Source organism: Peribacillus sp. S4, from assembly GCF_046715815.1.
Classification (GTDB): Bacteria; Bacillota; Bacilli; order Bacillales; family DSM-1321; genus Peribacillus; species Peribacillus frigoritolerans.
In genome coordinates, this window is the sequence record NZ_CP175708.1 from 2,203,160 (window position 1) to 2,318,502 (window position 115,343).

Genomic DNA, 115,343 nt, shown 5'->3' on the forward strand with positions numbered 1-115,343 from the left:
GACCCTATTATAAGCCAGAGCCAACACAAGGTGAACAGAATAAACTTTACCGAAAAGATTTGTTCCGGCTAGGCTTAAAAGAATTGAATACATATAGCAACAAAAACTATAAAAAGAAATTTACAGAATTAGAGGCTAATGAACAGGATGAAGTGTTAGCTGCGTTCGAGAAAGGTAAAGCAAGTTCGCTTTCTGGTGCATCTTCATCGGCATTTTTCCAATTGTTAAGAACTTTGACCATTGAAGGTGTTTATGCAGATCCATTGTACGGAGGAAATAAGGAAATGCTAGGCTGGCAGATGCGAAAGTATCCTGGTTCTCGAATGAGTTATACAAAAGAAATCCAAAGTAAAGAATTTTTAAAGCTAGATCCAAATAGCCTTCAAAGTCATATGAAACATTCATGATAGAAAGGGATGAAAAACATGGCAAAAAAACTACCTAAGGTACCCGTCGTTGTTGTCGGGATGGGCTGGGCTGGAGGTATTATTGCCTCGGAATTAACAAAAGCAGGAATCAAAGTCGTTGGACTAGAGCGCGGGAAAGAACGGGATATGAGTGATTATTTAATGGTGCATGACGAACTGCGTTTCCAACATCGTGAAGAGTTAATGCAAGATTTATCAAAAGAAACTATTACTCATCGTAATAACCAAAAAATGAGAGCACTCCCTATGCGTAATTATGGAACTTTTATCGTAGGTGAAGGTCTTGGAGGAGCTGGTAGTCACTGGAATGGACAGACCTACCGTTTTCTTCCTTATGATTTTGAAATTAAATCACTAACTGAAAAAAGGTATGGTAAAAATAAAATTAAATCAGACTATCCGATTCAAGACTGGGGCATTACATATGACCAAATCGAACCATATTATGATACTTTTGAAAAAATGGCAGGAATATCTGGTGAAACTGTTAAGCTATATGGAAAACGCTCCAATCCTTATCCAACAGGACCGATGATAAAAACACCTGTATTAGCGGAATTCGAACAAGCAGCGAAGAAGCTTGGCTACAAACCATATATGATCCCATCTGCAAATCTATCAGAGAATTACGAAAACCCTGATGGTATTTCACGTTCAGCCTGTCAATATTGTGCATTTTGTGAAAACTTCGGTTGTGAGTATGGTGCAAAAGCAGATCCAGTTGTTACGGTCATTCCTGTTGCAAAAAAAACTGGTAACCTTGACCTGCGGACATACTCAAACGTCACCCGTATTTTAAATGATGGTACGAAAGCGACAGGTGTTATTTATGTAGACACCTTCACGGGTGAAGAATTCGAACAACCGGCAGAAGTAGTGGTCTTAGCGAGTTATGTATTTAATAATGTTAGACTTTTACTTAATTCAAATCTTGGAGTACCCTATGATCCAAAAACCAGAAATGGTGTAATTGGTAAAAACTATTGTTACCAAGTGAGTTCAGGATATTCAAGCCTTTATTATAATGACCGTGAGTTCAATATATATGGAGGTGCAGGTGCATTAGGCATTGAGATTGCAGAATTTACAGGTGATAATTTTGACCATTCGGATGTAAACTTCCTTCACGGAGCAGGAATTCGTACAACCCAGTATGGGAATAGACCTATAGCTAATAATAACTCACCAATCGGAACACCTTCATGGGGTGCGGAATTTAAAAAGCAATCAATCAAATATGCCAATAGCATCCTGCAAGTCAAATCACAGGGTGCAAGTATGCCACACATACAAAACTACCTTGATCTGGATCCTACTTATAAAGATGTATACGGTATGCCTTTATTACGGATGACATATGATTATACTGCCCAAGACCGTGAGTTAGTAAAATACATGGCGAAAGTAACAAGATCGATTGCTAAAAAAATGGGTCCTGATCATATTGATACGGTCGCTGAACAAGCAGATTTTAACGTAAACACAGATACGAATACGCATAACACAGGCGGCGTCATCATGGGGGCTGATCCAAAAAATTCAGCAGTTAACACTTACCTGCAAATGTGGGACGCTGAAAATGTATTTGTTGCGGGTTCTTCAGCATTTCCTCATAACAGTTCGTTCAACCCAACTGGTACTTTAGGTGCCTTTTCATATAGAGCAGCAGAAGGGATTGTAAAGTACCTTAAAAAAGGTGGTTCCCTCGTATAAGACAGCTTTTCCTTTGACCTAAAAATAACATGACCTGTTCCCACAATAATTGGGGGCAGTTTTTTAATTTTAGGATGCTAAAAAAACAAACATGCATGGGCTCCATTTAAGACTAAGGGTATCGTTTAAGGTACATATTAAACTTAATACCAAAAACTTAAGATAAGGGGGTTTATAAAATGAAAGGCAAATGGAAAATCACTATTTTATCCGCATTACTTTCGGTAAGTTTTTTGTCAGCATGTAACGCCGGTAATAACGACTTTAATGATCAAGAGGAAGTAGATTATCGTCCTGTTCGAAATGACACGGACACGAATCCAAATAATAATGATGATGATGATAATCGATCATTCAAGCACGATGAAAACCCTGATCAAACGGATAAACAAATGGAAAAAGGCAATAACCTTGAATTTAATAAAACGAGAGGCGATTTATAGAACCTCTAATAAGAAGACAATATTTCATTTGGGATACCATTGGAAAAACGCCCAAAATCCGATTATCCTCCAGTTTGACTTTACTTCTCATTCTTGCATAAATGTATTCCATGGAGTTGACATGATAAATGAAATTTAACAAGAAAAAAATCAACGTTGTAGATATTCAAAAAGCGAAGAAAAGCGTGTTTGCTACAGGAGTAGGAAATGCTATGGAGTGGTTTGATTTTGGCTTATATTCCTATTTGGCTGTTATCATTAGTCAAAATTTTTTTAGTGCTGTTGATAATGATGAGCTAAAATTAGTGTTCACCTTTGCAACGTTTGCGATTGCCTTTTTAATGCGCCCAGTAGGGGGTATCATATTTGGTAAAATCGGAGATAAATTAGGTAGAAAAGTCGTTTTAACAACCACGATTATTTTGATGGCTTTTTCAACATTACTAATCGGTTTATTACCTACATATGATCAAATCGGTATATGGGCACCTATACTCTTATTAATAGCTAGAATTATTCAGGGTTTTTCAACAGGTGGCGAATACGCTGGTGCAATGGTCTATATTGCAGAATCTTCTCCAGACAATAAACGCAATATGCTTGGAAGTGGATTAGAAATTGGTACGCTAATTGGATATATATTAGCATCATTACTTGCCAGTACACTCTTTATCACTCTATCTGATCAACAGATGGCCTCATGGGGTTGGAGAATACCGTTTCTACTCGGCTTACCTTTAGGGCTTATTGGATTGTACTTAAGAAAAAGTTTAGAAGAATCACCGATTTTTGAAAATGAACTTTCTGATGATGAAGCCCCAAATGAAAGCTTTCTATCTATTTTTAAAAATCACAAAAAGGATATCCTTGTATGTTTTGTAGCTGTTGCATTCTTTAATATTACAAGCTATATGCTATTATCATACATGCCTTCTTATTTAGATGAGATTATTGGATTATCCAGTACAGTAGGAACCCTATTAATTACGATTCTAATGATTATTATGGTGCCTCTTACTTTAATATTTGGAAAGCTCAGTGATAAAATTGGAAATAAGACTGTTTTCTTAATCGGTTTAGGCGGTTTAAGCCTATTATCTGCCCTTGCTTTTTATTTAATAAACCTGAATGCTTTAGTATTTATTTCGTTAGGTGTTCTAATTCTAGGTGTTCTGCTTTCAATTTATGAAGGCACAATGCCTGGTTCGTTACCAACCATGTTCTATACTGATATTCGATATCGAACATTATCGGTGACCTTTAATGTCTCGGTTTCAATATTTGGTGGAACTACCCCTTTAGTTTCCACATGGTTAGTTCACCAAACGGGGAATAACTTAGCACCTGGTTTCTATCTAACAGCCGTGAATATTATCGGGTTTCTAGTGATATTATTCTTGTTCAATAGTACTTCAGGAAAATCGCTAAAAGGATCTTACCCAACAGTTGCTTCAAAATCTGAATTTCAAGAAGCTGTTGAAAATCCAAAAGACTCCCTATGGTGGAAAACGGAACAAAGAGAAAAATAAAAAAAGCACACATCCAATGGGAGGACTACTCGAAATACAGGCACTCAAACATGAGCGTCTGTATTTTGGGTTTTGTGGTACTCACGAATAATAAAGTTGTTTAAAAATAGAAAGAAGAATTAAAGGAAGCGATAGAGTTATTTAAAGAAATGGGTTACGAATAAGTTCCCTTTTCTCTTAGGGAACTGCTGGACAATTACCCACTTATCCACCTGGGGAACATTGATGCTAATAAGATAGAAGAGGTAGCGGGATTTTAACAGCTCCTATTATGCTTTTGCTGATGGATCAAAAGGAATATTTACGAGAGGTTCGGTTTGTTCGCTTTGATCATTTAAAGGAAGAACAGATTTACGAGATGTATACTCGATAAACCATTAATTAATGAAAAGATGTGAATTCAAAAGGATATTATGAAAATTAGGGAATGATGCCATAAAACAACGGTTCTATACTTTAAGCTTATTGGTACGGAACTAGAAATAATAGATATACAAAATACTGTCATTGCCGCTAGTTATAGCTTTAGACAGTAACCCATATACAGAATGGTCTATATTTTAAGGAAAATTGACTGTGTGTTTTTTTGCCCTGTAATTATTTCGACATTGAGATATATTGATTTGAGACAATGTTGTTGACAGTGAATGGTATTCATGATAAATTATCTTTAAGTAAAGATATATTAATTCAAGATAATGAGAAATACCTAATCAAACCCCTATAATGAATAGCCACTCTTTTTGAAGGAAAAATATTGGGGATTAAGGAAAACGTTAAATATCCAAAAATTGAATCGTTTTAATGGGAGGAATAATGTATGAATGGTTTAAAAGGTATACACCACGTAACGGCCATAACAAGTAGTGCTGAAAAAAATTATGAATTTTTCACAAATATATTAGGCATGCGTTTAGTCAAGAAAACCGTTAACCAAGATGATATCCAAACCTATCACCTGTTTTTTGCCGACGATGTTGGCGGTGCGGGTACTGACATGACATTCTTCGATTTTCCTGGAATTCCAAAAGGGGTGCATGGGACTAATGAGATCTCTAAAACATCCTTCCGTGTACCGAATGATGCGGCATTGGAGTATTGGGTTAATCGCTTCGACCGTTTAGAAGTAAGTAATACAGGAATCCAAGAACAATTTGGTAAAAAAACCATTTCGTTTGTGGATTTTGATGATCAGCAATATCAATTGATCTCAGATGAAAATAATGAAGGGGTTGCAGCTGGAATTCCTTGGCAAAAAGGACCGATTCCTCTGGAACACGCTATTACAGGATTAGGACCAATTTTCATTCGTATCGCCAACTTTGATTACTTTAAAGAAATGATGGAAAAAGTCCTATTATTCAAAGAAATAGACAATGAAGGGTCATTTCACCTATTTGAAGTAGGGGAAGGCGGGAATGGTGCACAAGTGATCGTCGAGCATAATTCGACCCTTCCTCAGGCTCGGCAGGGTTTTGGGACTGTTCACCATACAGCCTTCCGTGTTGAAGACCGTTCCGTTCTGGAAGAATGGATCAAACGAATGGAAAGCTTCCAATTTCATACGTCCGGTTATGTCGATCGTCACTTTTTTGAGTCGCTTTACGTACGAGTGGCACCGCAAATTTTATTCGAGTTTGCCACGGATGGTCCTGGATTTATGGGGGATGAGCCGTATGAAACGCTTGGGGAAAAGTTATCTTTACCACCGTTCTTGGAACCGAAAAGGGATCAAATCGAAAAGTTGGTCCGTCCCATTGATACAGTAAGAAGCACCAAGGAATTCATTAAAGAATAATTGCGAATGATATATTGGTTTATGCCCATACTAAAATAGGTAGAAATAAAAAAAGGAATAATCATTTGAAATAGAAAAAATATTCTGGAGGAATGAATCATGACAAAAGATTTTTACACGGCCATTAAAGAAAGACGTTCATATTATGGAATCAATAAAGAAGTCCAAGTATCGGATGAGAAAATTAAAGAAATAGTTGAATTTGCGGTAAAACACACGCCATCGGCTTTTAATTCCAAATCCTCCCGCCTTGTTGTTTTAACAGGATCGGCACATGATAAATTATGGGATATTACGACGCAGGCTTTAAGGAAAGCGGTTGGTGAGGGGGATTTCTCTGGCACTCAACAAAAAATGGATTCCTTCAAAGCGGGATATGGGTCAATATTATTCTTTGAAGATGAATCTGTAGTGAAATCACTTCAAGAACAATTTGCAACGTATGCCGATAACTTCCCAATCTGGTCACAACAAACATCAGGCATGCATCAATTAGTTGTTTGGACGGCACTTGAAGCAGAAGGATTGGGAGCAACTTTACAGCATTATAATCCTCTAATTGATGATGAAGTGAAAAAAGAATGGAATGTTCCAAGCGATTGGAAATTGATTGCGCAAATGCCATTTGGTAATCCAACAGCTCAACCGGGTGATAAAGAATTCAAACCACTTGAGGATCGTATCAAATTTTATAAATAAAGAGGACCGATAAGAGAAACTTTGTTGAGAGCCAATTCTAATTGGCTCTTTTTTGTTTGAGCTCATTTGCCCATTTTTTTCAGTTTTACAATAAGAAAAAATATTTTCACTATTTTTTGTTTATTGCCGTGTGTGGAAAGTGACTATACCTAATGTAAAAGTTTTATAAGTAATAATTCTCCTTTTTATTCAATTCATTGAAAATAAGAGCAATTCCTTGCTCAAGTTTTTGTATATTTGTATTGGACACGTTTAGTTTTAATATTTTTTCCTGGTGAAAGCCATCTATATAATTTTGACCCATCGTCTCTACCAGTACTTGTTGATTCTGTAAGTTATTGATGAGGTAAGTACTATTTAAACGATGAGGCAGTACGATATGAGCGTTCATACATATAGATGCTGGGCGATAAAAGTCTGAAGCAGAGTGCTTTTCTAGAGCATCATATAGCAAGTTTGCACGCAATGAATAGGAAAGGCGCACTTGGTTTCTATGGTGTTTAAACATACCGCTTTTTATGTAGATTTCCAATGCTGCTTGTGAAATCATGGAACTATCAATATCAGACGTTCTTTTATATAGTTGGAAGCTCTCCGTTAATGGTTTAGGCAATACGGCAACACCTATGCGTAATCCTGGAAACATTATTTTTGAGAAGCTTTTTAAATAAATGACCATGTTATCGGTATCCTCGGAAAAAATAGGGTCTACCTTCATATTTTCTTCGAAATCTGCTAAATAATCATCTTCTACAATATAGACTCCATACTTTACTGCAAGTTTTAGTATCTCCACTCTTTCCATTTTAGAATAAGAAGTCCCTAACGGATTATGAAAACGAGGCATCGTATAAAAGAATTTGATTTCCTGATCACTAAAAATCCGTTCTAACTCCCCTAAATCAATACCTTCTGCTGTTCGTTCGATTCCTAGCACGGAAATCTTGTACGCTTTCAATTGCTCCACAAATAGATGATAACTAGGCTGCTCAACAAGTATATGAGTACGTTCATTTGGAAAGGGGATTAACGTTAATAAGGAAAGTGCTTGCTGCACGCCAGAAGTAATGAAAATCTGTTCTTCTTTTGCGAAAACCTGATACTGCTCTAATTGTTTTTGTATCACTTTAATTAAAGAGGGCAGTCCTTTTGGAGTGCCATAGATAAACAATTCTTGCTGATAGGTATCGATGGCTTTGTTAATGCAATGTTGAAAGTCATGATACGGAAATTGATGCCAAGCGGGAGCGGAGGTAACAAAGTCGATGTCCGTTGTGGGTTCGCTTTTACCATCAAATTCTTTTTGTACGACATAATATCCGCTTTTAGGAACGGCGTAGATTAAATGCCTTTTTTCCAATTCTTGCAGGGCTTTCAAGACTGTACTTTTACTACATTGATGTTGATCGCTTAATTGACGGATAGATGGGAGTTTAAAGCCCGCTTTGAGCCGTCCATTCTGGATGAGAGATTCAAATTCATTAAACAAAGCTACGTATTTTAGCATGATTACCTCCTAAAACTGTACCGTTACAGATGCTTCATATTTGTATTGTATCGTAGTGGAACTTTTAATACGATACTAACAACCGGCCGGGTGTTGAAAAGGAGGATTACTCAATATGCCAGAAAATAAAAAAGCCTATCTTGCGGCGATACTTTATGCCATTATTATTGGATTTTCATTTTTCTTTACAAAAATATCATTAATGGAAGCTAGTCCGCTAGATACATTGGCACATCGATTTACGATGGCTTTCTTGATCGCCATAATTATTAAGCTATTAAGGAGGACATCAGTGAAAATGAGTGCAAAGGATTCTGTGAAAATTCTTCCGTTGGTGTTCCTTTATCCAATTTTATTCTTTATTTTTCAAGTGTTTGGTCTCATTTATACCTCATCTTCAGAAGCGGGTATTATCCAAGCGACCATACCAATTTTTACGTTATTATCAGCTTCATTATTTTTGAAAGAATACGCAGGTAGAGCTCAGAAATTTTTTCTTTATTTATCTGTTACGGGGGTTATCTTTATCTTTGTGATGAATGACTTGCAACATGCGTCTCACAGTTGGAAAGGAACGATCCTGATCTTAATATCCTCGATTGCCGCCGCTCTTTATAATGTGATAGCGAGGAAGGTAACAAAGCAATATTCACTATTTACGTTAACGTATGTGATGACTTTCTTTGGTTTTGTGACTTTTAATAGTATGGCCGTCATTAACCATATAATTAACCATTCCATCAGCAGCTTTTTATTACCCTTCACAAGTAGTGCATTCCTCATTTCAATCGTATATCTTGGGGTATTATCGTCTTTGCTTACTGCTTTTTTATCAAACTATACATTATCTATATTACCAGCATCTAAAATGAGCGTTTTTAGTAATTTAGCGACATTGATTACGATAATGGCAGGGGTGATTTTCTTACATGAATCGATTCATTATTATCATGTAATAGGTGCAATGATCATTCTTGCTGGGGTAATCGGCACGAATTATTTTGGTGGAATTCAATCCAAGCATAATAGTAAGACTTTTGCCGACCCATTGCCAAAAAGGGAGGTAAAGTAATGAATAAATATGTATTGTTACTCTTGATTAGTGGTATATGGGGATCTCAATTTTTCTTTATTGCATTAGTCATAGAAAATGTTGGGGTTATTACATTATCAGCCATCAAAGCATGCATCGGGGGTATCTGTTTACTCTTCTTTGGTTTGTTTTTGTCAAAAGAAGAGCGAAAAGTACCCAGGGGTTATTATAAATGGTATATTATCATTGCTTTTTTCGAGGTTGTACTCCCATTCGTTTTTATTGCACAAGGCCAGAAATCGGTGCCTAGCAGCATCGCAGCGGTGCTGATTGGAATGGTTCCCATCTTTACCATCTTTTTTTTACTAGCATTTTTCAAAAGAAAAAGCACAAGGCCGCAGATTACAAGTATCCTATTCGGATTTGCAGGTATTGTCTTCCTTTCCTGGCCGACACAAGGAATCCAAGACCTTTCTAACAGTATTCAGGGGAACATCCTCATGATATTGGCTGCTATGAGTTTTGGATTATCATTGATTTTCATGGAGAAATTAAACGAGGGTTCTTCCGTCATTCATATGAGAAATGTATTACTGATTGCCAGTGCATTGCTCATACCCATGTCCCTTTTGTTTGAGCAATCTTTCAAATTGGATATAGCACGATCTCAATCCATCTACTTAGCGATTTTAGGCATTTTCCATGCAGGTGTTGTTTATGCATTATTTAATAGGCTGATTCGGCAAGAAGGCGCATTATTTACTTCATATAGTAATTATATAGTGCCAGTAATCGGAATGATTTTAGGGTTTTTCTTTTTACATGAAGCGTTGTCCATTCATCAATTGATTGGAATGGGTATAATAATGATGTCATTAGTTTTTTTAGACGAAAAAATAATTATCAAATTGAAACGATAGTAGTATTCTCATAACTGATGCATTTACTCAAGGAATGTTTATTTTATCGGGATTACTTGTGATGGGAGTCATTACGCTATTATCATTAAAATTGACAAGTGCTTCAGATGAAAACATAGGTAAAGAAGTTGAAGTCAATATTAATAGATAATAAAGGTTCTAAATGTATGGAAAATTAAAAGTGACTAAAAAAGAAACATCATTGGAAATCATAAGGTTTCCATGATGTTTCTTTTTTTATTTTCATATAGGAAATACATATATATGGGATGGAAATACCGGTTGAGCATGTCATCATTCAATCTAAATCGAAGGTTCTGGCCAATAAGACTTGTTTGTAGTTTTCGGCGGGATTAGAATGGAGATACAAGTGCTTTCGAAAAGACAAGGGGTTCCTTTTCTTTTCATGTACAGACATCATATTTATTCATTATAGGAATAACAGCAGAAATGAGGTGATGATGTGGAAATTCATTTGGTGGCAAAAGATGAGATTGAGGCTCAAGGAATTCGTTGGATCGTGGAGTCCCACCTGACGGGAGTTAGACTGATTTTATGGAAAACGATTGAAGAATTTGAAAAGGGCATACGCAATCAGCAACCTGAATTCGTTATTTTGGATATGGATATTTGGACGGATGAAAGTGAGGCGATGGGTGTTTCGTTAAAGCGGAGGGGAATTCGTTGGTTAGGGATTTCATCTGAGCGAATCTTTCAAACGGCTTATCGAGCCTTACGTTTTCGTGCTGAAGATGTTTTATTCCGTCCTTTTTCTTCGGCGGATTTGGTAAAACATATCCAACAATTACGTTTTCAATTGAGAAATGGTCCAGGTCATATCTCGTCAAACACCATGGATGATGAGAATGCTCTGGATATTGGGTATCCAGATTTCTTCTTGACAGATCGGAAGCATGAAAGCCGTATAACCATGGTCGCTTTCTTGACACCTGATAACAAGACCCTTCCATTAGTTTATGATGAACTGCAACGATATTCTTTTACTGGGAAGAATCAAATCTTCGCTTTATCGGATTTTATTTTATGTGTCCAGGAAACAAAGGAAATGGAGATATATAAGGAAGAGCATCAGGCCTTCCTTGCCCATTGGAAAGAAAGAATGGATGAGCCCCTTGCCATCATAATAAAGGCGGCAACATCAGATGAGTCTTTAAAAAGGATGTATCAGCAAACTCGTGAATTTACGAGACAAATCTTTTTTGATGGATATGATATCATCTTAGCCGAAAGTCAACAGACTTCCCCTCGAGAGATGGATCCCTTCCTCACTCCTCTTGAACAAAGACTATGGATAGAAATGCTCGAGCGACGGGATGCGAAGGCCATCAGGAACTGGATTGAGCGTGAATTCCTTACTTTCGAACGACCATACCCCGACCCGGAAATCGTTCGTATCCGCCTTACAAGCGTACTTGCACAGATTCGCAGGCATATGAAATCATACAACTTGCAGAATGCTTCCCTGGAAGCCATATACTATGATGTATTTCAGCAAATTGTACATAAACCTGTCATCCATCAAATAGTGAAAGAGCTGCATGCGTTCACCACTCATATGCTTCTGCAGGATCATGGACAATTACAGGAAGGGGCACGCACAATCAGCGAAAAGGCAAGGGAACTGATCGAGTCCAACTATTGGGACGCACAGTGGAATCTAGCGAGTTGTGCAGATACTCTGCGAATCAATAAAAGTACACTCAGCCGTCGATTTGCGGCCGAATCCGGCGAGTCTTTTCGAAATACGCTGCACCAAGTTCGAATTAGGGAAGCTAAACGTTTATTAAAGGAAACGGATTTATCATTGGAGGAAATCTCACAATTGGCCGGCTATTCACATCAAACCTATTTCAATGCCAAATTCAAACTGCTTGAAGGTTGTACACCATCAGCATATCGGTCTGGCTTATAAAAAAGGACGATTCAATAAAATGAATCGTCCTTTCAGTTTGTAGACAAAAGGGGTTCGGATTAAAAAATTCCAGTTGACCTTATTAAAAAGAATCATGTTAAGAAAGCATCCTCATCATTTCAAGTTTTATTAATGCTATATTAAAACAATGAAGACTTTAGGCAAAAGGGTTATATCTAAATGTTAAAACAAGTTGATTGGAGCGGATGTTCGAGACTCCTGCGGGAAAAGCGAGTCCAGGGGAGACCCCGCAGGCGCAAAGGCGCCGAGGAGGCTCCCGGACCGCCCGCGGAAAGCGAGTGCCTGGAGAGGAAATCAAAGTTATAGTTTGTCTACAGTCTTAAAAAGGGCGATTCAATAAATGAATCGTCCTTTTTTATTTATTTCATAACAATGTAATTATTGAAATTATTCATAAAATAATAAAGTTAACTACAAAAAAGTAAAATAGATTATAAAATAATCATTAAACTATAATTAATTATTCTGAATTTTTCTTATAGAATGAATATATAACAAAAACAAGGGGGAAATGAAAATGAACACGATTACAAATAAGGTTATCCGATATACTGGAACAGAATTGCATACTAAAGGATGGCAACAAGAAGCAGTGCTTAGAATGCTTATGAATAATTTGGATCCTGAAGTTGCTGAACGTCCAGAAGATTTGGTGGTATACGGAGGGATTGGGAAAGCAGCTCGTAACTGGGAATGCTTTGATGCAATCGTCAAATCACTAAAAGAGCTTGAAGAAGATGAAACTTTACTTGTCCAATCAGGGAAACCGGTGGCCATTTTTAAAACGCATTCGGATGCACCACGTGTCCTGCTTGCAAATTCAAATATCGTCCCTGCATACGCGAACTGGGAAACATTCCATGAACTTGATAAAAAGGGATTGATGATGTATGGGCAGATGACAGCAGGCAGCTGGATATATATCGGATCTCAAGGGATCGTACAAGGTACATACGAGACCTTTGCCGAGCTTGCAAAACAACATTTTAATAACTCGTTAAAAGGCACCATCACTCTAACGGCAGGTTTAGGCGGAATGGGAGGGGCACAGCCGCTGGCAGTTACGATGAACGGTGGAGTCTGTATCGGGATCGATGTAGATGAGACAAGAATTGACAGGAGGATTGAGACTCGTTATACCGATGTGAAAACGGATTCATTGGATGAAGCCATTCGTTTAGCGAATGAAGCTAAACTTGCAGGGAAAGCATTATCGATTGGTTTGATTGGGAATGCTTCAGATATTCTTCCGGAAATGATCGCAAGGAACTTCATTCCTGATGTCTTGACGGATCAAACTTCGGCCCATGATCCGCTAAATGGATATACTCCTTCAGGTCTGTCAATGGTGGAGGCTGCAGAATTACGGAATGCAAATCCAGAAGAGTATATTAAACTCTCTAAAGCTTCAATGGCCAAACATGTAAGGGCGATGCTTGAAATGATGGAAAAAGGAGCTGTGACGTTTGATTATGGCAACAATATCCGTCAAGTTGCGAAAGATGAAGGGGTAGAGAATGCTTTTGACTTCCCGGGCTTCGTTCCAGCTTATATCCGTCCGCAATTCTGTGAAGGTAAAGGTCCATTCCGTTGGGTCGCTTTATCTGGAGATCCAGAAGATATTTATAAAACAGACCAAGCCATTTTACGTGAATTCGCTGATAATGAACATCTATGTAACTGGATTAGAATGGCTCAAGACAAAATCCAGTTCCAAGGTCTTCCGTCCCGTATTTGCTGGCTTGGTTATGGGGAGCGCGCCCGTTTTGGTAAAATCCTCAATGATATGGTTGCAAGCGGTGAATTGAAGGCCCCGATCGTGATTGGGCGTGACCATTTGGATTCTGGCTCTGTCGCTTCGCCGAATCGTGAAACGGAAGCCATGAAGGATGGTTCCGATGTAGTGGCTGACTGGCCGATCTTAAATGCAATGGTGAATGCTGTGGGCGGTGCAACCTGGGTTTCCGTACATCATGGTGGCGGCGTAGGAATGGGTTACTCCATGCATGCAGGCGTTGTAATTGTGGCAGATGGCACAAAAGAAGCAGCAGCCAGGATTGAGCGAGTGTTGACAACGGACCCTGGGATGGGTGTAGTACGCCATGTTGATGCAGGATATGAACTTGCAGAGGAAACAGCCCGTGAAAGAGGTATTAATATCCCGATGCTTGATAAAGGAATTGATAAAAAATGACAAAGCCAATTTGGATAAAACATGCCGCTCAACTTGCTACCCTTACCTCTGAAAGGAAAGGTCCGCGTTCCAAAGAGGCAATGTCGGAGCTTGGTTTGATAGAGGATGGAAGTATATGGATGGAATCAGGGTTGATCCAAGCTGTCGGGACAACCAAGGAATTGGAAAAACTCTATGCTGATAGAATGCATGAAGCTGAAGTCTTTGATGCAACTGGCCATTTGGTGACACCTGGGTTAGTTGATCCACATACGCATGTTGTATATGGCGGGAGTCGGGAACGTGAATTTGAAATGCGGCTTGAAGGCGCAACATATATGGACATTATGAACGCAGGTGGGGGCATTCATGCTACCACCCGTATGACAAGGGAAGCAAGTGAAGAAGAATTGATGGAGCAAACCACGCGACGACTTGATTCGTTTCTCGCTCATGGCGTGACTACAGTAGAAGGTAAAAGCGGCTATGGAATGAATTTGGAAACCGAATTAAAGCAGTTGCGGGTGATGAAGAAGCTACAGGAAGAGCATCCGATTGATCTGGTTCCTACTTTTATGGGTGCCCATGCGGTTCCAAAGGATTATAAAGGCCGCGAGGATGAATTTGTCGATCATCTGATTAATGATATGCTTCCAATCGTCTCTGAAGAAAAGCTTGCAGAATTCAATGATGTCTTTTGTGAAAAGGGGGTTTTTACCCCTGAACAATCAGAGCGGATTTTAAAGGCGGGGAAAAAGTACGGCTTGATCCCTAAAATTCATGCTGATGAAATTGAGCCATACGGTGGAGCTGAATTAGCTGCGAAGATAGGAGCCATTTCAGCTGAGCATTTGTTAAAAGCTTCCGATGAGGGGATTACTGCTATGGCGAAGTCAGGCACGATCGCTTGCTTGCTTCCAGCCACTGCCTTGTATTTACGGGAAGAAGCGGCCCCTGGACGACGAATGGTTGATGAAGGAGTGGCTGTTGCCATTTCGACCGATTGCAATCCCGGATCTTCACCGACGACATCCATGCCGCTTGTCATGAATCTGGCATGCATTTCGATGCGGCTTACCCCTGCAGAAGCTCTTACGGCGGCGACATACAATGCTGCTTGTGCAATCAACAGGCAAGAAAGGGTCGGATCCCTTGAAGTCGGAAAACAAGCGGATGTCGTTTTATGGAATGTTGAAAACTATCAGGAGTTGCAATATTTATTTGGGGTCAATCACGTTAAGTCTGTATGGAAAAATGGAGTGCAAGTAGTGAATGATAAAGTGAAGACTGATACCAAAAGCCTGACTGGTCTATAAAATTCACTAATAGAAGAGAGTCTATACCCATCGAACCATAATTAGGTTGACCGGATCTCTCATGAAACGCCAATTTAATGAACTTTAATCTATGTATCAGGAGCCTCTTTATATCCGCTGGAATTTTGGCGGATGTAAAAAGGCTTTGATACGTACAACATGATCTAACAGGATTCCGAATTGCCAAAGCAAGAGATGTATCTGATATTTCAGTTGCACGGGTATACATGCTTCTATCCATGGTGGAATGCCTATTAATGTGTTTTTTAATATTTTACTAGAATTTGGCCAGTATCCGATTGTCATGCAAATTGATTTTTTCTGTCTTGATTCGAGCTTCTCTACGGGGAGCGAAACAGTCAAGACCAGGGTATTCATGGCTGCAATTTATTACAGGCTGCATAATGCAGACTAGTTTCAGGGTTTTAAGATTACTGTTTTTTTATGTTTAAATTCAGTCAGTATTGCTGCTCTCTAACTTACATCAAGGAGTGATTACATGTTGAGAAATAACTATCGTTATTTTATCATTTTTATGATTATTGTTATTACAATCATAAATTATATTGATAGAGGTGCACTTTCATATGCCCAAGCTGAAATAATCAAGGAGTTCAATTTAGATCCAGTAAGTTGGGGAGCCATACTGGGGTATTTTGGATATGGTTATATATTCGGTGCACTATTTGGTGGTGCTTTAGCAGATAAGAAAGGTCCTAAATTCATGTGGATCATTGCCGGAACTACGTGGTCTTTTTTTGAAATTGGGACAATCTTCGCAGGTCACATAGGTGCAGCATTATTTGGAGGCTCTGCCTTGGCAGGATTTGCGGTGTTTCGTGTTTTATTTGGTTTAGCTGAAGGACCTACCTTATCAACGATGAACCGAACGATGGCAAACTGGGTATCTCCTAAAGAAAAAGGGTTTGCTGTAGCACTTGGATTAGTTGGAACGCCAATTGGAGCATTAATTACTGCACCCATCGTAGTAGGTCTTCTAACATTCACTAACTGGAAAGTAACATTTGTTATTCTCGGTATATTAGGCTTTATTTGGGTAGTAATCTGGAACAAAGTATTTACAAACTTACCTGAAGATCATCCAAGAGTCTCGAAAACCGAACTCGAAGAAATTCGAAGAGCAGATATTTTAATAAAAGGTGAGACGAAATTAGACGAACAAATAAATGTACCATGGTACCATTTTTTTAAGAACCCTACGTTAGTATTTAATGCAATTGGATATTTTGCCTTTTTATATGTAAATATTTTATTACTTACATGGACCCCAAAATATCTGCAAGATGAATTTAATTATTCACTTTCTTCTCTTTCATATATTGGTATGATTCCCTGGGTAGGAGCTATTATCACTGGATTATTAGGTGGTAAAATCTCGGATATATTACGCAGGAAAACAGGGAATTTACGTATTGCCAGATCTTGGTTCACAGTAGTCTCCTTATTTTGTACTGCTGTATGTTTTATGTTGATTCCGACTGTCGAGAGTGCGGCGGCCGTACTTGCTTTAATGTGTATAGGAAATGCCTTTAATTATTTACCTAATTCCATTTATTGGATCGTGGTTCTGGATACAGAACCGAATAAAGCTGGTACATTTGGCGGGGTAACTCATTTCATTGCCAATCTGGCTACCATTATTGCCCCTACCTTAACAGGAAGTCTTGTCGCCATATATGGATATAATGCCATGTTTATTGCAGCATCAATAGCCGTCACGATTGGCATGATAGCCATGGTTTTCGTGAAGCCTGGCAAACAAGGTAACTCATCGGAAACCACCAATAATATGGTTAGCTAAGATAAGGCATAAATGGATGTATATTGATTACGGATTATGTATTTCACTTTCAGAAGAAGTTTACAAGAGGAGCATCCGATTGATCTAGTTCCTACTTTTATGAGAGCCCATGCGGTTCAAAGGATAAAATAATAGCCGTGAGCATGAATTTGTCGAGTAAAAACCCTCTTTAACGCCATTTTTGAAGAGTGATTCTAAAAACTGACCTTTAAGAATCACTAAAAAAGATCAGGCCTTGATCTTAAGTCAATATCTACCCATTTCAGCAGATGAATTGGGCTTTTAGAAGTATTTATCCATTTGTAATGGTGTTGAATAGTAGGATGGTGGTTTATCATCCTACCCATTGGCAGCACTAAACACTTTACCACTTTACAGTGAGATTAAATGAAAGTGTTTTAAGGAATTCGTGGAAATGAATCTTCCATGTGGAGGGAGTTTTATGTGGATAATCACTATCCATTCGAAAAATGGCATAAAAATGTTTGAGTTTAGCACAGAAAAGGAAGCAAGGGATAGATTTGAGGTAATGGAAGGCTGTAAAATCCTTAGTGAAGTCATTTATTTCAATGATAAACAATTGATTGAATCTTAAACTATATTTTCATATATTAGATAGAAATTAAAAGGTAGAATGATTTGATATAGTTTATAAAAAGAGTATATTTTTATAATATTCTTTGCTAAATTTTTTTATAGTATTAACCTTAATCGTTCCATTCAATTTCTTCGCCACTCAAGCGTGTTACAGTTCTGGTGTTTTTTTTTGAATCAATATATCTGATAAATCAAAAAATGGAGGAGATTCTTTGAACGAACAAAAATTCACGATTGACGATGCCCCGTTTAATAGGTTTCATTTTCGAATTGCAGGACTCACATTCGGTTCCAGTTTTTGTGATGGCTATTCTCTAGGGATCATTGCGATGGCCCTGACAGTATTCGGGCCTCAGATGAATATGAATTCATTGTGGACAGGGCTGATCGGCAGCTCTGCTTTAATCGGTCTGTTTGCGGGATCTTTAATACTTGGAAGACTTTCTGACCGTGTAGGCCGACAGAAAATCTTTCTCGTAAACTTTTTACTCATCACGGTAGCTACCATTTTACAATTTTTTGTTAGCAGCCCGGAAGAGCTTTTTATTTTACGGTTGCTGATTGGTTTTGGACTTGGAGGGGATTACGCTGTAGGTACGACTTTGCTTGCCGAGTTTTCTCCCAAAAAGTATCGCTCCTCGCTCCTCGCGTCTATAAACGTAGTGTGGACGCTTGGATATGTTGCATCAAACTTTGTTGGTCATTACTTGGGCCAGGTTGGTTCAGACTCATGGCGTTGGATGCTTGTCAGCGCAGCCATTCCGGCAATTGTGGTTTTAATCTTAAGAATAGGAACGCCTGAATCACCAAGGTGGCTTGTCAGCATGGGACGTGTCGAAGAAGCTCGCCAAATTGTAAAAAAACACCTTGGAGCGAACGTTGAAATGGGAGAAACGGCGACTGGCACAGAAAATCAAAAGACTCTGGGGTTTCGTGGGCTTTTCAGTAAAAGGCTTCGTAAGCGGTTGGCTTTTGGTGGAATATTCAAATTGACTCTCGTTATTCCATACTTTGCCATTTATACTTTCCTGCCTTCCATCCTTAGTACAATGGGGTTTGAACAGAACTTTTTTGCCGATACCATGTTAAATCTATTCTTGCTTGTTGGGGCAATTATTGGTCTTTGGCTGCTAGCAAAATTTTCTCGTAGAGGATTTACCATCGGGGCCTTCACGATACTTACTGTTTCATTGTTTTCACTCAGCTTCTTACACAATGGTTCTCAATTCTTAATGTTGATAGCCTTCTTGATCTTTACTTTTTTCATGTCAGCAGCATCGAACCTTACACTAGTATACCCAGCAGAGCTTTTTCCAACTGAAATCCGTGGCTCGGGAATAGGTATGGTTACGGCAATTAGTCGGATTGGTTCTGCGATTGGAACATTTCTGCTGCCTGTTTCTTTAAGTTCATTCGGATTAAGTGCCTCAATGGCAGGAATGGCAGCCATTCTGCTGGTGGGCTTGATCGTATCGATAGCCTGGGCACCTGAAACGAAGAATCTTTCATTACATGAAGCAAGTGACCCATTGCTAGAAACGGAGAATTCTCCGAAAGGAACCGAAATTCCCTTTACGAAAAATGAAAAAATAACATAAGATAACTTCCAGTAAATAAATGAGAAGGACCAAAACTTTTTTCTCCTTCTTGATAAGTCATAGGAGAGGAGATGTATAAGGATGACAACTGCCGATTGTTTACAACCGAAGGATATTAAAGAGGTTGTACTAGGTGATGGTGAAATCTCAATCGAAGAGGTAATTGCGGTTGCAAGATATGGGGCGATGGTTTCCTTTACACAAACATATTGTGATAGGGTGAATAAATCACGTAGCTTAATAGACAAGTTTTTAGATGAAAATCGATTGATTTATGGTGTAACTACGGGTTTTGGCAGTAATATGACCGAGGTGATTTCTCCAAAGGACGCAGAAACCCTTCAACGGAATATTGTTCGTTCACATGCCGTTTCTGTTGGGGAAACTCTTGAAAAAGAAGTCGTAAGGGCCATTCAGTTGATGATACTAGTGAATTTAGGCCAAGGGTATTCAGGAGTTCGTTTACAGGTATTAAATCTAATTGCTTCACTATTAAATCACGATATCATTCCGTTTGTTCCAGGTGATGGGTCAGTGGGGTATCTTTCTCCAGAAGCTCACATGGCCTTAGTGGTGATGGGTGAAGGGGAGGCATGGTATGAAGATGAGCTCATACCTGGCATGGAAGCTTTAAGGAAAGCGGGATTAGCACCTGTTACGTTAGGTGCTAAAGAAGGATTGGCACTTACAAGCGGGACTACTTCCGTCACCGCGATGGCTGCCCTGGCTTTATACAATAGCATGCAGGCGGCGAAAACCGCTGACATTACGGGAGCCATGTCCTTAGAAGTGCTGAAAGGTACTATAAAAGCATTTGATCCTCGTCCCCACTCATTGAAAAAACATGAGGAACAGGCTAAGACAGCCAGAAATGTATCAAGGATTCTTGAAGGCAGCCAAATCATTGATACATACAAGGAACATAGATTACAAGATGCACTTAGCTTACGATGCATTCCACAAGTCCATGGAGCCATAAAAAGAGTATTGAAAGACGCTGCTGTATCAATCGAGAATGAAATGAACTCTGTAAGTGACAATCCTCTGATTTTTCCTGAAGAGGAAGATGGAATTGGCCTGATGGCTGGGAATTTTGATGGTTCATTTGTTGGGATTTATGCTGATGCGATATCCATAGCGTTAGCAAACTTAGCAAAAATAGCAGAACGCAGAATAGATCGCCTTGTAAACCATCACCTTAGTGAATTACCTAATTTCTTAGTGGTTAATCCAGGTTTAAATAGCGGCTACATGATTCCGCAATATACAGCTGCCGGGCTATTAAATGAAATCAGGGTGCTCTCGCATCCAGCGACAATAGATAATATCCCTACATGTGCAAATCAAGAAGACGTGATAAGTTTTGCCTATTTTGCTTCGAGGAAAGCATATCGGATTTCGAAGAAACTTGAATATATTTTAGCCATTGAACTGATGACGGCAACGCAAGCAATGGATTTTCATCTACCTTTGAAACCGTCACCGGTTACGGAGGAGGTATATCATTTAGTTCGGAGCGAAGTCCCGATGGTTGAAGAAGATCGCTTTTTTCATCCTGACATTGAAGCGATTTATAGGCAAATTCATGAAGGGGAAATAGTGAAGCTCGTTGAAAGGGAGATTGGGGAAATAGAGTTCTAAAACCATGTGGAAGCTGTTTTACTTTATTTTATAAGGTAAAATGGCTTCCTTTTTTTAAAATGAAGGACCATATTTAAAGGAGGAGGGATGAAAGATGCATTATGATGTAATTGTAATTGGAGCTGGATCCATGGGTATGTCTTCAGGTTATTATCTATCAAAAAAAGGACAAAAAGTATTATTATTGGACTCCTTTGCTCCTCCTCATAATAAGGGGAGCCATCACGGGGAAACAAGAATTATTAGGCATGCTTATGGTGAAGGCAGGGAGTATGTTTCCTTGGCACTTAAATCACAAAAGCTTTGGGGTGAATTGGAAAGAATTTCAGGGCAACCATTATTTCTTCCAACGGGGGTCCTGAATGCCGGAAGCCAGAATTCCACTTTCATTAAACAAGTGAAAGCAGGATCAAAGGAATATGGTTTACCTATGAAAATATTGGATTACCATGAAATTCATGATAGGTGGCCAGGAATAACACTGCCGGAAGACTACATTGGGTGCTATGAATCGACTTCGGGTGTGTTGAAAAGTGAAGAGTGCTTAAGGGCGTATCAACAACTTGCGAAATCCCATGGTGCCGACATCATTGTAAACAGTGAAGTAAGGAAGATAGTTGCTCATGGTAACGGGGTCACGGTTATAACGGATGAACAGACATTCCACTCGGAGTCTTTAGTGGTCACAGTTGGGGCGTGGGCACCGAAAATATTGGCGATGTTAGATTTGAATCTCCCGCTGGAACCCATCAGAAAAACATTTGCCTGGTTTCATGCAAATGAAAAATTATATAATCATAATGATTTTCCGGCTTTTACTTTTGAGACTTCAGTTGGTACATATTATGGCTTTCCTAGTATAAATGGTTCTGGACTGAAAATAGGGAGACATGATGGAGGACAGCGGATCAATCCTGATGGCTGTATCAAGGGTTTTGGTGAATTGGATGAGGATGAAGGAGATTTGATGAGGTTTTTAGGGCAATATATGCCTGCTGATCAAAAAATGAAATATGGGAAAACTTGCATTTATACCATGACCCCTGATGAGCATTTTATAGTGGATAAACATCCTTATTATCCACATATTGCTATAGCCGCAGGTTTCTCTGGACACGGTTTTAAGTTCAGCAGTGTCATGGGAGAAATTTTGAGTGACTTGATTATCTCCGGTACGACCAAGGAAGATATTTCATTGTTTTCGATTAACCGATTTTGAATTAATAGACTCCAAACTTAAAAGCTGTAATCATGGCCGTTGCTTTCTTACAAAGGAAACAACGGCTTTTTTGTATCAAACTGTAATGTTAGGTTTTCTAACAAAATATTGTCGAAATAATTAAAATATGCTAGAATGAGAATATTCCGAAATATGAAACTGTGGTTCCGAATTTCGGAACGTGTGCATTATATTGATTGAAAGAGTACTTACATATTTTTATGGTTTACTAAAATTTCCGTTATTAAAGGAGAGGGTAGTATGAACAAGGTTGATTTGAATTGTGATTTAGGAGAAAGTTTTGGCGCTTACCGGATGGGTAATGATCAAGAAATTTTAGATTATGTAACATCTGTCAATGTAGCTTGTGGATTCCACGCTGGTGATCCGACAGTCATGAGAAAAACGGTTCAGCTTGCTTTAGGGAAAGATGTCAAAATCGGAGCCCACCCAGGTTTACAGGATTTAATAGGATTTGGCAGACGCAATATGAATATTTCACCACAGGAAGCTTATGATATTGTCGTCTATCAAATTGGAGCATTAAATGGCTTCCTGCAATCCGAAGGCGGAAGTATGCAGCATGTGAAACCGCATGGGGCTTTGTACAATATGGCCGCAAAGAACAAGGAATTATCCATGGCCATTGCCGAAGCGGTATATAAAGTGAATCCCGAACTTATCTTATTTGGTTTGTCGGGCAGTGAATTAATACGCGCCGGACAGGCTATCGGATTGCAAACAGGGAGTGAAGTATTTGCCGATCGCACCTACCAACATGATGGTTCATTGACTTCCCGCTTGGAAAAGGACGCACTGATTGAAAACGATGATGTTGCGGTTGCCCAAGTCATTCGCATGGTGAAGGAAGGGAAGGTACTGTCCCAGCAAGGCTCAGATGTGGCTTTAAAAGCAGATACCATTTGTATTCACGGGGACGGGGCACATGCTTTATCCTTTGCACGGCATGTTAGGGAATATTTGCAATTATCTGAAATAACAGTCAAGTCCTTTTCTTGAAAAAAACTAAACAATCAGGAGGAAGATTCCATTGGAGCCAATCAAAAATACAACAGCACAGAAAAAGAATTTGACTAAGCCAAAAACGAACCGCACTTTATTGTTAGGTGCAGCATTCCTAATGGCAACATCGGCAATTGGACCAGGTTTTTTAATGCAAACGACCGTTTATACCCAAAGCCTTGCGGCAAGTTTCGGTTTCGTTATCCTTATTTCGGTCATTCTTGATATATTTGCCCAAACTAATGTATGGCGGATTATTGCTGTATCCGAAAAGCGGGGTCAAGAGATTGCAAACATGGTCCTTCCTGGGCTGGGTTATGTACTGGCAGCACTGATCGTCATGGGCGGGCTGGCATTTAATATTGGAAATATAGCAGGAGCCGGATTAGGTCTGAATGCGATGACGGGAATATCCCCAACTACGGGGGCGGCAATAAGCGCAGTCATTGCTGTACTGATTTTTGTAGTGAAAGAAGCAGGAAAAGCGATGGACCGTTTTACGCAAATCGCTGGATTTTTCATGATTTGTTTGATGATTTACGTTGCTTGGACAACCTCTCCTCCTGTAGGAGAAGCGGTAGTGAAGACCTTTGCCCCTGATAAAATCGATATTATCGCCATCGTTACATTAGTGGGCGGATCTGTAGGCGGCTACATTACTTTTGCGGGGGGCCATCGTCTATTGGATGCAGGAGTGAAGGGCGTTGACTCATTACCTCAGGTCACGAAGAGCTCGGTAATGGGGATATTGATCACGACAGTCATGCGCGTTGCGTTATTTCTTGCAGTACTTGGTGTTGTATCGAAAGGTTTACAAATTGATCCGGGTAACCCTGCAGCTTCCGTTTTTCAGCTCGCTGCCGGTGATATAGGATATAAAATCTTTGGTGTCGTCATGTGGGCTGCAGCGATCACTTCTGTTGTTGGAGCGGCATATACTTCGGTTTCATTTATCAGAACTTTCAGCGAAAAGATAAATAATAAGGCAAACTGGATAATCATTGGCTTTATAGCCGTATCGACCATTTGCTTTCTATTGATTGGCCAACCGGTTAAAGTATTGCTTATAGTTGGGGCCATTAATGGACTGATTTTACCAATTGCTCTTGGAACATTGCTTATTGCCGCATATAAGAAAAATATCGTGGGTGATTATAAGCATCCTTTATGGTTAACGATTTCCGGTGTATTCGTGGTTGTCATCATGGCGTTGATGGGCGTATATACATTAATGAAACAACTGCCAGCACTTTTTTAATGATCAATGAAAGAAAATCCAATAAATATAGGTGGAAATGGCGTGCCGGTTTGTCACTTTCTTCCACTTCGTAATAGGAGATGAATACTAATGATCGACCTTTCTCAAGCTACCCCGGCTGAGTTGCGTTCAATGATTCGAAACAACGAATTGATAAAGCCGACCGCTGGCATGGCTAACGGTTATGCACAAGCGAACTTAGCCATCTTAAAAAAAGAGCATGCTTTTGATTTCTTATTATTCTGTCAGCGTAACCCTAAATCCTGTCCATTGCTGGATGTTACGGAAATTGGTTCACCCATTCCCGCATTTGCAGCGAGGTCTGGGGATATCCGCACCGATATTCCGAAATATAGGGTATATAAATATGGAGAATTAGTGGAAGAAGTAACGGATATCTCAAACTACTGGGAAGAGGATATGGTTGGATTTTTAATTGGGTGCAGCTTTACATTCGAACACGCCCTTTTAAACAATGAAATATCGATTCGTCATATTGAAGAGGGATGCAATGTACCAATGTATAAAACCAATATCCCTTGTATTGAAGCAGGGATTTTTCATGGGAAAATGGTGGCTAGCATGAGGCCGATTCCACAAAAGGATGTGGTGAGGGCAGCTCAAGTGACATCGCGGTTTCCGGCCGTTCATGGCGCTCCAATCCATATTGGCGACCCTGAAGTGATCGGTGTTTCCAGCATTCAGCATCCGGATTTTGGTGATCCAGTAACGATTCGTGAAGGGGAAGTCCCAGTATTTTGGGCATGTGGTGTAACACCTCAATCCATTGCTATGGAAACTAAACCGGAGATCATGATCACGCATGCACCTGGATATATGTTCATAACGGACATTCGTGATGAAAAATTAGGAGTTTTATAACTGACAGAAAGAGATGATTCCTATGCCGGAAAAGCTTTTGAATAAAACTGCATGTACACTTTCTCCATTAGGCGATTCCGCAATCGTGATAACATTCGGGAATGGAATGGAATACAGCGTTCACAAAAAAATAAAATTGTTAAAGGATTTGCTGGAAGATGAACCTTTTGCAGGGTTTATAGAATGTGTACCGGCTTATACCAATTTGACGGTTTTTTATGATCCACTGGTTATTTATAAGGAACAAAATAAAAGCAATGGTAATGAAACCATATCTCCCTTTGAAGTGGTCCGTTCCATCTTGGAAATGAAATTACAGGATTTAAAAGAAGATAAGAAACTGATACATCGAACGGTTACCATTCCCGTGTGCTATGGGTATGAATATGGACCCGATTTGGAATATGTTGCACGCTATAATGATTTGACTACTGATGAAGTCATTCATATTCATTCAACCGGTGAATATTTGGCTTATATGATTGGGTTCGCACCGGGTTTCCCGTTTCTTGGCGGACTTTCAGAGAACATCGCGACACCTAGGCGTTCCTCTCCCCGAATGACCATTCCGGCAGGGGCAGTAGGGATTGCCGGTATGCAAACGGGAGTATATCCCATATCAACGCCTGGTGGATGGCAATTGATCGGACAAACGCCAACCAAACTATTTTTACCGAATGTAAATCCTCCAAGTCTATTACATGCAGGGGACATTGTGAAGTTCCATCCGATTACGGATCAAGAATATAAAGAAATGATTCTTAAGGAGGGGATACAGTGAGCCTGCGCGTAATCAAACCGGGTTTATTGACCAGTATACAGGATCTTGGAAGAAAAGGATTCAAGCAACATGGGGTGATTGTAAGCGGCGCGATGGATGCACATTCTTTACGAATTGCCAATATGTTGGTTGGCAATGAAGAAGGAGAAGCGGCCTTGGAAATTACTTTAATGGGTCCGACCATTAAAGTAGAGAAAAATTGCCTGATTTCGATAACAGGTGGAAATTTATCACCTACACTTGATAATAAGGTGGTACCGATGTGGAAGCCCATTCTTGTGAAAAATGGATCGATTCTTCGATTTGAAGGGTGTAAATCAGGTTGCAGGGCGTACTTAACTGTAGCGGGAGGCTTTGCTATTCCTGAAATTATGGAGAGTAAAAGCACATATCTAAGGGCTGAGATTGGCGGCTATATGGGGAGGGCATTAAAGGCTGACGATGTCTTGCAGTTTAATGAACCTTCGATGAATCTTGATGATCGAACGTTTAAAGGTTCATTTACCTTCCCAAAGTGGTTTGTCAATGAGAAGGAGTTCATGCCAGGAGGAAAACCTCACATCCGTTTCATCGATGGAAGCCAATATGAATATTTCACAGATTCAAGTAAAGATAGTTTTGTAGAGAGGTTATTTAAAGTTTCCAATCAATCCGACCGCATGGGATATAGAATATCGGGCCCTGCACTGAAATTAAAGGATAATGGGGAGTTATTATCTGAAGCGGTTACAAATGGGTCAGTTCAGGTTCCTCCAGATGGAAATCCGATCATCCTCCTTTCAGATAGCCAAACAACGGGCGGATATCCTAAGATAGCTCAGGTGATTACGGCGGATTTACCAATTATCGCTCAGGTTAAACCAGGGGAATCGATTCAGTTCTCACGGGTGAATTTAAAGGAGGCTGAACGGCTGTTCCTTCAAAAAGAACGGCAATTGAAGGAATTGAAGGTTTCAATTTCATTGGCCTTGAAAAAATGGCTGGATATATAATGCTTCTACAATTAACAGACTGTAGGCAAACTCGATGAAAATCGAGTTTGTCTACATTTTTTTATAGCTTGTACAATTTGACGTTGATTGGAACGTAAGGCTCGCTTTCCGCGGGCGGTCCGGGAGCCTTCTCGGCTTTCGCCTGCGGGGTCTCCCCTGGACACGCTTTTCCCGCTGGAGTCTCGAACACCCGCTCCAATCAATTTTGTTTTACCTTTTAGATAGAACACTTTTGCCTAGAGTCATTTTTGTTTTAAAATAGGTCTATTAAAACTTGAGGTGAAGAGGATGCTTTCTAAACATGATTCTATTCAGCGAGATCAACTTGAAATGATTACTTTAGATCAACTGGTGCCACCGAACCATATTGGTTGGTAAAATTGAGGCTTCCTTGACTTCACTTTCATTTATGACTTGGTGAAAGATATGTATTCAGAGGTAGGACGCTTATTTTTCATTCATTATACCTTCGATATTCGTTCTATGTGTAAAACGATTGAAGAAGCTGAAACACATATGGATTACCGTTGACCTTATGTCTGCAAACTGGAGAAAGTACTCTTAAAGAGTGCTTTCTTTTTTGTTTCATTAAACAAAGTTCATGATAAAGAAGGTCCCTTTCTTCCACTATGTCCAATAATGTCTTCCAAAACCGGTTTGCAATTCGAAAGTGAGGAGAGGTTGACATGCATTTTTTCTTCAAAAAAATCTTGAAACCCAACATCCTCATAATTACTTATTTACATTATTACCCCAATCCCAAATAAGAAGTTATGAAATTAGAGTGAAGGAAATATGGACTAATCACCATTCTGACGTCTGAATTTCTGTTTATTTAAAAAAAGTTAAGGGGATTTTTCCAAAAGGATGGGGAAGTTCCCCGATATCGAACAATCAGACAAGATCTTACAATAAGGGTATGGTAATTGTTTGTAATGAGGAGGAATAATAATGCAGGCAAAAGTCGCCGTAAATCAAAAAACAGGAAAATCGATTGATGATGCTTTTGCATCACATTTTGCAAAGTCTATGTTTCTAGCAGTTTGCGGACTTGTATTCTTATCGTTTATAGGTACGAGAATGTTTACACACGTGGATTTAAACCTTTATGGCTATATGGTGGGGACGTTTATTTTTATTGGGGGTTTCTTTTACAGATTTATCGCTTGGGGGGAAAGGCCGCCAACAAAGGTTTTTATAAAAAAAGGAATCAAAATTCTCTTAAGAAAATCAACGCCCAAAACAACAGTTGAACATTTAGCAACATACAATTTCATCTGGAACAGGGGAATTTACCGATGGACACAGCACGTTCTTATGGGCTGGGGCTGCATTCTTTCCTGCTTCGTGACCTTTCCTCTAGTATTTGGATGGATGTACTTCACAATGGACGAGAACGGTTACTACAACATCATCGCAATGGGGATCCAAGTAATGACAGTGCCAGCTGATGGGCTCATTGCGAAGTTATCATATAACGCACTGAACATAACAGCAGTGATGGTCATTTCCGGAGTATGCATGGCCCTTTATCGCCGTTTGAAAAATATGCAGGCAAGGGCAGAGCAACAATTCATGTATGACTTCCTTCCATTATTCATGCTGTTATTGGTCAGCGTTACAGGATTGGCACTAACGTTCATGAACATTTTTATGCATGGTGCAGGAATGCAGGCCATGTCACTGATTCACCAATGGTCAGTCATCATTACATTGATTTATCTTCCGTTTGGAAAACTTGCGCACATACCTTTCCGCCCAATGAGTGTATTTGCAAGAAACTACAGAGAACATTATGCGGAACAATCCATGAAAGGATGCAAAGTATGCGGTAATGAGTTTGTTTCAACAGAACAATCAAAAGATGTCATAGAGGTACTCGGCAGGAATGATATAGAATTCCAAGCGAAAGAAGGCCACCATCTCGCTGAAATGTGCCTTCCTTGTCGAAGAAAATACAGGATTGCCCAATTTTCTGGGTTCCCCATCCATGAAGTAAAAGTTAAGGAGGCAAACCAGGATGCAAAAGGATAAGTTTTTTAAAGCAGAAAGTAATGTGGTACACCCGAATGAAACATTGGTCAAAACCCATTGTGCTTATTGCGGAATGCAGTGCGGAATGAATTTAAGGGTAAATGTAGCGACGAATAAAATCATTGGGGTTGAACCCCGTTATGACTGGCCTGTAACCGTAGGGAAAATGTGTCCAAAAGGGGTTACAGCTTACCAGCAGACGAATCATGATGATCGTATTTTAAAACCGCTTATTCGTGATGATGCTTCATTAAAGGGAACAAAGGAAGGTTTCCGTGAAGCAAGCTGGAATGAGGCGTATGATTTAATCGCAAATAAGTTCAGGGAACTTCAAGTTAAATATGGAAAAGATTCATTATCCGTTTTCAGCGGGGTATCAATGACAAATGAAAAATGCTATTTAACAGGGAAATTTGCACGTGTGGCTCTTGGAACTCGCTACATCGATTATAATGGCCGATTTTGCATGTCGAGTGCAGCCGGGGGATTCCTTCGTTCTTTTGGAGTTGATAGAGGTTCAACATTACCTTGGACTGATATTCATGAAACAGATTGCTTATTTATTGCAGGAAGCAACACAGCAGAATGCCATCCAACTTCTATGTTCCGTGTTTGGAACGTACAAGAAAGAGGAGGGTACATTATCGTGGCAGATCCCCGTGAAACTCCTATTGCGAGAAGAGCAGATGTTCATCTTGACTTGAAACCGGGAACGGATCTTGCCCTTGCTAATGGAATCTTAAATCTATTAATTCAAAACGGTTATGCAGACGAAGAATTCATTAATAATCATACGAACGGGTTTGAAGAAACAAAAGAACTTGTAAAAGAATTTACACCGGAATATACGAGTGAGCTTACAGGTGTGGCATCGAAAAAAATCATTCGTGCAGCAGAAATTTATGGGAAATCACCAAATGCAGTTGTCATGTTCGCACGTGGAATTGAACAGCAGCATAAGGGAGTTGACAATGTATCTGGATATACAAACTTGGCGCTTGTGACAGGTAAAATCGGACGGCCAAAGTCTGGTGTAGCGACATTCACCGGTCAAGGAAACGGGCAAGGGGGACGGGAGCATGGCCAGAAAGCCGATTTATTGCCAGGATACCGTAAAATTACAAACCCTGAACATGTAGCAGAAGTTTGTAAAGTATGGAAAATCACTCCTGAAGAAATGCCCCAGCCGGGTGTATCTGCATATGAAATGTTTGAGTTGATGGAACAAAAAACGATTCGCGGACTGTATCTGCTATGTTCTAATCCTGCAGTATCTGCTCCGAATCTGAATTTCGTCAGAACTTCGATGAAAAATCTTGATTTTATGGTGTGTTCGGATTTCTATCTTTCTGAATCAGCGGAGTTTGCGGATGTGATTCTGCCATCTGTAACGTGGTCAGAAGATGAAGGAACAGTTACTAACCTTGAAGGAAGAATTATTAAGATAAATAAGGCACAAGAACCAATCGGTGAATCTAAGCCCGACTGGCAAATACAAGTAGAACTTGCAGAACGTCTTGGAAAAGGAAAATACTTTTCCCATTTGAAAACAGCAAAAGATATAGCTGATGAATTCAGACTGGCTAGTAAAGGAGGATATGCCGATTATTATGGTGCTACATGGGATAAGATCGACAAACAGGACGGAGTTTTTTGGCCTTGTAAGGATGAAAATGATATGGGAACGCCGCATATGTTCCTGGATAAAAAATTCTATCACGCAGACGGGAAAGCGAAAATTTGTGCGCTTCCTTACCGTCCCCCTGCTGAAGAGCCAGATGGAAAATATCCACTTCGTTTAACAACCGGTCGTGTCGTTTACCACTACTTATCTGGAAACCAGACGAGAAGAATCCAGTTTCTGCGTGATATGTGCCCGGAGCCATACGTCGAAGTGCATCCGGAAACAGCAAAAAAATACAATATGGACCATGAGGATAAGGTCCGCCTGTACACCCGGAGAGGCGAGGCAATCTATAAAGTGAAAATTACAGAGGCAATTCGTAAGGACACTGTATTTGTTCCATACCACTTTGGGCACGAGCAATCTATCAACCTATTAACGATTGCAGCGCTTGACCCAATATCCCGTATGCCGGAGTTTAAGGTCTGTGCGGCTCAAATGGAAAAAGTCGAAATAAAGAAGGTGCAATAAATGAAAAAGAGGCTCTATTTAGAACTTGAAAACTGCATAGGATGCCGGTCATGCCTTACTGCTTGTACACAATGCGGAGGTCATGAAGAGCGGAACAGGAACTACGTTTATGATGTAAACCCTCTGGTCAATCGGCAGACGATGCCTCTTATGTGCCTCCATTGTGTGAATCCGGCCTGTGCAAGAAGTTGTCCTGCCCAGGCAATCCAAATACATGAGACAGGGGCCGTCTTATCAGCTCTAGTTGAAAAATGTATTGGCTGCCAAAACTGTACGATCGCTTGTCCGTATGGAATACCAAAATTTGACACAGAGCAAAACTTAATGTATAAATGCGATTTATGTATTGACCGGACAAAAAACGGTATCCCGCCAATGTGTGCAAGTGTTTGTCCATCCAACACACTTCAGTGGCTCACCGATGAGGAAATTGGAAATAGAAAAAAACAATTTAATCTAGATAATGGAAAATGGGTGAGTAGCCTGCCTTATCTTGAAAGTGAAACGAACGTTAAGGTAAATTTGCCTGGTATTTTACAAGGAATTGAAAAGCTATTTTAGGAGGGATTTATATGCCGTCGGATAAAAATAATAAAATCCCCTTTAATGAAGATAATTACACCCATAATATTGAACGGGATAATGAAAGAAAGCTCGACAGACGAGGGTTCATGAAAACACTAGTGGGAGCTGCAGGAGTATTCGCGATTTCATCCCTTCCTTGGGGAGCGATTGCGGCTAAAGAATTGATGGGTCTTGGGGAAAAGGAGTATCCTCACAAAAAAATAACTAATGTAAGCGGACTTCCAATTGGTGACGCAGTGGAGTTTAAATTTCCAGGGGATCATGATGATGCCATTTTGATCAGATTGTCTGAAACGAAATACGTAGCATACCAAAATGCATGCACACATCTTCGTTGCCCGGTATTTTGGGTGAAAGAAGAAGGTGAAATGATCTGTCCTTGCCATCATGGGAAATTTGATGTTGAAACAGGTGCTCCAACTGCCGGACCTCCAAGGAGGCCCCTGCCTGAAATTCAAGTGAAAGTTGAAAATGGCGCAGTATACGCTGTAAGGGTGAAGCGTTATGAAGTTTAAGTACATCGGTGTCGCGTTGCTTTGTGCTTTCTTGATGATGAATATTGTATTTACCCAATTTATGGTTCACCAATTTTATTATGAAAATTATATAAATGTACTAATATTTGGGGGATTAAACATAGTGGTGTTTCCCTTAGCGTTATTTACTTATAAAAAAACGAAAAACGAAAAGGCGTGAATCAAATGAACAGTGAAACATACTTTGATTTTTGTTTTGTAAAAGAAGCAACTGGAAATTTTGCTGCTGAAATCGATAAGCTCCTTTCAGACCTTTTTAAAGATGTCCGTCTTAACTGGTATTTAGATGAAAAGTCAATAGATGGGGCCGATATTGTAGTTGCCGAAGTAAAGGGAATGAGCAATTGGGAGTCTGTAGTGGAAACTATTGAATTTATCGAGAATCATGCAGAAGATACATTCTGGGAATATTTGCAGGGTTTTCAAATGAATGTATACAGTGCAAAGAGAGGGTGCAATACATGTGGGACACATTAATTTGGACGGTATACAATCATTAGTCTCGGAAAAAGCCAGAGTGGCAATCTTGGATGATGATGGGCAGGATAAAGCGCCTTTTGTTACTAAAAAGATAGATAGGGTGGAGATTTGTCCTGACATGACCCATTTACGCATTTATTTTGATTACCTAAATTTTTTCGCTGTTCCCCTGACATGCAATATGGTTCGAAATAAAAATGAGTGGTCAGCTTTTGACGCAAACACGGGTTTACAATATGTAATTAGAAGAGAGAGTGATCAGAATGATTAAGAAAATACAGCTTCCATTACAGACTTTAAACTTAATAGTCGGATTTATGGTATGGGTATTAATTTCTTCCCTGATGCCCTTTATTAAAGAAGATATTGCTATACCGGAGAGTCAGCTTGCCCTGGTGACAGCCGTTCCGGTCATTTTGGGATCTGTACTTCGTATCCCCCTTGGCTTTTACGCCAATCAGTTCGGAGCCAGGAAAATTTTTCTGATTAGCTTTATGTTACTATTGTTCCCTGTTTATTATATCAGCATTGCCGATTCCCTTGTCGATTTGTTGATTGGAGGACTTTTCCTTGGTATTGGAGGAGCCGTATTCTCAGTTGGAGTAACCTCTTTACCGAAGTATTATCCAAAGGAACGTCATGGTTTTATAAACGGAATTTACGGTGCTGGAAACCTTGGCACGGCAGTATCGGCTTTTGCAGCACCCGTTGTAGCTGAGAATTTTGGCTGGTCAACAACTGTACAGCTTTACCTTGTGATTTTGGCGGTCTTTATCGCAGGTAACTTTCTGTTAGGGGATAAAAAAGAGCTGAAAGTAAAAACACCGCTTTTAGAACAAGTGAAGAGTGTCTACAAAAATGAAAAACTATGGCTGCTAAGTTTATTTTACTTTATAACATTCGGTTCTTTTGTTGCATTTACTATCTATCTGCCAAATTTTCTTGTAGCTAACTTTGGATTGGATAAGGTTGATGCCGGTTTAAGGACAGCAGGCTTTATTGTACTTGCTACCCTTATGAGACCAATTGGCGGATGGCTTGCAGATCGTTTTCATTCCCTCATTCTGCTCATGTTCGTTTTTGGAGTGTATACAGTTTCAGCGATGATCCTATCCTTTGCTCCATCAATTGGCTGGTACACTATTGGCTGTTTGAGTATTGCCCTATGTGCCGGAATGGGAAATGGTGTTATTTTTAAACTGGTGCCGATGTATTTCCAAAAGCAGGCTGGTATTGTGAATGGGATCGTTTCCGCTATGGGCGGTTTGGGTGGTTTTTTTCCGCCATTAATTTTATCCTTGTTATTCAATATCACAGGACATTATGCAATCGGGTTCATGGCGTTGTCGGAAGTTGCCCTTGCAAGTTTGATTTTAGTTGTTTGGATGTATTTCCAAGGCAAAATGGGGCTTGCCAAAGAAGTGATCGATCATACAATAGAAGGGATTCTAATTACCGATACCACCGGTAAGATCATTTCAGTAAACCCGTCGTTTTGCAGTATTACGGGTTATCAGGAAAATGAAGTAATTGGTAAGAACCCTAGTATACTTAAGTCGGGTAAACAGTCTCGAACTTTTTATGAGGATTTGTGGAAATCCATTGAGATAAATGGATTTTGGCAAGGTGAAATCTGGAATAGCCGAAAGGATGGACAGCAATATCTGCAATGGCTGACCATTAGTTCGATAAAGAATGATGCGGGGGATGTCGTTCAATATGCAGGTATGTTTAGTGACATTTCAAGTCATAGAGTGAAAAAAGCATAAAATGAACTGGCGCATGAAATGATTGATTTGAAGGCTGAATTGGAGTTTTCAAGAACTAGAAGTTCTAATGCTAGGTTTCAGGTGGGAAAAAAGGTATACGTCAGTTTTCTCACCACTCTGCCGAAAGTGTAATTGGGGGAGCATGCCGCATTTTGAATGGCCAATAATCAGCGACAATTGAAAAAGGAGGGTGGGAATGAATACTCAGCCACTTAAAAACAACATCAGTTCTTATATCATACAAACACATGAAGAAGAGATTAAAAGAATTGCGATGGAGCTTCATGAAGGTGTGGGGCAGTCCCTTTCCAGTCTCTTTTCCGGAATGCAGCTCATTGAAACGGCAATCGAACAGCCTGCCATGAGAATTTATGCAGGTGATATGAAACAGCTATTGGAGAAGGCAATTCAAGAAATCAGGCTTTTGGCTGTAGAATTGCATCCTCCTACCCTTACGACTTTTGGGCTTATTTCAGCTATTAAAAGCTACATGAAAATATACACCTCAACCTATGGTATTGAGGTTGAGATGGAGAATCTGGGAATTGAATCGCAAATCTCTGATAGAGATAGCATTACACTTTTCAGGGTCTGCCAAGAAGCATTGGTGAATATAGCAAGGTATGCTGATACAACAAAAGCAAGTATACTATTCAAATGGGAAAAAAGCATGTTATTAATCATGATAAAAGATTCAGGGAAAGGATTTGAGGTTGAAGCCGCCATGAATAAGCTGAGCGGGCTTGCCGCCATGTGTGAAAGAATGCATTTGATTGGCGGGAATTGTACCATTTTTTCAAAAATAGATCATGGGACTTCTATAGAGATTTCTCTGCCATTATATTAAAATGCTAAACAAGGGGTTTGCGAATTGTGCAATCCCCCTTGTTGTTTCATATAACGATACAAACACGAACAAAGCTAGGGGGAGCTGCTTTGATAAAAATTTTGCTTTGCGATGATCACGCCGTTGTAAGAATGGGCTTAAAGATGCTACTAAACAATCATCCTGATATGGAAGTCATTGGGGAAGCTTCAGAGGGGAATGAAGGAATACAACGAGCACTAGAGCTTCAGCCTAATGTGGTAGTCATGGATTTAAGCATGCCACATGGAAAAGATGGCTTATCGGCTACTTCAGAACTGAAGAAACTCATGCCCGAGGTAGCCATATTGATACTTACCATGCATGATGATGATGAATATTTGTTCAGAACCATTCAAGCCGGGGCTTCAGGCTGTATTTTAAAAAGTGCACCCCATGAAGAACTATTGGTAGCCATCCGATCTTTATCAAACGGAAATGCATACCTTCATCCATCTGCAACAAAAAGGGTAATGGAAGAATATTTAGGCAGTGTGAAGCAGGGAACCGCTGATTCCATCAATCTGTTGTCTGACCGTGAAAAAGAGGTACTTACGTTGATTGCGAAAGGGTTTTCCAATAAAGAAATTGCCGGACAGCTTGTCATAAGCGTGAAAACGGTTGAAAGCCATAAAGGAAACCTAATGGAAAAGCTCAAGATGAAAACAAGGCATGAACTTGTTGCATTCGCTTTAAAAAAGGGGTTATTAGGGTATGGAATTTAACTTGGACAGTAAATCGAAAGAGGAACAACCATTTAAAAAAGCGTGTGAATATGTATTAGATGAAATGAACGGTGATTTTGTAGGACTTGCCTTACAAAACAGAAAAGGTCCTGATATAAGCTGGCATTATGCCGCCGGCAACAGAAATGATAAGTACAAAAGGATAACTGTTCGATATGGAAAAGGAATTGCAGGCAGGGTCATATCAACGGGGACGCCGATGAAGATTGAGGGTTTCCCCAGTAATATCCAGGGCAAAGCTTTAGATTATCCCATCATGCTTGCGGAAAATCTCCGTTGCGCCTTCGCGGTTCCGATTCAATTTAAAGGTGTTCCCAAAGGGGTATTATTAGTAGGTAAACGAACAGTTCAGCCCATTTCTGAAAGTGACCAGCATAAGATCCTTGATGCAGCGAAAAAACTGGAAAAGGAATTGAACAGCTTAATTTAACATGGCAACAAGGAGGATTATGTATGGACTTGAATAAACATTTGGAAATGGAAAAAGGGGTTACGCCTGGATCCAGCGATGCGACAATCCTTGTCAATGAATCTGGAGTCATCTCTTTTGCGAATCAACAGGTATATGACAACTTTGGTTATGAACATCATGAATTGAACGGGGAAAAGCTTCTGAATCTTATACCAGGGGCAAACCTGCAACACAGCGGAGCAGGGGAGATTATCCACCAGTTGGGGATCCACCGGGATGGTCATGCTTTTTCGCTTTTTTTCAGGGTGAACTCCTTTCAGCTTGCGAAAGAGCTTTATTACTTAATTGTAGTCCATAAAGTGAAAGACCAATCACGGATTAACCAGCAGCAATCTTATCCGATCAATGAACTGGTTGATTTAATTTACGCACTCGATGAATCCACGATTGTTGCATTTACTGATGAAAAGGGCAAGATAATAAACTTTAATAAGAAATTTTGTGAGGTATCCAAATATTCAGCAACAGAGCTTATCGGGAAGGACCACCGAATTATCAATTCAGGTCATCATTCAAAGGAATTTATGCAAGAGCTTTGGGAGACAATTTCATCAGGAAGTGTTTGGCGGGGTGAAATCAAGAATAAGGCGAAGGATGGAACTCATTATTGGGTCGATACCACAATTGTCCCTTTCTTAAATGAAAAAGGGAACCCATATAAATACCTGGCAATTCGCAAGGAAATTACCGAATATAAACGAGTTTTAGAGGAATTGGGGAAATTCGTAAATAAAATGGCCGATTTCCAATTTGCTTTGGATGCTTCCTCGATTGTAGCAATAACCGATCAAAGAGGGACGATTAAATATGTCAATGATCAATTTTGCCGGATTTCAAAGTTTTCAAAAGAAGAGCTGATCGGACAGGATCATCGAATCATTAACTCGGGATTTCATTCGAAAGAGTTTTTCAACAATCTTTGGAAAACAATATCATCAGGGGAAGTATGGAAAGGCGAGATTAAAAATAAGACCAAGGATAATACTTATTATTGGGTTGATACGACAATCGTTCCATTTCTTGATGAGTTCCAGAAACCTTATCAATATTTAGCGATTCGTCATGAAGTGACCCAGCGTAAGCTTGCGGAAGAAGAGATTCAGAAAATGACCGGGAAAATCATTGATGTGCAGGAAGAAGAAAGAAAACGCATTTCCCGAGAGCTTCATGATGATATCGGACAAAACTTATACAGCCATCTCATAACGATTAACAGACTTCAGACAGAAATGGATCATCCCCTGTTAGATCAAATGCAAGATGAAGCGACCGAAATTATCGAATCACTCCGGCATCTATCCTGGGAATTAAGGCCATCGGTAATTGATGATCTTGGACTGTTCCCTGCCATACGCTCTTTAGTGGCGCAATTTTTAGAGCATCATCATATCAAGGTACGTTTTGAATGCTATTTGAACTGCCGTCTGAATGCAAACAAAGAAATTACCATTTACCGTATTATTCAAGAGGCATTAACAAATATTAGGAAATACGCCTATACAGAGGAAGCTACAGTGACGATCCAGGAAATAGAGGAAGAAGTTCGTGTAGAAATAGAAGATCAAGGAAAGGGCTTTGATATCGAAAAAGTTACCAGAGGAGTAGGCTTATTCAGTATGGAGGAAAGAGCCAGAGTTTGCGGCGGAAACCTTATCCTTCATTCTCGTGAAGGGAAAGGGACAAAAGTAATATTGAAAATGCCTTTGTAGTGGATGGGTTTTCGTAATGATCAAGTAACTTAATCCGCTAAACGCTTCAGCATTTCACATTATTACTCGTTCCATGGGCTTCGGGATAATAAAATGATTCGATCAAATATTAAAAAGTGCCGGTAAATCAAATGAGAATACAAACAGAGCATTTCGAAAAACAATCAATACGGTTATTTTCATTACATCCTTTCTTCCATGTTTTATAATAGAATGATAGTTAAGGAAAACATGTATCATGAAAGGAGACATTGTATGCAGGCACATAACAAAACGGTCGTGAAATCCATGCAAATCCTAACCCTTTTCATAAATCATCCAAAACTGACCTTTAATGAAATGATGGAACTTTCCAATTTGCCGAAAACGTCGTTACACCGTATGGTGGGATCTTTGGAGGAAATGGGGTTTTTGACAAAGGACGATGATGGCCGTTATTCACTTGGATTGATATTCCTGCAGTTTGGTCAACTGGTAGGGGAGCGTTTGGATATCAGGTCAATCGCCTATCCGATCATGAAAGACCTACGGGATGATGTTGAAGAAGCAGTGAATTTAATTGTAAGGGATAAGGATGAAGCGATGTATATTGAAAAGGTGGACACCCTGCAGCCTGTTCGACTTTATACATCCATTGGAAGGCGTTCGCCATTGTACGCTGGCGATTCTCGAATCATCCTAGCGTTTTTGCCAGAAGAAGAGCGTGAAAATTATTTGGAAAACATCCAATTAAAACCAATCGCCATGGGAACGATTACGGATAAAACTAAACTCCGTCATGCAATGGATGAAGCGAGATCAAATGGGTACACGATAACTTCATCAGAACTGGAGGATTATACAAAAGCGGTGAGTGCGCCGATACTCAATGGTAAAGGTGAAATAGTAGCCGGTATTAGTGTCGCTGGGATTGAAGCAAGATTTCAGGAAGATCGCTTGCCTGAATTGATTGACAAAGTAACGAAAGCTGCCAAAGCCATTTCCGTGAAACTTGGTTCTCGAACACATTAATGAAAATAGAAAAGTCATTTCATTTTCGGAATATATTTTTCTGAAATAAGATAACTTATTTAAGTTAGTCGAAACCTGCATTCTACATATAGGAAGTAAAGCCACCGCTTATGGTGGTTTTTTGTCATGTCACATGCCCAGTTGAACCAAAACGAAAAGGTGAACCATTAGGGGTTCAACTTTCAGACTGTAGACAAACTCGATGAAAATCGAGTTTGTCTACTTTTATGGCTTTTACAATTTGGACGTTGATTGGAACGTAGGGCACTCGCTTTCCGCGGGCGGTCGGGGAGCCTCCTCGGCTTTCGCCTGCGGGGTCTCCCCTAGACGCGCTTTTCCCGCAGGAGTCTCGTACCTTTCGTTCCAATCAACTTTGTCTTACCTTTTAGATAAAATCAAACAAGATCGTGAAAACCATGGAAAAAAGCCTTTTCCACCAGATAAATTTGATAAAGAAGAGACCAAAGAGATTAAAGAAAGTTTAACGGATTCTGAGAGTTGCAACTATGTGAAAGATGAACGAACAAAACAGTTTGCCTATTCATTCCACGCGGCAGCAGACCGCAACGGTTTTGTATTGGGACGATTGTAACACCTGGAAATACACATGACAGTCAGATCTTAGAGCCACTAGTTGAACAAGTGATTGAGAAAGTTGGAAAACCGGAAGCCGTTGCCTCAGATGGAGCTAATAAAACACCAGCGATTACAAGCTACCTATTTAACAAAGAAATCATACCGGCTTTACCTTATACATGTCCTCGCACCAAAGAAGGATTTTTCCGCAAACAGGACTATGTATTCGATGAACATTTTGATTGTTACCTTTGCCCTTCGGGCGAAACTTTAAAGTACTCAACAACTAATAAAGAGGGCTATAGCGAGTACAAATCGCCAAAACAAATTTGTACAACATGCTCATTTTTATCTCGGTGTACAGAAAGCAAAGACTGTCAAAAAGTGGTGACACGGCATATCTGGCAAACACATGTGGAAGAAGCAGATCATCTGCGTCATCATCAAGATGTAAAACCTATATATGCAAAACGTAAAGAAACGATTGAGCGTGTATTCGCAGATGCAAAAGAAAAGCATGGTATGCGTTGGACTACTTTAAGGGGACTTAAAAAATTGTCAATGCAGGCGATGCTTACTTTCGCTGCCATTAATTTAAAGAAGATGGCCAATTGGACATGGCGAGGTCCAAAAATGGCCTAACATGTGGGCTCGTAGAGTCGCAATCTCTTAACTTTAGGCTAAAATTCAAAGGGAATTTCAACAGGGACTCAGAATTTTTTAATTCCGAACCCCTGTTGTCTACAAACTGAAAGGTAAACCATTAGGGGTTCACCTTTTCCTATATCGTAATACTATATCGCAAGATTGTTAGTCAGCCACTTAAATACGCACAAAGTGTGATTGATTTATATTTCTTGGCACCCCGATGTCAGCCATTGTAAGTAAACCTGGTTTACGGAGGGCATCAATTTGCTTAGCGGTATTGATGATCATTGCTGCGGTTGCAGTATCTCCAAAAATGCCGTTTGGAACAATCAACCTTTGGGTTTCGTTCCCCTCAATAACGATTTCATCTTCCTGTTTAATACCTGCAGACATCGTTAAATCCAAGGAAATTTCCTTTCCGTCCACAGTCTTGCCTGTGGAAATTTGATGAAGCCCCATAACATCCCCTCGTTTTAAGGCAGTTAGCGGAACGGTCATATTTTCGCTTGCAATCGTTGGTTCAATGGTATTGATAACATTTGAAAGTTCCCAATTCAGCCCATAAGCGATTAACCTTACAGACTCCTCAAGACCTACATGCCCAATTTCATTCCGTTGGGCCAAAAATTCAAACTCTTCTCTGGTCATCCCGATTCCGACCTTTTTTTGTAAAGGGAGGCGCCTTTTCGAAACATCAACTTTACGGATGACCTTAATTTGGTTAACAGTGGTCAATACTGTTGTAAAAGAAATGGCCATAGTATCCATGATATACCCTGGATTGATTCCGGTCCCGATGACACTAAGTCCTTTTGCTTTAGCATAATCATCTATTTCCTTTGAAAGTAAAGGGTAGCGATGCCAAGGGAAGGAAAGCTGTTCACAGGTGGAGACCACTGAAAAACCGTGATCTAGCAGCTCTTTGATTTGGGGCCATACTTGTTGTGCATTGGAACCGGTTGCATGTAGGGCGATAGGGTGGTCAGCTTCAGTATTTACTTCCTGGATATGGGGAACTACACACTTGTTCGTTTCCTTTTCATCGATCAGGAAGCCAATATCCTTCCCTACCTTATCGGGGTCAATATCGACAACACCGATAATAGATTGAGGATTCGTTTGATAAGCACTGCGTAGAATTTCAATTCCGATGGGACCGAGCCCGAATACTGCGAATTCAGAATATTGGATAGTCATTCATCTCTCATCCTTTCAAATAACTTATAACAAAATGCTAACATTGAATGATAAATAATAAAAATAGTTAATTTTTATATATTTATAAAGAATCGTTATAAAAGGAAGACGGCAACCGAATGAGCGGAAGAAGTATCATTCTTCAATTTTGGGTTTACCTATCTAAGGAAACGTTGGTTGGCGGTTCACGAATTGTATGCCTTATTCACCTCAAGCTGCAGCATAAGTTGGGGTGATGGACAGAAAACCGTCATACTATTCCCGGTTAAACGGAACTAGACTAAGAAGCGCTTCAGTCACATGATGGACATTTTATTGCTGCAAATCATGATGTTTCAAATAATTATGGAGATGCATTACCTAAGGTACGAGGATTTGCAGAAACATTAGCTGGTTTTATGTGATAGATGTGTAAGGTATTGTTTCGGGTTGTTTTCATCGAAACTCTACCTTATTTATTTTGTATATAAAACTACTTTTTTTCTGCTAAAAAATATTATTCGAAATATTATTGACTATTAAGAAAATTCAATATAACATTAAATATCGGTAACAATGTTTTTTATATGAAACAAAAGTTGCTGCTATCTTTTGAAAGGGGGAGTTGGTGAAGTTTGATAGCATGTTAGCCATTTTGTATCGAAAATCATGAAAGCGCATTCAAACGAGCCTATTATAAGGGGGAAATAACATGTTACAAGGTCAAAAAAGATGGTTGTACATTGCGATTCCTATTTTTTTCTTCTGGTTTTTCGGTCAGATTGATAAAGTAGGTATCTCTGTTATCCAAACCGATCCGGGATTTTTAAGTGATCTTGGTCTGACTGGCCCGGATAAAAATGCGAAAATTGGCTTGATCTCCTTTATATTCATGATTTCATACTCCTGTTCCAACATTTTTTGGGGTGTTATTATCGACAAGTTAGGGGCGCGGAAAACAGCGGTTTTAGGTTTACTGGTATGGACTGCGACAATGGTCATGGGAGGACTGTCCACTTCATACGAAATGTTTTTAATTAGTAGGGTCATCCTCGGAATCGGGGAAGGAATGATGATCCCGATATCGGGTAAATTCATATCGAATTGGTTTAATAAAAGAGAGCTTGGCAGGGCACAGTCATTCTGGATTACTGGAAACTACCTTGGCCCGGCAGTGGGTACCGTTATGCTCATCCTCATTATTTCAACATTTCATTGGCAGGCCGCGTTCTTTGCTCTCGCCGCCTTTAACTTGTTTATAAATATTCCAATGTTCCTGTATTTGGCTCGTAATACGCCTGAAGAACATCCACGCATGAGTAAAGAGGAAGTCTCCTATATTCGCCAAAAGGACGAAATGCATGATGTGCAGTTGAAGCAATTCTTCGCAAAGGATTATCGTTATTGGATTGTCTGGTTTGGCAATTTGATGTCGTCCTTTCTGTTCTTTGGAATCAGTATTTGGCTTCCTACCTATCTCGTGGAGGCCAAAGGCTTTGAAAGAGATGCAATGACTGGGATTACCTCATTATCATGGCTATTCGCGCTAGGATTTGTCCTGGCTGGCGGATTTCTGGCGGACAAAACGAAACGCCCGAGCTTGCTTGCGACGATTCTTTTCATACTAACAGCAGTATTTTTGACAATCGCTGTCCTTGCACCTAGTCCTATTATGGCCGGGGTTTCAATGGGGCTCGCCATGGGAACTCAGGGAGGAATGTTTCATCTAACCAATTTCTTCATCATCAAATTTTCAACACCTGAAACAGCGGGACGCGCGGCCGGTTTAATGGGATTCACGAATATTATGGGTGGATTTTCAAGCTATATCATGGGGTGGAGCCGCGATATGTCTGGCGGTGATTTTGGTCCCTCCATTGCCATGCTGATAGTAGCAGCAACTCTGGGGTTTGTCGCGTACTTGTTTATGATTAAACAAGAAGTTGCCGAAAATCACCTAAGTAATACAACAGGAAACAAAGTAACTTTATAGAGGGCAAAAAAAGTAATATCATACGTTTTTTAGAAAGGGTATCTCAGTAAGAAGGGACGCTAGATTCTTACTGAGGACCACAATAAATCTTGAATACTCATTGTACACAGAAATAAGGATTACCACAGCTTGATATAGAACAAGGCACATATTCCCGAACGATGGTTTCAGTTTTTTTTACAGCTTACATTGACAATGAAGCGATTACATTTTAGAATTGTTTATATAAAAAACATAGTTTTATATACAAAACATATAAGGATTATGTCCTCGCTACAAGACCGTATATATGAATGGAACCGATCTTTGGATAACCGTTCATTATGTTTGAAAGATATCAGAAGGGGTGGAGACAATGGGCATGGCCTTAAAAGATAAAGTCGTTTTGATTACAGGGGGAGCTTCTGGAATAGGAGAAGCTGTCACACGCCGTTTTATACAAGAAGGAGCAAAAGTGAGCATTATCGGCCGCTCTAAAGAGACATTAGCGAAAATGAAAGGAGAATTTGGTGAAAACATCCTTACTTATCAGGGAGATGTAAGCAAATACGAAGACAATGAGCAAGCGGTCAAAGCTACTGTTGAGCAATTCGGAAAGTTAGATGTCTTCGTTGCGAATGCAGGCGTGTTCGATGGATTTGCCAAATTTGCCGATGTGACTCCCGAGGCGCTTTCCGAAGCGTATGATTTTCTATTCAATATTAACGTAAAAGGCTCTTTTTTCGGAGCTAAAGCTGCTCTTGAAGAACTGAAAAAAACGAATGGCAATATTATTTTTACCGTGTCCGGTGCAAGTTTTTATCCAGATGGCGGCGGTGTTTGGTATACAGCGAGCAAACACGCCCAAATTGGATTGATGCGCCAGCTTGCGTTCGAACTATCGCCTTCCATCCGGGTAAATGCCGTAGCACCAGGGGGTACATTGACAGCACTCACGGTGATTCCACCGCTGCGTCCATTTGTGAAAATCATCGATAATGATACGAAAGCAAGCAGCATTAAAAAACGGAATATTCTTCAACTTGCCCAGATGCCGGAAGATCACGTTGCGGCTTATGTACTGTTAGCTTCTGACGAATCACGCGCAATCACTGGTGAAATCATTTCCAGCGACGGCGGATTGTCAGTGCGGGGCCTTGGCTAAACTGGAGAGGTATTTGAATACGTTAGCTGAATTGTAAGACGGGAAAGGAAGCACTTTCTTTATAGGGTTTCAAGCAAAATATAAAAATAGTAAATCATTCTCTAATTTAAGAAAGTTATATCAAGTTTGGGGGCTTTAAGAGTTAGAGACTTACCTTTAGAAGGGGACTGATCGTATGCCATTCGTAAAAGTAGAAGATTTAAGCATTCATTATGAAATAGAAGGTAATGGAGAACCTCTAGTATTATTACATGGTATGAGCAATAATTCACAGTCATGGAAGGAACAAATCCAGGAATTAAAGGAGCATTATACAGTAATCGCATGGGATGCTCCGGGTTATGGGAAAAGCTCAGATCCAGCAGAAGAATATAGACATTTTAAAGAGTTCGCATGTATTCTGAACGGCATGCTAGATCAGCTAAAGCTGGAAAATATCCATCTGCTCGGCCATTCAATGGGAGCGGCAATTGCGATAGAGTACTGTAGCCTGTACCCTAATAAGGTTAATAAACTCATATTAGCAGATTCGACAAGGGGGGCTGCTGCTCTATCAGCAGAAGAGAACGAGACGAAATTGAAAAATCGATTATTTTCAATTGAAAACCTTTCTACTAAGGAGATAGCGGAAAAGAGGATACAAGCACTGCTATCTCCCCATGCTTCAGAAAATGTCCATACACGGGTCAAAGAGATTATGACACAGATAAGACCGGCAGGATATCGTTCGGTAGCATATTCACTTTATCATCTAAATCAAATGAGTATGTTATCTCATATAGCTGTTCCTGTTCTTGTGATTTGTGGTGAGTTGGATACTGTAACTCCCATTAAGGAATCAGAAGCCATTCATGAAAAGCTAATAAACTCCCGGGTAGTGATTATTCCAGATGGCGGTCATTTGTGTTACCAGGAAAATCCAAGGAAGTTTAATTCGAGCATTTTGGAATTTTTGAAAGGTATTGAGTAGGAAAAGGCTTCTACAAATACTTTAGTAAAACCAGGGCCTAGATTAGAGAGAGGGATGAATAGGAAAAATGGCTAATTATACAATCGTTGATAAAGAAACGTGTATTGCTTGCGGAGCTTGTGGTGCTTCAGCTCCGGATATTTATGATTATGATGAAGAAGGGATTGCGTTCGTTATATTGGATAATAATGTTGGGGCAGCGATTATACCTGATGACCTCGAGGAAGATATGATAGATGCTTCAGAAGGATGTCCAACAGATTCTATAAAAGTGGCTCAAACATCCTTTGATGGTAACCCTAATAAATTTGAATAATTATTTCAGGTGCGTTTGTGACCAGTAGCTTTATAGATTTTTAATGTGGTGACATATCCAGATTGTCTTTGAAAGGGTGGATATTCTATTGCTTTTATCCATCATTTCTGAAACAAAGGATAAGGAAGAATTACTTGTGGAAACATTACAAGTTTATCGCTTACAACCAGTAAATCATGTTCAGTATGAACAACCAACCTAGAAGAACAAGGAGTGATTGCATTGACAGAAGAAAAAAAGGTCTATGACATAACTATTATTGGCGGCGGCCCAGTTGGCTTGTTTACTGCGTTCTATGGCGGAATGAGGCAAGCGAAGGTGAAAATCCTCGAAAGTCTTCCTCAACTGGGTGGACAGCTTTCGGCTCTTTATCCCGAAAAATTCATTTATGATATAGCTGGTTTTCCAAAAGTAAGGGCGCAGGAATTGATAGAGAATTTAATAGAACAAATGAAAGTATTCGAACCAACAATTTGTCTTGAAGAAGCAGTTGAACAAATGGAAAAGCAAGCAGACGGAACATTTAAGATCACTACAAACCTCGATACTCATTTCTCTAAATCAGTGATCATTACTGCTGGAAATGGAGCCTTTCAGCCTCGTAAACTAGAATTGGAAGATTCAACACAGTTCGAGGATAAGAATTTGCATTATTTCGTGAATGATATGAACCGATTTAAAGGAAGAAAAGTGGCGATTCTGGGCGGTGGGGATTCTGCTGTTGATTGGGCCCTTATGTTAGAGCCGATTGCTGAAAAGGTAACATTGATACACAGAAGAGATAAATTCCGTGCCCATGAGCATAGTGTAGAAAAATTAGTGAATTCCTCTGTTGAGGTCAAAACACCTTATATTCCCTCCGAATTGGTAGGAACAGATCACATTACGCAAATAGTTTTAGAACACACTAAGACTCAACAAAAAGAAGTGGTTGACGTAGATGATTTAATTATTAATTACGGCTTTGTCTCTTCTCTTGGAGCGATTAAAGAATGGGGTCTAAACATCAATAAAAATGCAATTATCGTTAATTCCAAGCAAGAAACAAATATTTCAGGCATATACGCTGCCGGGGATATTTGTACGTATGATGGAAAGGTCAAATTAATTGCTTCCGGATTCGGTGAAGGTCCTACGGCAGTTAATAATGCCAAAGCCTATATTGATCCTTTGGCGAAAGTTCAGCCGCTCCATAGTACTTCATTATTTGGATGACCTCTTTCTAACAACAAGACTTTTCTGAAGACTAAAGTACATAGGCTGGGTCCCTAAGATAAAAGTGATGGATAGGGGGTCTCGATTTTCCAGGTTAAAATCGAAAAAAAGTTAAGTTTGATATATTCGAGGCTTTACATGTTTTGTTACTTAACAAGGGAACAGGTTAATATGACTGTTATAATTAAAAGTCGAATTCCTCCACAGTTAGGAATTCGACTTTTTAGATTGGTTTAAGTATCGCCCCTATAGCGATTTTTCACAATATTAATGCGAGACGTGAAAATTTTTCGAAATCTGGTATCCTCTAAACTCATTCAAATGTCCCTTTTATCAACGGAATACCCTTATCTACCATAACTTGTCCTTTTGCCATTACAGTGACAATTGCCAAAGTTTCCTTTTGCAATAGCACAATATCAGCATCCTTGCCGGTTTGGATACTGCCCTTTGTTGATAGTTTCAGCACTTGTGCGGGATTCGTGGTGATGACCTTCAGTGCCGTTTCAAGAGGGATTCCTTCTTCTAAAACAGAATCACGCACTTCGTGATATAGCGAAGATACTTTTCCTACTTGAAGGCCTGCATACTCCCCATGGTTGTTGAAAAATGGAAGACTTGCCTGGCCGTCTGAGGAGAAGGTGATTTGTTCTACCGGAATCCCTTCTTCCAGCATCATGCGCAAGGCAATGCTGCATTTTACTTCGCCATCATCCAGAAACTGAGGAATGGTGCTTGTTGTAAAGTCTACGAACCCGCCCCGTTTTGCGTAATTGATTCCCGCCTTGAATAATTTTTCATTTCGGTTGATATGTGTCGGATGGAGCTGCCGAATCGGAATGCTGGTTTTATCAGCGATTGCATGTAACAACGAGAGCTCGCCATCACCGTCTCCTACATGAACTTCTAATATTCCTGCTTTTCCTGACAGAATACCCCCGTTACGTGCGGCTGCGACGATTTTGGTCAATTCCTCAAAAGTGGGCTCTGATGATCTATGGTCGGAGATGGCAATTTCCCCGACACCGATGATTTTGTCAATGAAAATAAGGTCATCTTCAATTTTTCCTGTCAATGTTTTTACTGGTACTTGGTAGGAGCCTGTATGAATGAAACAGGAAATACCCTCTTCTTCAAGTGCCCGGGCCTTGGCAAGCAGGCTTTCCATTCTACGCGTAGTTCCGTCCGTACCAAGCAATCCGACAAGCGTTGTAATACCTGAAGTCGTAATGTCCGTAAGCATCAGCTCAGGGGTGCGGGTTTTGAATCCTCCCTCACCGCCTCCGCCAATAATATGAACATGTGAATCTATGAAACCTGGAACAACTAAAAGATTGGTCGCATCAATGATATGAATAGGAGCAAAGTTGTCAGGAATCTCGATTCTGTCATTTATGAATGCAATTTTTTCGCCTGTAATCAAAATGTCTTTCCGTCCTAAGTAATTGGGTGAGTATATCTCGCCATTTTTAATTAAAGTAAGCAATGCGTTTTTCCTCCTGTAATGAATTAGTGATTTTTATCAAAATGGACCATATCCGATGAAGTGAGCCGTTATGACGGCTATTAATCCAATGAGATATTGAATAAGTACCAGCGGCAGAATCCACTTCGCCCATTTTGTCCAAGGTATGCCTGCAATTGCCAAGCCCGCCATTAAGGTGGTAGCGGTTGGGAAAATCATATTTCCGATTCCGTCCGCAAAAGAGAAAGTCAACACCGCAGTTTGGCGTGTAATATCCAATAAGTCTGCGAGCGGAATCATAATTGGCATGGTCAACATCGCATGACCGGTTCCGGATGCTAGAATAAAATGAATAAGAGTTTGGAAGCTGTACATGCCGGCAACACTTAAATAGGCCGGAATATGCTGGATTGCTTCAGATACTTGATGCAGCATAGGGTCGACGATATGCCCATCATTCAATACAACAAGAATGGCGCGTGATACGCCAATAATCAAAGCACCGCCTAGCAAGGCGGCAGATCCATTGGTAAAGGAGTTGACAATTTGATCCGCGGATAATTTACCGAATACTCCAATTACTATTGTCAAAATAATGAATAAGGCTGTAATTTCTGTAATGTACCATTGGAATTTGATGACACCAAATGCCAACACGATATAGTTAATTAAAAAAGAGAGTAAGATGAATTTATGTCTTGCAGTTAATTTCGCACTTGATTGGAGCAGTTTTTTTGCTTCTTCCTTTGTATATTTTCCGTAGATTCCTATAGAAGGATTTTTCTTGATCTTCATAGCATAACGATAGATATAAAGAACGGAAACAAGGTAGACGATAATAAATAAGATAAGGCGTAACCCTATTCCTGAGAACATCGGCAATTCAGCAATTCCTTGTGCAAGTCCTACAGTGAAGGGATTCATGATAGCAGTCGTGAACCCTGACAATGCCCCTACTATGACGATGGCAGTACCTGTAATTGTATCGAATCCCAGGGCCAGCGCCAGCGGAATGATAAGAGGAAGGTAAGCTAGTGTTTCTTCTGCCATTCCCATTAAGGAGCCTCCTACAGCAAAAAACAGCATCACGACAGGAATTAATAGCTTTTCACGTGTCGCCAGCTTCCGGGCCATTGTGGCGATGAGCACATCAACCGTCCCTGTAGCTCTTAAAACACCGAAAAACCCTCCAATAATCAATAAGAAAAAGATAATATTGCCGGCTTCAACCATCCCTGTGTGAATAGCTTTTATCATATCGAACAATTCCACCGGTGCAGATTCTATCCATTTGAAAGAATTGGCGTCAACAGTTGTCCGTCCATCTGCTTCAATCCGTGTATATTCCCCGGCAGGCAAAATGTAAGTAAATAGAGTTGCTGTTGCGAGAATGCAGAGCAGCAATACAAAAACATTGATTTTTCTCTCTTTTTCTCCCGCTGTTTCAAGCGAAACAGCCTTCTCTTCTACCTGGCTCATAAGTGTCTCTCCTTTGTATTTAAAATAAGTACATGGAACTAATACGCTAACAAAAATTTTCCAGCCTATCACTATCATCTGTTTTTCTAGTATTCTGCTGTTTCCCTCCTTTTCAAATCCATGGGCACGTCAACTCAATCACGACAACTCAATATATAAGCAAATTCTGTGCCAATACGGGGTAATTGATTTTAATGAGAACTTATTGGGTGGATTGAAGTTAAAGGTCATTATTGGTTCTTTTTGGTGATATAATAAAACCAATTAAAGACAGGTAGGTGCTTTTATGTCAAAATCCTCACTTACACTTATAGCGGGAAGCTCAAAAACAAAGGAAGCCTTGCAGGAGCAACTGGAACAACTGCTTGGAGACTACGTTCATGTCAAAAGCCATGCTACCGATGAGGGAATACCTCGTTCTTTGGGAGAGGGAATTATCTTGTATTCATCAGATGCAGCTTATGAAAAGAAAATGGGAATGGGCGGTGTAAATTCCCAGAAAATAATTGTGGGAAAGAGAACTGTTAATCATGAATACATTGACAAGCTATTAAGAATACCAGAGGGTTCGACAGTGCTTTTGGTGAATGATGATGACGATGCAACTATAAGCCTTATTGAATCCTTATATCAGCTTGGTGTCGATCATGTTCAATTTATCCCTTTCAGGAAGGGGATTTTATTTTATGAGAATGTCCAAATAGCTGTATCGCCAGGAGAAACTCATCTGTGCCCCTCTTACATAAAAGAAGTAATCGATATAGGCGTGCGTCTTTTTGATATAACAACAATTCTGGAAGTTGTAGAATGCTGTGGTTTACACAAGGATATATCCTCTAAGATTTCTGAAAGGTATATTAGTAATATAATTGAATTACAACGTAAGCTGTTACATGCGGAGTGGGATGCCAAGCAGATGAGTGATCATATCCAAAATGTGTTGTGTACTGTCGATGACGGAATATTGGTCGTTAACGAGGAAGGGCTGATAACGGTATTCAATGACCAACTTGCGGCATTGTTCCAGGTTGATGCAAAAGATGTGGTTAATCAGTATCTAGAGCATGTAATGAATCGCCGTGATATTATCGATTTCATCATGGAAAGTAATGATGAAAGCAAGTTCTTCAACATATACGGCGTGGATGTCGTGATTTTCCGGTTGCAAATGATGAAAGAAAATACAATTGTCGCAACCTTCAAAAGTGTACATCAAGCCTTTGAAATAGAAAAGACTGCACAAAGAGAAATGCGCAATCAAGGATTTTATTCAAAATACTGCTTTGACGATATTATCGGCGAGAATGAAGTAATGAAAGAGCGTAAGCAGATTGCCAGAAAGCTTGCCTTGTCGGAGCATCCGATTTTGATTCAGGGAGAGACGGGTACAGGAAAAGAGCTGTTTGCTCATGCGATTCATGAGCATTCATTGCGAAAGAACGGGCCATTTCTAGCGGTTAACTGTAGTGCTTTAACAGAAACTTTACTTGAAAGTGAATTGTTCGGCTACGAAGAAGGGGCATTTACAGGAGCGCAAAGGGGAGGAAAGAAAGGACTGTTTGAAATGGCGGATAAAGGGACTATCTTTTTGGATGAAATTGGTGACATAAGTCTCACAGTTCAATCCCATCTGCTTCGAGTTCTTCAGGAGGGGGAAATCCGCAGAATTGGCGGCAAGAGAATCATTCCCGTTAATGTCAGGGTGATTACCGCGACGAATAAAAATCTTCATGATAAAATGCGGGACGGTTCATTCAGAACAGACTTGTTTTACCGGCTGAATGTGCTCAATCTTTACATACCGTCACTCAAAGAGAGAAGGGCGGATATTCCACTTTTGATAAAGCACCTCATCACAAAAAGCGGGAAGTGGGTAAAAGTAGAGGAAGACGTACTGGATTATTTCATGCAATATGAATGGCCCGGCAACATACGGGAACTTAAAAGTACAATCGATTACATGCTGACGGTTTGTGAGGGGAATGTCGTGACGAAAAGTGATCTTCCGTTCATGCACGGGAATAAGGAAGACAGTGTGACGGCTGATTATCCCGTCTGTGAAAGTGTGTTGGAAAATCAGGAGCGCGCTTTCATCTTGGAAGTAATTAAGCAATACAACGATAAAGGAAAAGCGGCAAGCAGAGAACTGATTTCCAGTCAAAGTAAAGAATCGGACTTTGTCTTGTCCCCTCAGCAGATTCGTCGCCGTTTGGATATTTTAGAAATTGAAGGGTTTGTCGTCAAAGGCAGAGGAAGGGCCGGCACTAAGATTACCGCTGAAGGAATAGAGTATTTATATTTTCTTAGGTCAAAGCATGCTATGCATTGATATACTTAGTCACTACCAATAAGGGGAGTTTGCTAATTTAAGGTTTTGATAAGTTATATAAGGGGGAACGCCCCATCGCCAATAAGAAGTTTAAAAGGTGAAATGATCCTATATTAATAGCCCCGTTTCTCGGTATCATAAAAGAGAAATGGGGCTTTTTAACACCGATAAGTATCATTCATTTTACTATAATTACCTCACTTCGCAGCAATTACCCAACCAAGAATCTTACATATTGTTAAAATCATCATCATTTTCTAACGTTTTCAAAATATGCTTAGTCAGAATGGAGGCATCCGTGTTTTTCCATACTGCCGATATCGAACTGGTTAATTCCGAGTTATCGATGTTCAAGGCTTTTACTTGGCTTTTTCCCAACAAACTCACCATATCTTCCGGCATGAGGGCTACGCCTAAGTTATTGGATATTAGATTGGCAATAGTCAGTAATTCAGAGCCTTTACATAATTCTTTAGGTGAAAATCCAGCCGTCAGACAAGCCTTTTCCAAAAGGAATTGAAGGGAATGCGCTTGAACGGCATCATAATGGATAAAAGGTTCGTCTTTTGCTTCGTATAAATGTATGGCCTCTTTTTGGGCTAGTGGATGATCCATGGAGACGACTAATTGTAAAGGGAACCTCATGAATTCAATCATGCTTAATCCTTCATTGGCGATGATGTCACTGTGAATGGGCGTTCGGATGAAACCGATGTGATAATTTTGTTGGTTTACGAGTTTTACTGCTCTTGAAGATGTTGTTTCATGCACGTAAAACTCTGTTTCCGGGTATTGCCCCACGATCTTTTTCAATAATTTTGGGATATATATACTAGCTGCAGAGGGTACGGTAGCAATCTTCAGTTTAGGTTTGGGGATGGTTTTGTTTTCAACTATGTAATTCACTGTTTTCTCGATATCTTCAAAGGAAGGCGCAAGCTTTTTATAGATGTATTCTCCTTCTTCCGTCAATGTAATTTTTCTTGTCGTTCGATTCAATAATTTAAAGCCTAATTGTTTTTCGAGGGATAAAATCTGTTGGCTAAGTCCGGGCTGGGATATATGCAGGGTTTTGGAAGCCTCACTGAAACTAAGATGGTTAGAAACCTCTATGAAATAGCGGAGGGATAGGTAATTCAAACAATCACCCACTTCAATTGGATTTGAGTAACAAGGCTAAAGAAAGGGGGAATCCCTAATATTCCCTCGCAAAAAAAAGCTGGATATAAAATTTAAGGTTAGAAGATCATTTTATAATATAGACTTATAAGTTTATAACAATAATATATTTCTAAAATGGAAGAGTCAATATTATCCTTAAAGAAAGGAAGAATAGGTAATAAAAGGTAGAATATTACTATTGGATAGCGGATTTTCCTTGTTTTTAATAGGTGTTTATACATATTTGTGTTTGTTATTCTGATTTCTTTAAAAAAATTTAAATCAATTACTAGTCCTTTTTGATTATATGTCTGATTTTGTAAAAAAAGGGAAAGTGAGGCGGTCGGTAGAATAATAACACTATCATCTCCTGCGGATGAAGAAAACATATGAGGGGGGAATTTTATGAAAAGATTTCATAGGTGCTTTTTATTGGTCATGATTTTGACGGTCACCGGTATTATCACAGCTTGTAAAGACAGCAATGAAGGTGCTTCAGGCAGCGGTAGCCAAAACTTGAGTCTGTTGACTGGTGGAACGGGTGGTACATATTATCCGCTTGGAGGACAAATTGGAAAAATCATTTCCGATAAAACAAAAGCGAACATAACACCTCAGACATCTGGCGCCTCCGCCGAAAATATGGAAACGTTAAGGGCTGGAGAGGCTGAAATCGCTTTTTCGCAAACGGATATCGCGGCATATGCACTTGAAGGAACAGAAATGTTCGACGGGAAACCCATTGACAATATTATGGCGATCAGCTCTTTATATCCTGAAACTGTTCAAATTGTAACGACTGCAAAAAGCGGAATTAAATCAATCGAGGATTTAAAAGGTAAAAAGGTATCAGTAGGCGCACCGGGTTCTGGTGCTTACATCAATGCCATGCAAATCCTGGAGATTCATGGGTTGTCTGAAAAGGATATTAAAGGGCAGAATCTATCTTTCGATGAGTCGGCGGAAGGAATCCAAGCAGGCAATATTGACGCAGCTTTCATCACGGCAGGCACGCCTACTGGTGCAGTTGAAGCGCTATCCGTCCAAAATGATATTTTGGTTCTGCCTATTGCAGATGACAAAATTCAAGCATTGGTTAAAAAGTACCCATACTATGCTGAAGATACAATTCCTAGTGGTACGTACAAAATCAAATCCGAGGTAAAAACAGTTGCTGTTAAAGCGATGTTAGTGGTCACTAAGGATCTTGATGAAGATTTAGTTTATGAAATGACTAAAGCAGTTTATGACAACACTGATCAAATCACACATGCAAAAGGCAAGTTCATTACAGCAAAGACTGCACTTGAAGGATTAGGGGAAATGGAAGTTCATCCTGGAGCAGCAAAATACTTTAAAGAAAAAGGCGTTTCCAAGTAATGCAATTGGGTCGGTAGCTCGCTTTATGTGGCCTATCGGCTTCGTTTTTTCTGAATGTGAAACTGGTTATGAAAGGGGTGTCTATGAAATTCAAGAGATTCATGGCTTTTGGTACACCTCTGCTCATCGCTTTTTTATTCTTTTTTCCTTATAAGCATGTAATAGCCTTTTCATACGAGGACCAAGGGGAATTAGTCGCATACTTTCCTTTGGAAAAAGAAAAGGAGTTCAAGATTAAGTATACACACTCCATCCACCTCACAGATGTTTTGGAATCATATCGGTTATCGGATAAGCAAATCGAACAAACCGAACTTGCCTATGATGATTTTGCGGTCGGTATGCCTTCCAATGCAGAGGGTGAGGAAATATTCGAAGAAAAAGACGGTACCTACTTCATAAAAAATATGCAACGCACTTTCACCTATATAGATTTACGGGTAGGACAAGTTAAAGCCAACCATCGATTAATATATGATGAAAAAACATACACATTGGCAGACTTCATTAAACCAGGGACATGGGTGAGAATTTCTTCGGAAAGAATTTCATTATGGGAACAGTTGAAGGGAGTGAAGATTAGTGGCTGATAATGAAAAAATGAAATATTTAACCGAAGCAGAACAACAGGAATTATTGGAAAAATATGACCCAGAGGCCGGAACTAGAAAATTAACAGGTGTCTTGGGCCACATTGCATTTTTTGGACTTTTAGCTTTTTCGTTATTCCAATTATATACAGCCATTTTTGGCGTTTTTACAGCACAAATCCAACGGACGATACATTTAGGGTTTGCACTCTCCTTAGTATTTTTACTATTTCCTGCAAACCGAAAGAAGGGTCAAAAAGGAAAATTTCAAATTGCCTGGTACGATATCATATTAGCGATCCTTAGTATTGGGGTAGGTGCATATTGGCCCTTATTTTTCGAAGATATCGTCATGAATGTAGGACGTTTGGGCGTATTGGATTTTGCAGTCGGTTTAATGGCCATTCTGCTGGTTTTGGAAGCGACCAGGCGTGCAGTTGGCCTTCCTATCATGGTCATTGCTTTATTATTCATTTTCTATGGGGTTTTTGGACCGTATATGCCAGGATTCCTTGCTCATCGCGGTTTGACCCTGGAGCGACTGGTGCAAACGATGTTCTTCTCGACAGAGGGAATTTTAGGTACTCCGCTAGCGGTGTCATCGACATTCATCTTCCTATTTCTACTGTTTGGATCTTTTCTGGTCCGAACAGGCGTCGGTCAATACTTTAATGATCTCTCTACCGCAATTGCCGGCAGACGGATAGGGGGACCTGCAAAGGTTGCGATTTTTTCAAGTGCTCTTCAAGGAACGATTAGCGGGAGCTCTGTGGCTAATGTTGTGACATCAGGAGCATTTACGATACCGATGATGAAAAATCTTGGATATAAGAAGGAATTTGCCGGGGCAGTGGAGGCGGCTGCTTCGACAGGCGGTCAATTGATGCCTCCGGTAATGGGGGCAGCGGCATTCTTAATGGTTGAGTTCATTGGGAATGGAATAACGTATTGGGATATAGCAAAGGCGGCTGCGATTCCAGCTATCCTTTATTTTTCAGGAATTTGGATCATGACCCATTTTGAAGCGAAAAGACTTGGGCTGCGTGGGTTAACGCAAGAAGAGATGCCGAGTAAAAAGGAAGTGTTCGGCAAGTTTTATTTACTAATACCGATTCTTGCCATTATCATTTTGCTCATGGCGAATATCACGGTAACACATGCAGCACTGTATTCCATCGCCATCTCGGTTCTTGTAGGTTTCATAAACAAGGATGTCCGCATGAAATTCATCGATATCATCTATGCATTGGTGGATGGAGCCCGAACAGCTCTTGCAGTGGCCGCTGCAACAGCAGCAGCAGGCATTATTGTCGGTATCGTCACGAAAACTGGGCTAGGGCTTAAGCTTGCTAATGGCTTGATTGATTTATCTGGTGGATATTTGATTCCAACACTGATGCTAACTATGGTAGCGGCACTTATATTAGGTATGGGTTCACCTACGACTGCCAATTATGTAATCACCTCGACGATTGCAGCGCCTGCGATAATTTTGCTTGGTGTTCCTGATCTATCTGCACATTTATTCGTTTTCTATTTTGGCATTATAGCAGATATAACCCCTCCAGTTGCTTTAGCGGCATTTGCAGCGGCAGGGGTAGCGGGAGGCGAGCCGATAAAAACGGGGATTGAGTCATCGAAACTTGCCATCGCTGCATTCATCATTCCATATATTTTTGTTCTCTCCCCGCAAATGCTAATGATCGATACAACTTGGATGGAGGTTGCATGGGTAGTACTTACTGCAATGGCAGGTATGATTGCAATTGGGGCGGGTGTCATAGGTTACTGGATGAGGGGAATGAACTGGTTAGAAAGAGTCCTCGCCGTAATCGTAGGTTTACTATTGATCTACCCTGAAACGGTATCGGACATCATTGGGATATCCGCTTTTATCGTGTTGCTGGCTATACAATATCTTTGGAAAAATGACAATCACGACAGCTCTAAGATCTTAGAAAATAACCAAAGCATTGAGAAAAGTTGACCCTGCGAATATCAATCCGGAAGTAAAGGGTAGAGCTTAACCATTCGGGGGGGTGATTTTTTGAAGTGAAGCATCATTGGGAATGCAACGAAAATGGGAATGTGCAGGGTGTTTTTTATCGAGACAACCAGCATATTCCTACAAGAGAATTCTGCTCGTATATCCACTTGCCTTATGATAAAACCCAATTTGTTTTATTTTGAAAGGAGACTAATTCATGAAATTTTTAAAAAGTTTTATTTTAGTTACTTTCAGTTTCTTTTGTATGATCACACCGGCTTTTGCAAGTGTTCCTGGAGTGGATGGGTCAATGGGAAAGGGTTTTACAAATGGAATCGTATCAGTTTCTCATCCGTTAGCAGCTGAAGCGGGTATAGAGATACTAAAACAAGGCGGAAATGCAGTCGATGCAGCGGCAGCCATTCAATTATCGTTAAATGTGGTTGAACCAATGATGTCTGGAATCGGCGGCGGTGGTTTTATCATGATTTATAATAAAAAGGAAAATAAAATAACGATGATCGAAAATCGCGAAATGGCACCTCAAAATGTTACGCCTAAACTTTTTTTAGATGAAAAGGGAAAACCTATTCCTTTTAGTAAGCGGCATACATCCGGGAAAGCGGTTGCAGTTCCTGGGACTCTTATGGGGGTGGAGACTTCTCTTGAGAAATATGGAACATTGAAATTATCACAAGTCATAGGCCCGGCCATTAAACAAGCTGAAGAAGGGGTAAAAGTCAATTGGGCAACAGCGCAATATATCGATGAAAATGTAACAAAGCTTAAAAATAACCAATCGGCTGCAAAAGTTTTTGTACCAGACGGAAAGCCGTTGGGAGAGGGAGACACCCTCGTTCAGCCAGACCTGGCAAAGACTCTTAAGTTAATAAAAAAACAAGGTTCTGACGTTTTTTATAAAGGAGAAATCGGGGAAGCGCTTACCGAAGAAGTTCAAAAGCGTGAAGGAACGATGACAACTGAGGATTTGGAAAACTATGAAGTGAAGGAAAGAGAGCCGATTAAATCGGAATATAGGGGATTTGAAGTGGTAGGGGCAGCTTCACCAAGCTCAGGCAGTTTGACTGTTCTGCAAATCCTGGAGCTTATGGAAGGATACGATGTGCAAAAGATGGGGGCCAACTCACCTGAGTATCTTCATCACCTAACCGAAGCCATGCATCTTGCTTTTGCCGATCGCGCTGCTTATATGGCGGATGAGGATTTTTATGATGTACCAACAGAGGGACTATTAGATGAAGATTATATTAAAGAAAGAAGAAAACTCATCAATCCAAATAGATCAACAGCTGATGTCAAAGCGGGCGATCCATGGAAGTATGAGGGCAAAGAACCCACTGCAATGAAGATGGTAAAAGAAGAGAAAACCCCAATCGGACAAACGACTCACTTTTCTGTAATGGATAAGTGGGGAAATATGGTAGCTTATACGACTACAATCGAGCAAGTATTCGGATCTGGTATCATGGTACCAGATTATGGGTTCATGCTAAATAATGAAATGACGGATTTTGATGCCACACCGGGTGGAGTTAACCAGGTGGAACCAGGAAAAAGACCAAGAAGCAGTATGTCCCCGACCTTCGTATTAAAAGATGGAAATCCCTTCATGGCCATTGGTTCACCAGGAGGAGCGACGATAATCGCATCGGTATCTGAAACGATCATGAACGTGCTTGATCATAAAATGCTCATTCAAGATGCCATATATGCGCCACGTATTTATTCTGCTGGTTATCCGACAGTAAGATGGGAACCGGGAATTGAACAAAATACAAGGCTTGAGTTAATGGCTAAAGGCCATGTTTATGAAGAAAAACCGCAACATATCGGAAATGTGCAAGCAGTTATTTATGATTATGAAAAGGGAAAAATGTATGGAGGAGCCGATAATACGAGAGAAGGAACTGTTCAAGGTGTGTATGATGTTTCCCATAAATCGAAAAAGCCGAAAGAAATAAAAGAAGAAAAAAAGGGACCGTTTACCTTAAAAGTGAATGGAGCCGTTTATCCTTATACAGCTGATCAAATGAAACTGATCGATGAAAAACCCTATATCCAATCAGATAAATTGCTACTAGGTTTGGGTGTAATCCAAACAAGGGATTTAGAAACATTTAAACCAGATAAAAAATCGTATCTACCTGTGTTAGGAGTAGCGAAATCATTAGGGTATAAAACAAAATGGAACGAAAAAGACAAAGAGGCACTATTGGAAAAAGATCCGGCGGATATTGAGGATCCGGACGAAGATGGCAGTGTCACGAATTGATTGCTTTTCTAAGTCCGCTCGGGAACTTGATTACTAAATGAACCTAAACTTGACAACCCCGGAGTTCTCTATGTAAAGAGAGGTCTGGGGTTGTTTTTTAGTCATATGAAATAGTAGAGAGGTAGTCAGCCAGTTGAACGAAGGTTCCTGAAAAGCCCTCCTGAACCATTTCCTCCTCGGTTGGGGATACAGGTGCCCCAATCACCGTAAGTATTGTTTTACCTACATGCTCGGTGAATGTAAAAGTATTGAGAGTTTCCAATGGCCAGTTGTCGTTAAAAGGAGCACGTACGATGTTACCCATTTCATCAGAAAAGAAAGAGGGGTAAACGAGTTTATCTGGGGCATTTACATGATAAACAAATTTGACCCACATTACATTACCATCAGGAGATGTCTGGCTGTAATGGAAAACACCTTCCTGGCGAAGCTCAAACTTAGAAATATCAAAAGCCCATCCTTTTAGGCCCCGCCAGTTCTGCAGATGTTCTGATTCGGTAAAAGCCTTAAATACAAGCTCGCGAGGAGCATTGAAACTGCGGGTGATTTCGGTTTTTGGAAACATTTTATTCCTCCAATTATTTCAGTTAATGTTCCAAGCTGTCGAGTCTTTCTTCCCATATTTCACAATACTGTTCAAACCAAATGTTTAATGCTAAAGGGCTCTGGACGAAGCTTGTAAATTCGACGAATTACTTCCGCATAAATTCCACTACTCCTGATTTATGAAGCCCACTTATATATTTGGATGCCAATGGGTGCCGAATCTGAAGTCGTTCTGCATATTTTCCCGCGGTGAAAGGGCCGTTTCTATTGAGTTCACCATTCCCACTCGAAGAGTAATTAATAATGTAGTATTCATCTTTACCCCGCGATTTTTTGAATTATAGTCCTTTGGGTGAGATATAAACAAACAGGAATATTCGCGTCAAATAATATTGAAGAAATGTATTGTTGCCCTACAAGAGGCGGTACCAAAAATATCCTTCCCCTAAAATGAAAAATGAGCGCTGATCCTTGTTCCGGGATAGTGCCGCATTGTGGATATCATTATAAGTTTTGTTGGTGAAATCACGTTCTATTTTTGGAAACCGTTTACCATGCTGTACGTCGAGAATATAACAATGCTATTTTTGTGCATAATGATATAGGTTTAAGTTTTATTAAAAAAGAACGATCAGAAGTTTTTATTTGAAAACAGAACTAATGTTCGTGTATGCTTGTAACGATGATAATCTTGGTACTGAATATTACTAAGGAATCCAATCTTGATTCAAAGGAGAATGAAAATGATTAAACCATATTTAATGTTTAACAGAGAATGTGAAAAGGCTTTCAAATTGTATATCGAGGCTTTTGGCGGGGAAATTATTGCTATGCAAAAATATAGTGAGATCCCATCAAGCCCAGACTTTCCTGTAGAAGAGAGTGATAAAGACCTTGTTCTTTACTCACAATTAAGATTAACAGAAGATGGAATTATAATGGGGTCTGATTCAAACCGTAAATTGAATGATAGTGACAAAGTGGTTGTAAGTGTGGAGCTGAACTCGGAGGAACAAGCTAGAAAGGCATGGAACATATTAAAAGAAGAGGGATCCATACATATGGATCTTCATGAAACATTCTTTGCGAAACTTCACGGTTCGTTGAAGGATAAATTTGGTGTTTCATGGATGTTTACTGTCAATTAAAACCATTCTTAGATCATAGTCCATAGAAATCCTTATTTGTAAAAGTCTTTTAGGTACAAAAATTGGAGAATGTATAAGTAGGGGGGCATCAATTATTTGGGAAGGTAAAAATTTTAAAAATTCTCAATAAAGCTCGGACGCTTTAATGGAGTATCTAAAAAATCCCGATTTCTTAATACTAAGAAACCGGGATTTTTACTATTGGAGTTTATTAAGGTTGTACATCCGTATTTTCCCTTAAGCTGAAATAAATGATTGGATATTCGGAAATCATTTATGTGAGTTGTCTTGTAAAATGGGGTTTTCTGACTTTGTATTTACTACAATTGTGGTCATGAAAACACATTGAAAAAAATGAAAAACTGTGTTAAATTTATATAGATACACCAATTTAGTATTTTGTATAAATTATACCCTATTATAATTATACAACATAATTTCCTTCTCAGTCAATCCTTATTTTTATTTTTTTAAAGGAGTGTTTGATAGGAACATGGAACTTCAGTAGGAGCAAGAACGACCGGACAGCGTTAATGGTTGATCACATGAACAATTTTTGTCATATGATTGTCTTGGTATTAAGCGATAAATAGGAGGGAAAGAAATGAAACCATATGTACTGGAGTTTCGGGAGATCGATAAAACGAAACAAATGGTGGTCGGTGGCAAAGGGATGAATTTGGGCGAATGCTCGAAGATTGATGGAATTCTTGTACCAGAAGGATTTTGTGTTACTACTGAGGCATTTAAAAGAGTCATTGGGGAAAATGATGAGCTTCATCAATTACTCGATCAGCTTGCAGTACAAAAAGTGGACGAACGAAAAAGAATAAGTGAAATTAGCAGGAAGATTCGTGATCTGATTGAGGGAATCGAGATCGACAAGGGGATCGAAGAAGATATCGACCGATGTCTCTTAACTTTTGGCTTCGAGCATGCATATGCTGTTCGTTCTAGCGCTACAGCCGAAGATCTTCCATTTGCCTCCTTTGCAGGTCAACAGGATACCTATCTAAACATCAAAGGAAAAGATTCAATTTTACAACATATTAGTAAGTGCTGGGCTTCACTATTTACTGATCGTGCTGTGATTTACCGAATGCAAAACGGATTTGACCATCGCAAGGTTTATCTGTCTGTTGTTATTCAAAGGATGATTTTTCCACAAGCTTCCGGAATACTATTTACAGCTGATCCAGTTTCCTCAAACCGCAAGGTGCTTTCGATCGATGCTAGCTTTGGGCTGGGTGAGGCACTTGTCTCTGGCTTAGTGTCTGCGGACAATTATAAAGTGCAAGAAGGTAGGATTGTGGAGAAGAAGATTTCTGCCAAAAAGTTGGCTATATATGCACGAAAAGAAGGCGGAACGGTGGAAAAGGAAATTGAGCCGGGGCAGCAGGTTTTATCGACCCTGTCAGATGAGCAAGTGTTGGGGCTTGAAAGGATTGGCAGAAAGCTTGAAGCGCATTTTGGCTGTCCGCAAGATATCGAATGGTGTTTGGTTGATGATACATTTTATATTGTCCAGAGCCGTCCAATCACTACTTTATACCCCATCCCAAAAGCGAATGATCAAGAGAATCACGTTTATGTATCTGTCGGTCATCAACAAATGATGACTGACGCCATGAAACCATTGGGATTATCTTTTTGGCTGTTAACGACTCCTGCACCCATGCGTATAGCTGGCGGAAGGTTGTTTGTTGATGTCACACATATGGTGGCTTCACCTGAAAGCAGAAAAATGTTAGTAGAGGCCATGGGACAACACGACCCGCTCATGAAAGACGCACTCATTAACATAATAGAGCGAGGGGATTTCATAAAATCTGTACCAAATGATAAGCAAGAACAGAGTTCCGGTAAAAGCAATAAAAGTGTGCCGTCTGCGGATTCTAGGGCACAAATTGAAAACGACCCGACAATCGTTTCTGATTTGATTAAACGTAGTCAAACATCGATAGAAGAATTAAAACAAAACATCCAAACGAAATCAGGTTCGGAGTTATTTGATTTCATTCTGGAAGATATCCAGATATTAAAGAAGATTTTATTTGACCCACAAAGTTCAGCTGTGTTTATGGCTGCTATAGATGCATCATCATGGATCAATGAAAAAATGAATAAGTGGTTAGGTGAAAAAAACGCAGCCGACACGCTTTCTCAATCTGTACCAAACAATATAACTTCAGAAATGGGTCTGGCCCTAATGGATGTCGCAGATGTGATACGTCCTTATCCAAAAGTAATTGATTATTTACAACAAGTAAAAGATGATAATTTTATGGATGAACTAGTTAAGTTTGATGGTGGTCAGGAAACTCAGGATGCTATCTATGATTATCTCGGCAAATACGGAATGCGATGTGCTGGAGAAATCGATATTACTAAAACCCGTTGGAGCGAAAAACCAACTACACTTGTCCCCGTGATTCTAAGTAATATCAAAAACTTTGAGCCTAATGCTAGCAATCTGAAATTTGAGCAAGGGCGACAGGAAGCTTTGAAAAAAGAACTAGAGATATTAGATCGATTGAAGCAATTACCGGATGGTGAACAAAAAGCCAAAGAAACAAAACGAATGATCAGTCTAATCCGGAATTTCATCGGTTATCGGGAATATCCAAAATACGGCATGGTTAACCGCTACTTCGTTTATAAGCAGTCTTTACTCAAAGAAGCCGAACAACTCGTACAAGCCAACGTTATTCATGAAAAAGAAGATATATATTATCTCACTTTTGAAGAACTTCATGAAGTCGTACGCACAAATAAACTAGATTACCAGATGATCAGCAAACGAAAAGACGAGTACAGATTATATGAAAAACTTACTCCACCACGTGTTATCACGTCTGATGGTGAAATCATTGTAGGGGAGTATAAACGAGACAATCTCATGGCCGAAGCTATTGTAGGTCTACCAGTTTCTTCCGGAATTATAGAGGGCAGAGCACGCATCATCCTAAACATGGAAGATGCAGATCTAGAAGATGGAGATATACTGGTTACAACCTTCACCGATCCTAGCTGGACACCATTATTTGTATCCATAAAAGGACTCGTCACCGAAGTTGGCGGGCTGATGACCCATGGAGCAGTCATCGCACGTGAATATGGCTTACCTGCCGTTGTCGGTGTGGTAAATGCCACCAAGCTGATAAAAGATGGGCAACGTATTCGAGTAAATGGAACAGAAGGTTATATAGAAATACTATAAATCATTACATTTCTATCATAAAGAAGAACATTCGAATTAGGAGAATCATTGAAATCATGATGCTTTGGGGTTTTTGGCAAAGCCCCCTGTCACTAGGTCATATAAGGGGGCAGTAACTGAAAATTGATACTAAAGTTTAGTAAGATCAACTTGAGATCGGACCTTCTGTTAAAGGTCGCTTTTATATGATGCCAAAGCCCAATTTCTCTCTTTACAACACCGAGAAATTGGGCTTTTTGTGGATTTTATTTATAGGCAAAATCGATACGCCCTTGCTAAATCTACTGGCTTGAGCAGCAATGTCAAACGGATACAAGGAAGATATTCTCCAACAGATATATTTGTCAATATCATAAATGTACGCTGACCTTCTATAGAAATATTAAATTTTTGTATTGGTAATTATACATTATCTCTATTATAATTTTTAAGAAAGATATTTCGGAATTTTTAAAATAAAGGAGAAATTATGTATACTCACCCGACTTTAAAATATTGGAATGGAAGAATTGATTCCCAAACTGACCTGGACAGCTTCAGATACCACCAAAGAGTGCGCTTGGCACCCATTTCGGAATTAGCCACCTCTTCCAATGCATCACGAACTTTTGGACTGATTGGCTTTAAATGTGATGAAGGCGTCAAAAGGAATAAAGGCAGGGTTGGTGCTGCCGAGGGTCCTGATCATATTAGGCAATCGTTGGCAAAATTACCTTGTCATTTACCTTCCCAAACCGAGCTGGTGGATGCTGGCGATGTAATATGTGAAAGTACAGAGATGGAAGCCGCCCAATCTCAACTGGGATCAGCTGTTGCCCGGATTTTGGAGAGTAAAGCGATTCCTATCATACTTGGGGGAGGTCACGAAACCCTGTATGGCCATTATCTTGGGATTAGGAAATCCATTGGACCAAAAGCTAGACTAGGGATTATTAATATTGACGCTCACTTTGATATGAGACCTTATGAAAATGAAACTTCATCTGGCACGATGTTTAAGCAGATTTTGGACGAAGATCAAAGTTGTGGCTATTTATGTGTCGGAATTCAGAAGCAGGGGAATACGAAGGCACTGTTTGAAACTGCAGAGAGGAGTAATGTCGACTACATATTGGAAGAAGATTTGTCATTATACGAAATGGATGAAACGAAGCGGAGGATAAATGAATTCGCTAAGGAAAATGACTATATCATGCTTACATTATGTACGGATGTTATTGATTCAGCCTACGCACCTGGGGTAAGTGCACCATCGCCGTTTGGACTGGATCCGAAATTGGTCCGTGCCATTATTAGGCATATCGTATCGAATGAAAAGATCCTCTCATTTGATATCTCTGAAGTGAACCCTTCATTGGACGAAAATAATAAGACCGTTACATTGGCAGGGCATTTAATAAATGAGGTTTTGCTGCATTTTAAATAATGGACATGGGATGGCGGCAACTCCAATTCGGTCTTCCCAGAAAGAGCGTTTCTTTTCGTATCGACTGTTGGGGCTTTCCTTAATGTTATCTTCAATATTGATGCGAAAAACCTTTAAAGCCCCCAGACTGTCCATGAATCATTCATGGACAGTTTTTTGCGCCTCCTTCACAAGGATTCATGGTCCTTGGCATTGCTTCGTTCGACTAACCATTTTTAAAGTATAAAGGCATGTGGATTTTCCATGCCTCTGCTAAGTTCAATACTGATACTTATGGGTTTTTGGTTTATAATAACAACCATCTAGCCTTTTGAGGAGGGATTCCATGAATGAATATAAAGTAACGGTCAGGAATGGCAGTACCTTAATTTTGTCGGAAATCATTAAAGCTGAAGATGAAAGAGAAGTCCTTGGCACTCTTTTGATTTCCAGCGAATTATTTAATCAACCATTTACTGATATCAGGATTTTAGAAAGCTGATTTGTGCCTGCCCATTCCATTTGATACACTGTAATAAATCTTAATACGGTGGCGATATTATGTGTGGACGTTTCACTCTTTTCACTGACATAGAAGAAATAAAAGAACGGTTTGATATCCAAGGGTCATTTGATGAGGAATACCAATTCAGCTACAATATTGCTCCCTCCCAATCCGTGCTCTCCGTCATTAATGACGGGGTAAGGAACCGGATTGGATATCTTCGGTGGGGACTCATTCCTTTCTGGGCAAAAGACGAAAAAGCGGGCTACAAAATGATCAATGCCAGAGCGGAAACCATTGCTGAGAAAGCAAGCTTCAGGAATGCGTATAAGAAGAAGAGATGCTTGATAATCGCTGACTCTTTTTATGAATGGAAGAAGACACCAGAAAGAAAAATACCGATGCGGATAAAACTGAAGAATCATGCTCCATTTGGAATGGCCGGTCTCTGGGAATCCTGGAAATCTCCTGAAGGCATCAGCATCTATTCGTGCTCTGTTATAACAACTGTGCCAAATGAGCTAATGACCAGCATTCATGACCGCATGCCTGTCATCCTAAAACCAGAAGATGAAAAAGATTGGTTGAATCCTTCCATTAATGATCCTGCATATCTGCAACAGTATTTAAAATCATTCGATTCGGAACAGATGGAAGCATTTGAAGTATCGAATGATGTGAACTCGACTAAAAATAATTCACCTAACCTAATCCAACAAATTTGCTGAGAGGTCATTAGACCTCTCAGAATGTAGACAACTCGATGAAAATCGAGTTTTTCTGCATTTTTTTTATGGTTTTTACAATTTGACGTCGCCTCAAGGCACTCGCTTTTCCCCCAGGAGTCTCGCACACCCGCTCCAATCAACTTAGATCTCTTTATAAACAGTAAGGAGTGCATGTGAAACACTTTAAAAATTAACCCTTGCGAAAATAGACAAAATGCTGTACTGTTATATTTGCTTTTCAAAACGACTTTCGATGTCACGAACTCAGGCAAGTTTCCAGCGTGGTACTTTTCTGGCAGGCATCGTAATTTTTAAATAATTATATAATGTAATCTTCTTATCAAGAGAGACGGAGGGACTGGCCCGAAGATGTCTCGGCAGCGGACTTAAATGGAGTGCTGTGCCAAATCCAGCAGGCTGATTTTCGCCTGAAAGATAAGGAGGGTGTTTTTTATAAATTAAAAGACCTCTTCTTGTTATTAAATAGAAGGGGTCTTTTTTTATGCCAGTTTTTTGCTACAGCTCCATGACTGGAAAATCAGGTAGGTTCAAATTGGAGTTATTTGCGAAAACTGTTAATAGAATAAGAGCTGTGACACATGTCGCGGGAAAAATAAAAAGAGGTGTACATCATGAGTGCAAACAATAAAGGGAATCCATGGGCATTGATCCCATTTGTCGTATTTTTAATTTTATTTATTGGATCCGGAATCATCACTAAAGATTTTTATTCATTTCCGGTGATTGTAGCGATTTCCATTGCATCGGCAGCTGCATTGGCGATGAATCGGAAAGAGACATTCAATGAAAAGGTTGATATCTTCTGTAAAGGTGCCGGGGACGCCAATATTATGTTAATGGTTATCATTTTCCTTTTGGCCGGCGCTTTTGCCGAAGTTGCCAATGGCATGGGGGCAGTTGAATCAACCGTGAATCTTGCCTTAGCTGTTTTCCCCCAAAATCTATTAATGGTGGGGATTTTCATCATCGCTTGTTTTATTTCTCTATCCATGGGGACAAGCATGGGAACGATAGTTGCCCTGGCACCTATCGGGGTAGGGATTAGTGAACAAACTGATATTTCACTTGCCCTTTCAATGGCAGCCGTTATTGGTGGTGCGATGTTTGGGGATAACCTTTCATTCATTTCAGATACGACAATCGCTGCTGTTCGAACTCAGGGAACGAAAATGAAGGATAAGTTTAAAGTGAATTTTTTCATCGTTTTACCTGCAGCCATCATCACATGTGCCATCCTAGGAATTTTAACGATGGGTGAACAGGCTGACATTTCCCAACAGTCTTATGATTGGGTGAAGATTCTTCCGTATCTTTGCGTATTGGTCACTGCATTGGCAGGAGTCAATGTGTTCTTGGTCCTTTCCATCGGAATCGTATTTGCAGGAATCATCGGCTTGGCAGATGGTAGTTATCAACCGTTGGGTGTCATTCAAAAAGTTGGAGAAGGAATGGCGGGAATGTATGAAATCTCCTTCCTTGCCCTTTTAATTGCAGGTATGGTAGCCGTAATCAAACATAATGGTGGCATCGATTATCTACTCCACCTAGTGACACGAAATAGCAAATCGAAAAAAGGGGCGGAATTCAGCATTGCGGGGCTTGTTGGTTTAACGAACCTTTCAACGGCAAATAACACGATTTCGATTATTATTGCCGGGCCACTTGCCAAAAATATTTCTGAAAAGTATGGGATTGATCCGCGGAAATCGGCGAGCGTCCTTGACATTTTTGCATGTTGTATCCAAGGGTTGATCCCATATGGAGCACAACTGCTTGTTGCAGCAGGGGTAGCAAAAATTTCTCCGTTAAGCATCTTGCCGTATTCATATTACCCAATCCTGATTGGACTTTGTGGCATCATTGCCATCCTGATTGGTTTTCCACGGTTTCAGCCGGGAAATGATGAAATGAAGAAACGTACCTCTTAAAAAGAGAATATAATAATAAAACACCCTGAATCATTGGATGCAGGGTGTTTTCTGTATGGTAAATACATAAACATAATAAAGTTTTCTCACACTTTTCAATTTTTCTGCTTAATTCCGGTCCAAATTAATGATGGTTGTGTGTGAGACACCTGTCATGAATAGAGGACAACACCAACTAAACCGGAAAGAATAATTACATAGGCTGGATGCCAGCGTAATTTCATTAGGGCAAATAACGATAAACCAAAAACGAGTAATAAGCTTATCGTATGCCATGAAAAGTTCACGGCTATCATATGATTGGAAAGTGCTAAACTGATCGCTGCAAAGATGATCAAACTAGTGACAATGGGCCTTAATCCATAAAACATGGATTGAACAACTGGATAATGATTCAATTTGCTGAAAAATGTGGCTATAACGGTTACGATTATAATGGCAGGAAGCAAGATTCCTAGAGCAGATGATATGGCTCCTGCTAACCCAGCAGTGGAATAGCCAACGAGAATGGCACTATTGGCGGTGACAGGTCCTGGGGACATCCCGGAAATGGCGATTATATCGGTGAATTCCTGCGTTGTCATCCATCCATGCTGTGAGACTTCCGATTCTATTACGGGAATCATGGCGTATCCGCCTCCGAAAGATACAAAGCCGATAATAAAGAAGGTGCTAAACAACTCCCACAATTCCATCATTCCATCACATGCTTTCTTGAAAATTAGTTAGTCCCTATTTTGTGTTACCTATATGCCAGCACCCATGAAAGGTTCGAAATCATTTTCTTCTATTTTCCTATCTTTTTTGTCCATCTTGACATCGTAACCTAATTTTCTCTTAATGGAGATGGTCACAATACCGGCTAGAGCTCCTGCTATTATAACCATCACAGGGTGAAGAAAGAAGAGGACGGGAATTCCTGCTATTAAAATACAGAAAGTTGATTTGTCAACAACTGCGGTTTTTCCTATCTTGATAGCCGCATAGGCGATGATGGCTACTATGGAAGCTCTGATCGATATGAATGCGGATTCTACCTTCGGATTATCCTGAATGAAAAAATAAACAATGCCCAGGAGCAGAACAATTAAAAAGGTAGGTAATGAAACACCGATCATGGCTGCCATTGCCCCCTTCATTCCGGCAATTCGATGGCCGATAAAGGTGGCGGAGTTGATGGCGACAGCTCCCGGTACGGACTGAGATAAAGCAAAAACATCAGTAACTTCTTCGCTTTTCATCCATTTTCTCTTTTCGACCACTTCATTTTCGATTAAAGGGATCATCGCAAACCCGCCTCCGAATGTGACAGGTGCTATTTTAAAAAAGGTCCAAAATAATTGGAATAGAGTTTTCCATTGTCCTTTCATTGACATCAGTCACTTCCTTTGCATGCATTGTTTAATTCTTATCATTAACATATCAAAGAAAAAGGGCTGGGTAAATTGCAACAAAATCATCGGGTATAACAAAACGTTATACCCAGAAGATTTATCCGTTTTATTAGAATGCCGCCAAAAATTGAATAGCCTTAGAATGTATCTCACTATTTTCATTTCACCATTTACCTAATGATGCTATCATTTTAATAAACTATCTAAAAACATGGAGGTCGTTTTCTTGAAATTGGAAAATCTGAAAATGTTTTGTTTAGTGGTGGATGAAGGAAGTATAAGCCAGGCAGCGAGGTTAAGTTTCTTATCTCAGCCCGCTGTAACACGGCAGATCCATCAACTGGAAAATTATTATAACACTTTGTTATTCGACCGTGAGGAAGGAAGGCTTAGAGTTACAGAAGCAGGAAAGCTGTTATATCCTTTTGCAAAAGCCATAGTAAATGACTTCAACCATTCAAAAGAAGTGATTCAGCAATCGACGGGGAAGTACAATGCAAATCTCATAGTAGGGGCTTCCTTGACTATCGGTGAGTATTTATTGCCTAGCTTGCTTGGGAGATTCAAAAAACAACAGCCAGAAATAAAAGTGACATTGACGATAAAAAATACGCCCCGGGTTCTGGAGGATCTTTCAAACGATGTCATTGATTTGGCCTTGGTGGAAGGACTTGTGGAAAACACCGATTTTATTGTAGACAAGTTCGCCGAAGACGAATTGATATTGGTATGTCCATCCGACCACCCATGGAAAGACAGAAAAGAAATTCAGCTAGAGGAATTGGGAAATGAAAGGATGATTTGGCGTGAATCCATTTCCGGAACACGGCTTATCGTAGAAAATATGCTAAGGGAGTATGGGGTTTTAGAAAAAATTGAAAGCTACATGGAGATTGGCAGTACACAAGCGATAAAAAGTGCGGTTGAAGCCGGACTTGGAATCAGCATTTTGCCAAGGTTGACAGTGGCAAGAGAATTGGAGCAAGGCTTTTTGCGGGAAGTGGATATATACAGAATAAATATGGCAAGAAATTTATGGCTAGTCAGGAAAAACAAGCGTTTTAATAAAATAGGGGTGTCTAAATTTGTTGATTTTCTTCAATAAGGATGGGACGCTGCCTTTGTTCACTCTTACAATTGGCAGCGTTTTCAGTTTCGTGATTAACGGCGTGGCCCCGGCAGCTAGCAAAAGTCATGGTAAATTGAATATACAGCATTGATTATAAAAGCTCTTCTCTATCGGGGGGCATTATGTATTTGGTTATTCAGTCTTCGGTTAGACAAACAAAGGGGTTAATGGGCATAATAAAAGATATAATGATGGTTCGGAGATGATATAGCGTGGAGTTAAAGGAAATAAAGAAGCTCGCCGAAGAATTAAATGAAAGCGGTAAACAGCAAATTGTATATTTCTTGCAGTCTCGAACGAAACCGATGTCGGCTCCTATACGTGCAATTGATGAAATCCAGGTACAAAAGCATAAAACTAGTCTTGTCTGCCCACATTGCGACAGCCATTTTGTTGTGCGATTTGGTAAATACGTTATCAAAACATGTGCTGGAGAGGTGAAACAGCAGCGTTACAGCTGTAAAGCCTGCCATCAAACATTCAACGACCTCACAAACACGCCTCTTCAACGCACCAGAAGACCACATAAATCTAAACGGGCAGTTTTGTTGAACAAGTTGTAAATTTTAAAGTAAGAGCATTTCTTTGTAATGAGAAGTGCTTTTTATTTTTGTTAAAATTAAAAAGATATTTCAATAACAATAATAATACAAATAAAAACAATATAAATTTACTGTTATACGATAAATAATATGCTAAAATCAAGTTGTCATTAAATAGGTGAGGTGTTTTAAATGAATGTTAAACAAGGTTCAACGACTTTCTTAAAGGTAATTATTTTTCTGGCTGGAATTGCAGTGCTTGCTTTGTGTATCTGGTTGCCTGAGATAGCCGTTAGAGATGCAAGGGTACATCCAGATACGGCTTACTTCCTAATCCCCTTTTTAGTATGTGCATACGGATTCTGTATTGCGTTTTCTGTTGCGTTGTATCAAGCATATAAACTATTAACCTACATCGAAAAGAACAATGCTTTCTCTGAATTATCCCTTAAATCTTTGAAGATTATAAAGAAATGTGCTTTTACAGTCATTTTCCTCATTTTGTTAGGAATAGTAAGCTTAAGGGTGCTTGCTAAAGTTACAAGTAGTGATGATGCAGCGGGTCCTACATCATTATGTCTAATGGGTATTTTAGCAACAAGTATCATCGCAGCCATTGTGGACGCACTTCAAAAGCCATTAAAAAATGCCCCAGATATATAATGTCAAAAAATGCATGATTAACGGATATGTAAGACTTTGAATTGTCAGCCAGGTGATTTTTTGGAGAACAAAAGAGATGAAGACACTCATTAAAAACAAACACGGGGACGATAGCTCAAAGAACCGCCTTTTCACCAAGGCGGTTTCCTTATGGTCAAATATCAACATTAGGAATTTAACATTGCCTTTATATAAATAAAATTGAAGTTACTATTAGAAATAGTAAATATACTTAATGGCAAATTAATTATAAGATAAATTCATATTATTCAAAAAAATCTAAGGAAGATACTTTAACATTCGGAATAGATACAAGATATCTACTTAGAAAGGGGTATGAAATGTCCAAAATATCTTTTATTAAAGGAATTGTAACCGTTCCCATTGTTTTTGTTTTACTGGCAGGTTCTTCTGTTACAAATGCTGCTTCAGATGAGCCAATGCCGGCAACAGATGCAACAATCTCAGCAAATAAGGCTTTTTATGAACAGTTGAATTTTACTGATAAAGAAGATTTCAAGAATGCACATAAAGGTTTCATTGCGCCTTTGAATATGAATCCCATTAAAAATTCAAAAGGTGACGTGGTTTGGGATAGTAATCGATATTCATTCATCAAAGAAGATCAGCCGGCAAGTTTTACTGTAAACCCAAGCTTGTGGCGGCAGGCACAATTACAAAATATAACAGGCTTATTTAAAGTGGTAGATGGCGTTTATCAAGTTCGGGGCCAGGATTTATCAGTGCTTACCATTGTGGAAGGAAAAACAGGATTAATAGTTTTGGATACACTTTCTACAATTGAAACGGCCAAAGCCGCCATGGAGCTTTATTTTGAACACCGGCCTAAATCCCCAGTAAGTGCAATTGTTATTAGTCACAGTCATGCGGATCACTTTGGTGGTATGAAAGGCATTGCTCAATATGCTGACAATCCAGCTAAGGTGCCGATTATTGTCCCAGCAGGTTTTAACGATGAAGCGCTAAGTGAAAACATTCTTTTAGGCAATATAATGTCTCGCCGTGCAGGTTATATGTTTGGAAATCTCTTAACCGCAAATGAAAGGGGATTTGTTACTTCTGGTATTGGCCCAGGATTAAGTAACGGAACTTTTAGCTATTTACCTCCAACAATGGAAGTGAAGGATGATATTCAAACGGTGGAAATAGACGGAATTACATTTAAATTTTTATTGACGCCGGATTCGGAAGCTCCATCTGAAATGCATTATTATATCAATGATTACAAAACTTTAGTGGTAGCGGAAAACACCGGACACACGTTACATAATATTTATACATTAAGGGGAGCTAAAACCAGAGATACCCTAAAATGGGTGAAAGCACTTGATGAAACAGTTGATCTGTTTGGAAACGAAGATATAGATGCTATGGTTACAGCCCATACATGGCCCATATGGGGAAGGGACGATGTTCTGGAGCAGTTGGAAAGTCAGCGTGATTTGTACAAATATATTCATGACCAAACCATACGATTAGCTAATTTAGGACTTACACCTGATGAAATCGCGGAAGAGTTAAAGCTTCCTGAAAAGTTGGATAAAGTCTGGGCCAATCGGGGGTATTACGGAACATTGAAACACAACGTAAAAGCGGTGTATAACTTTTATTTAGGATATTTCAACGGTAATCCATCCGACTTGGATCCATTACCACAAGAGGAATCGGGCGCTAAATATGTACAGTATATGGGTGGGGAAAAGAAGGTCATTAAACAGGCAAAACTTGATTATAAAAGAGGGGAATATCGCTGGGTGGCTCAAGTCTTAAAGCATGTTGTCATGGCCAACCCGAAAAATACAGAAGCAAAAAATTTACTGGCTAAAGCTTATGAGCAATTAGGATACACAGCTGAATCTTCTGTGTGGCGTAATTTCTATCTTACTGGCGCAGACGAGTTAAGGAATGGTGTGGCAGACTCAAAGGGAAGTGGCGGAATGATGAATCTCGATACGCTGCTCAATATGCCAATGGATGATTTCCTGAAATTCTTGTCCATTAAATTAAACGGAATGAAAGCGGAAAATAAAAATATGACTTTCAATTTGACATTTACAGATTCAAAAACCAATTACACGATCGATCTGAATAATTCTGTATTGAACTTCGAAAAAGGGAAAATGGCGTTCAACCCTGATGCAGCATTAACATTAGATAGAATAACCTTCTATCAGATTGCTCTAGGACGGGAAGATTTATCCAAAATGGAAGCAGCCGGTAAAGTTGCCATTTCCGGTGATAAAAAACAGTTTGAAGATTTCCTGACTTTGCTGGATCAATTCCAACCTAAGGTTAATATCGTAACTCCGTGATAATCAAACACTTCATATTCTGAAACAAGGATGGATTGGTTACCCACGAGTCTACTTAGCAGTCTCGTGGGTTTGAATGTATTAATTAATCCTGAAGGCATCCTGTTTCGTTTTTAATTTTTTATAAAACGCTCCTAATAGTTACAGAACAAGTTTTGTAATTCGAAAGGAATTGTAAGCGCTTCCTGTGAGGCTGAGGTTTTGTGAAAATATAAAAAAATGGAGTGATGGGGAATGCAGTTATATGCAAGTAAGAAACGAAAAATAATGATTAGCGGCCTTTTATTTGTTGGAATGATCTTAAGTTTTTTTGATCGCGTTGCCATAAATGTCGGGATTATCCCTATTGCAGATGAGTTTCATCTCACTACGTCCCAGACAGGTATTTTAATTAGTGTATTTTTTGTTAGCTACTCACTCATGCAACCGCTTGGTGGATGGATGACCGATAAGTATGGTGCCAGGGTCATGGTTACTGTTTCTTTGTTTAGTTGGTCCTTGTTCACTGTAATGACTGGGTTTGCTTGGTCATTTATGTCTTTATTATTCATCCGTTTTCTGTTCGGGTTAGGTGAAGGGCCATTCTATCCTGCCAGTATGTCCACTATAAGAGATAACTTCCCGGAAGAAGAACGGGGCCGGGCAAATTCGTTTTTCCTGTCTGCCCAAAATATTGGCGGGATATTAGGTACTGCACTTGCTGCTTCAATGGTGGTGGCATTCGGTTGGCGGGGCATGTTTACCATTTCCGGAATTCTAGGGATATTGGCTTCTTTCGGAATTTGGTTCATTCTCAAGCCTCAAGGAAATCAAGAGGTTAAAAAAGACAAACCGAAACAAAAAAAGGTTGCTCTGAAACTGTTATTTAAAATCGAAAATATTTGGAAACTCATAACATTCAAGTTTATATCAAATATTATCAACTATGGTTTGATCACTTGGATGCCTATATATTTGGTTAAAGAAAAAGGAGTGGATTTAATAGCCGCCGGAGGTTTATTGGCAATCCCTTATATTTTTGGTTTCTTGATGTTTAATGTAAGCGGGTGGCTTCTGGATAAACATATGGCTAACCGGGAGAAGTATCTTGCCGCTGCAGGCGCTTTATTATCGGCAATTTTTCTCTTTTTAATGTCTAACGCCACGTCTATAGGACTTATCATCACGTATCTCACCCTCAACTCCGTAGCACTATCTTTCTTTGGAACCGTTCTATATACGATCATCATAAAATACTCACCAAAGGAACTAACGGGCTCTGCCTCCGGACTCGTAACTTTCGCCGGTCAAATTGCAGGTGCTGTTTCTCCTTTAGCCCTCGGTTTGATTATCAGTCTGTTTAATGACTCCTATAATGCCGCTTTCCTGTTTTTGGTGATAATCGCGTTATTGGGAACGATTGTTGCCGTATCTATTAAAAATAATCAGGCACAACCCGCTAAAGAATACGAAAAAACATCTACCATTGTATAAGGTATTCTGATTCCACTTCTCTAAAATTGAAAGGGCTTTCTGTTCAAGGTATGATAGTAGTAATAGGCTAGAAGGAGAATAAACCATGAATATTGAACAATTGGAATATATCATTAAGGTAGCCGAGGTTAACTCGATTTCCACTGCATCAGAAAGCCTCCATATCTCTCAATCTGGAATCAGTATGGCCATTACGAGTTTGGAGAAGGAATTAGGTATAAAAATCTTCAAGAGGTCAAGGTTAGGAACCATACCTACAGAAGACGGAAAGGAAATCATCCAGAAAGCTCTTGAAGTATTAAGCAAATTGGAAGAAATAAGAGACAGTGCCCAAATACATTCAGATACGATGGAAAAAGAGTTGCGCCTTTCATCAACACAAGGTTTATTTCTAACGGTTTTGCCTAAATCCTTGGCCTTATTTAAGAAGAAGTATCCCGAGGTGAAAATAGTCATTGAAGAAAAAGGGGGACAAGAGATAACCGAAGAAGTACGGAATGGTAAGATAGACATCGGGCTATTGAATATCCCAAAGGTTAAACCAAAAGAAATTGAGTTGGAATTCCAACCTTTGATGGAAGCAAAAGTGATTGTGATGGTCAGTAAGAACTCACCTTTAGTGAACCGTAAAAGCATAACCCCACGAGAGCTTATGGACCAAAATTTGGTCATTTACAATGGACCAAGAATGAAGTCGTTCATTAAAGGTTTTTTTGATCATTACGGTGAGATGAATATTTTGTTTTTCACAAATAATACAGAGATCATCAAAAAAACCGTCGCTGAGGGATTAGCGATTGCCTTTTCTTATGATATTGGAGTTAACAGCGACCCCTATTTCCTAAGCGGGGAGCTTGTGGCCATTCCTTTGGTGGAGATGGAAAATAATACAATGGAATTCGGTTACGTTTGCTCTAAGAAGCAGTATTTTTCAAAAGCTGCCAGGGAGTTTATAAAATGTCTCGAATTCTACACCACTCTTAAATATTAGTTTCCTATGATGATAGGGAACTAATATTTTTTTTATTTACATCAATATTTTTTATATTTATATCATATATCCTTATTTTACTTAAATATTATTTACATTTAAAATTGATTTTATAACATTTCAAATATTTAAAAAGTAAGACGAAAATAAAAATCGAAAGGGGAAACATATGGTTACGACCCAGGAAGAGAAATTAGAGGTACTTCAAACAAAGTTGCAGGATTTCATCCAAAATGAATTGCTTCCATATGAACAGGAGCATGGCTTGAACGCTGAAGAGGATATTCCGATGGAAGCCATAAAATGGGCAAGGAAAAGATCCAGGGAACTGGGCTTTTACGGAATTAACCTCCCTGAAAAATATGGCGGACAAGAAGTAAGCTTAAAAGGATTATGCATGTTCAAGGAAGAATTGGCACGTTCCGGAGCGGTTTTATGGGGGCAGGTTATAGGGGAGATTGGCGGGCCGCTAAGAATTGGTCAGATGTTGGAAAGTTTTACACCGGAGCAAATAGAAAAATATGTGATGCCCGTTGTGACGGGAGAAGTGAGTTGCTGCTTTGCCCTTACAGAACCAAATGCCGGGTCGGATGCATTCGCTATCGAAACAACAGCCGTTAAAGACGGAAATGATTATATATTAAGCGGAAAGAAACATTTTATCAGTGCGGCCCCCTATGCTGATTTCGCCATTGTCATAGCGAAAGAATCCCGGAAAGGAGAAAAAGAAAGGATCACTGCTTTCCTAGTTGATAAAAAAACACCACAACATCCAGGGTTTGAACTAGGAGACATTCAAGTTCCCCTATCAGGAGAACGCATACATGCCGAATTGAATTTCAATCAATGTCGAGTGCCTGCCGCCAATATAATCGGAGAACCAGGAAAAGGGTTGCTGCTCGGATTGAAAAGAATAAACACAAATCGCGCTTCCCATGCCGCCGGCTTTATCGGAATGGCTCAACACCTTCTCGATTTATCTATTGAACATGCCAAAACGCGAGTCCAGTATGGCCGGCCCATCTGTGACTTCCAGGCAATTCAGCATATGCTCGCAGATATGGCGACGGAAATCTATGCAGCAAAATGCATGGTCTATGATGTGGTTGATAAAATTGATCAGGGAAAAGAGGATCGGGCCGGTACGTCCATGGCCAAGCTGTTTGCTTCAGAGGTAAATAGCCGTGTGGCTGACAAGGCCATCCAAATCTTTGGCTCCAAAGGCTTGGTAAAAGGCCATCCAGTAGAAAAAATGTACAGGAGTGCACGGATGTATCGGATTCTGAGCGGTACCTCAGAGATTCAAAAAAATACAATTGCCAAGGCACTATTAAAAGGATGAAAACTTTTTCGGGGGAGGAAAAAATTCATGCTGCATAAGTTGACATTTCAGTCACTGATGAATAAAGGAATGAAACGATTCGGTGACCTGCCGGCTATTACCTTGTTGCCAAACGGAGAAACGATAACCTACGACGAGTTATGGAAGAAAACAGAACGTATCACTTCTTATTTAATGTGCTTAGGTGCAGGAAGGGGCGTCCGCATAGCGACCATCATTCCAAACAGTTTGGAAAGTGTGATGTTTGGTTTGGCCGTCCAGCAATGCGGGGCTACCTTGGTGCCATTAAGTGAAAAACTCGGAAAACGAGAAATACAATTCATTTTAAAGGAAGCAAAACCAGAAGTGGTCATAATTGCTACACAGACACACTTTGACACCTTCTTAGAGTATTTGGAAGAAATGAAGAAGGAGGAGTTCCATGTTATTGGGCTCCCTGGCTTTAATAGTAATTATCCGGAGGAGTTTGAACTATTTAAATGTCCTGGTGAAATAATTAATTTAGACTTGCCAACAGCTGAAGAAGATGACATTGCCCTTCTGTCCTATACAGGCGGGACAACGGGTACACCCAAAGGCGTCATGCATTCCCAGAAAGGACTCGGCGCCGCGATACTTTCTGCAGCTATCGAAGACCCGCTGGACGACCGGGACCGGGTATTGCTAAGTACGCCCATTGTGCATTCAGCCGGTTCACTACTTTGGAGATCCCTTGTTTCGGGCGTCCATGTTTATGTGATGGGCTCATTCGACGCTGCAGCATTCATACAGGCGATAAAGGAACATGAAATCACGACGACATTCATGGTACCGACCATGTTATACAGGCTTCTTGATCAGACCAAGAAGATGGAATATGATATGAGCTCCATGCGCAATATCTTCTATGGTGCGTCACCGATTTCACAGAAGCGCCTTAAAGAAGCTTTTGAAGTGTTCGGGCCTATCATGCGCCAGCAATACGGCATGACAGAATGTAATATTGTCATTTCAAGACTATCGAAGAGCGCTCATGTATGGGCTTATCATAATAATCCGGAAGTTTTGAAAAGCTGTGGAAAACCGTGCATTCTTACCGAAGTTCGACTGATTGATGAGAATGGAAATGATGTAAAACCAACCGAGTTTGGAGAAATCATCGTAAAGTCCCCAGCCATGATGGTTGGATATTATCAAAGACCGGATCTTACCCGTGAATACATCCGTGATGGCTGGTTCTACACGGGAGATATTGGTAAATGGGATGAAAGCGGTTACCTTTATATTGTAGATAGGAAGAAAGATATGATCATTACAGGCGGGATGAACGTATATTCTTCAGAAGTGGAGCGAGTGGTGAACCAGCACCCTTCTGTTGCATTAAGCGCATGCATTGGCGTTCCCCATCCAGATTGGGGAGAAGTAGTGTGTGTCGTGATAGCATTGCATGAAGGATTGAGCTGTACTAGTGAGGAATTAATTGATTTCTGCAAACAAAGGACCTCTAAGTATATGGTTCCTAAAATTGCCTATTTTCTTGATAAGTTCCCATTAACGCCGATTGGAAAAATAGATAAAAAAGAATTAAGAAAGATGTTTTCACAAGGTATTCTAACCATCTAGGAGAGGCAGAACAAGTGTATCATAACAGACTTAATTTCAACATTGATACCTACAGAAAACTAGAAAATATAAGATAGACACAAATTATTTTAAGTTACATCATAATTCATACATGAATAGGGGATTTAGGTATATATTCCTAAAAAATATTTTCGCACCAGGACCCTTAATAATAAAAAAGACGACTCCAATTTTATGAGAATAAATTGGAGTCGTCTTTTTTACTATAAATTAAATACCACTAAAAAACGAAAATTTTTCAGTGGCCTCAATTTTTTCAGTGACCTCAATTTTTTCAAGTGTGTATTTTGATTTAACTTTTAGATCCCGTTTGATGATTTAATTTTTTAACTCCTTCTTGAAGGGCTGGCAAGTAGATTTCTAATAATTTCTTTTTATCTGTTCGGATGACCTGGGTAGAAACATTTACTGCGGCTATCGTTGCCCCCTGCCAATTGATAATGGGCATTGAAATGGAGCGGAGTCCTTCCTCTAGCTCTTCATCACCTAACGCATAACCCCGTGACCTGGTCATGGCCAGGTCTTCCTCGAATTTTTCATAAGTGGTGATTGTATTTTGGGTAAAGGCTTCGATATTGGTGATTCCCCAAATTTTTTCCCTCTCGTTTTCGGGTAACCAGGCAACAAGTGCTTTTCCTAATGAGGTTGCATAATAAGGCAACCTTGAACCGACCTTCAAGTTTGCCCCGACGATCCTTTTAGCTGCATTCACTCTGGAAACATAGACAACTTCCGCCCCATCCAGAATGGCCAGGTTTGTTGATTCCTTTACAGTGGCAGAGATAGATTCCAAGATTGGTTGAGCAAGATCCGGTAAATTCAATGTTTGTAAATAATGGACCGCTAAATCCAAAACCTTAGGGCTGAGTTGAAATCTATTGTCTTCTATTAACCTTATATAACCAAGGTCGACAAGGGTTAATGCAAAGCGTCTAACTGTCGCTTTATTAATGCCTGTCCGCTCTGCAAGTTCCCGAAGCGAAAGACTAGCAGAACTTGAATCAAAAGCTTTTAACACTTCAAATCCTTTTGCGACTGATTGGACGAAATAAGATGATTGTTCCGTTTCATTATTCATCTCGAACTTCCTCCTAAAAATAATGAAAATTTATAGTGAATTTTCAGCCTAATTGTTAGAAAAAACAAACAATTAGGTTGACTTCTTAACAAAAGATAATTATGATTATCCCAAGATACACTATATGTACAATGTGTACGTATAGTGTACACTTATGATCGCAATTATACAACTCTTATTTTTAATTTTTTTCAAAGAATATGTAAGGGATTACATTACGTGGAAGAGGAGGCTTTAAGCTACGTTGAATAAAATCATTACTGCATCAGAAGCTGTTTCGTATATAAAAGATGGAGACACCGTCGCTGTAGGAGGTTTTGGGTTGGTAGGATGCCCTCTTAACTTGGTGGAAGCAATGGCTGAACATCCAGTTTCCGATTTAACAATCATTAGCAATAACCTAGGGGAACCCGGAGGAAAAGGTCTAGGTAAGATTCTACTCCAAAATAAAATAAAAAAAGGGATAGGTTCATATTTTACGAGTAATATGGATGCCGTCCGTTACGTCAAGCAAGGTATGTTGGAAGTGGAGCTGGTTCCGCAAGGGACATTAGGAGAAAGGTTACGAGCAGCAGGTGCAGGTATAGGTGGATTTTATACTCGCACGTCAGCGGGGACACTTATAGGAGAAAATAAAGAATCACGCGTAATTAATGGAAAAGAATATGTTTTAGAGTTACCGTTATTTGCTGATGTGGCTTTAGTGAAGGCTAAAAAAGCAGATAGGTTGGGTAATTTAATCTATTCAAAAACAGCTCGGAACTTTAACCCTGATATGGCTAGTGCAGCAAAAATAACTATAGTTGAAGTGGAGGAGATTGTTGAAATGGGCAAGATATCTCCCGAGGAAATCATAACGCCTCATTTGTTCGTGGATTTTATAGTGGAAAGGAGAAATTGACCGAAGATGTCGACACTTACTCTTAAAGAAATGATAGCCAAAAGGGTTGCTATGGAAATAAAAGAGGGAACAATCGTCAATTTAGGGATCGGCATTCCGACCATGGTTGCTAACTATATACCCGAAAATAAATCCGTATACCTTCATACGGAGAATGGGCTCCTTGGAGTAGGTCCTTCGCCAGAGAAAGGGAAGGAAGACCCTGAAATCATAAATGCCGGGAAATTACCGGTCACCGCACAAAAAGGTGCTGCTTATTTTTCATCCTCCGAATCATTTGCGATGATTCGCGGCGGACATATTGATACAGTCGTTTTAGGAGCCCTTCAAGTCAGTGAAACAGGAGATTTAGCAAACTGGGCTGTACCGGGAAAGGATATTTTAGGAGTTGGTGGAGCAATGGATTTAGTCGTGGGTGCAAAGGAAGTCATCATTGCAACTCAGCATTGCACCAAAGAGGGCAATCCGAAAATTGTCAATCACTGCGATATTCCACTAACAGCCCAAGGTGTTGTATCGACATTAATATCTGAATATGCAGTTTTTCGATTTAAAGATAATGAAATGATTTTAGAAGAGTTAGACAAGGGGTGTACGATAGAGAAATTAAAAGAAATCACACCTGCAAATTTTATAATTTCACCAAGTTTGAAAGCGTATTCAGTCGAATGAATTAACAATCCGGAGGTATTATAATGGATCATGAATTTGTAATTGTTAGCGCAAACCGTACAGCCATTGGTAGAGTTGGCGGACGATTAAAAGAGGTGCCGGCTGGAAATCTAGCTGCAACAACCATTAAAGATGCGATTGAGCGTGCTGGGCTAGAACCTGAGCAGATCAATGAAGTGATTTTTGGTGAGGTACGGCAGTCCACTGAATCATCTAATCTAGCACGTGTTGCTGCATTAAGAGCTGGTATTCCCCATGAGGCCTCTGCTTTCACAGTAAACCGACTATGTGCTTCAGGCATTCAGGCTGTTGTATCGGGGGTTCAGCACTTAGCATTTAATCCGGATGATATTGTTGTTGCCGGCGGAGCGGAAAATATGAGTCGGGCCCCCATTTATTTAAGAAATTCACGATATGGAGAAGGAAATCCTTACCTTGTTGATTCTAATCTTGAAAATGGCCAGCAGCCAATCGAAGTTTTTGGAAAAGACTTAGGTATGGGGGTTACAGCTGAAAACGTTGCGGAAAAATATAATATTTCCCGTGAGGATCAGGATGCATTTGCTTTGGAAAGCCAGAATCGGGCAAAATTAGCAATTGAGTCTGAATCCTTTCAATCGCAAATTGTTCCGATTGAAATAAAAACTAGAAAAAACACATCGATTTTCCATATAGACGAGCACCCAAGGGACACAACCTTAGAAAAATTAACCCAATTGAAACCAGTCTTTAAAAAGGATGGAACTGTCACAGCGGGTAATGCCTGTGGCCGAAATGATGGAGCGAGTTCCTTAGTCTTAATGACTCGAGAAAAGGCTTCCAACATAGGTGTCAAACCTATTGCCAAAATCATTAACTGGTCTACAGCCGGTGTCGATCCACGATATATGGGAATCGGTCCAGTTCCCGCAATCGAAAAACTTTTGAAAAAAACTGGTCTGAAGATTGAGGATATTGGGCTGTTTGAATTGAATGAGGCTTTCGCTTCGCAATCACTTGCCGTGATACGTGAAGCGAAGCTAGATCCTGATAAAACCAATGTCAATGGTGGGGCTATCGCATTAGGTCATCCATTAGGGGCAACTGGAGCGATAATCATAACGAAATTAATTCATGAAATGCAAAAACGACAAGAAAGATACGGGATAGCGACTCTATGTATTGGCGGAGGTCAGGGCATGGCTATTTTATTAGAATTAGCCTAAGACGATTCTAAATGAATGAACTACATTAATTAAATATATTTTGGACATTTACGATCTGAGGAGGCATTACATGGAGACAGAACTTAATAAGCCACAGCTCAAAATTCCACCAGCTACGATGGGGGAAAAATTAAGACAGGTTGGACCAGGTATAGTTGTCGCTGCCACAGGTGTGGGAACTGCCGATTTGATAACATCTATCGTTATTGGAACGTCTTTTGGAATGACCTTTGTATGGGCCATTATTGTCGGTGCAATTTTGAAATACTTTTTAAATGAAGGTGTAGGACGCTGGTATTTGGCAACTGGACAAACCATGATTGATGGCTGGCATTCATTAGGGAAATGGGCAACAGGTTATTTTGGTATCTACTCAGTCATTTGGGGATTTATCTATGGAGCAGCTGCAGCATCGACTTCAGCATTGGCCATGCACGCCATGTTTCCAATCATGCCGCTTTGGGCTTGGGCTATCGTCCATTCGATTCTAGGCTTCGGTCTCGTTTGGACAGGCCGTTATCTGCTGTTTGAACGTGTAATGACAGTTTTAATAGGTGTTATGTTTGTAACGATTATCGGTACAGCGATTCTTTTCCTACCTAGCTTAGGAGATTTCGCAATCGGATTCGTTCCTAGAGTTCCAGAAGGCTCATTCATTTTAATGCTAGGCTTGATTGGTGGAGTTGGTGGAACAATCACCATGGCTTCCTATGGTTATTGGTTAAGTGAAAAAAGCTGGAGTGGAAAAGGTTGGATTTCCATGATGAGAACAGATACCAAGGTTGCCTATACATTAACAGCTATTTTTACATTGGCTGCATTGATAATCGGTGCTCAATTTCTAGCGGGTACAGGTGTCAGCATCCGTGATGATCAAGGGCTTATCCAACTTGCCGAAATGCTTGGGGCGGAGTTTGGCACACCTATGCGTTGGTTATTCTTAATTGCATTTTGGTCTGCAGCTTTCTCTTCCTTACTTGGAGTTTGGAATGGGGTTCCGTATCTTTTTGCTGATTTTGTCAAAACGATACGCAAGAAAAAGGCTCCAGGAAAACAGGCTGTATCAGAAACTGAACCTGCTTATCGTGCCTATCTAACCTGGCTGACATTCCCTCCGATGATTTTGTTTTATTTCGGAAAACCCGTCGAGTTAATCATCATATATGGAGCTTTAGGAGCATTATTTATGCCATTCCTGGCTATCTCCCTGATTTTATTATTAAATTCGAAAAAGGTAGATAAAGAGTTTAGGAACAAAGCGGTTCCTAATTTGGTTTTAACGGCTTGTCTCATCATGTTCGTCTATTTAGGGGTTAACGAACTTATTGAAATTTTTACGAAATAATAGGTAAAGGCTGTGGGGAATCTTCTTCCTGATAGCCTTTATTTTTCCCTTTAGCTGGTCAGTCTCACTTTCATAGGAAGGTTTTTTTACCCCCAAATCTCTTTTTCGCTGCCCCGTAAAAGCATATGTGCTTTACACCTTCACGGAAAAGCTGATGGTCATCGAAAATAATTATATTAAAGAAGGATTTCTAGCAAACATATTCAATCCAAAAGTAGCTGTGTTTTTAAGTTTTTTACCCTAATTTATATCCAGCAGACAAGCACATAGCTTTTACTTTAGAGTTTGGAATGGTATTTCTTTTATATGCCATTAATTAAAGAATTATATGCCTTCATGTAAAATGAAAAATTGAGAAAATCGATGAGATGATCTGTGTTCATTCCTTTAATGAAATATGGATCTATGATTTAGTGCATTTAACGGTAGTTTAAAATGGAGTTGCATTTTTTAGGCAGAAGGAATAGACTTGAATAAAATTTAATGTTACGGGAGTCTGTGGAATCAGGCTGAGAGTATGACTAACTGTTGTAGACCGTTTGAACCTGTTGGGTAATGCCAGCGTAGGGATTGTGACTAGAGGACCACTATGCACTTTGCTTACGCAAAGTGCTTTTTTATTTTCTATGAAAGGATGTATTCGAGATGAATCAACAGCAAGTCATAACCAATAATATTGTTCGCTATATGCAAAATGCATCGGATGAGGCATTCAATGAACAGGCCTTACAATTATTTTCTTATCAATACGATCATAATCTTCCCTACCGAACCTTTTGTTTTCAAAAAGGAAAGACACCAAGGGTTGTTAAGACATGGAGGGACATTCCGGCCGTTCCGATTAATGCTTTTAAAGAAGTCACGCTAAGCTCCATAGATCCCTCTGAAACAGAAGCTGTTTTCATGACTAGCGGAACTACAAAAGGAATTAAGGGCAAACATTATCATCCCACTTTGGAGGTGTTTGATAAGTCCATGATTTTAAATTTCAGGAAAAGATTTATGAAGGAAACGGAGAAAATACGCATGGGGATTCTTTTTCCAACCGAAATAGAAATGCCTAATTCTTCATTAGCTCGCTACTTGGGTCTTGGAATGCGTGAATTCGGTACGAAGGATAGCCACTATCTATTAAATGAAAGTGGAATTGATATGGACCGCTTGCTGGAGTACCTTGCGCATGCGGAAAAAACTGGGGAGCCTTATGCCCTTTTAGGCGCGAGTTTTAGTTTCGTACATATGATCGAAGAATTAGAACGAATGGGAAAGATCTTTAGTTTACCAAAGGGAAGTAAAATCCTTGATACGGGAGGATATAAGAATCAATCTAAGGAATTGGGTATGGATGAATTCTATCATATGCTTTCAACTCACTTGGGTGTAGACCGGTCAGGATGCATAAATATGTATGGGATGACGGAGCTAAGCACGCAATTTTATGATGACGGTAACGAGACTGTTCCTCCTGTAAAATCGGGACCGCATTGGATAAGGACTAGGGTGATCAATCCTTTAAGTGGGGAAGAGGTCCAAAAGGGCGAGCGGGGAGTACTTGTTCATTGTGATTTAGCTAATTATAATTCGGTCACTACCATCCTAACAGAAGATTTAGGGGTCGAGGTGGATGGTGGTTTTCTTTTATTAGGAAGAGTGCAGGGAACAGAGGCAAAGGGTTGTTCCATAGCGGTGGATGAGTTTTTAAAAGCTGCAAAGGGCGTTTCGGAATGAACGAGATTGCAGGATATATACCGGATATAGGGGATGAAGATTTTACAAAAAGGGTTTTAGTATTTAAGAGAAAGAATGAAGAAGTGGAAGTGGAGATTCCCCTTCTTACGATAGAACAGATGAATAAGGTTATAGAAAAAGTTAAAAGGGCGAGTGTTGAGATATTAAAGGCATTTACGACTGTGGAAATCATGGACATTATTGATAAAGCGATTGATAGATTACTGGATCGTCGTTCACCCTACCGTCAAAAGGCTGAACAGCTCCTGCCGATTATTACAGGGTATGATGAGGAAATAGTTCGTCTTGGTCTTACTATTTATTTGAAAAAATTCCGTAAACATGAACTCCAACGCTTTGTTGTTGAAGATTTAGGAAATCCCCTGATGCTTGATGACTTTCAACCTCGAATCAAAGGCGGGTTCTCTAAGGCAGTAGGGCCAAATCTAATCACCCATATTTGGTCGGGGAATGTCCCAGGTCTTCCTTTGTGGAGCTTCATCTCCGCTTTGCTTACCAAGTCAGGAAACATTGGGAAGGTCTCAAGTGCAGAGCCTTTGTTTGCGGGCTTGTTTGCCCGTTTGTTAGTGGAAATTGAACCTAAATTAGCGGATTGCTTTGCCATTGTTTGGTGGAAAGGGGGCGATGAAGAGCGGGAAACATGCATATTGGAACAAAGTGACGTTGTAGTAGGGTACGGCGGCAACGCTTCGCTTCAGTCTCTTCAAAGCCGAACGCCAATAACCACCAGATTTTTGGCTTATGGCCATAAAATCAGTTTTGGGTTGATCTCTCGCTTTAGCCTGGATTCACAAAAAGCTTTTGAAACTGCACGTCAAGCGGCACTTGATGTCATCCGTTATGATCAGCAAGGCTGCTACTCTCCCCATATTTTTTATGTCCAACATGGCGGCAATGTTTCGCCAAAAGAATTTGCGAGATATCTTGCACATGAACTTGAAAACATGGAAAAAAGATATCCTCGGCGGATCCTTTCAATGGAAGAGTCTGCAGCACTGGCATCGTGGCGTCAAAGAGAAGAGATGAGTGTTTTTTATGATTCCCAAAAAGAGGTATTGGGAAATGTAGCACATGATTGGACCGTCGTATACGAAGAAAAGGACATTTCCTTCACTCCAAGTAGTTTGAATCGAGTGATAAAAGTGATTGCCTTTGAAAAAATAGGGGACCTTATTCCTTCCATTGAGCCTCACCGTTCTTTCCTCCAAACCGTTGGTATAGCTGCAAACCCAAGAGAACTTTTTCATTGGGCCGAGTTATTGGGGGGAATTGGTGTAACGAGGTTAACGGCTTTGGGCAGTATGACGTCTCCCGAAGCTGGATGGCATCATGATGGCCGCTTTAATTTACTAGATTTGATCAACATGGTAGATATAGAGTCCTCTGCTGTAGTGGACAGTGAAAGATTTGCCCCTTATGTTGATTAGGAGGTAGTGGAATGGGGTTTTTGACAGTTAATGATGTGACATACAGCTATCAGGGCAAAAGGTCAGTTATCAATCGTGTAAGCTGGGAAATAGAAAAAGGGGAGTTTCATTGTTTGCTAGGGAAGAGTGGGTGCGGGAAAACGACGTTATTAAAGCTGGCAGCAGGCTTACTGCAGGTGGATACTGGAATTATTTCCCTGAAAGGGGACATCGTAATCAAGCCGTCTCCAGAAGCCGGATTTGTCTTTCAATCCCCAACCCTATTAGAGTGGAAAACTGTAATGGATAACGTTTTGTTGCCCGTTTCCCTTAGGGGGAAAGTGACGGTAAAGGATAAAGAGTATGCGATGAAGTTATTGGACACTGTTGGGTTAGCAGACTATCTTCAAAGTTTCCCGGCACAATTATCAGGAGGTCAGCAGAGTCGTGTAGCCATTGCAAGGGCACTTGTTGAACAGCCGTCCATGATGTTCTTAGACGAACCATTTGCTGCTTTGGACGCGATTACAAGAGAAGAATTACAGGACGACCTTTTAAAGATATGCAAACAGCAAAATACGACAGTCCTTTTTATAACACATGATATTTCAGAAGCTGTTTATCTCTCAGATAAGATAGCGGTAATGGATCAAGGAAGCATTGTCTATGATACAGCTGTCGATCTTGCAAAGCCGCGAACGGTAGAAATGAGGTACAGCTCGTATTTTAATGAACTTTGCCTCAAGATCCACCAGGTTATGGGGGGAGCACGGATATGAAACGATTTCCTATATACTCCGTAATCCTTTTAATGCTTTTGCTATTTTTATGGGATCTAGCAGCAAGGTCCATGTCGGAGCTTGTCCTGCCGACACCTATTGTGATTTTCCATACTCTTTTTGAAGGCATAATCGGCGGATACTTTACCCCGCATATTATCCGAACCACATCAGAGGTGTTGCTGGGACTGTTTTTTGGAGGGGTATTCGGATTTGTGGCAGGCATTATTTTGGGCGAGGTGCCTTTTTTACGGAAGCTCTTATTTCCTTACATTATTGCCAGTCAAGCCGTTCCGAAGCTTGCTTTAGCCCCTCTTTTTATTCTTTGGTTTGGATTTGGAATGACCTCTAAAGTGGTGATTACGGCACTGATCTGTTTTTTTCCTATTTTGGAGAATACGGTGATGGCCATAAAGTATATGGATAAGCAGAAGCTGGAACTGTTCAAAATGCTTGGTGCATCACGCTGGCAAACCTTGATCCATTTAAAGATACCTGCCGGGATGCCTGGGATTATAGCAGGGCTTCGAGTAGCGGTCGTTTTGGCAATTGTAGGTGCGGTTGTTGGAGAGTTTATCGGCGGAAGCGACGGATTAGGAGCGGTGATCATCGCTTCACAGGGAATGATGGATACACCATTGATGTTCGCGACCTTGATATTGTTAACGGCCATGGGAATGGTTCTATATCAGGCAGTGCAACTTATGGAAAAGAAATGGGTCAAACGATTTATAAAGGAGACGGAGAAAAAATGAAATCAAAAATTATGCTAATGGGTTTATTATTTTTGATAGCAATAATTACAAGCGCTTGTGGAGCAAAGGAAGAGGCAACCAGGGAAGCAGGCTCAGAGAAAATACAGCAGGTCAGAGTAGCGAATTGGAGTAAGCCGATAACTGAGCAAACGAATTTATTGGTGGATGAGAAAAAACACTTTTTCAAGGATAAAGGATTGGACGTTTCGGTTATTCCAGGAGAAGGTGGCGGGGATGCCATTAAAAATATTGTTTCTGGACAAGCTGACATTGCGTTTACAGATCCCGGCTCTCTTTTCTTCGCATTAGACAAAGGGGAAAAGCTGAAAGTGATTTATAATATCTATCCACAAAATGTGTTTAACATTGTATCCCTTAAAGACAAAAAAATAAATAAGCCACAGGATCTTAAAGGGAAAACAATTGGTGTATATAGTTTAACAAGCGGGACGCGTCAAAATTTATTGGTACTTCTGAATCAGGCTGGACTTTCGGAAAACGATGTAAAAATCGTGGAGACGGGATTGTTGAATTTTGCTCCTTTGATGCAGGGAAAGGTGGATGCAACAGCTGCAACGGATACTGGATTAGCCGTTGCTAAACAAAAAGGATTGGATGAAGTAAATGTAATGGAAGTAAAAGATTATTTGAATGTGCCTAGCGATGTATTTGTTGTCACAGAGAAGACATATGATGAAAAGAAAGACGTTCTGAAAGAATTTTTGGAGGCTTATAGTAGCAGTGCACAGTGGATGATCAAAAATCCGGAGGAAGCCGCTAAACTAGCATCTGAATATGCTATTGATGGAAAAGATGAACAACAAAACTTGAAAATTATTAATTTGAGAAATATTTCGAGTGTTTCCTCTGAGGGGACTGATAGTAAGGGGCTAGGGGTACTTGATACATCGGTTTTACAAAAAGGGGCAGATACGTACCAGCAATTAGGACTAATTAAAAATAGCATCGATATGAAAGAGGCAGTGCGTGACGATCTTCTTCCTAACAAAACGGAGGAGAAAAAATGAAAAAATTTCAAGGGAAAGTAGTACTGGTGACGGGAGCTAGCCGAGGAATAGGAGCTAGTATTGCCCGTGCCTTTGCGAGAGAAGGGGCACTGGTTATCATCAACTACCTGAAAAATCACGAGGCCGCTGAACAGGTTGCCGTGGATTGTACTAAACTGGGCGGTGAAGGATGGGCTATACAGGGAGATGTCACATCTGAATCGTCCGTCAAACAGATGATCGAACAAGTTTTGGAAGCGGGGAAAATTGATGTTCTCGTGAATAATGCCTTCAAGTCTTACATTTTTGATGCTGACAACCGAAAAATGTCATGGGAGCTTACATGGGAAGATTATCAGGCGCAAATTGATGGGGCTTTACGCTCGACACATTATATGTGTCAGGCAGTCTTACCCATTATGAAAAAACAGAGCAATGGCAGCATCATCAATATGATCAGCAATTTAGTTCAAAGGCCGATTGTACCTTACCATGAATATACGACAGCAAAAAGTGGACTTATGGGGTACAGCCGTAATTTAGCTGCAGAGCTCGGAGCTTTTGGAATCAGGGTCAATTGTGTGGCTCCGGGGCTTGTCTATCCAACGGATACAAGCAAGGATACAAAAGAAGAGTTGAAGGACCTCATCATCTCCCAAACTCCACTCCGCAGAATTGCAGCACCAGAAGATGTAGCAGGACCCGTGTTGTTCCTGGCATCAGATTGGAGTCTGTTTATGACAGGGCAAACTTTATTTGTAGATGGCGGGCTTGTGATGTGACAACACGATAATCATTAAATCACTACTTGGTAAGTAAATATACATTTCATTTACTTCATTTATTTGACCAAATCTTCAAATATTATGCTGTCGTTTAGCAAGAGGGGGGAGTTTATCTGTGAGCTTTGCTGATCTAGAGAATTGCTTTACAGATGGTGAGACAGTATCTCAGGCTGTATTAATGGCTGAGGGTGTAAATGGTAAAATGCTGAGTTTATGAAGGAGATACATAATAGCTCCAAGTAAGGCAAATGTATTTAATGTCCTGAAGGAGGTAGTTTAAAAACTGATGAGTATAGGGAGGCTGTTTAAGTCTCTCTTTTTGTTTGGAATTTGGGAGCTGAAATGCTCCTTTTTTTATTAGTCTCTGCCTACTGATTTTACGATAGGCACAGCAAAATCTTTTTTGTTTTTCAATTTAAACAGTACCCGCTTAGTATTTTTATAATGATGGTAATATAATTAGAAAATAACTTCCGTTGGGAATGATGTTAAATGAAGTGAGGAAGTATGATTATTATCTATAGGAAATGATACTGATATATTATATTTTTCGATTGATTCCACCAATTCATGAATGAAAAAAATGGAGTGTTAGGATATAATATATTATTGTATTGGAGATTCATTGTGGAATTTCCTTTTTTTTACGGGCTTCTTTTGTTTATCTTCTCGATGTACGGGGAAATAAATTATAGTTGTATATGTTTTTATAATAATAATCAGAGTTAAGTAGAGGGGTTTGTTTTAATGGAATTCTTAGAAAAATTTATTAGTGAGGCTAATGGTGTGTTATGGTCTTCCATATTGATCATCATGTTGGTTGGATTGGGTCTTTATTTTAGCATCCGCACGAAGTTTGTCCAATTCAGAATGGTAGGGGAAATGTTCAGGCTTTTGGGAGAAGGGGCCACTGCGGATAAAAAAGGTGTAACATCCTTTCAGGCATTTTGCATAAGCACGGCATCGCGGGTAGGAACGGGTAACCTTGCAGGTGTTGCCATCGCGATCACGACGGGCGGACCTGGAGCCGTTTTCTGGATGTGGTTAATAGCATTGATCGGATCTGCTTCCGCATTCATTGAAAGTACACTTGCTCAAATCTATAAAGTCAAGGATGGGGATGCATTCCGCGGCGGTCCTGCTTATTATATGGAAAAGGCATTGAATGCCCGTTGGATGGGCATCACTTTCGCCGTGTTGATTTCGCTTACATTTGGATTGGCTTTCAACTCGGTACAAGCCAATACGATTACAAGCGCATTCAATGAATCGTTTGGGATTGAAAAGTGGGTTACGGCAATCATCTTGGCTATGGTAACGGCTGTCATCATTTTTGGCGGGATCAAAATGGTTGCAAAAGTCTCTGAAGTCATCGTTCCGATCATGGCAGGAGCCTATGTAATAGTGGCGTTGATTATCATCATCATGAACATTACCGTGTTACCTGGTGTTTTTGCTTTGATCTTTGAAAGTGCATTCGATGGAATAAAAGAAGTGGCTGGCGGAGTACTGGGAGCTGCCATGATGCAGGGAATCAAGCGCGGCCTATTTTCAAATGAAGCCGGGATGGGTAGTGCACCAAATGCTGGTGCGACGGCTGATGTCAGTCATCCCGTCAAACAAGGGCTCATTCAGTCTCTAGGTGTTTTTGTCGATACGCTCATCATTTGCAGCTCGACAGCCTTCATCATTTTGTTTTCCGGTCTTTATACATCCAAGGAAACGGACGGTATCGTCCTTACCCAAAATGCCCTCGGAACGGCATTGGGATCTTGGGCAGGTATTTTCCTGGCCATTATCGTACTTTTATTCGCCTTTAGTTCCATTGTGGGCAACTATTATTATGGAGAGTCGAACATCGGCTTCATCAATGAAAATAAGGTTTGGCTGAATGTCTATCGTGTCGCAGTCGTAGGAATGGTGATATTCGGTTCGCTTGCCTCACTGGATTTTGTTTGGGGACTGGCTGACTTGCTTATGGCCCTTATGGCCATTATCAACCTGATTGCCATAGCATTACTAGGGAAAATTGCTTTTGCTGCACTGGCGGATTATCAAAAGCAAAAGAAAAGTGGGAAAAATCCAGTTTTCCATGTGAACAATATTAAAGGTTTGAAAAATGTGGAATGTTGGGGTGACCCATCCGATAATGTGGATGTGAAAAAGGAAGCCTAAGTTCTCATTAAGCTTACAAGTAAGTCCTTGAAAGGGGATATTACTTGTAAGCTTTTTTCGTCTTTTCCCCCTTTTTTCATCATTATTGAATATTGCTTCGTTTTTTACACAAAATACCTTTGTCTTTAATACTGCAATGATAATTTAAAAACTAGGAGTGAAACAAATGGATAGGAAGCAATCAAAAAATGAATCTTCAGAAGTTGCCGGGAGAATATATGATGTCAGCGATTATAAACGGGAAGATCCTTTATCTTCTGGACTGGCTCAAACCCACGAACAAGTCTCGGATACTTATGCGGAAGGCGAGATAAAGGCAGTCATTGATGATGTAAACGGAAGGGATATTGAGATTAAAAAAGAAAAGGAAGAAAAGAAATACTGAGGTTTTTGCTTTTGAACAAGGATTATCGCTGAATATTTTAAAGATATATCGGGTCCCCTAGCTTCTGGAAAGGTGAAACAGAAGCTAGGGGATCTTAATTAATAAATTTTTTCTGTTTCCAAGTTTTGAAGCAATTCTTCCTTCGTTCTTGGGAAAAGGTCCCTTTCTGCAAGATTCCTTGATTGAAGAAGGGCTTGAAACATTTCAAAAACCCACGGTTTCTCCAGATGTGCCTGCAGCAAAACGTCTTCATCATGGAAAACGGAAACAGGGTCCCCTTGATATATGACCTTACCATCGTTCATGACCACGATTTCATCAGCCCATTGGTAAGCAAAATTAACGTCATGAGTTGAGAGGATTATCGTTTTGTCAGGGTGGTGGATACTGTCCAGTAGATTCATGATTTGTCTTGAGAAATAAGGATCCAATCCAGCGGTAGGCTCGTCCAAGAGCCAGACATCGGGCTCCATGGCAAGTACCCCTGCGATGGCGACCCGTTTTTTTTGCCCAAGGCTCAAAAAATGGGTAGGTCTGTCTTTTAGTTCGGTTACTTCCGTTTCAGCCATTGCCCAATTTACTTTCTCCTGGACTGTAATTCTATCCCATCCTAAATTCATTGGTCCAAACGATATATCCTGTTGTACATTAGCGGAAAAGAGCTGAGAGTCGGGATCTTGAAAAACGATACCGACTTGCTTTCGTAATGATAATAATGCTTTCCGGTCATATTTCATTTTCTTGCCCTTAAATCTGATCTTTCCTGCAGTAGGTTGCAATAGACCATTTAAATGGAGGAATAAAGTCGATTTGCCAGCACCATTATTGCCTAATAATGCAATTTTTTTACCTTGTTGGATCGTTAGCGAAAGTCCTTTTAAAGCGAAGGTTCCATCTGCGAATTGATGGGTGAGGCCTTCTATATGAAAAATATGCTCGTCCATTGTTGGGTTGCCTCCAATTTACAAATATCCATTAATAAGGATTAAGCTTCCTAGTATGACAATCGCGATCAGCCAATTGCGTGAGGAATAGGTGTAAGTATCCTCGATATAGGAAAGGTTCTCCTGATAGCCTCTTGCGTTCATGGCCATCGTCAACTGTCCAGAGCGCTGCAATACTCCTAAAAATAATGATGAAATTAGTAATCCGAGAGATCGAATGCCTTTCCTAAACGAACCATACCCCAGCCGTGAAGCTTGTGATTGGTGAATGGCCAAAGCCGTATCTAAAAAAATAAAGATGAATCGATAGGTCAATTCTATTAAATCGACCAATAACGAAGGCATTTTAAGTTTTCGCAGCACGGATAGGATGACGGTAATGGGTGTAGTTAAGGTAAGGAAATATAAACAGCTGATGCTGCAGAATACGACAGTGATCAAATTGGCCACCGTACCAAAGCTGTCATCGCTGATGAATATTTGCCAATTCCCGATCTTCCAGGACCACCATGTATTCGAAATCGAAGTGAATTTACTAGTGAAAGAAAAAAGGATGGTAATGGTTCCTGATAGTATAAAAAATCCCGGTAATAGAAGTAATTTAAGATAATAAGAAAGCGGGATTTTTGCCGCGAAAATGATTAAAGCGCTCATCACCGTAAAAGTGATGAGCGAAACGGCCATATCCCTTACCGTTAACGAAAACAGCAAAAGAGAGAGTGCAAAAACCATCTTTTCCAACGGATGTACATCCTTTAGCCCATTGAAATAGGCATATTTATCAATGAGTAACATGCTTCGATTTTTCGGCCAATTCTTGTTTGGTTTGCTTATTCCTTTGTCTCATCACACCAATGAAGTATCCAATGAAGCCGGCTCCGATTGCAGCTTGAAGCGCAAATAATAAGCTTTCGGTTTCTGCACCTGGCGGCTCCCAAATACTGTTGAACCATGGCTTGTACTCCGGATGGATCTTAGTGATGGCTTCCTCGGCTTCGCCGTCGGCACCGCCAAATTCCGTTCCTTGTTGGGTGATTAACGGTAAGGTTGCAAGAATGACAACCAGGAAAAGCAGCAGTAAACTTTTTTTCATTTTAACGGGCCTCCTTAGATAAAACTCGCAGCAATTTCAATTCGCCTAGATTGTATTTTTTCAAGAAATTCATTACGACGACTGTCAATAACCCCTCACTGATCGCCAAGGGAATTTGGGTCAGGGCAAAAATCCCTGCAAATTTACTGAAAGAGGCCATGAATCCCCCTACCTCGGAAGGGAAAGCAAGAGCAAGTTGAACAGAAGTTACCACATAGGTGCCCAAATCCCCAAAAGCAGCTGCCAAGAATACGGCAAGTGAAAAAGACCATCCCAATTTAGTTGCGCCCTTGAAGACAAAGTAAGCAATGAAGGGTCCGCAAACGGCCATGGAGAATGCATTGGCCCCTAATGTCGTCAATCCTCCGTGTGCCAGTAAAACAGCTTGAAATAACAGAACGATGGAGCCGACCACACTCATGGCCAATGGTCCGAATAGTATGGAACCTAAACCAACTCCGGTAGGGTGCGAAGAACTTCCCGTAACAGAAGGAATCTTTAGGGCCGATAATATAAATACAAATGCGCCCGATAGGCCAAGTATCATTTTTGCTTCTGGGTTTTCCCTTACTTTGGACCTAATGGACCGGTAACCCAAGATTAAAAATGGAAGCGTCACGGCCCACCAGAATATAGCCCATTCTATGGGTAAAAAGCCCTCCATGATATGCATGGCCAATGCCCGTTTCGGGACAAAAAGCAATAAAATGACAAAATAAATAATTTTCCAATTGGTTCTTTTCATTCTTTCTCCTTTCAACACTTTTAATTGTTCTGATCAATCTTGAGAAGAAAAGCGGCGCCCAAACTAAAAAGCACTTCTCTCAAAGGAAAGAAGTGCGTAATGAACAGGAATTTTGCAGCATGAACCAACCATGGGCCATTTTGCCTGATCCGCACGCCCATCCTCGTAGGCTGAAACAGTTTCACGCTTCATGGCAGGTCTCCTGGCTTCGGTTCATCATCCCATTACATCCTTCCCATCTCATTTGACAGTGGATTAAAGTTAACGTAATGGAACTTCCCTTTACAGTGGCGGGACCGCTCCGGATTTTCACCGGCTTCCCTTTTAAGCTGAATTCCGAGAAATTCAACACCATGAAACTTATGTAATTATTTAGAAAATTCTCGTATAGTGTACCATAAAGAAATAATTCCAGCTACACTATCTTTTTTTTGGGGCCGAAATTTGTTGCGAGGATAGGATTGTAACTGGTTTTACACGTTTAAACTTTTCTAAACAGTCGGAATAAACTATTGAATTTTGACAAAGTTGTTATATGATAGATTAAGTTAGTTTGAAATGTATAATAAAACCAAATATTTCATTTTAAAAGTGCCCTTGTGTGAATAAGCAAGGGATAATAGGGAAATCGGTGAAAATCCGATGCAGCCCCCGCTACTGTAAACGCTGATGAAATTGTCGATAGCCACTGGCATGATGCCGGGAAGGGACAAAGTAAAATGAAGCGTAAGCCAGGAAACCTGCTTTTAAAATTGCATGATACTTTTCGGAGGGAAAGGTAGAAGGACTATGACGATTTTGGGAGGATTTGGCATGCTCGCCTTTGGCTCCTCATTCATATAGTTTTTTTAAAACCTTGACTCTTATGTTAAGGTTTTTTATTTCGCCTTTTCCCTGAACCTAGGAGGAAGAAGATGACTACTTGGAACTTGACGGGTACAAATACGCATCTGTTGATTTGTAATGGGAGCAGCTGCATGAAAAAGGGCGGGGAAGAAGTAACCCAAGCGATTCGCGATGAAATTGCTTCAAAAGGACTGGATCTGAAAATCCATACAACGAGGACACGCTGTAACGGAAGATGTAAGGATGCCTGCGTTGTGATTGCCTATCCCCAAGGAAACTGGTATCGAGTGGAAACGCCTGATTTCGGTCGGCAGATCGTCAGTAATATCGATGATGGTGAGTTTGTTTCACAGATGATCTATCAGTACAATGACGGGGAAATGGCCCCTAATCCAGATTTTCCTGCTCATACGGGTATTTCAAAGAACAAAGCGTAAAAGGAGATGTCTTAATGAGTACAAACGGTAAATTATTCGTCGTGGGCTTTGGGCCCGGGAATTTTGAACACATTACCAAACGTGCCGTCGAAGCCCTTCAAGAAAGTGACTACATCATTGGTTATAAAACTTATGTTGAACTCATTCAGGGACTGCTAACAGATCAAACGATCATTAGTACGGGGATGACTGAAGAGGTATCACGTGCACAGGAAGCAGTGAAACAAGCGGAGCTGGGAAAGAAAGTGGCGGTGATTTCCAGTGGGGATGCCGGAGTTTACGGGATGGCAGGGTTGGTTTATGAAGTATTGATTGAAAAAGGCTGGAAAGAAGAAACTGGAGTGGGCATTGAAGTCATTCCTGGCATTTCTGCAATCAACTCATGTGCGTCTTTACTTGGGGCGCCCGTCATGCACGATTCGTGTACGATCAGCCTCAGTGATCATTTAACTCCTTGGGAACTGATCGCTAAAAGGGTTGAAGCAGCTGCAATGGCAGACTTTGTCATTGCGCTTTATAATCCGCGCAGCGGCAGGCGGACCCGGCAAATTGTTGAAACACAGAAGATTCTCCTTCGCTACCGCTCGCCGGATACACCTGTCGGGTTGGTGAAAAGTGCTTATCGCGATAGGCAGGATATTGTCATAACCAATTTGCAGGATATGTTGAATCACGATATTGGAATGTTGACAACCGTCATTATCGGTAATTCATCCACCTTTTTATATGATGACAAAATCATCACACCAAGAGGCTATCAGAGAAAATATACGCTGAATTCGGAAAAGCAAACATTGAAGCCGCATCAGCGACTGCAAAAAGAAGCGGAACCGTGGGCATTAGATCAAGAAGCCTTAACCGATTCCGCTGGAGGAGTTGGATTACTTACAAAAGCACCAGAAAAGAAGCCAGCTTCCTATGAAATGGCAATGGAGGCCCTGTCAAGAGTCAAGGGTCAAGCCGTTAAGCAGTCCATTCAGCCGATTGTTCAGCAAAAAATGGAGTCGGTATTCGAACTTGCCGTTAGTCCAGGTGTGGCGAATAAACAATTCACTCCCAAACAAATGATGACACTTGCGGAAGTTGTCGGGGAAAAGGGAACGATGGAATATACGCCAAATCATAAAATCGTCTTAAAGATCCCGACAATGGATCCGGAAGTCATTACGGGGAAATTGCAATCAGCAAACTTTCTTTTGTCGCCGATTGGGGATGTACTGACATTAAAAGCCTGTGATTTCTGTGATGGTGAAAAAGCGGAATCCATTCCTTATGCGGACGAAATACACCGGGTGCTTGGCGGAATGAGCATGCCCAAGGAACTGAACATCGGTTTTAATGGGTGTGGGATGGCTTGTTATAGTGCTGTGATGGATGATATCGGGATTGTCTTCCGAAAAGGGAAGTTCGACTTATTTCTTGGAGCTAAACCGGTTGGAAGAACAGCCCATCCGGGTCAGCCGGTAGCGGAAGGCATTGAACCGGAACAGCTTGTAGAACTGATCACGGACATTGTCGGCGAGTATAAGCAAAATGCCCATCCAAATGAGCGGCTTTTTAAATACTTCAAACGTTCGAAAAAGATACAGAATTTTTCTTATCAGGACATCGCTCCCAAAATAAACATAGAGCCTGCGCCTTGTGAAGACTAATCAAGAGGGGGAAAGTAAATGAAAGCAGTTTTGTTCGTAGGACACGGAAGCCGGTTGGCTTCGGGAAATGAAGAAGTCCGTCATTTTATTGAAAATATGATTCCGGCAATGGACGGGCGTTTCATAGTGGAAACGTGCTTCTTGGAATTTGCGGCACCGAATATATCCAAAGGAATCGATAATTGTGTAAAACGAGGGGCTACTGAAGTTATCGTCATACCGATCATTTTGTTGCATGCAGGACATTCGAAATTACATATCCCAGCTGAAATAGAGGATGGGAAAACCAAGTATCCAGAAGTGAAATTCACATACGGCCAAACGATCGGGGTCCACCATGATGTATTGACGATCCTGACAGACCGTCTTGAGGAAGCGGGATTCGATACGACCTCTGAACATTCTGAGACAGCGATATTGCTAATTGGCCGAGGTGGCAGTGATGCTGATGCCAATAGTGATATATATAAAATTTCACGATTATTATGGGAAAAATTAAGCGTTAAATGGGTCGAAACAGCCTTCATGGGTGTAACGGACCCTCACGTGGATGAAGGTATTGAACGATGCATCCGATTAGGGGCAAAAAAAATTGTGATGCTGCCATATTTCCTCTTCACTGGGGTGTTGATGGAAAGAATGGAGGATATGCTGAAAGGCTATCAAGAGCAATATCATGATCGAGAATTCATATTGGCAAAGTATTTTGGATACCATCCAACCTTACAGAACATTCTGCAAGAACGAGTAATTGAAGCCAGTGAAGGCAAATCAAGCGGGGCGCGTGATTTGGAAAACTATCGTAAACATGTCGAGGAACATGGACATGCTCACCATCATCACCATCACGACCACGATCATGATCATGATCACCATCACGACCACGACCATGATCATCACCACGATCATGATGGGCAAGCGGTGGGGACATCAAAATGATTTTGTTCTTGGCGGGTACAAGTGATGCAAGGGAATTAGCGATTGAGATGCAGCAGGTGGGGTACAAGGTTTTGGCAACTGTTGTAACCGAATCGGCTGCTAAGAGTTTGCAGGATGCAGGGATATCCACCCGGATTGGCCGATTATCTGCAGAAGATATGACATCTTTAATCTCTGCAAAAGGTTTTCAGGCTGTAGTCGATGCAAGTCACCCATTTGCCGAAGAAGCATCCAAAAACGCCCTTAACGGAGCAAAGGCAGCAAATGTTCCTTATATTCGTTATGAGCGTGAAAGTCAACGGTTTCAGAATGATAAATTGATAGTTGTTCGTGATTATGAGGAAGCTGCCAAGCTTGCCGCAGAAAAACGGGGAGTCATCATGCTCACGACCGGAAGTAAAACCCTAGCCGTGTTTGCAAAAGAATTGGTGGGGCTCGAGAATACCAGAGTCATAGCGAGAATGCTGCCACGCATGGACAATATGGAAAAATGTGCGCAGTTGGGCATTGAACAAAAAAATATCGTTGCGATTCAAGGGCCATTTTCCAAAGAATTAAATAAAGCTCTATATGAACAATATGGGGTCACATTGATGATAACGAAAGAAAGTGGCAAGGTCGGTGCGGTTGATGAGAAATTGGAAGCCGCGTTGGAATGTGGAATTGAGACAATCATGATATCTCGACCGGATGTCGACTATCAGAATGTTCATTCCAGTTTTGATCATGTCATTGCCGAGTTGAATAAACAGCTAATTGAAAAATAGGAGGAATGCAAGATGGATTTTAAAACAGATTTTAAACCACTCACGGTAGACCCTGACAAAATATATGATTATAGCTTTTCAATCATTGCTGAAGAAATGGGCAATCATGATTTTTCTGAAGATGAATGGAAAATCGTCCGCAGGGTCATTCATGCTTCAGCGGATTTTGAATTGGGAAGAAGTGTCATCATCCACCCAAATGCCATTCAAGCTGGTGTGGAAGCCATTCGCAAAGGAAGGCATGTCATTGCTGATGTGCAAATGATCGAGAGCGGCACAGGCAAAAAAAGATTTCAAAAACACGGCGGGGACGTTCATTGCTATATTTCAGATCCGGATGTGATGGTCGAGGCAAAACGTTTGAATACGACAAGGGCAATCATTTCGATGCAAAAAGCTGTAAAGGAAAATGAAGGGGGCATTTATGCCATTGGCAATGCACCTACCGCTTTACTTGAGCTCATTCGCCTCATTAAAGAAGGGATTGCAAAACCGGACCTAATCATTGGAATGCCTGTTGGGTTTGTTTCTGCAGCAGAATCGAAAGAGGAACTCGCTAAGATCACAGAAGTTCCATTCATTACGAATATTGGCCGAAAAGGTGGAAGTACTGTCACTGTTGCCGCATTGAACGCGATTTCCCTTTTAGCTGATAGTTAAAAAACATGGAAAAGAAAGTGAAAAAAGACCCCTCACAAATGCGTCATGGATATACGACGGGAGCATGTTCGACAGCCGTGACCAAAGCGGCATTGACTGCATTGATCACGGGGGATGCACTAGAGGAGGCAACGATTTCCTTGCCAATTGGCCGAGATGCCACTTTCACTATTGAGAAATATGAAATATCGGAAAATGCGGTTAGTGCAGAAACGGTTAAAGATGCCGGAGATGATCCCGATGCCACACATCTGGCCCTTATTATCTCTACTGTCAGCTGGTCCGATGCACCTGGGATTATCTTGGATGGAGGGACCGGAGTTGGTCGTGTGACCAAACCCGGGCTTCCCGTTCCTGTAGGGGAAGCGGCTATTAATCCTGTACCGCGCAAAATGATTTTAACCACTGTGCAGCAAACATTGGAAGAATTTAAGATCAATAGAGGAGTGAAAGTCGTCATCTCCGTACCTGCAGGTGAAGAAATAGCGAAAAAGACATTAAATGGCCGCTTGGGGATTGTGGGAGGCATTTCCATTTTGGGAACAAGGGGCACTGTCGTCCCTTTTTCCAGTTCCGCCTATATGGCAAGTATCGTACAGGCTATCAGTGTCGCCAAAGCGAGTGGGTGTGAGCATCTAGTCTTAACGACTGGCGGGCGCAGTGAAAAGTATGCAATGGGCCTTCTTCCAGACTTACCTGAGGAAGCCTTTATTGAAATGGGTGATTTTGTGGGCTTCTCACTTAAGCAATGTAAGAGGCAGGGAATTAAAAAGGTATCACTGGTCGGCATGATGGGTAAATTCTCCAAAGTGGCCCAAGGTGTGATGATGGTGCATTCAAAAAGTGCCCCGGTCGACTTTGGTTTTCTATCGGAAATAGCCCAAAGCGTCGGAGCTGAAGATGATCTTGTTCTTGAAATCAAGAATGCAAACACAGCGTCACAAGTCGGGGATATGATGTCAGCCATTAATAACTTTGACTTTTTTAATAAACTATGTGAATCCTGCTGTCACTCTGCCATTAACCAGGTGAAGGGCGGCATTGAAATGGAAACGGCGATTTATTCGTTGAAAGGACAATTACTGGGAAGGGCTGTTGGAATTGAGTAAATCGATTAAATTAATTGGGATAGGGGATAACGGTCAGGAAAGCTTACTGCCTCAATATGCCCAATGGATAGAAGATAGTGAAGTGCTGGTCGGAGGTGAACGGATCTTATCCTTCTTTCCGAACTATTCTGGCAAGAAGATTGTCATAAAGGGCGGCTTGAAAAAGGTCGTGGAGCAACTGCAGGATGAAACTCGTCCAACGGTTGTCCTAGCTTCCGGTGACCCACTGTTTTATGGAATGGGAGGCTATCTTTCCAGCAAAATCAACATGGAGGTTTACCCATATTTCAGTTCGATTCAGCTTGCTTTCGCAAAAATGGGGGAAAGCTGGCAAGATGCCTTTCTCGTCAGCATTCATGGCCGCAGCATGAAAGGGCTGGCCCAAAGAATTGATGGGAAAGCGAAAGTGGCCTTACTTACAGACAGTGAAAATAGTCCTAATCAACTGGCTAAATATCTCCTTTCATTCGGAATGACTGAATACCGGGCATTTGTGGCTGAAAACCTTCAAGGAGAAGACGAAGAATCTGGCTGGTATGAACTAGATGAAATGACGGAGCGGGAATTCTCTCCCTTGAATGTCGTCATTTTGAAAAGAAAATCAGAAGGTCCAAGCTGGTCCTTGGGGATAGAGGATGAAGAATTTTCGCAGCGTAAGCCGGACAAAGGCCTCATAACCAAAAAGGAAATTCGAGTATTGAGTCTGCATGCGTTGAAGCTAAGGAAAAACAGCATAGTTTGGGATGTTGGGACGTGTACGGGCTCAATGGCAATTGAAGCGGCCAAGCTTGCATCGGAAGGTCAAATCTTCGCAATTGAAAAAAATGAGCCTGATTTAGAAAACTGTTATCAAAACCAACGTAAATTCCGTACCGATATAACGGCGATTCATGGTAAAGCCCCGCAGGGATTGGAAACTTTTCCAGATCCTGATGCGATCTTCATTGGCGGGACCGGCGGCGAAATGGGAGAGCTGATCAATACTTGCTGCAAACGGCTTAAAGTTGGCGGCAGGATCGTTCTGAATGCTGCGACGATTGAGAATCTTTACCGGGCTAATGAGGCATTTGCTGAAGCTGGTTTTCACACTTCCATCATGCATGCGCAAATCTCCAGAAGTAAGCCAATATTGGGAATGAACAGATTTGTACCGCTTAATCCGGTTTATATCATTACTGCACAACGAAAGGAAGACATGAATGAGTAATCTTGGTACATTATATGGCCTTGGCGTGGGCCCAGGCGATCCAGAACTTATTACGGTAAAGGCATTTCGCGTGATTCAGGAATCTCCGGTCATTGCGTATCCAAAAAAAAGAAAAGGGAGTAAAAGCTACGCCCATCGCATTGTTGAAGTTTACATTCGTCCTGAAGAGAAGGAGATGCTGGGCCTTGTTTTTCCGATGACGAAAGATCAAGCCATCTTGGATCGGGAATGGAATGGAACGGTTGAAAAGGTTTGGCAAAAATTAAACGAAGGAAAAGATGTAGCTTTCGTTACGGAAGGCGATCCGCTTTTATATAGTACGTTCATACATATGATGAAATTGATGCAGGAGTTGCATCCTGAAGTCGAAATCAAGACGGTCCCAGGCATTTCTTCCTTTAATGGATCAGCGTCAAGGCTGGGCATCGCTTTGGCTGATGGTGATGATCATGTTGCGATAGTTCCTGCAAGGGATGATTATGAAGCGATGAAGAAGGCGATCGAAGATCATGATGCCGTGGTGTTCATCAAAGTGGCAAAGGTCATCGATTTAATGATTTCCGTTTTAAAAGATTTGGACTTACTTGAAAAGGCCTCGGTCGTAACCAAAGTCACTTCCGATGAAGAAGTGATTTGGAAAGTGAGTGAATTGGAAGGACTTGAACTAGAATACTTAACATTGATGGTGGTGAGAAAATGAAGATATATATTGTAGGGGCCGGCCCGGGTGATCCGGATTTGATTACTGTAAAAGGATTGAACATTCTCCAAACGGCCGATGTGATTTTATATACGGATTCATTAGTGAATGAAGAATTGATTGCTAAGGCAAAACCCGATGCTGAGGTGCTAAAAACGGCTGGAATGCATTTGGAAGAAATTGTTGGCATCATGGTCGATCGTGTTAAAGAAGGAAAGATGGTTGCCAGAATCCATACAGGGGATCCTGCCATGTACGGTGCAATCATGGAACAAATTGTCCTATTGAAGAAAGAGGGTATTGGTTATGAGGTGATCCCTGGAGTGAGTTCGGTATTCGCCTCAGCAGCGGCAATAGGAGCAGAGCTGACTATCCCTGATTTAACCCAGACACTCATATTAACGAGAGCTGAAGGACGTACGCCTGTTCCGGAATTTGAAAAATTACGTGATTTGGCTAGTCATCATTGTACGATTGCCCTTTTCTTGAGTGCGACCTTGACAAAAAAAATCGTTAAAGAACTTCAGGAAGCAGGTTGGAAGGATGAAACACCGGTCGCAGTCATTCAACGGGCAACATGGCCGGACCAAAAAATTGTCCGTACCACATTAGTGAACTTAGATGATGCCATGCGTCAAAACGGTATCCGCAAGCACGCGATGATTTTGGCTGGATGGGCTTTGGACCCTGACATCCATGATAAAGATGAATACCGTTCCAAACTATATGATGCGAGCTTTACCCACGGTTTCAGAAAAGGTGTTAAACCATGATCATTGAATTGAAAGAAGCGGAACTTGCTCCCATTAAACGGTCCCATACTTATGCGATCGTAGCGATTACAAAGCATGGCGTCGAGCTGGCACGAAAATTACATACCGTTTTTTCGAATTCGGATCTATATTACATGAGCAAGTTTGAAAAAGGGGACGAAGAGCATAAACAGATCCAGCTTTTTTCGGGCAGTGTCCGTATGCTATTGCCAGCTTTGTTCAAGGAATATAAAGGAATCATACTAATTATTTCTCTCGGGGCAGTAGTCAGGATGATTGCACCAATTTTGAAGGATAAGAAAACGGATCCAGGTGTCGTAGTCATTGATGATAAAGGGGAAAATGTTATCAGTGTACTTTCAGGGCATCTGGGAGGGGCAAATGAACTGACAAAGGAAGTGGCTGCAGCGCTTGACGCAAGAGCCATAATCACGACGGCTTCTGATGTACAAAAAACGATTCCTGTCGACTTATTCGGCCAGCGCTTCGGCTGGATTTGGGATTCAGCAGAAAAATTGACGCCAGTAAGTGCGTCCGTTGTAAATGAAGAGCATGTTGCTGTTGTACAGGAATCAGGGGAACGGAACTGGTGGCATTATGATACGGCTTTACCTGAACGAATTATCGTATACCCATCCATTGAAGAAGCGCTTCAAGCAAAGCCGCAAGCTGCTCTGGTCGTGACTCACCGCATGCTCAAGCAGTCGGAAAAGAGGATCCTGGAAAATGGAATCGTATATCGTCCAAAGGTCATCGCTCTCGGTATCGGATGCAATAGGGGAACGGAAGCTGCTGAAATTGAGCATGTGATTGCAGAAACACTAGCCGAATTATCGTTTTCATTAAAAAGCGTTAAGGCTATCTGTACAATTTCCTTGAAGAAAGACGAACTCGGCTTGATTGAAGTAGTTGAAAAATACGGCTGGGAATTCGTGCATTATGAACCCGAAGAGCTTAATCAAGCCAAAATCGAGGCGCCATCGGATACAGTGTTTAAATACACGGGTGCATATGGTGTGAGTGAACCGGCTGTGAGGATTTATACCAATGCTGAACAATTGGAGCTTGTTAAGAAAAAATCGGGAAACGTAACCATATCAGTTGGGATCATTCCTTTTTAAGGAGGAAGAAACAAATATGAACGATAGAAGACTGGTAATTGCGGGTACCGGAAGCGGGGTCGGAAAAACGACATTGACCATCGGAATCATGGCAGCCCTCCAGAAGAAAGGCTATACCGTTCAAGGGTTCAAATGTGGTCCTGACTATATTGATCCTACTTATCATACTGCAGTTACAGGAAGGGTTTCACGCAATCTTGACAGTTGGATGTTCGAACATGACACTGTCCGGGAAATTCTTAACAAAGCAGGTGCCGGAGCTGATATATCAATCATCGAAGGGGTCATGGGCTTCTTCGATGGCAAAAGTCCGTTAGTCAATACAGGATCGACGGCTGAAATCAGCATCATCACGCAAAGCCCTGTCCTGTTGGTAGTCAATTGTGCCAGCATGGCTCGGAGTGCAGCTGCCATCGTAAAAGGATTTCAGGACTTTTCGACCGGTCCTAACATCATTGGGGTCATTGCCAATCAAGTGGGAAGTGTAGGCCATTACAAAATCGTCAAATCAGCCATTGAGCAAGAATGCGATGTACCGGTGCTGGGATATATGAAGCGGGAATTGGATATTGATATTCCAAGCCGTCATTTAGGTTTAATTCCTGCGATTGAACGCGGGGAACTAAATCCGTTTTTCGATAAGCTTGCACAATTGGTCATGGAAACAATCGATATCGATCAGTTATACCGATTGTCAAAGACAGATCCCGTTTCCAATGGGAACTCAAATATATTTCAACATCAAAATGAAAGTGACGTGTGCATTGCCGTCGCAAAAGATGCAGCTTTCAATTTTTATTATCAGGAAAACCTTGAATTACTTGAAGCATATGGGGCGAACATCAAGTATTTTTCTCCATTAAACGGGGATGAAGTACCATTGGATGCTGATGGTTTATACCTTGGAGGGGGTTTTCCTGAGGAATTTGCAGCTGAACTTTCCGGTAACGTGGATGCTATCAAATCCATCAGAAGCACCATAGAAAAGGGGATGCCGACTCTGGCGGAATGTGGCGGTTTCATGTTTTTGAGCAAATCGATTGAAACGACTTCCGGAGAAACGCATCAGATGGCAGGAATGATACCGGGCAGGATTAAAATGCAGAAAAAACTGGCAGCACTAGGATATCGTGAAATAACAGGAACTCCAGGCAATTTTTTGATCAACGAAATGGAGCAGGCAAAAGGTCATGAATTCCACTACTCGACATTTGAAGCGGATGCTGATCTTACACATGCTTATGAAGCCAAAGGCAGATTCGGTTCGAAACAAGAGGGGTGTGTATTGGACAACCTTGTTGCTGGGTATACCCACTTTCATTTTGCTTCCAATCCAACACTTGCAAAGAACTGGATTGATGCTTGCTTAAAACAAAAAAACAGATCTGCCCATGAAACTATCAACTAGTAAAAGGTATTTTTTGAAGCTTAAGAGGAGGCGCGAGCATGAAACCGGGAAAAGTTCATCTGGTCGGTGCGGGTCCCGGAGATCCGAAATTGATTACGGTATATGGACTGGAATGTATCCAAAAGGCGGATGTCATTGCATATGACAGGCTTGTCAATCCAGAACTATTAAACTATGCAAAAGAAGATGCAGAACTGGTGTATTGCGGGAAATCACCAGGGAAACATCATCTCATTCAAAATGAAATACATGAACTTTTAGTGGAGAAAGCCTTACAGGGGAAAAACGTCACCCGTCTGAAGGGTGGAGATCCATTTGTCTTCGGGCGGGGTGGTGAGGAAGCGGAGATACTGGCAGCTAACGGGATTGAATATGATATCGTCCCAGGAATCACAGCGGGAATCGCAGCACCGGCTTATGCGGGCATCCCGGTAACCCACCGTGAACATGCCTCAAGTTATGCCATTGTGACAGGCCATGGCCGTGATTACAAGGGGCAGGATAACTTGAATTGGCAGGCATTGGCTCAAGGGATTGATACCATTGCCTTTTATATGGGAATTGGTAATATGCCGTTCATCTGTGAAAAATTGATGGAGCATGGCAGGGACGGTAAAACGCCAGTGGCCGTCATTGAATGGGGCACGACAGATAAACAAAGGACGATCACCGGCACTTTGAATTCGATTTCTTCGAAGGCTGTAAAAGAAGAAATTCAAAATCCGTCAATCTTTCTAGTAGGGGATGTCGTCCAATTAAGAGAAAAAATCCATTGGTTTGAAAGAGTGATTGAATCAGAGTCCATTATGGAAGGGAATGAGTTGGAATGTCCATCATTCAAGAATTGAAGGAACGCCGGGCGATAAGGAATTACGAAGAAAAAGAAGTGGAAGATCAAAAAATCAGGCAGTTATTGGAAGCGGCTACGTATGCCCCTAACGACCGATTGCGTGAACCTTGGAGTTTTTATGTAATCAAGGGAGAAGCGAAGCACCGTTATGAAAGTTTGGCAGAAAGGTATCTGCATGAGCGCTTCCCTTCCAAACCAAAATTGATTGAAAGTTCACTGGAAGTTGTTAAGACGACACCGCTCATCATTGTCGTGACTTCTGATATTTTGCCGGATGATCCAGATTCATCCGAAGACAATGTATTCGCGTCTTGTTGCGCTGTCCATTCGATGTGGCTTGCCGCAAAAGAGCTAGGTCTTGGATTCGTTTGGCGGACTAGAGGAGTGGGTCTTGTCAGGGATGAACGCCTGCACCAATTTATCGGCTCACCGGATAACAAAAAAGTGATCGGCACCATTTTTGTCGGATACCCAAAAGGAGATCAACCGGTTCCTGCTACTAAAAGGACTTCATACATAGAAAAAACAGTTTGGTTATGAGGGTAGGTGAGTGAGTGGCACGCAGAGGATTAATGCTTATTTATACCGGAAACGGGAAAGGGAAGACGACTGCCTCATTAGGGGTGACTTTAAGGGCTATCGGCAGAGGAATGAATGTCAAATACCTTCAGTTCATAAAATCTCCAGAGCGTACATATGGGGAAGCATTGGCATTGGGAAAATTAGGAGTTAAAATGGAACAGCTAGGTATTGGTTTCACATGGACCAAAACCCCGGAAGAGCATCGCAATGCATTGGCGTTAGCTTGGGAAAAGGTGAAACTGGCCCTTGCTGATCCGGGCATTGATTTACTTGTTTTGGATGAGCTGAACAATGCTTTAGCCATTTCCAAATTCCCGATTGATGATGTCTTGCCATTGGCTGAAGTCATCGATGCAATACGAAATCGTCCCGCTCATATGCATATAGTCATTACCGGCAGGGACGCCAAGCCAGAGCTTATGGAAATGGCGGATTTGGTTTCATCGATTGAGGCGACCAAGCATTATTATGACGAGGGTATCGGTGCTGTCAAAGGATTAGAGTTTTAGGGGGTGAGCGTAATGAAGGCACGATCCATCATGATACAAGGGACGTCATCCGATGTAGGGAAAAGTTTGATTTGTACAGCGTTTTGCCGGGTATTTTCCAATAAAGGATTACGTGTCGTCCCTTTCAAATCACAAAACATGGCTTTGAATTCTTATGTAACCTTGGATGGCGGTGAAATCGGACGGGCTCAGGGAGTACAGGCGGAAGCAGCACGGATAACGGCAACGACTGATATGAATCCGATATTACTGAAACCAAAGCAGGATATGGTTTCGGAAGTGATCGTTCACGGAAAACATTTTCTTGATATGAATGCAAAAAGCTATCGGTCCCAATTTGTCCAGGAAGCCATGCCCATCATCCGTAAATCGGTGGAAAAACTACAAGATGAATATGACATCATAGTACTCGAAGGGGCAGGAAGTCCTGCTGAAATTAACCTTAAGGACCGGGATATTGCAAATATGCGAATGGCTAAACTCACGGATGCGGCTGTCATTTTAGTGGCCGATATTGATCGTGGTGGAGTATTTGCGTCCATTATCGGGACACTTGCCTTATTGGATCAAGAAGAACGAGATAGTGTAAAGGGGATCATCATCAATAAATTTCGTGGCATGCGTGAATTGTTGGACGATGGCATTGAATGGGTGGAAAAGGAAACCGGGATTCCGGTCCTCGGGGTGCTGCCCTATCTAGACGTGAATATTGAAGCGGAAGATTCACTTGCCCTCTCTTCCTTACGTTTTAAAAAACCTAAAAAGGCTGAGTTTCCGATCGATGTAGCCGTCCTGAGATTTCCGCGGATCTCCAATTTTACAGATGTGGATCCTTTTTTCGATGAACCCGGAGTAGGTGTCCGACTTGTTAGCAGTGTCCATGAGTTAGGTAATCCCGATCTGCTAATTTTGCCGGGTACAAAAAACACGATGGAAGATTTAGAGTGGTTGAAACGTATGGGATTTGATCGGGCCATCGATGAACGGCGGAAACAAGGAACGATGATCTTCGGCATATGCGGCGGTTTTCAAATGCTAGGGACTAAACTTTTCGATCCTGATGCTATCGAGGGTGATGGTGAGAACGCAGAAGGGCTTTCGCTTCTTCCGGTGGAAACCGTCTTTCAAGCAGAAAAGAAGACGGTACAAATGGAAGGTGTCCTTTCTGCTGGGATAATGGAAAGTCAAATGAATCTTAACGGTTTCGAAATACATTTAGGCAGAACGACATTGAAGTCACAAGTAAGGCCCTTTCTATTATTGAAGGATGGAAGAGAGGATGGAGCCATTTCCAATGACAACCAAGTTATGGGAACATATCTCCATGGAATATTCCATAATCGCTTGTTCACTAGATTACTGGTTAACCAAATTCGACGGAACAAGGGGTTGGATGAAGTGAAGGAAAACGTTCAAAGCGACTCGGAGCGCAGGGAGGAAGCGTATAACCTCTTGGCTTCCCATCTGGAAGAAAACATTGATATGGATACCGTCTATCAATGGCTGCAGCTCGAAACTGCAGAAAGTTGAACAAGAGTCAGACCGTGCTTAGTATGTTGATCAAGGCCCTTTTATCTGCAAGAAAGATCAATTTTGAGCTGCAATTCCTTTTATTTAGCCATAATAAGTGACAGAGGCATACAAGATATGTTATGTTGTCTTCTCTACATATTTTATACAAAATAAAAGGATGAGGTGTTCATATGAATAAAACAGAATTAGTGAGCAGTGTTGCAGCACAAGCTGAACTGACAAAAGACGAAGCAAAAAAAGTAGTGGATGCATTGTTTGAAACAATCACGGCTACACTTGCTAAAGATGAAAAAATCCAATTAGTTGGTTTTGGTACATTTGAAGTGCGTGACCGTGCTGCCCGTACAGGAAGAAACCCGCAAACTGGCGAAGAAATACAAATTGCAGCTAGTAAAGTACCTGCTTTTAAAGCAGGTAAGGAATTAAAAGAAGCTGTAAAATAAAAGGTGAACGAAGAAAAAAACCTGGCGATGAAATATGCGCCAGGTTTTTTGTTTACTGACTGATTCGAAAAACAGATAATATATACCGAATGTGACTCAGAAATGGAAAAGATAAAAAGTCGACTTTGTCATCTATTCGTATATTGTAAGAGCCATTTGGAGTTTAATAAATTGAAGGGATCAGGGCGTTCCCATGACCAACAATGAAAAAAGCCGAATCCATGAAGCAGTAATGGACTGTAACACAAATGAAAAAAAATTATAGTACTTATTAATAAGGTTTATACTGTGACTATGTTAGGCTAAATGAATAACAGGCTTTAAAACCAAAATAAAAGAGGTGAAAGAAATGCTGAAGAAAATAATGAAAAAAATCAAACAGCTTTCCCAAGGCAGCAGTGAGCGAAGACATGGTCATTATCGCCGAGGCAGCAGCAGCAGCAGCCGGGGCTACAAAAGGTATCCCATGAGTGGAAGTGACCGCTACAAAAGAAAAGGGCGCGGCAGCAGCAGCTAATTCCAATTCTTTGACTTCAATACAGCCTGCAGGTCGATTGAGATTTCTTTAATATTTGAGTAAGGTTCTTGGATGCTTAATAACCTTTTCAGTATATGCACGGTTTCTTTTTCTAACGAAAGCTCTTCTGTCCAAGGAAGTGCTTTTTTACTTTTGGAAGCGTACGTCGTATAAAGTACATATAGAAGTATTTCCCCCAAGTCGTAAAAATCCTGCCTTTTCAGCTGCAAAATGGATTCTTTAGCGAGGTTGTCCGAATTGATCATCTTGGACAAACCAAAGTCTATCAAAATGGGCTGATGGTTCTTAAGTAGAATATTCGGTATACGTAAATCTTGATGGAAAATGTCATGCTCATGTAGATAACATACTAAATCGACCAGCTTATCCAGAAAATATAGAGACTCTTTCTCATTGAACGTTAATTGATTCGAGAAAATATGGTCTTCTAAATTATTCCCTTCTATGAAATCCATCACAAAATAAACATTTCCATCTTGCGAAAATTTCTCGTGAAATTTAGGGATATTTCTGTGGTTTAACATTCGTAATATGGAAATTTCATTTTCAAACTGTTTCAGCTCTTTTTTGCTGCGGCGTTTACTTTTCCGGAGCTGTTTGATCACTATATTTTCATTCATTTTCAAATCATTGCAACGATAAACAATACCGTAGCTTCCTGTTCCGATTACAGCTTTTACCTCGTAGCGGTAATTCAAAACCACACTCTTTTTTAAAGGAATATCCACAATTAACTGGTAGAACTTTCTAAAGGAACGAAAAATTGAAACTTCCCTCACCACTTTCAAATATTCGAGTCAAGAACCAAAAAAAAAGACCATTATTAACTATGCTGGAAATATGA

The 115,343-nt window shown here is 40.5% G+C and carries 100 protein-coding genes, 3 pseudogenes and 4 riboswitches (1 of these 107 cut by a window edge); of the genes and pseudogenes, 87 read left to right on the forward strand and 16 right to left on the reverse strand.

Annotation, left to right across the window (positions count from 1 at the left end):
- The 6 genes from ACJ9PY_RS10550 to ACJ9PY_RS10575 form a co-directional block, all read left to right on the forward strand.
- Positions 1-407, forward strand: the 3' portion of a protein-coding gene (locus tag ACJ9PY_RS10550) for a gluconate 2-dehydrogenase subunit 3 family protein (protein ID WP_095679609.1). The gene continues 358 nt to the left of window position 1, outside the view; the window shows 407 of its 765 coding nt (coding positions 359-765); the start codon falls outside the window, past its left edge; the stop codon is at positions 405-407.
- An 18-nt stretch (positions 408-425) separates the two neighbouring features.
- On the forward strand, positions 426-2,141 hold the full coding sequence (locus tag ACJ9PY_RS10555) for a GMC family oxidoreductase (protein WP_268937891.1): 1,716 nt from the start codon (positions 426-428) through the stop codon (positions 2,139-2,141).
- 179 nt (positions 2,142-2,320) lie between these two features.
- Positions 2,321-2,584: a hypothetical protein gene (locus ACJ9PY_RS10560; RefSeq protein ID WP_268937892.1), complete on the forward strand. Its 264-nt coding sequence runs from the start codon at positions 2,321-2,323 to the stop codon at positions 2,582-2,584.
- Positions 2,585-2,712: 128 nt separating this feature from the next.
- Complete coding sequence (locus tag ACJ9PY_RS10565; protein ID WP_411739965.1) at positions 2,713-4,113, forward strand: MFS transporter; 1,401 nt, start codon at positions 2,713-2,715, stop codon at positions 4,111-4,113.
- Between the two features lie 820 nt (positions 4,114-4,933).
- The gene (locus tag ACJ9PY_RS10570; RefSeq protein ID WP_063576529.1) at positions 4,934-5,911 is read left to right on the forward strand and encodes a ring-cleaving dioxygenase; all 978 of its coding nucleotides are present in this window, start codon (positions 4,934-4,936) and stop codon (positions 5,909-5,911) included.
- A gap of 99 nt (positions 5,912-6,010) precedes the next feature.
- Entirely contained in the window at positions 6,011-6,610 is a 600-nt protein-coding gene (locus ACJ9PY_RS10575) for a nitroreductase family protein (protein ID WP_411739966.1), read from the forward strand.
- Between the two features lie 163 nt (positions 6,611-6,773).
- On the opposite strand, the gene ACJ9PY_RS10580 is transcribed toward ACJ9PY_RS10575, so the two are convergent.
- The gene (locus tag ACJ9PY_RS10580) at positions 6,774-8,117 is read right to left on the reverse strand and encodes a PLP-dependent aminotransferase family protein (protein ID WP_268565458.1); all 1,344 of its coding nucleotides are present in this window, start codon (positions 8,115-8,117) and stop codon (positions 6,774-6,776) included.
- Between the two features lie 115 nt (positions 8,118-8,232).
- Between ACJ9PY_RS10580 and ACJ9PY_RS10585 the strand changes: the two genes are divergently transcribed.
- The 28 genes and pseudogenes from ACJ9PY_RS10585 to ACJ9PY_RS10720 all read left to right on the forward strand — a co-directional run.
- Complete coding sequence (locus tag ACJ9PY_RS10585; protein WP_411739967.1) at positions 8,233-9,189, forward strand: DMT family transporter; 957 nt, start codon at positions 8,233-8,235, stop codon at positions 9,187-9,189.
- Positions 9,189-10,070, forward strand: coding sequence for a DMT family transporter (locus ACJ9PY_RS10590; protein WP_411739968.1), 882 nt, complete (start codon positions 9,189-9,191; stop codon positions 10,068-10,070). Before ACJ9PY_RS10585 ends, ACJ9PY_RS10590 begins: the two co-directional genes overlap by 1 nt.
- Positions 10,071-10,533: 463 nt before the next feature.
- Positions 10,534-12,003, forward strand: coding sequence for a helix-turn-helix transcriptional regulator (locus ACJ9PY_RS10595; protein ID WP_063576522.1), 1,470 nt, complete (start codon positions 10,534-10,536; stop codon positions 12,001-12,003).
- 538 nt (positions 12,004-12,541) lie between these two features.
- Positions 12,542-14,218 carry a urocanate hydratase gene (hutU, locus tag ACJ9PY_RS10600; protein ID WP_063576521.1) on the forward strand — a complete coding sequence of 559 codons (1,677 nt, stop codon included), beginning with the start codon at positions 12,542-12,544 and terminating at the stop codon, positions 14,216-14,218.
- Positions 14,215-15,513 carry an imidazolonepropionase gene (gene hutI, locus ACJ9PY_RS10605; RefSeq protein ID WP_063576520.1) on the forward strand — a complete coding sequence of 433 codons (1,299 nt, stop codon included), beginning with the start codon at positions 14,215-14,217 and terminating at the stop codon, positions 15,511-15,513. Before hutU ends, hutI begins: the two co-directional genes overlap by 4 nt.
- 499 nt (positions 15,514-16,012) lie before the next feature.
- Entirely contained in the window at positions 16,013-17,335 is a 1,323-nt protein-coding gene (locus ACJ9PY_RS10610) for an MFS transporter (protein WP_411739969.1), read from the forward strand.
- Positions 17,336-17,777: 442 nt separating this feature from the next.
- Positions 17,778-17,930, forward strand: coding sequence for a hypothetical protein (locus ACJ9PY_RS10615; protein ID WP_164468791.1), 153 nt, complete (start codon positions 17,778-17,780; stop codon positions 17,928-17,930).
- A 214-nt stretch (positions 17,931-18,144) separates the two neighbouring features.
- A complete protein-coding gene (locus ACJ9PY_RS10620) occupies positions 18,145-19,530 on the forward strand; it encodes an MFS transporter (RefSeq protein ID WP_411739970.1) in 1,386 nt (461 codons plus the stop codon).
- 81 nt (positions 19,531-19,611) lie between these two features.
- Entirely contained in the window at positions 19,612-21,171 is a 1,560-nt protein-coding gene (gene hutH / locus ACJ9PY_RS10625) for a histidine ammonia-lyase (protein WP_411739971.1), read from the forward strand.
- A gap of 94 nt (positions 21,172-21,265) precedes the next feature.
- The gene (solA, locus tag ACJ9PY_RS10630) at positions 21,266-22,390 is read left to right on the forward strand and encodes an N-methyl-L-tryptophan oxidase (protein ID WP_411739972.1); all 1,125 of its coding nucleotides are present in this window, start codon (positions 21,266-21,268) and stop codon (positions 22,388-22,390) included.
- Positions 22,391-22,651: 261 nt separating this feature from the next.
- Entirely contained in the window at positions 22,652-23,410 is a 759-nt protein-coding gene (gene pxpA, locus ACJ9PY_RS10635) for a 5-oxoprolinase subunit PxpA (RefSeq protein WP_411739973.1), read from the forward strand.
- Positions 23,411-23,531: 121 nt separating this feature from the next.
- A complete protein-coding gene (locus ACJ9PY_RS10640; RefSeq protein WP_106026592.1) occupies positions 23,532-24,671 on the forward strand; it encodes an NRAMP family divalent metal transporter in 1,140 nt (379 codons plus the stop codon).
- A gap of 90 nt (positions 24,672-24,761) precedes the next feature.
- Entirely contained in the window at positions 24,762-25,553 is a 792-nt protein-coding gene (locus ACJ9PY_RS10645) for a putative hydro-lyase (RefSeq protein WP_063576514.1), read from the forward strand.
- A 22-nt stretch (positions 25,554-25,575) separates the two neighbouring features.
- Entirely contained in the window at positions 25,576-26,334 is a 759-nt protein-coding gene (pxpB, locus tag ACJ9PY_RS10650; RefSeq protein ID WP_411739974.1) for a 5-oxoprolinase subunit PxpB, read from the forward strand.
- Positions 26,331-27,326, forward strand: coding sequence for a biotin-dependent carboxyltransferase family protein (locus ACJ9PY_RS10655; protein WP_411739975.1), 996 nt, complete (start codon positions 26,331-26,333; stop codon positions 27,324-27,326). Before pxpB ends, ACJ9PY_RS10655 begins: the two co-directional genes overlap by 4 nt.
- Before the next feature lie 951 nt (positions 27,327-28,277).
- Positions 28,278-29,360 carry a hypothetical protein gene (locus tag ACJ9PY_RS10660; RefSeq protein WP_411739976.1) on the forward strand — a complete coding sequence of 361 codons (1,083 nt, stop codon included), beginning with the start codon at positions 28,278-28,280 and terminating at the stop codon, positions 29,358-29,360.
- Positions 29,347-31,515, forward strand: coding sequence for a molybdopterin oxidoreductase family protein (locus ACJ9PY_RS10665; protein ID WP_411739977.1), 2,169 nt, complete (start codon positions 29,347-29,349; stop codon positions 31,513-31,515). Before ACJ9PY_RS10660 ends, ACJ9PY_RS10665 begins: the two co-directional genes overlap by 14 nt.
- The gene (locus ACJ9PY_RS10670; RefSeq protein WP_411739978.1) at positions 31,516-32,076 is read left to right on the forward strand and encodes a 4Fe-4S dicluster domain-containing protein; all 561 of its coding nucleotides are present in this window, start codon (positions 31,516-31,518) and stop codon (positions 32,074-32,076) included. It begins immediately after the preceding gene.
- A gap of 11 nt (positions 32,077-32,087) precedes the next feature.
- Complete coding sequence (locus ACJ9PY_RS10675) at positions 32,088-32,615, forward strand: Rieske (2Fe-2S) protein (protein ID WP_034312622.1); 528 nt, start codon at positions 32,088-32,090, stop codon at positions 32,613-32,615.
- A gap of 186 nt (positions 32,616-32,801) precedes the next feature.
- Positions 32,802-33,113 (forward strand): hypothetical protein, encoded by a 312-nt coding sequence (locus ACJ9PY_RS10680; RefSeq protein WP_054396283.1) that lies wholly within the window; start codon positions 32,802-32,804, stop codon positions 33,111-33,113.
- Entirely contained in the window at positions 33,100-33,387 is a 288-nt protein-coding gene (locus tag ACJ9PY_RS10685; RefSeq protein ID WP_411739979.1) for a hypothetical protein, read from the forward strand. The genes ACJ9PY_RS10680 and ACJ9PY_RS10685 overlap by 14 nt, the downstream gene beginning before the upstream one ends.
- Complete coding sequence (locus ACJ9PY_RS10690) at positions 33,380-34,885, forward strand: MFS transporter (RefSeq protein ID WP_098864609.1); 1,506 nt, start codon at positions 33,380-33,382, stop codon at positions 34,883-34,885. The genes ACJ9PY_RS10685 and ACJ9PY_RS10690 overlap by 8 nt, the downstream gene beginning before the upstream one ends.
- Before the next feature lie 196 nt (positions 34,886-35,081).
- Positions 35,082-35,732 (forward strand): sensor histidine kinase, encoded by a 651-nt coding sequence (locus tag ACJ9PY_RS10695; protein ID WP_106026544.1) that lies wholly within the window; start codon positions 35,082-35,084, stop codon positions 35,730-35,732.
- 89 nt (positions 35,733-35,821) lie between these two features.
- Positions 35,822-36,475: a response regulator transcription factor gene (locus ACJ9PY_RS10700; protein ID WP_034312606.1), complete on the forward strand. Its 654-nt coding sequence runs from the start codon at positions 35,822-35,824 to the stop codon at positions 36,473-36,475.
- The gene (locus ACJ9PY_RS10705; protein ID WP_411739980.1) at positions 36,465-36,926 is read left to right on the forward strand and encodes a GAF domain-containing protein; all 462 of its coding nucleotides are present in this window, start codon (positions 36,465-36,467) and stop codon (positions 36,924-36,926) included. The genes ACJ9PY_RS10700 and ACJ9PY_RS10705 overlap by 11 nt, the downstream gene beginning before the upstream one ends.
- Positions 36,927-36,949: 23 nt before the next feature.
- A complete protein-coding gene (locus ACJ9PY_RS10710; RefSeq protein WP_411739981.1) occupies positions 36,950-38,677 on the forward strand; it encodes a PAS domain-containing protein in 1,728 nt (575 codons plus the stop codon).
- A 255-nt stretch (positions 38,678-38,932) separates the two neighbouring features.
- Entirely contained in the window at positions 38,933-39,688 is a 756-nt protein-coding gene (locus ACJ9PY_RS10715; protein ID WP_034312598.1) for an IclR family transcriptional regulator, read from the forward strand.
- Positions 39,689-40,091: 403 nt separating this feature from the next.
- Positions 40,092-40,906, forward strand: a pseudogene (locus ACJ9PY_RS10720) (transposase); the annotation flags it as partial.
- A gap of 180 nt (positions 40,907-41,086) precedes the next feature.
- On the opposite strand, the gene ACJ9PY_RS10725 reads toward ACJ9PY_RS10720, so the two are convergent.
- Positions 41,087-42,109 (reverse strand): hypothetical protein, encoded by a 1,023-nt coding sequence (locus ACJ9PY_RS10725; protein ID WP_239861074.1) that lies wholly within the window; start codon positions 42,107-42,109, stop codon positions 41,087-41,089.
- 691 nt (positions 42,110-42,800) lie between these two features.
- Here ACJ9PY_RS10725 and ACJ9PY_RS10730 point away from each other — a divergent pair.
- The 5 genes from ACJ9PY_RS10730 (at position 42,801) to ACJ9PY_RS10750 (ending at position 47,726) form a co-directional block, all read left to right on the forward strand.
- Positions 42,801-44,081, forward strand: coding sequence for an MFS transporter (locus ACJ9PY_RS10730; protein ID WP_411739982.1), 1,281 nt, complete (start codon positions 42,801-42,803; stop codon positions 44,079-44,081).
- 355 nt (positions 44,082-44,436) lie between these two features.
- Entirely contained in the window at positions 44,437-45,225 is a 789-nt protein-coding gene (locus tag ACJ9PY_RS10735; RefSeq protein ID WP_222619736.1) for an SDR family NAD(P)-dependent oxidoreductase, read from the forward strand.
- 175 nt (positions 45,226-45,400) lie between these two features.
- Positions 45,401-46,195 (forward strand): alpha/beta fold hydrolase, encoded by a 795-nt coding sequence (locus ACJ9PY_RS10740; protein ID WP_411739983.1) that lies wholly within the window; start codon positions 45,401-45,403, stop codon positions 46,193-46,195.
- 67 nt (positions 46,196-46,262) lie between these two features.
- Positions 46,263-46,511 (forward strand): ferredoxin, encoded by a 249-nt coding sequence (locus ACJ9PY_RS10745; RefSeq protein WP_063576429.1) that lies wholly within the window; start codon positions 46,263-46,265, stop codon positions 46,509-46,511.
- A 222-nt stretch (positions 46,512-46,733) separates the two neighbouring features.
- The gene (locus tag ACJ9PY_RS10750; protein ID WP_034312587.1) at positions 46,734-47,726 is read left to right on the forward strand and encodes an NAD(P)/FAD-dependent oxidoreductase; all 993 of its coding nucleotides are present in this window, start codon (positions 46,734-46,736) and stop codon (positions 47,724-47,726) included.
- Positions 47,727-48,039: 313 nt separating this feature from the next.
- Here ACJ9PY_RS10750 and iadA read toward each other — a convergent pair whose 3' ends face one another.
- Together iadA and ACJ9PY_RS10760 are read right to left on the reverse strand one after the other, a co-directional pair.
- Entirely contained in the window at positions 48,040-49,212 is a 1,173-nt protein-coding gene (gene iadA, locus ACJ9PY_RS10755) for a beta-aspartyl-peptidase (protein WP_411739984.1), read from the reverse strand.
- Positions 49,213-49,248: 36 nt separating this feature from the next.
- Positions 49,249-50,670: a YfcC family protein gene (locus tag ACJ9PY_RS10760; RefSeq protein WP_411739986.1), complete on the reverse strand. Its 1,422-nt coding sequence runs from the start codon at positions 50,668-50,670 to the stop codon at positions 49,249-49,251.
- A 286-nt stretch (positions 50,671-50,956) separates the two neighbouring features.
- Here ACJ9PY_RS10760 and ACJ9PY_RS10765 point away from each other — a divergent pair, with 286 nt between their 5' ends.
- Positions 50,957-52,999 carry a sigma-54 interaction domain-containing protein gene (locus tag ACJ9PY_RS10765; protein WP_063576425.1) on the forward strand — a complete coding sequence of 681 codons (2,043 nt, stop codon included), beginning with the start codon at positions 50,957-50,959 and terminating at the stop codon, positions 52,997-52,999.
- 228 nt (positions 53,000-53,227) lie between these two features.
- Here the strand turns inward: ACJ9PY_RS10765 and ACJ9PY_RS10770 are convergent, their stop codons facing one another.
- Positions 53,228-54,139 (reverse strand): LysR family transcriptional regulator, encoded by a 912-nt coding sequence (locus ACJ9PY_RS10770; protein ID WP_057275948.1) that lies wholly within the window; start codon positions 54,137-54,139, stop codon positions 53,228-53,230.
- A 426-nt stretch (positions 54,140-54,565) separates the two neighbouring features.
- On the opposite strand from ACJ9PY_RS10770, the gene ACJ9PY_RS10775 reads away from it, so the two are divergent.
- The 4 genes from ACJ9PY_RS10775 (at position 54,566) to ggt (ending at position 60,410) form a co-directional block, all read left to right on the forward strand.
- Positions 54,566-55,540 carry a TAXI family TRAP transporter solute-binding subunit gene (locus ACJ9PY_RS10775; protein ID WP_098186698.1) on the forward strand — a complete coding sequence of 325 codons (975 nt, stop codon included), beginning with the start codon at positions 54,566-54,568 and terminating at the stop codon, positions 55,538-55,540.
- Between the two features lie 83 nt (positions 55,541-55,623).
- Positions 55,624-56,130, forward strand: a complete 507-nt coding sequence (locus ACJ9PY_RS10780; RefSeq protein WP_250161079.1) for a DUF1850 domain-containing protein — start codon at positions 55,624-55,626, stop codon at positions 56,128-56,130.
- A 10-nt stretch (positions 56,131-56,140) separates the two neighbouring features.
- A complete protein-coding gene (locus tag ACJ9PY_RS10785; protein WP_411740261.1) occupies positions 56,141-58,117 on the forward strand; it encodes a TRAP transporter permease in 1,977 nt (658 codons plus the stop codon).
- 217 nt (positions 58,118-58,334) lie between these two features.
- Positions 58,335-60,410 carry a gamma-glutamyltransferase gene (ggt, locus tag ACJ9PY_RS10790; protein ID WP_411739987.1) on the forward strand — a complete coding sequence of 692 codons (2,076 nt, stop codon included), beginning with the start codon at positions 58,335-58,337 and terminating at the stop codon, positions 60,408-60,410.
- Positions 60,411-60,507: 97 nt separating this feature from the next.
- Here ggt and ACJ9PY_RS10795 read toward each other — a convergent pair whose 3' ends face one another.
- Positions 60,508-60,975 carry an SRPBCC domain-containing protein gene (locus ACJ9PY_RS10795; protein WP_411739988.1) on the reverse strand — a complete coding sequence of 156 codons (468 nt, stop codon included), beginning with the start codon at positions 60,973-60,975 and terminating at the stop codon, positions 60,508-60,510.
- 724 nt (positions 60,976-61,699) lie between these two features.
- On the opposite strand from ACJ9PY_RS10795, the gene ACJ9PY_RS10800 reads away from it, so the two are divergent.
- From ACJ9PY_RS10800 to ACJ9PY_RS10825, 6 genes are all read left to right on the forward strand, one after another.
- Complete coding sequence (locus ACJ9PY_RS10800) at positions 61,700-62,104, forward strand: VOC family protein (protein WP_411739989.1); 405 nt, start codon at positions 61,700-61,702, stop codon at positions 62,102-62,104.
- Positions 62,105-62,708: 604 nt separating this feature from the next.
- A complete protein-coding gene (gene ppsA / locus ACJ9PY_RS10805; RefSeq protein WP_411739990.1) occupies positions 62,709-65,324 on the forward strand; it encodes a phosphoenolpyruvate synthase in 2,616 nt (871 codons plus the stop codon).
- 469 nt (positions 65,325-65,793) lie between these two features.
- The gene (gene hutG, locus ACJ9PY_RS10810) at positions 65,794-66,750 is read left to right on the forward strand and encodes a formimidoylglutamase (RefSeq protein ID WP_057275942.1); all 957 of its coding nucleotides are present in this window, start codon (positions 65,794-65,796) and stop codon (positions 66,748-66,750) included.
- Positions 66,751-67,075: 325 nt separating this feature from the next.
- A complete protein-coding gene (locus ACJ9PY_RS10815; protein WP_156404305.1) occupies positions 67,076-67,231 on the forward strand; it encodes a hypothetical protein in 156 nt (51 codons plus the stop codon).
- 59 nt (positions 67,232-67,290) lie between these two features.
- Positions 67,291-67,962: an SOS response-associated peptidase gene (locus tag ACJ9PY_RS10820; RefSeq protein ID WP_411739991.1), complete on the forward strand. Its 672-nt coding sequence runs from the start codon at positions 67,291-67,293 to the stop codon at positions 67,960-67,962.
- 334 nt (positions 67,963-68,296) lie between these two features.
- A riboswitch (SAM riboswitch) is annotated at positions 68,297-68,404 on the forward strand.
- A gap of 190 nt (positions 68,405-68,594) precedes the next feature.
- Positions 68,595-69,911 (forward strand): Na+/H+ antiporter NhaC family protein, encoded by a 1,317-nt coding sequence (locus ACJ9PY_RS10825; RefSeq protein ID WP_411739992.1) that lies wholly within the window; start codon positions 68,595-68,597, stop codon positions 69,909-69,911.
- Positions 69,912-70,063: 152 nt separating this feature from the next.
- Here ACJ9PY_RS10825 and ACJ9PY_RS10830 read toward each other — a convergent pair whose 3' ends face one another.
- Both ACJ9PY_RS10830 and ACJ9PY_RS10835 read right to left on the reverse strand, forming a co-directional pair.
- On the reverse strand, positions 70,064-70,609 hold the full coding sequence (locus tag ACJ9PY_RS10830; protein WP_306804779.1) for a chromate transporter: 546 nt from the start codon (positions 70,607-70,609) through the stop codon (positions 70,064-70,066).
- Between the two features lie 48 nt (positions 70,610-70,657).
- Positions 70,658-71,287: a chromate transporter gene (locus tag ACJ9PY_RS10835; protein WP_411739993.1), complete on the reverse strand. Its 630-nt coding sequence runs from the start codon at positions 71,285-71,287 to the stop codon at positions 70,658-70,660.
- 244 nt (positions 71,288-71,531) lie between these two features.
- On the opposite strand from ACJ9PY_RS10835, the gene ACJ9PY_RS10840 reads away from it, so the two are divergent.
- The 9 genes and pseudogenes from ACJ9PY_RS10840 (at position 71,532) to ACJ9PY_RS10880 (ending at position 81,380) form a co-directional block, all read left to right on the forward strand.
- Positions 71,532-72,410 carry a LysR family transcriptional regulator gene (locus ACJ9PY_RS10840; RefSeq protein WP_057275938.1) on the forward strand — a complete coding sequence of 293 codons (879 nt, stop codon included), beginning with the start codon at positions 71,532-71,534 and terminating at the stop codon, positions 72,408-72,410.
- Positions 72,411-72,646: 236 nt separating this feature from the next.
- Positions 72,647-72,961, forward strand: a pseudogene (locus tag ACJ9PY_RS10845) (transposase); the annotation flags it as partial.
- A gap of 207 nt (positions 72,962-73,168) precedes the next feature.
- Entirely contained in the window at positions 73,169-73,639 is a 471-nt protein-coding gene (locus ACJ9PY_RS10850) for a DUF2975 domain-containing protein (RefSeq protein ID WP_411739994.1), read from the forward strand.
- Positions 73,640-73,660: 21 nt separating this feature from the next.
- Positions 73,661-73,732: pseudogene (locus ACJ9PY_RS10855) on the forward strand (helix-turn-helix domain-containing protein); the annotation flags it as partial.
- Between the two features lie 248 nt (positions 73,733-73,980).
- Positions 73,981-75,972: an alkyl/aryl-sulfatase gene (locus ACJ9PY_RS10860; RefSeq protein ID WP_411739995.1), complete on the forward strand. Its 1,992-nt coding sequence runs from the start codon at positions 73,981-73,983 to the stop codon at positions 75,970-75,972.
- Positions 75,973-76,206: 234 nt separating this feature from the next.
- Complete coding sequence (locus tag ACJ9PY_RS10865; RefSeq protein ID WP_411739996.1) at positions 76,207-77,445, forward strand: MFS transporter; 1,239 nt, start codon at positions 76,207-76,209, stop codon at positions 77,443-77,445.
- A gap of 85 nt (positions 77,446-77,530) precedes the next feature.
- Complete coding sequence (locus ACJ9PY_RS10870; RefSeq protein WP_057275933.1) at positions 77,531-78,436, forward strand: LysR family transcriptional regulator; 906 nt, start codon at positions 77,531-77,533, stop codon at positions 78,434-78,436.
- Positions 78,437-78,605: 169 nt separating this feature from the next.
- Positions 78,606-79,778 carry an acyl-CoA dehydrogenase family protein gene (locus tag ACJ9PY_RS10875; protein WP_411739997.1) on the forward strand — a complete coding sequence of 391 codons (1,173 nt, stop codon included), beginning with the start codon at positions 78,606-78,608 and terminating at the stop codon, positions 79,776-79,778.
- Between the two features lie 27 nt (positions 79,779-79,805).
- Positions 79,806-81,380, forward strand: a complete 1,575-nt coding sequence (locus tag ACJ9PY_RS10880; protein ID WP_411739998.1) for a class I adenylate-forming enzyme family protein — start codon at positions 79,806-79,808, stop codon at positions 81,378-81,380.
- 313 nt (positions 81,381-81,693) lie between these two features.
- On the opposite strand, the gene ACJ9PY_RS10885 is transcribed toward ACJ9PY_RS10880, so the two are convergent.
- Positions 81,694-82,479 carry an IclR family transcriptional regulator C-terminal domain-containing protein gene (locus tag ACJ9PY_RS10885; protein ID WP_187049283.1) on the reverse strand — a complete coding sequence of 262 codons (786 nt, stop codon included), beginning with the start codon at positions 82,477-82,479 and terminating at the stop codon, positions 81,694-81,696.
- Positions 82,480-82,723: 244 nt separating this feature from the next.
- On the opposite strand from ACJ9PY_RS10885, the gene ACJ9PY_RS10890 reads away from it, so the two are divergent.
- The 12 genes from ACJ9PY_RS10890 (at position 82,724) to ACJ9PY_RS10945 (ending at position 95,643) form a co-directional block, all read left to right on the forward strand.
- A complete protein-coding gene (locus ACJ9PY_RS10890; RefSeq protein WP_098185350.1) occupies positions 82,724-83,380 on the forward strand; it encodes a CoA transferase subunit A in 657 nt (218 codons plus the stop codon).
- A 6-nt stretch (positions 83,381-83,386) separates the two neighbouring features.
- A complete protein-coding gene (locus ACJ9PY_RS10895) occupies positions 83,387-84,052 on the forward strand; it encodes a 3-oxoacid CoA-transferase subunit B (protein ID WP_187049284.1) in 666 nt (221 codons plus the stop codon).
- Positions 84,053-84,075: 23 nt separating this feature from the next.
- Positions 84,076-85,257 carry a thiolase family protein gene (locus tag ACJ9PY_RS10900; RefSeq protein WP_411739999.1) on the forward strand — a complete coding sequence of 394 codons (1,182 nt, stop codon included), beginning with the start codon at positions 84,076-84,078 and terminating at the stop codon, positions 85,255-85,257.
- Between the two features lie 70 nt (positions 85,258-85,327).
- Entirely contained in the window at positions 85,328-86,602 is a 1,275-nt protein-coding gene (locus ACJ9PY_RS10905; protein ID WP_222619746.1) for an Nramp family divalent metal transporter, read from the forward strand.
- Between the two features lie 478 nt (positions 86,603-87,080).
- Positions 87,081-87,190: riboswitch (TPP riboswitch) on the forward strand.
- 57 nt (positions 87,191-87,247) lie between these two features.
- Positions 87,248-88,330, forward strand: coding sequence for a long-chain fatty acid--CoA ligase (locus ACJ9PY_RS10910; RefSeq protein WP_411740000.1), 1,083 nt, complete (start codon positions 87,248-87,250; stop codon positions 88,328-88,330).
- Positions 88,327-89,778 carry an acyl-CoA reductase gene (locus tag ACJ9PY_RS10915; RefSeq protein WP_187049286.1) on the forward strand — a complete coding sequence of 484 codons (1,452 nt, stop codon included), beginning with the start codon at positions 88,327-88,329 and terminating at the stop codon, positions 89,776-89,778. Before ACJ9PY_RS10910 ends, ACJ9PY_RS10915 begins: the two co-directional genes overlap by 4 nt.
- An 11-nt stretch (positions 89,779-89,789) precedes the next feature.
- Positions 89,790-90,536 carry an ABC transporter ATP-binding protein gene (locus ACJ9PY_RS10920; RefSeq protein ID WP_411740001.1) on the forward strand — a complete coding sequence of 249 codons (747 nt, stop codon included), beginning with the start codon at positions 89,790-89,792 and terminating at the stop codon, positions 90,534-90,536.
- Positions 90,533-91,291 (forward strand): ABC transporter permease, encoded by a 759-nt coding sequence (locus ACJ9PY_RS10925; RefSeq protein ID WP_187049288.1) that lies wholly within the window; start codon positions 90,533-90,535, stop codon positions 91,289-91,291. The genes ACJ9PY_RS10920 and ACJ9PY_RS10925 overlap by 4 nt, the downstream gene beginning before the upstream one ends.
- Entirely contained in the window at positions 91,288-92,319 is a 1,032-nt protein-coding gene (locus ACJ9PY_RS10930) for an ABC transporter substrate-binding protein (protein WP_411740002.1), read from the forward strand. Before ACJ9PY_RS10925 ends, ACJ9PY_RS10930 begins: the two co-directional genes overlap by 4 nt.
- Positions 92,316-93,080, forward strand: coding sequence for an SDR family oxidoreductase (locus tag ACJ9PY_RS10935; protein WP_411740003.1), 765 nt, complete (start codon positions 92,316-92,318; stop codon positions 93,078-93,080). Before ACJ9PY_RS10930 ends, ACJ9PY_RS10935 begins: the two co-directional genes overlap by 4 nt.
- A 750-nt stretch (positions 93,081-93,830) precedes the next feature.
- Positions 93,831-95,258 (forward strand): alanine/glycine:cation symporter family protein, encoded by a 1,428-nt coding sequence (locus ACJ9PY_RS10940; RefSeq protein WP_411740004.1) that lies wholly within the window; start codon positions 93,831-93,833, stop codon positions 95,256-95,258.
- Between the two features lie 166 nt (positions 95,259-95,424).
- The gene (locus ACJ9PY_RS10945) at positions 95,425-95,643 is read left to right on the forward strand and encodes a YozQ family protein (RefSeq protein ID WP_411740005.1); all 219 of its coding nucleotides are present in this window, start codon (positions 95,425-95,427) and stop codon (positions 95,641-95,643) included.
- Between the two features lie 98 nt (positions 95,644-95,741).
- Here ACJ9PY_RS10945 and ACJ9PY_RS10950 read toward each other — a convergent pair whose 3' ends face one another.
- The 5 genes from ACJ9PY_RS10950 to ACJ9PY_RS10970 form a co-directional block, all read right to left on the reverse strand.
- Complete coding sequence (locus ACJ9PY_RS10950; RefSeq protein ID WP_057275928.1) at positions 95,742-96,587, reverse strand: energy-coupling factor ABC transporter ATP-binding protein; 846 nt, start codon at positions 96,585-96,587, stop codon at positions 95,742-95,744.
- A gap of 18 nt (positions 96,588-96,605) precedes the next feature.
- Positions 96,606-97,382: a cobalt ECF transporter T component CbiQ gene (cbiQ, locus tag ACJ9PY_RS10955; RefSeq protein ID WP_098866410.1), complete on the reverse strand. Its 777-nt coding sequence runs from the start codon at positions 97,380-97,382 to the stop codon at positions 96,606-96,608.
- Positions 97,369-97,680 (reverse strand): energy-coupling factor ABC transporter substrate-binding protein, encoded by a 312-nt coding sequence (locus ACJ9PY_RS10960; protein WP_034312516.1) that lies wholly within the window; start codon positions 97,678-97,680, stop codon positions 97,369-97,371. Before ACJ9PY_RS10960 ends, cbiQ begins: the two co-directional genes overlap by 14 nt.
- 1 nt (position 97,681) lies before the next feature.
- Positions 97,682-98,425 carry an energy-coupling factor ABC transporter permease gene (locus ACJ9PY_RS10965; RefSeq protein WP_411740006.1) on the reverse strand — a complete coding sequence of 248 codons (744 nt, stop codon included), beginning with the start codon at positions 98,423-98,425 and terminating at the stop codon, positions 97,682-97,684.
- A gap of 63 nt (positions 98,426-98,488) precedes the next feature.
- On the reverse strand, positions 98,489-98,617 hold the full coding sequence (locus ACJ9PY_RS10970; protein WP_264641018.1) for a hypothetical protein: 129 nt from the start codon (positions 98,615-98,617) through the stop codon (positions 98,489-98,491).
- A riboswitch (cobalamin riboswitch) is annotated at positions 98,600-98,796 on the reverse strand. Its footprint overlaps the gene before it by 18 nt.
- A gap of 201 nt (positions 98,797-98,997) precedes the next feature.
- Positions 98,998-99,188: riboswitch (cobalamin riboswitch) on the forward strand.
- A gap of 151 nt (positions 99,189-99,339) precedes the next feature.
- Between ACJ9PY_RS10970 and ACJ9PY_RS10975 the strand changes: the two genes are divergently transcribed.
- The 16 genes from ACJ9PY_RS10975 to ACJ9PY_RS11050 all read left to right on the forward strand — a co-directional run bounded on the left by ACJ9PY_RS10975 (position 99,340) and on the right by ACJ9PY_RS11050 (position 113,961).
- On the forward strand, positions 99,340-99,708 hold the full coding sequence (locus ACJ9PY_RS10975; protein WP_411740007.1) for a (2Fe-2S) ferredoxin domain-containing protein: 369 nt from the start codon (positions 99,340-99,342) through the stop codon (positions 99,706-99,708).
- A gap of 14 nt (positions 99,709-99,722) precedes the next feature.
- On the forward strand, positions 99,723-101,360 hold the full coding sequence (gene cobJ, locus ACJ9PY_RS10980; RefSeq protein ID WP_145505839.1) for a precorrin-3B C(17)-methyltransferase: 1,638 nt from the start codon (positions 99,723-99,725) through the stop codon (positions 101,358-101,360).
- An 18-nt stretch (positions 101,361-101,378) separates the two neighbouring features.
- Positions 101,379-102,299 (forward strand): sirohydrochlorin chelatase, encoded by a 921-nt coding sequence (locus tag ACJ9PY_RS10985; RefSeq protein WP_411740008.1) that lies wholly within the window; start codon positions 101,379-101,381, stop codon positions 102,297-102,299.
- Entirely contained in the window at positions 102,296-103,066 is a 771-nt protein-coding gene (gene cobK / locus ACJ9PY_RS10990; RefSeq protein WP_063576404.1) for a precorrin-6A reductase, read from the forward strand. The genes ACJ9PY_RS10985 and cobK overlap by 4 nt, the downstream gene beginning before the upstream one ends.
- 12 nt (positions 103,067-103,078) lie before the next feature.
- Positions 103,079-103,726 (forward strand): precorrin-8X methylmutase, encoded by a 648-nt coding sequence (locus ACJ9PY_RS10995; RefSeq protein ID WP_034312499.1) that lies wholly within the window; start codon positions 103,079-103,081, stop codon positions 103,724-103,726.
- A gap of 5 nt (positions 103,727-103,731) precedes the next feature.
- On the forward strand, positions 103,732-104,835 hold the full coding sequence (locus ACJ9PY_RS11000) for a cobalt-precorrin-5B (C(1))-methyltransferase (protein ID WP_411740009.1): 1,104 nt from the start codon (positions 103,732-103,734) through the stop codon (positions 104,833-104,835).
- Positions 104,828-106,042, forward strand: a complete 1,215-nt coding sequence (gene cbiE, locus ACJ9PY_RS11005) for a precorrin-6y C5,15-methyltransferase (decarboxylating) subunit CbiE (protein ID WP_411740010.1) — start codon at positions 104,828-104,830, stop codon at positions 106,040-106,042. The genes ACJ9PY_RS11000 and cbiE overlap by 8 nt, the downstream gene beginning before the upstream one ends.
- Entirely contained in the window at positions 106,035-106,742 is a 708-nt protein-coding gene (gene cobI, locus ACJ9PY_RS11010) for a precorrin-2 C(20)-methyltransferase (protein WP_057275921.1), read from the forward strand. The genes cbiE and cobI overlap by 8 nt, the downstream gene beginning before the upstream one ends.
- A complete protein-coding gene (cobM, locus tag ACJ9PY_RS11015) occupies positions 106,739-107,515 on the forward strand; it encodes a precorrin-4 C(11)-methyltransferase (RefSeq protein ID WP_048678465.1) in 777 nt (258 codons plus the stop codon). Before cobI ends, cobM begins: the two co-directional genes overlap by 4 nt.
- Positions 107,512-108,636 (forward strand): cobalt-precorrin 5A hydrolase, encoded by a 1,125-nt coding sequence (locus ACJ9PY_RS11020; RefSeq protein WP_411740011.1) that lies wholly within the window; start codon positions 107,512-107,514, stop codon positions 108,634-108,636. The genes cobM and ACJ9PY_RS11020 overlap by 4 nt, the downstream gene beginning before the upstream one ends.
- 16 nt (positions 108,637-108,652) lie before the next feature.
- Positions 108,653-110,044: a cobyrinate a,c-diamide synthase gene (locus ACJ9PY_RS11025; protein WP_411740012.1), complete on the forward strand. Its 1,392-nt coding sequence runs from the start codon at positions 108,653-108,655 to the stop codon at positions 110,042-110,044.
- Between the two features lie 38 nt (positions 110,045-110,082).
- Complete coding sequence (cobA, locus tag ACJ9PY_RS11030; protein WP_098866418.1) at positions 110,083-110,892, forward strand: uroporphyrinogen-III C-methyltransferase; 810 nt, start codon at positions 110,083-110,085, stop codon at positions 110,890-110,892.
- Positions 110,871-111,434 carry a nitroreductase gene (locus tag ACJ9PY_RS11035; protein WP_411740013.1) on the forward strand — a complete coding sequence of 188 codons (564 nt, stop codon included), beginning with the start codon at positions 110,871-110,873 and terminating at the stop codon, positions 111,432-111,434. Before cobA ends, ACJ9PY_RS11035 begins: the two co-directional genes overlap by 22 nt.
- A 14-nt stretch (positions 111,435-111,448) precedes the next feature.
- The gene (locus ACJ9PY_RS11040; protein WP_048678477.1) at positions 111,449-111,985 is read left to right on the forward strand and encodes a cob(I)yrinic acid a,c-diamide adenosyltransferase; all 537 of its coding nucleotides are present in this window, start codon (positions 111,449-111,451) and stop codon (positions 111,983-111,985) included.
- 12 nt (positions 111,986-111,997) lie between these two features.
- Positions 111,998-113,515, forward strand: coding sequence for a cobyric acid synthase (locus ACJ9PY_RS11045; RefSeq protein ID WP_106026512.1), 1,518 nt, complete (start codon positions 111,998-112,000; stop codon positions 113,513-113,515).
- Positions 113,516-113,688: 173 nt separating this feature from the next.
- Positions 113,689-113,961 carry an HU family DNA-binding protein gene (locus tag ACJ9PY_RS11050; RefSeq protein ID WP_034312477.1) on the forward strand — a complete coding sequence of 91 codons (273 nt, stop codon included), beginning with the start codon at positions 113,689-113,691 and terminating at the stop codon, positions 113,959-113,961.
- A 292-nt stretch (positions 113,962-114,253) separates the two neighbouring features.
- Here the strand turns inward: ACJ9PY_RS11050 and ACJ9PY_RS11055 are convergent, their stop codons facing one another.
- Both ACJ9PY_RS11055 and ACJ9PY_RS11060 read right to left on the reverse strand, forming a co-directional pair.
- Positions 114,254-114,484 (reverse strand): hypothetical protein, encoded by a 231-nt coding sequence (locus ACJ9PY_RS11055; RefSeq protein ID WP_411740014.1) that lies wholly within the window; start codon positions 114,482-114,484, stop codon positions 114,254-114,256.
- Positions 114,475-115,203, reverse strand: coding sequence for a protein kinase domain-containing protein (locus ACJ9PY_RS11060; RefSeq protein WP_411740015.1), 729 nt, complete (start codon positions 115,201-115,203; stop codon positions 114,475-114,477). The genes ACJ9PY_RS11055 and ACJ9PY_RS11060 overlap by 10 nt, the downstream gene beginning before the upstream one ends.
- Positions 115,204-115,343 lie beyond the last annotated feature (140 nt).

Bases quoted from the DNA above. Each gene is read 5' to 3' on its own strand.
- ACJ9PY_RS10555 (WP_268937891.1), top strand. From the start codon at position 426: ATGGCAAAAAAACTACCTAAGGTACCCGTCGTTGTTGTCGGGATGGGC.
- ACJ9PY_RS10560 (WP_268937892.1), top strand. From the start codon at position 2,321: ATGAAAGGCAAATGGAAAATCACTATTTTATCCGCATTACTTTCGGTA.
- ACJ9PY_RS10565 (WP_411739965.1), top strand. From the start codon at position 2,713: ATGAAATTTAACAAGAAAAAAATCAACGTTGTAGATATTCAAAAAGCG.
- ACJ9PY_RS10570 (WP_063576529.1), top strand. From the start codon at position 4,934: ATGAATGGTTTAAAAGGTATACACCACGTAACGGCCATAACAAGTAGT.
- ACJ9PY_RS10575 (WP_411739966.1), top strand. From the start codon at position 6,011: ATGACAAAAGATTTTTACACGGCCATTAAAGAAAGACGTTCATATTAT.
- ACJ9PY_RS10580 (WP_268565458.1), bottom strand. From the start codon at position 8,117: ATGCTAAAATACGTAGCTTTGTTTAATGAATTTGAATCTCTCATCCAG.
- ACJ9PY_RS10585 (WP_411739967.1), top strand. From the start codon at position 8,233: ATGCCAGAAAATAAAAAAGCCTATCTTGCGGCGATACTTTATGCCATT.
- ACJ9PY_RS10590 (WP_411739968.1), top strand. From the start codon at position 9,189: ATGAATAAATATGTATTGTTACTCTTGATTAGTGGTATATGGGGATCT.
- hutU (WP_063576521.1), top strand. From the start codon at position 12,542: ATGAACACGATTACAAATAAGGTTATCCGATATACTGGAACAGAATTG.
- hutI (WP_063576520.1), top strand. From the start codon at position 14,215: ATGACAAAGCCAATTTGGATAAAACATGCCGCTCAACTTGCTACCCTT.
- ACJ9PY_RS10610 (WP_411739969.1), top strand. From the start codon at position 16,013: ATGTTGAGAAATAACTATCGTTATTTTATCATTTTTATGATTATTGTT.
- ACJ9PY_RS10615 (WP_164468791.1), top strand. From the start codon at position 17,778: ATGTGGATAATCACTATCCATTCGAAAAATGGCATAAAAATGTTTGAG.
- hutH (WP_411739971.1), top strand. From the start codon at position 19,612: ATGACAACTGCCGATTGTTTACAACCGAAGGATATTAAAGAGGTTGTA.
- solA (WP_411739972.1), top strand. From the start codon at position 21,266: ATGCATTATGATGTAATTGTAATTGGAGCTGGATCCATGGGTATGTCT.
- pxpA (WP_411739973.1), top strand. From the start codon at position 22,652: ATGAACAAGGTTGATTTGAATTGTGATTTAGGAGAAAGTTTTGGCGCT.
- ACJ9PY_RS10640 (WP_106026592.1), top strand. From the start codon at position 23,532: ATGGCAACATCGGCAATTGGACCAGGTTTTTTAATGCAAACGACCGTT.
- ACJ9PY_RS10645 (WP_063576514.1), top strand. From the start codon at position 24,762: ATGATCGACCTTTCTCAAGCTACCCCGGCTGAGTTGCGTTCAATGATT.
- pxpB (WP_411739974.1), top strand. From the start codon at position 25,576: ATGCCGGAAAAGCTTTTGAATAAAACTGCATGTACACTTTCTCCATTA.
- ACJ9PY_RS10660 (WP_411739976.1), top strand. From the start codon at position 28,278: ATGCAGGCAAAAGTCGCCGTAAATCAAAAAACAGGAAAATCGATTGAT.
- ACJ9PY_RS10665 (WP_411739977.1), top strand. From the start codon at position 29,347: ATGCAAAAGGATAAGTTTTTTAAAGCAGAAAGTAATGTGGTACACCCG.
- ACJ9PY_RS10670 (WP_411739978.1), top strand. From the start codon at position 31,516: ATGAAAAAGAGGCTCTATTTAGAACTTGAAAACTGCATAGGATGCCGG.
- ACJ9PY_RS10675 (WP_034312622.1), top strand. From the start codon at position 32,088: ATGCCGTCGGATAAAAATAATAAAATCCCCTTTAATGAAGATAATTAC.
- ACJ9PY_RS10680 (WP_054396283.1), top strand. From the start codon at position 32,802: ATGAACAGTGAAACATACTTTGATTTTTGTTTTGTAAAAGAAGCAACT.
- ACJ9PY_RS10690 (WP_098864609.1), top strand. From the start codon at position 33,380: ATGATTAAGAAAATACAGCTTCCATTACAGACTTTAAACTTAATAGTC.
- ACJ9PY_RS10695 (WP_106026544.1), top strand. From the start codon at position 35,082: ATGAATACTCAGCCACTTAAAAACAACATCAGTTCTTATATCATACAA.
- ACJ9PY_RS10705 (WP_411739980.1), top strand. From the start codon at position 36,465: ATGGAATTTAACTTGGACAGTAAATCGAAAGAGGAACAACCATTTAAA.
- ACJ9PY_RS10710 (WP_411739981.1), top strand. From the start codon at position 36,950: ATGGACTTGAATAAACATTTGGAAATGGAAAAAGGGGTTACGCCTGGA.
- ACJ9PY_RS10715 (WP_034312598.1), top strand. From the start codon at position 38,933: ATGCAGGCACATAACAAAACGGTCGTGAAATCCATGCAAATCCTAACC.
- ACJ9PY_RS10725 (WP_239861074.1), bottom strand. From the start codon at position 42,109: ATGACTATCCAATATTCTGAATTCGCAGTATTCGGGCTCGGTCCCATC.
- ACJ9PY_RS10730 (WP_411739982.1), top strand. From the start codon at position 42,801: ATGTTACAAGGTCAAAAAAGATGGTTGTACATTGCGATTCCTATTTTT.
- ACJ9PY_RS10735 (WP_222619736.1), top strand. From the start codon at position 44,437: ATGGGCATGGCCTTAAAAGATAAAGTCGTTTTGATTACAGGGGGAGCT.
- ACJ9PY_RS10740 (WP_411739983.1), top strand. From the start codon at position 45,401: ATGCCATTCGTAAAAGTAGAAGATTTAAGCATTCATTATGAAATAGAA.
- ACJ9PY_RS10745 (WP_063576429.1), top strand. From the start codon at position 46,263: ATGGCTAATTATACAATCGTTGATAAAGAAACGTGTATTGCTTGCGGA.
- ACJ9PY_RS10760 (WP_411739986.1), bottom strand. From the start codon at position 50,670: ATGAGCCAGGTAGAAGAGAAGGCTGTTTCGCTTGAAACAGCGGGAGAA.
- ACJ9PY_RS10765 (WP_063576425.1), top strand. From the start codon at position 50,957: ATGTCAAAATCCTCACTTACACTTATAGCGGGAAGCTCAAAAACAAAG.
- ACJ9PY_RS10775 (WP_098186698.1), top strand. From the start codon at position 54,566: ATGAAAAGATTTCATAGGTGCTTTTTATTGGTCATGATTTTGACGGTC.
- ACJ9PY_RS10780 (WP_250161079.1), top strand. From the start codon at position 55,624: ATGAAATTCAAGAGATTCATGGCTTTTGGTACACCTCTGCTCATCGCT.
- ACJ9PY_RS10785 (WP_411740261.1), top strand. From the start codon at position 56,141: ATGAAATATTTAACCGAAGCAGAACAACAGGAATTATTGGAAAAATAT.
- ggt (WP_411739987.1), top strand. From the start codon at position 58,335: ATGAAATTTTTAAAAAGTTTTATTTTAGTTACTTTCAGTTTCTTTTGT.
- ACJ9PY_RS10795 (WP_411739988.1), bottom strand. From the start codon at position 60,975: ATGTTTCCAAAAACCGAAATCACCCGCAGTTTCAATGCTCCTCGCGAG.
- ACJ9PY_RS10800 (WP_411739989.1), top strand. From the start codon at position 61,700: ATGATTAAACCATATTTAATGTTTAACAGAGAATGTGAAAAGGCTTTC.
- ppsA (WP_411739990.1), top strand. From the start codon at position 62,709: ATGAAACCATATGTACTGGAGTTTCGGGAGATCGATAAAACGAAACAA.
- hutG (WP_057275942.1), top strand. From the start codon at position 65,794: ATGTATACTCACCCGACTTTAAAATATTGGAATGGAAGAATTGATTCC.
- ACJ9PY_RS10815 (WP_156404305.1), top strand. From the start codon at position 67,076: ATGAATGAATATAAAGTAACGGTCAGGAATGGCAGTACCTTAATTTTG.
- ACJ9PY_RS10820 (WP_411739991.1), top strand. From the start codon at position 67,291: ATGTGTGGACGTTTCACTCTTTTCACTGACATAGAAGAAATAAAAGAA.
- ACJ9PY_RS10825 (WP_411739992.1), top strand. From the start codon at position 68,595: ATGAGTGCAAACAATAAAGGGAATCCATGGGCATTGATCCCATTTGTC.
- ACJ9PY_RS10830 (WP_306804779.1), bottom strand. From the start codon at position 70,609: ATGATGGAATTGTGGGAGTTGTTTAGCACCTTCTTTATTATCGGCTTT.
- ACJ9PY_RS10835 (WP_411739993.1), bottom strand. From the start codon at position 71,287: ATGTCAATGAAAGGACAATGGAAAACTCTATTCCAATTATTTTGGACC.
- ACJ9PY_RS10850 (WP_411739994.1), top strand. From the start codon at position 73,169: ATGAATGTTAAACAAGGTTCAACGACTTTCTTAAAGGTAATTATTTTT.
- ACJ9PY_RS10860 (WP_411739995.1), top strand. From the start codon at position 73,981: ATGTCCAAAATATCTTTTATTAAAGGAATTGTAACCGTTCCCATTGTT.
- ACJ9PY_RS10865 (WP_411739996.1), top strand. From the start codon at position 76,207: ATGCAGTTATATGCAAGTAAGAAACGAAAAATAATGATTAGCGGCCTT.
- ACJ9PY_RS10870 (WP_057275933.1), top strand. From the start codon at position 77,531: ATGAATATTGAACAATTGGAATATATCATTAAGGTAGCCGAGGTTAAC.
- ACJ9PY_RS10875 (WP_411739997.1), top strand. From the start codon at position 78,606: ATGGTTACGACCCAGGAAGAGAAATTAGAGGTACTTCAAACAAAGTTG.
- ACJ9PY_RS10880 (WP_411739998.1), top strand. From the start codon at position 79,806: ATGCTGCATAAGTTGACATTTCAGTCACTGATGAATAAAGGAATGAAA.
- ACJ9PY_RS10885 (WP_187049283.1), bottom strand. From the start codon at position 82,479: ATGAATAATGAAACGGAACAATCATCTTATTTCGTCCAATCAGTCGCA.
- ACJ9PY_RS10895 (WP_187049284.1), top strand. From the start codon at position 83,387: ATGTCGACACTTACTCTTAAAGAAATGATAGCCAAAAGGGTTGCTATG.
- ACJ9PY_RS10900 (WP_411739999.1), top strand. From the start codon at position 84,076: ATGGATCATGAATTTGTAATTGTTAGCGCAAACCGTACAGCCATTGGT.
- ACJ9PY_RS10905 (WP_222619746.1), top strand. From the start codon at position 85,328: ATGGAGACAGAACTTAATAAGCCACAGCTCAAAATTCCACCAGCTACG.
- ACJ9PY_RS10910 (WP_411740000.1), top strand. From the start codon at position 87,248: ATGAATCAACAGCAAGTCATAACCAATAATATTGTTCGCTATATGCAA.
- ACJ9PY_RS10915 (WP_187049286.1), top strand. From the start codon at position 88,327: ATGAACGAGATTGCAGGATATATACCGGATATAGGGGATGAAGATTTT.
- ACJ9PY_RS10920 (WP_411740001.1), top strand. From the start codon at position 89,790: ATGGGGTTTTTGACAGTTAATGATGTGACATACAGCTATCAGGGCAAA.
- ACJ9PY_RS10925 (WP_187049288.1), top strand. From the start codon at position 90,533: ATGAAACGATTTCCTATATACTCCGTAATCCTTTTAATGCTTTTGCTA.
- ACJ9PY_RS10930 (WP_411740002.1), top strand. From the start codon at position 91,288: ATGAAATCAAAAATTATGCTAATGGGTTTATTATTTTTGATAGCAATA.
- ACJ9PY_RS10935 (WP_411740003.1), top strand. From the start codon at position 92,316: ATGAAAAAATTTCAAGGGAAAGTAGTACTGGTGACGGGAGCTAGCCGA.
- ACJ9PY_RS10940 (WP_411740004.1), top strand. From the start codon at position 93,831: ATGGAATTCTTAGAAAAATTTATTAGTGAGGCTAATGGTGTGTTATGG.
- ACJ9PY_RS10945 (WP_411740005.1), top strand. From the start codon at position 95,425: ATGGATAGGAAGCAATCAAAAAATGAATCTTCAGAAGTTGCCGGGAGA.
- ACJ9PY_RS10950 (WP_057275928.1), bottom strand. From the start codon at position 96,587: ATGGACGAGCATATTTTTCATATAGAAGGCCTCACCCATCAATTCGCA.
- cbiQ (WP_098866410.1), bottom strand. From the start codon at position 97,382: ATGTTACTCATTGATAAATATGCCTATTTCAATGGGCTAAAGGATGTA.
- ACJ9PY_RS10960 (WP_034312516.1), bottom strand. From the start codon at position 97,680: ATGAAAAAAAGTTTACTGCTGCTTTTCCTGGTTGTCATTCTTGCAACC.
- ACJ9PY_RS10965 (WP_411740006.1), bottom strand. From the start codon at position 98,425: ATGAAAAGAACCAATTGGAAAATTATTTATTTTGTCATTTTATTGCTT.
- ACJ9PY_RS10970 (WP_264641018.1), bottom strand. From the start codon at position 98,617: ATGAAGCGTGAAACTGTTTCAGCCTACGAGGATGGGCGTGCGGATCAG.
- ACJ9PY_RS10975 (WP_411740007.1), top strand. From the start codon at position 99,340: ATGACTACTTGGAACTTGACGGGTACAAATACGCATCTGTTGATTTGT.
- cobJ (WP_145505839.1), top strand. From the start codon at position 99,723: ATGAGTACAAACGGTAAATTATTCGTCGTGGGCTTTGGGCCCGGGAAT.
- ACJ9PY_RS10985 (WP_411740008.1), top strand. From the start codon at position 101,379: ATGAAAGCAGTTTTGTTCGTAGGACACGGAAGCCGGTTGGCTTCGGGA.
- cobK (WP_063576404.1), top strand. From the start codon at position 102,296: ATGATTTTGTTCTTGGCGGGTACAAGTGATGCAAGGGAATTAGCGATT.
- ACJ9PY_RS10995 (WP_034312499.1), top strand. From the start codon at position 103,079: ATGGATTTTAAAACAGATTTTAAACCACTCACGGTAGACCCTGACAAA.
- ACJ9PY_RS11000 (WP_411740009.1), top strand. From the start codon at position 103,732: ATGGAAAAGAAAGTGAAAAAAGACCCCTCACAAATGCGTCATGGATAT.
- cobI (WP_057275921.1), top strand. From the start codon at position 106,035: ATGAGTAATCTTGGTACATTATATGGCCTTGGCGTGGGCCCAGGCGAT.
- cobM (WP_048678465.1), top strand. From the start codon at position 106,739: ATGAAGATATATATTGTAGGGGCCGGCCCGGGTGATCCGGATTTGATT.
- ACJ9PY_RS11020 (WP_411740011.1), top strand. From the start codon at position 107,512: ATGATCATTGAATTGAAAGAAGCGGAACTTGCTCCCATTAAACGGTCC.
- ACJ9PY_RS11025 (WP_411740012.1), top strand. From the start codon at position 108,653: ATGAACGATAGAAGACTGGTAATTGCGGGTACCGGAAGCGGGGTCGGA.
- cobA (WP_098866418.1), top strand. From the start codon at position 110,083: ATGAAACCGGGAAAAGTTCATCTGGTCGGTGCGGGTCCCGGAGATCCG.
- ACJ9PY_RS11035 (WP_411740013.1), top strand. From the start codon at position 110,871: ATGTCCATCATTCAAGAATTGAAGGAACGCCGGGCGATAAGGAATTAC.
- ACJ9PY_RS11045 (WP_106026512.1), top strand. From the start codon at position 111,998: ATGAAGGCACGATCCATCATGATACAAGGGACGTCATCCGATGTAGGG.
- ACJ9PY_RS11050 (WP_034312477.1), top strand. From the start codon at position 113,689: ATGAATAAAACAGAATTAGTGAGCAGTGTTGCAGCACAAGCTGAACTG.